The 115,343-nt window shown below is 53.2% G+C and carries 84 protein-coding genes, 2 tRNA genes and 15 pseudogenes (2 of these 101 only partly in view); 68 read left to right on the plus strand and 33 right to left on the minus strand.

What is annotated here, in order from left to right; translation table 11 throughout:
* The 3 genes from FO014_RS13910 to FO014_RS13920 form a co-directional block, all read right to left on the minus strand.
* A protein-coding gene (locus tag FO014_RS13910; RefSeq protein WP_160029960.1) for a helix-turn-helix domain-containing protein crosses the window boundary here: on the minus strand, positions 1-123 show its start. Its footprint begins 519 nt before the window's first position; the window shows 123 of its 642 coding nt (coding positions 1-123); it begins with the start codon at positions 121-123; its stop codon lies off the left edge, out of view.
* Between the two features lie 104 nt (positions 124-227).
* On the minus strand, positions 228-809 hold the full coding sequence (locus tag FO014_RS13915) for a response regulator transcription factor (protein ID WP_160029961.1): 582 nt from the start codon (positions 807-809) through the stop codon (positions 228-230).
* A gap of 423 nt (positions 810-1,232) precedes the next feature.
* Positions 1,233-1,448 (minus strand): hypothetical protein, encoded by a 216-nt coding sequence (locus FO014_RS13920; protein ID WP_160029962.1) that lies wholly within the window; start codon positions 1,446-1,448, stop codon positions 1,233-1,235.
* Between the two features lie 259 nt (positions 1,449-1,707).
* On the opposite strand from FO014_RS13920, the gene FO014_RS23860 reads away from it, so the two are divergent.
* Complete coding sequence (locus FO014_RS23860; protein ID WP_212603821.1) at positions 1,708-2,481, plus strand: hypothetical protein; 774 nt, start codon at positions 1,708-1,710, stop codon at positions 2,479-2,481.
* 1,114 nt (positions 2,482-3,595) lie between these two features.
* The gene (locus tag FO014_RS13935) at positions 3,596-16,144 is read left to right on the plus strand and encodes an Ig-like domain-containing protein (protein ID WP_160029965.1); all 12,549 of its coding nucleotides are present in this window, start codon (positions 3,596-3,598) and stop codon (positions 16,142-16,144) included.
* Between the two features lie 836 nt (positions 16,145-16,980).
* Here the strand turns inward: FO014_RS13935 and FO014_RS13940 are convergent.
* Positions 16,981-17,262, minus strand: a complete 282-nt coding sequence (locus FO014_RS13940) for a hypothetical protein (RefSeq protein WP_160029966.1) — start codon at positions 17,260-17,262, stop codon at positions 16,981-16,983.
* A 109-nt stretch (positions 17,263-17,371) separates the two neighbouring features.
* Here FO014_RS13940 and FO014_RS13945 point away from each other — a divergent pair, with 109 nt between their 5' ends.
* The 8 genes and pseudogenes from FO014_RS13945 (at position 17,372) to FO014_RS13980 (ending at position 25,216) form a co-directional block, all read left to right on the plus strand.
* Positions 17,372-20,992: an Ig-like domain-containing protein gene (locus FO014_RS13945; protein WP_160029967.1), complete on the plus strand. Its 3,621-nt coding sequence runs from the start codon at positions 17,372-17,374 to the stop codon at positions 20,990-20,992.
* Positions 20,993-21,361: 369 nt separating this feature from the next.
* On the plus strand, positions 21,362-21,670 hold the full coding sequence (locus FO014_RS13950; RefSeq protein WP_160029968.1) for an Ig-like domain-containing protein: 309 nt from the start codon (positions 21,362-21,364) through the stop codon (positions 21,668-21,670).
* A 95-nt stretch (positions 21,671-21,765) separates the two neighbouring features.
* Positions 21,766-22,340: pseudogene (locus FO014_RS23975) on the plus strand (IS3 family transposase); the annotation flags it as partial.
* Between the two features lie 356 nt (positions 22,341-22,696).
* A complete protein-coding gene (locus FO014_RS13960; RefSeq protein ID WP_160029970.1) occupies positions 22,697-22,876 on the plus strand; it encodes a hypothetical protein in 180 nt (59 codons plus the stop codon).
* A 53-nt stretch (positions 22,877-22,929) separates the two neighbouring features.
* A tRNA-Gly gene (locus FO014_RS13965) sits at positions 22,930-23,004 on the plus strand.
* 323 nt (positions 23,005-23,327) lie between these two features.
* Entirely contained in the window at positions 23,328-23,879 is a 552-nt protein-coding gene (locus tag FO014_RS13970) for a hypothetical protein (protein WP_160029971.1), read from the plus strand.
* 265 nt (positions 23,880-24,144) lie between these two features.
* Positions 24,145-24,750 carry a hypothetical protein gene (locus FO014_RS13975; RefSeq protein ID WP_160029972.1) on the plus strand — a complete coding sequence of 202 codons (606 nt, stop codon included), beginning with the start codon at positions 24,145-24,147 and terminating at the stop codon, positions 24,748-24,750.
* A gap of 85 nt (positions 24,751-24,835) precedes the next feature.
* Positions 24,836-25,216, plus strand: coding sequence for a hypothetical protein (locus FO014_RS13980; RefSeq protein ID WP_160029973.1), 381 nt, complete (start codon positions 24,836-24,838; stop codon positions 25,214-25,216).
* Here FO014_RS13980 and FO014_RS13985 read toward each other — a convergent pair.
* Positions 25,196-26,307 (minus strand): IS3 family transposase gene (locus FO014_RS13985; protein WP_160029974.1). Its coding sequence is split into 2 segments (ribosomal slippage): positions 25,196-26,046 and positions 26,046-26,307, totalling 1,113 coding nucleotides; the frame shifts between segments, so codons are not numbered across the junction. The two genes, FO014_RS13980 and FO014_RS13985, sit on opposite strands and share 21 nt — an antisense overlap.
* 70 nt (positions 26,308-26,377) lie before the next feature.
* Between FO014_RS13985 and FO014_RS13990 the strand changes: the two genes are divergently transcribed.
* From FO014_RS13990 to FO014_RS24280, 14 genes and pseudogenes are all read left to right on the plus strand, one after another.
* Positions 26,378-26,548, plus strand: coding sequence for a peptidoglycan-binding domain-containing protein (locus FO014_RS13990; protein WP_201282866.1), 171 nt, complete (start codon positions 26,378-26,380; stop codon positions 26,546-26,548).
* The gene (locus tag FO014_RS13995; RefSeq protein WP_160029976.1) at positions 26,545-26,718 is read left to right on the plus strand and encodes a hypothetical protein; all 174 of its coding nucleotides are present in this window, start codon (positions 26,545-26,547) and stop codon (positions 26,716-26,718) included. Before FO014_RS13990 ends, FO014_RS13995 begins: the two co-directional genes overlap by 4 nt.
* A complete protein-coding gene (locus FO014_RS14000; RefSeq protein ID WP_160029977.1) occupies positions 26,715-26,879 on the plus strand; it encodes a hypothetical protein in 165 nt (54 codons plus the stop codon). Before FO014_RS13995 ends, FO014_RS14000 begins: the two co-directional genes overlap by 4 nt.
* 341 nt (positions 26,880-27,220) lie before the next feature.
* A complete protein-coding gene (locus FO014_RS14005) occupies positions 27,221-31,006 on the plus strand; it encodes an Ig-like domain-containing protein (RefSeq protein ID WP_160029978.1) in 3,786 nt (1,261 codons plus the stop codon).
* A gap of 238 nt (positions 31,007-31,244) precedes the next feature.
* Positions 31,245-32,583: pseudogene (locus FO014_RS14010) on the plus strand (glycosyltransferase family 2 protein).
* Positions 32,583-32,771, plus strand: coding sequence for a hypothetical protein (locus FO014_RS24205; RefSeq protein WP_343039556.1), 189 nt, complete (start codon positions 32,583-32,585; stop codon positions 32,769-32,771). Before FO014_RS14010 ends, FO014_RS24205 begins: the two are co-directional and overlap by 1 nt.
* The gene (locus FO014_RS24210; protein ID WP_343039557.1) at positions 32,755-33,105 is read left to right on the plus strand and encodes a hypothetical protein; all 351 of its coding nucleotides are present in this window, start codon (positions 32,755-32,757) and stop codon (positions 33,103-33,105) included. The genes FO014_RS24205 and FO014_RS24210 overlap by 17 nt, the downstream gene beginning before the upstream one ends.
* A gap of 305 nt (positions 33,106-33,410) precedes the next feature.
* A pseudogene (locus FO014_RS14020) lies at positions 33,411-33,794 on the plus strand (phage portal protein); the annotation flags it as partial.
* Positions 33,781-35,085 carry a S49 family peptidase gene (locus FO014_RS14025; RefSeq protein ID WP_160029979.1) on the plus strand — a complete coding sequence of 435 codons (1,305 nt, stop codon included), beginning with the start codon at positions 33,781-33,783 and terminating at the stop codon, positions 35,083-35,085. The pseudogene FO014_RS14020 and the gene FO014_RS14025, both read left to right, overlap by 14 nt.
* A 2-nt stretch (positions 35,086-35,087) precedes the next feature.
* On the plus strand, positions 35,088-35,429 hold the full coding sequence (locus FO014_RS14030; protein WP_160029980.1) for a head decoration protein: 342 nt from the start codon (positions 35,088-35,090) through the stop codon (positions 35,427-35,429).
* Between the two features lie 80 nt (positions 35,430-35,509).
* A pseudogene (locus tag FO014_RS14035) lies at positions 35,510-36,398 on the plus strand (major capsid protein).
* A 394-nt stretch (positions 36,399-36,792) separates the two neighbouring features.
* Positions 36,793-37,566 carry a baseplate assembly protein gene (locus tag FO014_RS14040; protein ID WP_160029981.1) on the plus strand — a complete coding sequence of 258 codons (774 nt, stop codon included), beginning with the start codon at positions 36,793-36,795 and terminating at the stop codon, positions 37,564-37,566.
* Positions 37,567-37,833: 267 nt separating this feature from the next.
* A complete protein-coding gene (locus FO014_RS14045; protein ID WP_160029982.1) occupies positions 37,834-38,190 on the plus strand; it encodes a hypothetical protein in 357 nt (118 codons plus the stop codon).
* A 291-nt stretch (positions 38,191-38,481) separates the two neighbouring features.
* A complete protein-coding gene (locus tag FO014_RS24280) occupies positions 38,482-38,559 on the plus strand; it encodes a hypothetical protein (RefSeq protein WP_425500816.1) in 78 nt (25 codons plus the stop codon).
* A gap of 232 nt (positions 38,560-38,791) precedes the next feature.
* On the opposite strand, the gene FO014_RS14055 is transcribed toward FO014_RS24280, so the two are convergent.
* Entirely contained in the window at positions 38,792-39,118 is a 327-nt protein-coding gene (locus tag FO014_RS14055) for an Ig-like domain-containing protein (RefSeq protein ID WP_160029983.1), read from the minus strand.
* A 507-nt stretch (positions 39,119-39,625) separates the two neighbouring features.
* On the opposite strand from FO014_RS14055, the gene FO014_RS14060 reads away from it, so the two are divergent.
* The 5 genes and pseudogenes from FO014_RS14060 to FO014_RS14080 all read left to right on the plus strand — a co-directional run.
* Positions 39,626-40,411, plus strand: coding sequence for a peptidoglycan-binding protein (locus FO014_RS14060; RefSeq protein WP_160029984.1), 786 nt, complete (start codon positions 39,626-39,628; stop codon positions 40,409-40,411).
* Between the two features lie 111 nt (positions 40,412-40,522).
* Positions 40,523-40,792 (plus strand): hypothetical protein, encoded by a 270-nt coding sequence (locus FO014_RS24215; protein ID WP_201282960.1) that lies wholly within the window; start codon positions 40,523-40,525, stop codon positions 40,790-40,792.
* The gene (locus FO014_RS14070) at positions 40,789-40,953 is read left to right on the plus strand and encodes a hypothetical protein (RefSeq protein WP_160029986.1); all 165 of its coding nucleotides are present in this window, start codon (positions 40,789-40,791) and stop codon (positions 40,951-40,953) included. The genes FO014_RS24215 and FO014_RS14070 overlap by 4 nt, the downstream gene beginning before the upstream one ends.
* A gap of 1,281 nt (positions 40,954-42,234) precedes the next feature.
* Positions 42,235-44,130, plus strand: a complete 1,896-nt coding sequence (locus tag FO014_RS14075) for a phage head-binding domain-containing protein (RefSeq protein ID WP_425500817.1) — start codon at positions 42,235-42,237, stop codon at positions 44,128-44,130.
* 596 nt (positions 44,131-44,726) lie between these two features.
* Positions 44,727-44,945: pseudogene (locus tag FO014_RS14080) on the plus strand (IS3 family transposase); the annotation flags it as partial.
* A gap of 190 nt (positions 44,946-45,135) precedes the next feature.
* Here the strand turns inward: FO014_RS14080 and FO014_RS14085 are convergent.
* The gene (locus FO014_RS14085) at positions 45,136-45,993 is read right to left on the minus strand and encodes a GntR family transcriptional regulator (protein WP_246167962.1); all 858 of its coding nucleotides are present in this window, start codon (positions 45,991-45,993) and stop codon (positions 45,136-45,138) included.
* Between the two features lie 622 nt (positions 45,994-46,615).
* On the opposite strand from FO014_RS14085, the gene FO014_RS14090 reads away from it, so the two are divergent.
* Together FO014_RS14090 and FO014_RS14095 are read left to right on the plus strand one after the other, a co-directional pair.
* Positions 46,616-47,656 (plus strand): hypothetical protein, encoded by a 1,041-nt coding sequence (locus tag FO014_RS14090; RefSeq protein ID WP_160029989.1) that lies wholly within the window; start codon positions 46,616-46,618, stop codon positions 47,654-47,656.
* An 11-nt stretch (positions 47,657-47,667) separates the two neighbouring features.
* The gene (locus tag FO014_RS14095; protein ID WP_160029990.1) at positions 47,668-48,222 is read left to right on the plus strand and encodes a hypothetical protein; all 555 of its coding nucleotides are present in this window, start codon (positions 47,668-47,670) and stop codon (positions 48,220-48,222) included.
* 74 nt (positions 48,223-48,296) lie between these two features.
* Here FO014_RS14095 and FO014_RS14100 read toward each other — a convergent pair.
* Positions 48,297-48,500 (minus strand): annotated as a pseudogene (locus FO014_RS14100) (IS3 family transposase); the annotation flags it as partial.
* 77 nt (positions 48,501-48,577) lie between these two features.
* Here FO014_RS14100 and FO014_RS14105 point away from each other — a divergent pair.
* A pseudogene (locus tag FO014_RS14105) lies at positions 48,578-49,689 on the plus strand (IS3 family transposase).
* Between the two features lie 142 nt (positions 49,690-49,831).
* Here the strand turns inward: FO014_RS14105 and FO014_RS14110 are convergent.
* The 4 genes and pseudogenes from FO014_RS14110 to FO014_RS14125 form a co-directional block, all read right to left on the minus strand.
* Positions 49,832-50,251: pseudogene (locus FO014_RS14110) on the minus strand (transposase); the annotation flags it as partial.
* A gap of 32 nt (positions 50,252-50,283) precedes the next feature.
* Positions 50,284-51,429: pseudogene (locus FO014_RS14115) on the minus strand (IS3 family transposase).
* Between the two features lie 94 nt (positions 51,430-51,523).
* Positions 51,524-51,928, minus strand: a pseudogene (locus tag FO014_RS23985) (integrase core domain-containing protein); the annotation flags it as partial.
* A 63-nt stretch (positions 51,929-51,991) separates the two neighbouring features.
* Complete coding sequence (locus tag FO014_RS14125; protein ID WP_160029992.1) at positions 51,992-54,589, minus strand: Ig-like domain-containing protein; 2,598 nt, start codon at positions 54,587-54,589, stop codon at positions 51,992-51,994.
* A 1,061-nt stretch (positions 54,590-55,650) separates the two neighbouring features.
* On the opposite strand from FO014_RS14125, the pseudogene FO014_RS24285 reads away from it, so the two are divergent.
* Positions 55,651-57,003 (plus strand): annotated as a pseudogene (locus FO014_RS24285) (inverse autotransporter beta domain-containing protein); the annotation flags it as partial.
* A gap of 15 nt (positions 57,004-57,018) precedes the next feature.
* Entirely contained in the window at positions 57,019-60,681 is a 3,663-nt protein-coding gene (locus FO014_RS14130; protein WP_246167964.1) for a beta strand repeat-containing protein, read from the plus strand.
* Between the two features lie 314 nt (positions 60,682-60,995).
* Here FO014_RS14130 and FO014_RS14135 read toward each other — a convergent pair.
* From FO014_RS14135 to FO014_RS14155, 5 genes and pseudogenes are all read right to left on the minus strand, one after another.
* A pseudogene (locus tag FO014_RS14135) lies at positions 60,996-61,684 on the minus strand (IS3 family transposase); the annotation flags it as partial.
* Positions 61,678-62,316 (minus strand): annotated as a pseudogene (locus FO014_RS14140) (transposase); the annotation flags it as partial. The pseudogenes FO014_RS14140 and FO014_RS14135, both read right to left, overlap by 7 nt.
* A 153-nt stretch (positions 62,317-62,469) precedes the next feature.
* Positions 62,470-63,111 carry an IbrB-like domain-containing protein gene (locus FO014_RS14145; RefSeq protein WP_201282867.1) on the minus strand — a complete coding sequence of 214 codons (642 nt, stop codon included), beginning with the start codon at positions 63,109-63,111 and terminating at the stop codon, positions 62,470-62,472.
* Entirely contained in the window at positions 63,096-64,316 is a 1,221-nt protein-coding gene (locus tag FO014_RS14150) for a phosphoadenosine phosphosulfate reductase (RefSeq protein WP_160029994.1), read from the minus strand. The genes FO014_RS14145 and FO014_RS14150 overlap by 16 nt, the downstream gene beginning before the upstream one ends.
* Positions 64,317-64,953: 637 nt before the next feature.
* Positions 64,954-65,151 (minus strand): annotated as a pseudogene (locus FO014_RS14155) (integrase core domain-containing protein); the annotation flags it as partial.
* Positions 65,152-66,084: 933 nt separating this feature from the next.
* Between FO014_RS14155 and FO014_RS14160 the strand changes: the two are divergent.
* From FO014_RS14160 to FO014_RS14210, 11 genes and pseudogenes are all read left to right on the plus strand, one after another.
* Positions 66,085-66,972 (plus strand): integrase domain-containing protein, encoded by an 888-nt coding sequence (locus tag FO014_RS14160; protein ID WP_160029996.1) that lies wholly within the window; start codon positions 66,085-66,087, stop codon positions 66,970-66,972.
* 813 nt (positions 66,973-67,785) lie between these two features.
* Positions 67,786-68,124, plus strand: coding sequence for a hypothetical protein (locus FO014_RS14165; RefSeq protein ID WP_160029997.1), 339 nt, complete (start codon positions 67,786-67,788; stop codon positions 68,122-68,124).
* Positions 68,125-68,205: 81 nt separating this feature from the next.
* Positions 68,206-68,586, plus strand: coding sequence for a hypothetical protein (locus FO014_RS14170; RefSeq protein WP_160029998.1), 381 nt, complete (start codon positions 68,206-68,208; stop codon positions 68,584-68,586).
* Entirely contained in the window at positions 68,558-69,022 is a 465-nt protein-coding gene (locus FO014_RS14175; RefSeq protein WP_160029999.1) for a hypothetical protein, read from the plus strand. Before FO014_RS14170 ends, FO014_RS14175 begins: the two co-directional genes overlap by 29 nt.
* A 121-nt stretch (positions 69,023-69,143) precedes the next feature.
* Entirely contained in the window at positions 69,144-69,692 is a 549-nt protein-coding gene (locus tag FO014_RS14180; protein WP_160030000.1) for a hypothetical protein, read from the plus strand.
* 72 nt (positions 69,693-69,764) lie between these two features.
* Positions 69,765-70,250, plus strand: coding sequence for a hypothetical protein (locus tag FO014_RS14185; protein ID WP_160030001.1), 486 nt, complete (start codon positions 69,765-69,767; stop codon positions 70,248-70,250).
* A gap of 87 nt (positions 70,251-70,337) precedes the next feature.
* Entirely contained in the window at positions 70,338-70,940 is a 603-nt protein-coding gene (locus FO014_RS14190) for a DUF3085 domain-containing protein (protein WP_160030002.1), read from the plus strand.
* An 80-nt stretch (positions 70,941-71,020) separates the two neighbouring features.
* On the plus strand, positions 71,021-72,034 hold the full coding sequence (locus tag FO014_RS14195) for an ArdC family protein (protein ID WP_160030003.1): 1,014 nt from the start codon (positions 71,021-71,023) through the stop codon (positions 72,032-72,034).
* Positions 72,035-72,046: 12 nt separating this feature from the next.
* Positions 72,047-72,313: a TA system toxin CbtA family protein gene (locus FO014_RS14200; protein WP_160030004.1), complete on the plus strand. Its 267-nt coding sequence runs from the start codon at positions 72,047-72,049 to the stop codon at positions 72,311-72,313.
* A gap of 114 nt (positions 72,314-72,427) precedes the next feature.
* A complete protein-coding gene (locus FO014_RS14205; RefSeq protein ID WP_160030005.1) occupies positions 72,428-73,354 on the plus strand; it encodes a DUF1281 domain-containing protein in 927 nt (308 codons plus the stop codon).
* A 122-nt stretch (positions 73,355-73,476) separates the two neighbouring features.
* Positions 73,477-74,143: pseudogene (locus FO014_RS14210) on the plus strand (N-6 DNA methylase).
* A 55-nt stretch (positions 74,144-74,198) separates the two neighbouring features.
* On the opposite strand, the gene FO014_RS14215 reads toward FO014_RS14210, so the two are convergent.
* Both FO014_RS14215 and FO014_RS14220 read right to left on the minus strand, forming a co-directional pair.
* Positions 74,199-74,474: a hypothetical protein gene (locus tag FO014_RS14215; protein ID WP_160030006.1), complete on the minus strand. Its 276-nt coding sequence runs from the start codon at positions 74,472-74,474 to the stop codon at positions 74,199-74,201.
* Between the two features lie 109 nt (positions 74,475-74,583).
* Entirely contained in the window at positions 74,584-75,216 is a 633-nt protein-coding gene (locus FO014_RS14220; RefSeq protein ID WP_160030007.1) for a TetR/AcrR family transcriptional regulator, read from the minus strand.
* A 132-nt stretch (positions 75,217-75,348) separates the two neighbouring features.
* On the opposite strand from FO014_RS14220, the gene FO014_RS14225 reads away from it, so the two are divergent.
* The 5 genes from FO014_RS14225 (at position 75,349) to FO014_RS14245 (ending at position 82,003) form a co-directional block, all read left to right on the plus strand.
* The gene (locus FO014_RS14225; protein ID WP_160030008.1) at positions 75,349-76,602 is read left to right on the plus strand and encodes a Tm-1-like ATP-binding domain-containing protein; all 1,254 of its coding nucleotides are present in this window, start codon (positions 75,349-75,351) and stop codon (positions 76,600-76,602) included.
* Positions 76,602-77,429 carry a phosphoenolpyruvate hydrolase family protein gene (locus tag FO014_RS14230; RefSeq protein ID WP_160030009.1) on the plus strand — a complete coding sequence of 276 codons (828 nt, stop codon included), beginning with the start codon at positions 76,602-76,604 and terminating at the stop codon, positions 77,427-77,429. The genes FO014_RS14225 and FO014_RS14230 overlap by 1 nt, the downstream gene beginning before the upstream one ends.
* A gap of 294 nt (positions 77,430-77,723) precedes the next feature.
* Positions 77,724-79,178 (plus strand): UvrD-helicase domain-containing protein, encoded by a 1,455-nt coding sequence (locus FO014_RS14235; protein WP_160030010.1) that lies wholly within the window; start codon positions 77,724-77,726, stop codon positions 79,176-79,178.
* Positions 79,172-80,935 carry a TraI domain-containing protein gene (locus FO014_RS14240; RefSeq protein ID WP_160030011.1) on the plus strand — a complete coding sequence of 588 codons (1,764 nt, stop codon included), beginning with the start codon at positions 79,172-79,174 and terminating at the stop codon, positions 80,933-80,935. Before FO014_RS14235 ends, FO014_RS14240 begins: the two co-directional genes overlap by 7 nt.
* A 54-nt stretch (positions 80,936-80,989) precedes the next feature.
* Positions 80,990-82,003: a tyrosine-type recombinase/integrase gene (locus FO014_RS14245; RefSeq protein WP_160030012.1), complete on the plus strand. Its 1,014-nt coding sequence runs from the start codon at positions 80,990-80,992 to the stop codon at positions 82,001-82,003.
* 199 nt (positions 82,004-82,202) lie between these two features.
* Here FO014_RS14245 and FO014_RS14250 read toward each other — a convergent pair.
* Positions 82,203-82,278: transfer RNA gene (locus FO014_RS14250), tRNA-Phe, on the minus strand.
* A gap of 360 nt (positions 82,279-82,638) precedes the next feature.
* Here FO014_RS14250 and FO014_RS14255 point away from each other — a divergent pair.
* The 4 genes from FO014_RS14255 (at position 82,639) to speF (ending at position 89,819) form a co-directional block, all read left to right on the plus strand.
* On the plus strand, positions 82,639-83,820 hold the full coding sequence (locus FO014_RS14255) for a NupC/NupG family nucleoside CNT transporter (RefSeq protein WP_160030013.1): 1,182 nt from the start codon (positions 82,639-82,641) through the stop codon (positions 83,818-83,820).
* Positions 83,821-83,883: 63 nt separating this feature from the next.
* Positions 83,884-85,854 carry a bifunctional 2',3'-cyclic-nucleotide 2'-phosphodiesterase/3'-nucleotidase gene (locus tag FO014_RS14260; RefSeq protein WP_160030014.1) on the plus strand — a complete coding sequence of 657 codons (1,971 nt, stop codon included), beginning with the start codon at positions 83,884-83,886 and terminating at the stop codon, positions 85,852-85,854.
* A gap of 183 nt (positions 85,855-86,037) precedes the next feature.
* Entirely contained in the window at positions 86,038-87,339 is a 1,302-nt protein-coding gene (locus tag FO014_RS14265) for an OprD family outer membrane porin (RefSeq protein WP_246167966.1), read from the plus strand.
* A 317-nt stretch (positions 87,340-87,656) separates the two neighbouring features.
* Entirely contained in the window at positions 87,657-89,819 is a 2,163-nt protein-coding gene (gene speF, locus FO014_RS14270; RefSeq protein WP_160030016.1) for an ornithine decarboxylase SpeF, read from the plus strand.
* Between the two features lie 56 nt (positions 89,820-89,875).
* Here speF and mltC read toward each other — a convergent pair whose 3' ends face one another.
* From mltC to mutY, 3 genes are all read right to left on the minus strand, one after another.
* Positions 89,876-90,952 (minus strand): membrane-bound lytic murein transglycosylase MltC, encoded by a 1,077-nt coding sequence (mltC, locus tag FO014_RS14275; protein WP_105232516.1) that lies wholly within the window; start codon positions 90,950-90,952, stop codon positions 89,876-89,878.
* A 64-nt stretch (positions 90,953-91,016) separates the two neighbouring features.
* Positions 91,017-91,289 (minus strand): oxidative damage protection protein, encoded by a 273-nt coding sequence (locus FO014_RS14280; protein WP_160030017.1) that lies wholly within the window; start codon positions 91,287-91,289, stop codon positions 91,017-91,019.
* On the minus strand, positions 91,286-92,431 hold the full coding sequence (gene mutY / locus FO014_RS14285; protein ID WP_160030018.1) for an A/G-specific adenine glycosylase: 1,146 nt from the start codon (positions 92,429-92,431) through the stop codon (positions 91,286-91,288). The genes FO014_RS14280 and mutY overlap by 4 nt, the downstream gene beginning before the upstream one ends.
* 161 nt (positions 92,432-92,592) lie before the next feature.
* Here mutY and trmB point away from each other — a divergent pair, with 161 nt between their 5' ends.
* The 4 genes from trmB (at position 92,593) to FO014_RS14305 (ending at position 95,439) form a co-directional block, all read left to right on the plus strand.
* Positions 92,593-93,312, plus strand: a complete 720-nt coding sequence (trmB, locus tag FO014_RS14290; RefSeq protein WP_160030019.1) for a tRNA (guanosine(46)-N7)-methyltransferase TrmB — start codon at positions 92,593-92,595, stop codon at positions 93,310-93,312.
* On the plus strand, positions 93,312-93,638 hold the full coding sequence (locus FO014_RS14295) for a YggL family protein (protein ID WP_105232514.1): 327 nt from the start codon (positions 93,312-93,314) through the stop codon (positions 93,636-93,638). The genes trmB and FO014_RS14295 overlap by 1 nt, the downstream gene beginning before the upstream one ends.
* Positions 93,639-93,739: 101 nt before the next feature.
* Positions 93,740-94,663: a glutaminase B gene (gene glsB / locus FO014_RS14300; RefSeq protein ID WP_160030020.1), complete on the plus strand. Its 924-nt coding sequence runs from the start codon at positions 93,740-93,742 to the stop codon at positions 94,661-94,663.
* Positions 94,664-94,722: 59 nt separating this feature from the next.
* Entirely contained in the window at positions 94,723-95,439 is a 717-nt protein-coding gene (locus FO014_RS14305) for a YggN family protein (protein WP_160030021.1), read from the plus strand.
* Between the two features lie 389 nt (positions 95,440-95,828).
* On the opposite strand, the gene FO014_RS14310 is transcribed toward FO014_RS14305, so the two are convergent.
* Complete coding sequence (locus tag FO014_RS14310; protein ID WP_160030022.1) at positions 95,829-96,611, minus strand: GntR family transcriptional regulator; 783 nt, start codon at positions 96,609-96,611, stop codon at positions 95,829-95,831.
* A 246-nt stretch (positions 96,612-96,857) separates the two neighbouring features.
* Between FO014_RS14310 and FO014_RS14315 the strand changes: the two genes are divergently transcribed.
* From FO014_RS14315 to FO014_RS14335, 5 genes are all read left to right on the plus strand, one after another.
* Positions 96,858-97,619 carry an SDR family NAD(P)-dependent oxidoreductase gene (locus FO014_RS14315; protein WP_160030023.1) on the plus strand — a complete coding sequence of 254 codons (762 nt, stop codon included), beginning with the start codon at positions 96,858-96,860 and terminating at the stop codon, positions 97,617-97,619.
* Between the two features lie 14 nt (positions 97,620-97,633).
* Entirely contained in the window at positions 97,634-98,395 is a 762-nt protein-coding gene (locus tag FO014_RS14320; RefSeq protein WP_160030024.1) for an SDR family NAD(P)-dependent oxidoreductase, read from the plus strand.
* 10 nt (positions 98,396-98,405) lie between these two features.
* Positions 98,406-99,065, plus strand: a complete 660-nt coding sequence (locus FO014_RS14325) for an L-fuculose-phosphate aldolase (RefSeq protein WP_160030025.1) — start codon at positions 98,406-98,408, stop codon at positions 99,063-99,065.
* Positions 99,065-100,036: a carbohydrate kinase family protein gene (locus tag FO014_RS14330; RefSeq protein ID WP_160030026.1), complete on the plus strand. Its 972-nt coding sequence runs from the start codon at positions 99,065-99,067 to the stop codon at positions 100,034-100,036. Before FO014_RS14325 ends, FO014_RS14330 begins: the two co-directional genes overlap by 1 nt.
* A 94-nt stretch (positions 100,037-100,130) precedes the next feature.
* A complete protein-coding gene (locus FO014_RS14335) occupies positions 100,131-101,438 on the plus strand; it encodes an MFS transporter (protein WP_160030027.1) in 1,308 nt (435 codons plus the stop codon).
* Between the two features lie 250 nt (positions 101,439-101,688).
* Here FO014_RS14335 and hemW read toward each other — a convergent pair whose 3' ends face one another.
* From hemW to FO014_RS14365, 6 genes are read right to left on the minus strand one after another with little or no spacing between them, the layout of a single operon-like run.
* The gene (gene hemW / locus FO014_RS14340) at positions 101,689-102,840 is read right to left on the minus strand and encodes a radical SAM family heme chaperone HemW (RefSeq protein ID WP_160030028.1); all 1,152 of its coding nucleotides are present in this window, start codon (positions 102,838-102,840) and stop codon (positions 101,689-101,691) included.
* Entirely contained in the window at positions 102,830-103,426 is a 597-nt protein-coding gene (locus FO014_RS14345; RefSeq protein ID WP_160030029.1) for an XTP/dITP diphosphatase, read from the minus strand. Before FO014_RS14345 ends, hemW begins: the two co-directional genes overlap by 11 nt.
* A 17-nt stretch (positions 103,427-103,443) precedes the next feature.
* A complete protein-coding gene (gene yggU, locus FO014_RS14350; protein WP_105232509.1) occupies positions 103,444-103,734 on the minus strand; it encodes a DUF167 family protein YggU in 291 nt (96 codons plus the stop codon).
* On the minus strand, positions 103,731-104,285 hold the full coding sequence (locus FO014_RS14355) for a YggT family protein (protein WP_015673797.1): 555 nt from the start codon (positions 104,283-104,285) through the stop codon (positions 103,731-103,733). Before FO014_RS14355 ends, yggU begins: the two co-directional genes overlap by 4 nt.
* A 19-nt stretch (positions 104,286-104,304) precedes the next feature.
* Entirely contained in the window at positions 104,305-105,126 is an 822-nt protein-coding gene (gene proC / locus FO014_RS14360) for a pyrroline-5-carboxylate reductase (RefSeq protein WP_160030030.1), read from the minus strand.
* Positions 105,127-105,146: 20 nt separating this feature from the next.
* Positions 105,147-105,854, minus strand: coding sequence for a YggS family pyridoxal phosphate-dependent enzyme (locus tag FO014_RS14365; protein WP_160030031.1), 708 nt, complete (start codon positions 105,852-105,854; stop codon positions 105,147-105,149).
* A 20-nt stretch (positions 105,855-105,874) separates the two neighbouring features.
* Here FO014_RS14365 and FO014_RS14370 point away from each other — a divergent pair, with 20 nt between their 5' ends.
* The 5 genes from FO014_RS14370 (at position 105,875) to FO014_RS14390 (ending at position 114,024) form a co-directional block, all read left to right on the plus strand.
* A complete protein-coding gene (locus tag FO014_RS14370; protein WP_160030032.1) occupies positions 105,875-106,867 on the plus strand; it encodes a type IV pilus twitching motility protein PilT in 993 nt (330 codons plus the stop codon).
* A gap of 144 nt (positions 106,868-107,011) precedes the next feature.
* The gene (locus tag FO014_RS24170) at positions 107,012-107,644 is read left to right on the plus strand and encodes a response regulator (protein WP_160030033.1); all 633 of its coding nucleotides are present in this window, start codon (positions 107,012-107,014) and stop codon (positions 107,642-107,644) included.
* A complete protein-coding gene (locus FO014_RS14380; RefSeq protein WP_160030034.1) occupies positions 107,637-111,179 on the plus strand; it encodes an ATP-binding protein in 3,543 nt (1,180 codons plus the stop codon). The genes FO014_RS24170 and FO014_RS14380 overlap by 8 nt, the downstream gene beginning before the upstream one ends.
* Before the next feature lie 107 nt (positions 111,180-111,286).
* On the plus strand, positions 111,287-111,730 hold the full coding sequence (locus tag FO014_RS14385) for a DUF1090 domain-containing protein (RefSeq protein WP_160030035.1): 444 nt from the start codon (positions 111,287-111,289) through the stop codon (positions 111,728-111,730).
* Positions 111,731-111,852: 122 nt separating this feature from the next.
* Positions 111,853-114,024: a fimbria/pilus outer membrane usher protein gene (locus tag FO014_RS14390; protein WP_160030036.1), complete on the plus strand. Its 2,172-nt coding sequence runs from the start codon at positions 111,853-111,855 to the stop codon at positions 114,022-114,024.
* Here FO014_RS14390 and ruvX read toward each other — a convergent pair.
* The 3 genes from ruvX to gshB form a co-directional block, all read right to left on the minus strand.
* Positions 113,984-114,409, minus strand: a complete 426-nt coding sequence (ruvX, locus tag FO014_RS14395; RefSeq protein WP_160030037.1) for a Holliday junction resolvase RuvX — start codon at positions 114,407-114,409, stop codon at positions 113,984-113,986. The genes FO014_RS14390 and ruvX overlap by 41 nt on opposite strands.
* Positions 114,409-114,972 carry a YqgE/AlgH family protein gene (locus tag FO014_RS14400; RefSeq protein WP_160030038.1) on the minus strand — a complete coding sequence of 188 codons (564 nt, stop codon included), beginning with the start codon at positions 114,970-114,972 and terminating at the stop codon, positions 114,409-114,411. Before FO014_RS14400 ends, ruvX begins: the two co-directional genes overlap by 1 nt.
* A 110-nt stretch (positions 114,973-115,082) precedes the next feature.
* On the minus strand, positions 115,083-115,343 hold the final stretch of the coding sequence (gene gshB / locus FO014_RS14405; RefSeq protein ID WP_160030039.1) for a glutathione synthase. It continues 690 nt past the right edge of the window; only the last 261 of its 951 coding nucleotides appear in the window; its start codon lies beyond the right edge, outside the window; it ends in the stop codon at positions 115,083-115,085.

Genomic DNA, 115,343 nt, shown 5'->3' on the forward strand with positions numbered 1-115,343 from the left:
GTCTTTATGCTTCCATTCTATGATTTTTCTAGGGGGGTAGTTACATGCCACTGCGTGTGGTGTAAGCTCGTTAATTAATAAAGAAATAGCACTCTCAGGTCTTTGTGGTGTGAGGTTTTTCATATTAATACCCAGTTTTTAAGCCGATAGTAATTTTAATATTATAACCTATTATGGTTTTTTTTGCTTGATTGAGTTATTTGTGATTAATGTAAATGATAAAGCGTTCAAATTACACTCATTATCCATCTATATAGCTCGGCGTTGTTTTTAAATCCCATCTTGTGCATGATTGCGATTTTATATCCGCTAACAGTCTTTGGACTGACCCCCAGTTTTCTGGCTATTTCTGGTATGCTCAAACTTTTCTTGAAACCTCTGATGATATCTATTTCTCTTTTGCTAAAGTATATTTTACTGCAGTTTGACTTATCAGTTGTTTTTTTATTGTTTAGACAATTAATGATCATATCTATAGCTGATGAGATGCTTATATCTTGATGTATTACTTCCCGCTCTAGGATGCATTGATTAAATCTAATCTTGTTAGATGGGTTTCCTTGTGTTTTGATTGAAAAAAACAATGGCGGCTTTCTTTTGTGCGTAAGGAAGTAATTGCAAAAACAAATTCCCTCTCCTTGGGGTGAATGTTGAAAAATAATGTCTGCATACACTCCATTCTTCGATTCTATAATATCTGTGGCTGTGTTTTTTTTGTTAAATTCATCCTTGAGTATGTTTGTTAATCCAAGAGAAAAGTATGAGTTACTCCCGTATATTGATATTTTTATTGGTTTTTCTGATTTCATTTTTATCTCTCAATGATCTATAAATAAATTATTTTATTATAAGTGGTGTAATCTTTGTTGTTTTTTTTATTTAAAATTAAATGCTGTGATTTGGTTAGTATGTGTAGTTGCAGCACATCGAAAAAAAATGAAATATAAAAGCCACCGCACTCTTGATGTTGGACTCCCTGAACAGTTCGCGATAATCGGGATGCTCTGGGCGTATTATCCTGTGGCCACATTCTGCCACGTTCTGGAGAAAGGGGCATTCTGATAGTGAAGGATGATCCCTTCCCTTTTTTCAGTACCGGCGTAAAAAAAATCGATAAACCCTTCCAGTTCTATATATCTTCGCCGCGCAAGTAGGATGTGGTTTACAATTGAATTTTCTGGTGATCGTAAAAGAAAAGCCCGGCGAACCGGGCTTGGTGAAGGGTGTTTTAGTTACTGCATGCCACTTTCTTTCTCTGATGTTGGTTCTACTTCCGGTACATCTAAATAGCCGTTGAAAATTTCGTCTTCGATTTCCCTGACTTTCCAAGTGATGAGTTTAATTACCTCGCTAATGATTTCACTGACTGCATAGGAGAGTGTAAAGAAAAGCAAAAATAACATTATCACCAGCCACACTATCCATAATACGATTACGCCTGCATTCATTTTTGACGCCCTCGGTTAAGCACAATTCTGGGTTGCTGATTGTCACTTCCAGGCGTTCCTGGTAGATGCCTGAGCCTAGTACCAACTGGCCGTCGCCCCATTGTTTGACCACTTAATCAGGGTTTTCAGTACATCTTTACGTTTATTGGGGCTTCTCAGCTCGCTGTAACTGAACGCCTCTTCCACGAATGTATCGGCATCCTGAAGGGTAAAGACCAGCATATCTTTCCCCCGCAGCTTGATGAGATACCCCATATCCATGGCAGTAATAATCAGCCTGGCTAACGTTAAACGCTTACTCCAAAAGCAGGTCTTCATAGGCTTAATTCTCTTGATTTGCATCAATGCAAACCTTAATAGATTGTTGCTTGCTTTCCGTGTAGGCCACACGTTATTCAGAATTAACCAGCAGGCGAAAAGATACCGGCGTTACGGCATTAACGTCAGTGTCCCTGCCGTTGATATAAGCCTCAGTCACCATACAACGGTCACCAGTGCCGAAATGCAGGCTACGGCGTTCGACGTAGCGGTTGATAGGCGTATTCTGCATGCTCCACTCGCCATTTACGTAATCGTGCTGCCACTTCGTGTAGTCCTTGTCCAGATAGTAGATATTAATGTTCTTAATCCTTTTGATTTACACCAATGCAAACTTTATAGCGCGGTGATTATTTATTGTGCAAGCTGCACGTTGTTCAGAATTAAATTATCGGGAGGCGAAAAAGAAAAAGTTCGGCAAACCGGGTTGGGTGGGCTAGTTTTCCTGCTGCTCCTGCGTTTTCTTCCACAGGGTCAGCAGGTAGGACTGAGCCATCTCTATTTTTATCAGTTCCTGCTGCAGCAACTTGGTTGGCTCTATGAGGCTTGCCGGCGGGTTTATCTTTGGTGCCTGGTAGAGGTTCGGTGGCCGTTCCGTCACCTCGCTCTATTCTGCTGTTGTCGTGGTGGCCATCATGGACTTGCCATGCAGTTGTTGTCTGGCGCGGCGCGTCCTGTTTCTGCTTTGCGGCGGCAACCAGCTCTTTTGCTGTGATCATCGTCCCGTGCTCCTTACCTTGAATGAGATGGCTGACGGCAGATTGCCCTTGCCGGTGATGGCCATGCATGCCGCCTTCGGCGGCGCTAGGTCAAGGTGCTGCGCCGCCAGTACGTCAGGTTGATGTTTTGTTCTAACCAGGTGCAGTCGCTGCCCGGGGGGATTGGCGCTCACGGCGGTTAAAGTTTAGGCGTCCGTACCTTGGGAACCCCGCCCAGCCGTAATACAAAAAAAAGCCCTCTTGGCGAGGGCTAAGGAATACAAGAAAGTGTGACTCTAATGCGCAACAAACCGCTGTACGGGTTTGTATGGCCGTTAAGATAGTCTTTGAGAATGTATATTTCAGTTGTTTTTATGTTTAATTTTGGATTTTTAGGGCATGAAAAGTGCCGGCTAATGGAAAAGGCTCAAGGGAAGTCGAGTTGGTGCAGATTGCTGCCCAGAAAATAAATAAAAATAACGTCCCAAAAAGCATGTGTGCAGAGCCCTAAGATGTAAAAGATAAGGTACCATTCTTTTATGTTCACTGTGGCGTAAGTGTTAATTTATATATTTTATTTCATACTCTCCTTTTTGTCGTCTCTCAATGATTTCTTTGTTTTTGGTAAATCTGGTATTTATTTTATTTATCAGTTGCTTATGGTGTGGCTTGTTGTGTTTGTTTATAAATAAACAACATTCCGGGCGCGTTTGCTTTGGTTTTATTTAGAATGCGAACCTCATAAATTAAACAAAATAGTGATGATAAATTCGCATGAATAAAAAGCTGCTGAAAATGACAGCTCGGGCATGCCTGTGCCTTCAGCTGTTCGGAATATCTACAGGTACTTTGGCGCCTGCTCTGGCTTTGGCAAAAACGGAGGCGTCGGCACCGAGACAATTATTTGCATCCCAGACTGCGCTCTACGTTCTCCAGAATGGCGAAACTGTGACCTCTGTTGCCAAAAAGTTTAATTTGAGTGTTGCTGAACTGAAAAAAATTAATGAATTCCGCACATTCAGTAAACCCTTTGAACAGTTGGGCGCTGGCGATGAACTGGATGTTCCCACACCACAGAGTGCCTTGTCACCGATATCGAGCGGGACGGCGCTTTCCTCAAACGTGGGTGATATGGATGCAAAGTTTCTGGCCAACACGGCATCAACGTTTGGTACCGCACTTAGCAGTGATGACCCGAAGCAAAGCGCGGCAAACGTTGCCGGCAGTATGGTGGCTGGAGCGGCATCATCAGCCGTCGAGGACTGGTTGTCGCAGTTTGGTACTGCGCAGGTGGATTTAAACGTAGATGACAAGTTTCATCTTGATGACTCTTCCGTTGATTTTCTTATTCCGATTTATGATGCGTCTGCCAATTTGTTGTTTACCCAACTTGGATACCGCCATAAAGACGACCGTAATACGGTAAACCTGGGCATCGGGTATCGCCGTTTTCAGGGGAGCTGGATGTACGGCGTCAACTCTTTTTACGATGATGACGTGACGGGGGGAAACCGTCGTGTTGGTGTGGGTGTGGAGGCGTGGACTGATTATCTGAAACTGTCTGCTAACGGTTACCGTGGGCTTACCGATTGGCACCAGTCTCGTGACTTTGCTGATTATGACGAACGGCCTGCCGATGGTTTTGACCTTCGCGCTGAGGGCTGGTTACCTGTTTATCCACAACTGGGCGGTAAGCTTATTTATGAAAAATATTATGGCAACAATGTTGCCCTGATTGACAAGAATACGCTGAAGCACAATCCCGTGGCGGTGACTGTCGGGGTTAACTACACCCCGATACCGTTGGTCACCCTGGGGGTTGAGCATCAACAGGGGGAAGGCGGCGATGACGAAACCACATTTAACTTTGAGTTGAATTACCGTCTGGGCGTGCCGTGGGAAAAACAGGTCGATCCGGCTATGGTTGACTTCAGCCGCACGTTGGCAGGTAACCGGTATGATCTGGTCGAACGTAACAACGATATTGTTCTTGATTATAAAAAACAGGACCTTATACAGCTTGGTGTGCCTGATTCGATGTCTGGTAAAGCGGGTAACACGGATGTGCTGAGAGCTACAGTGAGTGCCAAGTATGGCACTGACCATGTTGAATGGAATACTCAGGAATTCGTTGCTGCGGGGGGCAAGGCGGAAGCGGCAGGTGTTAACGGAGAATCATTAAATATCACGTACCCTTCATTCCACTATACCGATACTGCGGACGCGAATATTTATCATATCAGTGCAGTTGCCTACGATAAGCATGGCAATAAATCCAATAATGGTACGACCGAAGTCAAGGTATCGGAAGCTGATGGCGATACGATCGAAATCACGGCCGCTAACCTGGATGTGGGGACGGGAGCGGTAGCGAACGGCAGTGACACCAATGCGGTGACGGCCATCGTAACGGACGCGAACGGTAACCCGGTTGCGAACCAGGAAGTGACGTTCAGCGTGTCGGAAGGTGCCGATATCACGACCGTGCAGGGCACAACCGATGAGGGAGGCAAGGCAACGGCGACGGTGACGAGCCTGAAGGCGGGCACCTATACGGTGACGGCGGAAGTGAATGGCAAGGGCACGAGCAAAAACACGACGTTCGTGGCAGACGACAGCACCGCTGAAATCACGGAAGGCAACCTGACGGTGGTGGATAACAATGCTGTAGCGGATGGTTCGCACACAGACAGCGTGCAGGCGAAGGTGACGGATGCGAGCGGCAACCCGGTCGCAGGCGTTGAGGTGAGCTTCTCGGCAGGCAATGGCGCCAAGGTGGTGACAGAGAAAGTCCCTACCGATGCGGATGGTGTGGCGAAGACGACGCTGACCAGCACGAAGGCGGGCGTCTCGACGGTGACGGCAAAGGCGGGCGACAGCGAGCGGACGGTTGATGTGAGCTTCGTGGCCGATGACGGTACGGCTGAAATCACGGAAGGCAACCTGATAGTGGTGGATAACAATGCTGTAGCGGATGGTTCGCACACAGACAGCGTGCAGGCGAAGGTGACGGATGCGAGCGGCAACCCGGTCGCAGGCGTTGAGGTGAGCTTCTCGGCAAGCAACGACGCCAAGGTGGTGACAGAGAAGGTCCCTACCGATGCGAATGGTGTAGCGAAGACGACGCTGACCAGCACGAAGGCGGGCGTCTCGACGGTGACGGCGAAGGCCGGTGACAGCGAGCCGAAGGTTGACGTGAGCTTCGTGGCGGACGAGAGCTCGGCGGAAATCACGGATGAGAACTTGGTTGTATTCAGAGACAACGCTGTAGCAAATGGCACGGCCAAAAACGGCATTATGGCAACAGTCACGGATGCCTATGGCAATCTGGTTGCTGGCCAAGTAGTGACGTTTCACGTGGCCGAAGGCGCCATTATTACCCTCACGCAGGGCACGACTGGCGACAACGGCAAGGCGATGGCTGCAGTCAGCAGCACGACGGCAGGCACGTATGCGGTGACGGCGGAAGTGAATGGCAAGGGCGCGAGCAAGGACACGACATTTGTGGCGGATGACAGCACGGCGACCATTACTGATGAGAACCTGATAATCGGTCATGACAACACGGTTGCGAGCGGCAAGGTAACTGATGGTGTGACCGCCACGGCAACGGTGACTGATAAAAATGGTAATCCGGTTGCCGATCAGGAGGTTATCTTTACTGTGACTGAGGGGGCGAACATCACTACGGTGAAAGGAACCACCGGGGCTAAAGGTAAGGCGGCGGCAGTGGTGACCAGTGCCAAGGCAGGGGCTTATACAGTAACCGCGAAGGTTAATGATAGTGCAGCCGAGAAGGCTGCCCACTTCGTGGCGGACGAGAGTACGGCTGAAATCACGGAAGGTAACCTGACGGTGGTGGATAACGGTGCTGTGGCCAACGGCACGGCCACGGACAGCGTGCAGGCGAAAGTCACCGACAGGAACAACAACCCGGTTGCGGGTGTTGAGGTGAGCTTCTCGGCAAGCAACGGTGCGACGGTGGTGACGGAGAAGGTCTCTACCGAGGCGGATGGTGTAGCGAAGACCACCCTGACCAGCACGAAGGCGGGCACGTCCAGCGTGACGGCAAGTGTGGGTGACAGCGAGCAGAAGGTTGACGTGAACTTCGTGGCGGATGACGGCACGGCTGAAATCACAGACACGAACCTGAGTGTGGGGACGGGAGCGGTTGCGAACGGCAGTGACACCAATGCGGTGACGGCCATCGTAACGGACGCGAACAGCAACCCGGTCAGTGGCCAGGAAGTGAAGTTCAGTGTGGCGGAAGGTGCCGATATCACGACGGTGCAGGGCACGACGGGCGCTGACGGTAAAGCGACGGCGACGGTGACGAGTCTGAAGGCGGGCACTTACTCGGTGACGGCGGAAGTGAACGGCAAGGGCACGAGCAAAAACACGACGTTCGTGGCGGACGAGAGTACGGCTGAAATCACGGAAGGTAACCTGACGGTGGTGGATAACGGTGCTGTGGCCAACGGCACGGCCACGGACAGCGTGCAGGCGAAAGTCACCGACAGGAACAACAACCCGGTTGCGGGTGTTGAGGTGAGCTTCTCGGCAAGCAACGGTGCGACGGTGGTGACGGAGAAGGTCTCTACCGAGGCGGATGGTGTAGCGAAGACCACCCTGACCAGCACGAAGGCGGGCACGTCCAGCGTGACGGCAAGTGTGGGTGACAGCGAGCAGAAGGTTGACGTGAACTTCGTGGCGGATGACGGCACGGCTGAAATCACAGACACGAACCTGAGTGTGGGGACGGGAGCGGTTGCGAACGGCAGTGACACCAATGCGGTGACGGCCATCGTAACGGACGCGAACAGCAACCCGGTCAGTGGCCAGGAAGTGAAGTTCAGCGTGGCGGAAGGTGCCGATATCACGACGGTGCAGGGCACGACGGGCGCTGACGGTAAAGCGACGGCGACGGTGACGAGTCTGAAGGCGGGCACTTACTCGGTGACGGCGGAAGTGAACGGCAAGGGCACGAGCAAAAACACGACGTTCGTGGCGGACGAGAGTACGGCTGAAATCACGGAAGGTAACCTGACGGTGGTGGATAACGGTGCTGTGGCCAACGGCACGGCCACGGACAGCGTGCAGGCGAAAGTCACCGACAGGAACAACAACCCGGTTGCGGGTGTTGAGGTGAGCTTCTCGGCAAGCAACGGTGCGACGGTGGTGACGGAGAAGGTCTCTACCGAGGCGGATGGTGTAGCGAAGACCACCCTGACCAGCACGAAGGCGGGCACGTCCAGCGTGACGGCAAGTGTGGGTGACAGCGAGCAGAAGGTTGACGTGAACTTCGTGGCGGATGACGGCACGGCTGAAATCACAGACACGAACCTGAGTGTGGGGACGGGAGCGGTTGCGAACGGCAGTGACACCAATGCGGTGACGGCCATCGTAACGGACGCGAACAGCAACCCGGTCAGTGGCCAGGAAGTGAAGTTCAGCGTGGCGGAAGGTGCCGATATCACGACGGTGCAGGGCACGACGGGCGCTGACGGTAAAGCGACGGCGACGGTGACGAGTCTGAAGGCGGGCACTTACTCGGTGACGGCGGAAGTGAACGGCAAGGGCACGAGCAAAAACACGACGTTCGTGGCGGACGAGAGTACGGCTGAAATCACGGAAGGTAACCTGACGGTGGTGGATAACGGTGCTGTGGCCAACGGCACGGCCACGGACAGCGTGCAGGCGAAAGTCACCGACAGGAACAACAACCCGGTTGCGGGTGTTGAGGTGAGCTTCTCGGCAAGCAACGGTGCGACGGTGGTGACGGAGAAGGTCTCTACCGAGGCGGATGGTGTAGCGAAGACCACCCTGACCAGCACGAAGGCGGGCACGTCCAGCGTGACGGCAAGTGTGGGTGACAGCGAGCAGAAGGTTGACGTGAACTTCGTGGCGGATGACGGCACGGCTGAAATCACAGACACGAACCTGAGTGTGGGGACGGGAGCGGTTGCGAACGGCAGTGACACCAATGCGGTGACGGCCATCGTAACGGACGCGAACAGCAACCCGGTCAGTGGCCAGGAAGTGAAGTTCAGTGTGGCGGAAGGTGCCGATATCACGACGGTGCAGGGCACGACGGGCGCTGACGGTAAAGCGACGGCGACGGTGACGAGTCTGAAGGCGGGCACTTACTCGGTGACGGCGGAAGTGAACGGCAAGGGCACGAGCAAAAACACGACGTTCGTGGCGGACGAGAGTACGGCTGAAATCACGGAAGGTAACCTGACGGTGGTGGATAACGGTGCTGTGGCCAACGGCACGGCCACGGACAGCGTGCAGGCGAAAGTCACCGACAGGAACAACAACCCGGTTGCGGGTGTTGAGGTGAGCTTCTCGGCAAGCAACGGTGCGACGGTGGTGACGGAGAAGGTCTCTACCGAGGCGGATGGTGTAGCGAAGACCACCCTGACCAGCACGAAGGCGGGCACGTCCAGCGTGACGGCAAGTGTGGGTGACAGCGAGCAGAAGGTTGACGTGAACTTCGTGGCGGATGACGGCACGGCTGAAATCACAGACACGAACCTGAGTGTGGGGACGGGAGCGGTTGCGAACGGCAGTGACACCAATGCGGTGACGGCCATCGTAACGGACGCGAACAGCAACCCGGTCAGTGGCCAGGAAGTGAAGTTCAGTGTGGCGGAAGGTGCCGATATCACGACGGTGCAGGGCACGACGGGCGCTGACGGTAAAGCGACGGCGACGGTGACGAGTCTGAAGGCGGGCACTTACTCGGTGACGGCGGAAGTGAACGGCAAGGGCACGAGCAAAAACACGACGTTCGTGGCGGACGAGAGTACGGCTGAAATCACGGAAGGTAACCTGACGGTGGTGGATAACGGTGCTGTGGCCAACGGCACGGCCACGGACAGCGTGCAGGCGAAAGTCACCGACAGGAACAACAACCCGGTTGCGGGTGTTGAGGTGAGCTTCTCGGCAAGCAACGGTGCGACGGTGGTGACGGAGAAGGTCTCTACCGAGGCGGATGGTGTAGCGAAGACCACCCTGACCAGCACGAAGGCGGGCACGTCCAGCGTGACGGCAAGTGTGGGTGACAGCGAGCAGAAGGTTGACGTGAACTTCGTGGCGGATGACGGCACGGCTGAAATCACAGACACGAACCTGAGTGTGGGGACGGGAGCGGTTGCGAACGGCAGTGACACCAATGCGGTGACGGCCATCGTAACGGACGCGAACAGCAACCCGGTCAGTGGCCAGGAAGTGAAGTTCAGTGTGGCGGAAGGTGCCGATATCACGACGGTGCAGGGCACGACGGGCGCTGACGGTAAAGCGACGGCGACGGTGACGAGTCTGAAGGCGGGCACTTACTCGGTGACGGCGGAAGTGAACGGCAAGGGCACGAGCAAAAACACGACGTTCGTGGCGGACGAGAGTACGGCTGAAATCACGGAAGGTAACCTGACGGTGGTGGATAACGGTGCTGTGGCCAACGGCACGGCCACGGACAGCGTGCAGGCGAAAGTCACCGACAGGAACAACAACCCGGTTGCGGGTGTTGAGGTGAGCTTCTCGGCAAGCAACGGTGCGACGGTGGTGACGGAGAAGGTCTCTACCGAGGCGGATGGTGTAGCGAAGACCACCCTGACCAGCACGAAGGCGGGCACGTCCAGCGTGACGGCAAGTGTGGGTGACAGCGAGCAGAAGGTTGACGTGAACTTCGTGGCGGATGACGGCACGGCTGAAATCACAGACACGAACCTGAGTGTGGGGACGGGAGCGGTTGCGAACGGCAGTGACACCAATGCGGTGACGGCCATCGTAACGGACGCGAACAGCAACCCGGTCAGTGGCCAGGAAGTGAAGTTCAGCGTGGCGGAAGGTGCCGATATCACGACGGTGCAGGGCACGACGGGCGCTGACGGTAAAGCGACGGCGACGGTGACGAGTCTGAAGGCGGGCACTTACTCGGTGACGGCGGAAGTGAACGGCAAGGGCACGAGCAAAAACACGACGTTCGTGGCGGACGAGAGTACGGCTGAAATCACGGAAGGTAACCTGACGGTGGTGGATAACGGTGCTGTGGCCAACGGCACGGCCACGGACAGCGTGCAGGCGAAAGTCACCGACAGGAACAACAACCCGGTTGCGGGTGTTGAGGTGAGCTTCTCGGCAAGCAACGGTGCGACGGTGGTGACGGAGAAGGTCTCTACCGAGGCGGATGGTGTAGCGAAGACCACCCTGACCAGCACGAAGGCGGGCACGTCCAGCGTGACGGCAAGTGTGGGTGACAGCGAGCAGAAGGTTGACGTGAACTTCGTGGCGGATGACGGCACGGCTGAAATCACAGACACGAACCTGAGTGTGGGGACGGGAGCGGTTGCGAACGGCAGTGACACCAATGCGGTGACGGCCATCGTAACGGACGCGAACAGCAACCCGGTCAGTGGCCAGGAAGTGAAGTTCAGTGTGGCGGAAGGTGCCGATATCACGACGGTGCAGGGCACGACGGGCGCTGACGGTAAAGCGACGGCGACGGTGACGAGTCTGAAGGCGGGCACTTACTCGGTGACGGCGGAAGTGAACGGCAAGGGCACGAGCAAAAACACGACGTTCGTGGCGGACGAGAGTACGGCTGAAATCACGGAAGGTAACCTGACGGTGGTGGATAACGGTGCTGTGGCCAACGGCACGGCCACGGACAGCGTGCAGGCGAAAGTCACCGACAGGAACAACAACCCGGTTGCGGGTGTTGAGGTGAGCTTCTCGGCAAGCAACGGTGCGACGGTGGTGACGGAGAAGGTCTCTACCGAGGCGGATGGTGTAGCGAAGACCACCCTGACCAGCACGAAGGCGGGCACGTCCAGCGTGACGGCAAGTGTGGGTGACAGCGAGCAGAAGGTTGACGTGAACTTCGTGGCGGATGACGGCACGGCTGAAATCACAGACACGAACCTGAGTGTGGGGACGGGAGCGGTTGCGAACGGCAGTGACACCAATGCGGTGACGGCCATCGTAACGGACGCGAACAGCAACCCGGTCAGTGGCCAGGAAGTGAAGTTCAGCGTGGCGGAAGGTGCCGATATCACGACGGTGCAGGGCACGACGGGCGCTGACGGTAAAGCGACGGCGACGGTGACGAGTCTGAAGGCGGGCACTTACTCGGTGACGGCGGAAGTGAACGGCAAGGGCACGAGCAAAAACACGACGTTCGTGGCGGACGAGAGTACGGCTGAAATCACGGAAGGTAACCTGACGGTGGTGGATAACGGTGCTGTGGCCAACGGCACGGCCACGGACAGCGTGCAGGCGAAAGTCACCGACAGGAACAACAACCCGGTTGCGGGTGTTGAGGTGAGCTTCTCGGCAAGCAACGGTGCGACGGTGGTGACGGAGAAGGTCTCTACCGAGGCGGATGGTGTAGCGAAGACCACCCTGACCAGCACGAAGGCGGGCACGTCCAGCGTGACGGCAAGTGTGGGTGACAGCGAGCAGAAGGTTGACGTGAACTTCGTGGCGGATGACGGCACGGCTGAAATCACAGACACGAACCTGAGTGTGGGGACGGGAGCGGTTGCGAACGGCAGTGACACCAATGCGGTGACGGCCATCGTAACGGACGCGAACAGCAACCCGGTCAGTGGCCAGGAAGTGAAGTTCAGCGTGGCGGAAGGTGCCGATATCACGACGGTGCAGGGCACGACGGGCGCTGACGGTAAAGCGACGGCGACGGTGACGAGTCTGAAGGCGGGCACTTACTCGGTGACGGCGGAAGTGAACGGCAAGGGCACGAGCAAAAACACGACGTTCGTGGCGGACGAGAGTACGGCTGAAATCACGGAAGGTAACCTGACGGTGGTGGATAACGGTGCTGTGGCCAACGGCACGGCCACGGACAGCGTGCAGGCGAAAGTCACCGACAGGAACAACAACCCGGTTGCGGGTGTTGAGGTGAGCTTCTCGGCAAGCAACGGTGCGACGGTGGTGACGGAGAAGGTCTCTACCGAGGCGGATGGTGTAGCGAAGACCACCCTGACCAGCACGAAGGCGGGCACGTCCAGCGTGACGGCAAGTGTGGGTGACAGCGAGCAGAAGGTTGACGTGAACTTCGTGGCGGATGACGGCACGGCTGAAATCACAGACACGAACCTGAGTGTGGGGACGGGAGCGGTTGCGAACGGCAGTGACACCAATGCGGTGACGGCCATCGTAACGGACGCGAACAGCAACCCGGTCAGTGGCCAGGAAGTGAAGTTCAGCGTGGCGGAAGGTGCCGATATCACGACGGTGCAGGGCACGACGGGCGCTGACGGTAAAGCGACGGCGACGGTGACGAGTCTGAAGGCGGGCACTTACTCGGTGACGGCGGAAGTGAACGGCAAGGGCACGAGCAAAAACACGACGTTCGTGGCGGACGAGAGTACGGCTGAAATCACGGAAGGTAACCTGACGGTGGTGGATAACGGTGCTGTGGCCAACGGCACGGCCACGGACAGCGTGCAGGCGAAAGTCACCGACAGGAACAACAACCCGGTTGCGGGTGTTGAGGTGAGCTTCTCGGCAAGCAACGGTGCGACGGTGGTGACGGAGAAGGTCTCTACCGAGGCGGATGGTGTAGCGAAGACCACCCTGACCAGCACGAAGGCGGGCACGTCCAGCGTGACGGCAAGTGTGGGTGACAGCGAGCAGAAGGTTGACGTGAACTTCGTGGCGGATGACGGCACGGCTGAAATCACAGACACGAACCTGAGTGTGGGGACGGGAGCGGTTGCGAACGGCAGTGACACCAATGCGGTGACGGCCATCGTAACGGACGCGAACAGCAACCCGGTCAGTGGCCAGGAAGTGAAGTTCAGTGTGGCGGAAGGTGCCGATATCACGACGGTGCAGGGCACGACGGGCGCTGACGGTAAAGCGACGGCGACGGTGACGAGTCTGAAGGCGGGCACTTACTCGGTGACGGCGGAAGTGAACGGCAAGGGCACGAGCAAAAACACGACGTTCGTGGCGGACGAGAGTACGGCTGAAATCACGGAAGGTAACCTGACGGTGGTGGATAACGGTGCTGTGGCCAACGGCACGGCCACGGACAGCGTGCAGGCGAAAGTCACCGACAGGAACAACAACCCGGTTGCGGGTGTTGAGGTGAGCTTCTCGGCAAGCAACGGTGCGACGGTGGTGACGGAGAAGGTCTCTACCGAGGCGGATGGTGTAGCGAAGACCACCCTGACCAGCACGAAGGCGGGCACGTCCAGCGTGACGGCAAGTGTGGGTGACAGCGAGCAGAAGGTTGACGTGAACTTCGTGGCGGATGACGGCACGGCTGAAATCACAGACACGAACCTGAGTGTGGGGACGGGAGCGGTTGCGAACGGCAGTGACACCAATGCGGTGACGGCCATCGTAACGGACGCGAACAGCAACCCGGTCAGTGGCCAGGAAGTGAAGTTCAGTGTGGCGGAAGGTGCCGATATCACGACGGTGCAGGGCACGACGGGCGCTGACGGTAAAGCGACGGCGACGGTGACGAGTCTGAAGGCGGGCACTTACTCGGTGACGGCGGAAGTGAACGGCAAGGGCACGAGCAAAAACACGACGTTCGTGGCGGACGAGAGTACGGCTGAAATCACGGAAGGTAACCTGACGGTGGTGGATAACGGTGCTGTGGCCAACGGCACGGCCACGGACAGCGTGCAGGCGAAAGTCACCGACAGGAACAACAACCCGGTTGCGGGTGTTGAGGTGAGCTTCTCGGCAAGCAACGGTGCGACGGTGGTGACGGAGAAGGTCTCTACCGAGGCGGATGGTGTAGCGAAGACCACCCTGACCAGCACGAAGGCGGGCACGTCCAGCGTGACGGCAAGTGTGGGTGACAGCGAGCAGAAGGTTGACGTGAACTTCGTGGCGGATGACGGCACGGCTGAAATCACAGACACGAACCTGAGTGTGGGGACGGGAGCGGTTGCGAACGGCAGTGACACCAATGCGGTGACGGCCATCGTAACGGACGCGAACAGCAACCCGGTCAGTGGCCAGGAAGTGAAGTTCAGTGTGGCGGAAGGTGCCGATATCACGACGGTGCAGGGCACGACGGGCGCTGACGGTAAAGCGACGGCGACGGTGACGAGTCTGAAGGCGGGCACTTACTCGGTGACGGCGGAAGTGAACGGCAAGGGCACGAGCAAAAACACGACGTTCGTGGCGGACGAGAGTACGGCTGAAATCACGGAAGGTAACCTGACGGTGGTGGATAACGGTGCTGTGGCCAACGGCACGGCCACGGACAGCGTGCAGGCGAAAGTCACCGACAGGAACAACAACCCGGTTGCGGGTGTTGAGGTGAGCTTCTCGGCAAGCAACGGTGCGACGGTGGTGACGGAGAAGGTCTCTACCGAGGCGGATGGTGTAGCGAAGACCACCCTGACCAGCACGAAGGCGGGCACGTCCAGCGTGACGGCAAGTGTGGGTGACAGCGAGCAGAAGGTTGACGTGAACTTCGTGGCGGATGACGGCACGGCTGAAATCACAGACACGAACCTGAGTGTGGGGACGGGAGCGGTTGCGAACGGCAGTGACACCAATGCGGTGACGGCCATCGTAACGGACGCGAACAGCAACCCGGTCAGTGGCCAGGAAGTGAAGTTCAGCGTGGCGGAAGGTGCCGATATCACGACGGTGCAGGGCACGACGGGCGCTGACGGTAAAGCGACGGCGACGGTGACGAGTCTGAAGGCGGGCACTTACTCGGTGACGGCGGAAGTGAACGGCAAGGGCACGAGCAAAAACACGACGTTCGTGGCGGAGAAGTCTTATACAGTGACGGCGTCAATAAGTGAAGATTATGCACCAGTAATTGATGATTATGGCATTGGAGTTACCTTTGATGTAACGGACGAAGAGGGAAATCCAGCCGAGGGCGTTGGCATTCAAGTAGCAGCGACTAATGGTGCGAAAGCATCTCCTGATAGAGGTTTTCTTAGCAATGGTCGGTATGCCACAAAAATTTATAGTAGTGTAGGGGGGGAATCAATTGTCACGGCAACCCTGGATACCACTCGCAAAGAAAGTGCTCAGGTGAAAATACATTTTGTTGGTAATTTATCGGTTGATTTAGTGGTAGATCAAGATAATGCTATGCCAGACGGTAAGCAGTTCAACAAAGTAACTGCTGTATTGCCCGGCGACCAGGGCCATCCGCTTGTCGGTCAATATATATATTTTTCAGCAACTAATGGCGCGAAAGTTACCTCCGAAAGGGTGGCGACAGACTCGAATGGTAGAGCCAGTACGACGCTGACAAGCTTCACGTCGGGAGTGTCGACAGTGACGGCGGAATTTGGCATTGCTGATAGCGTCGATACTGTAGATGTTCATTTCGGCGATTCGGCGAGAATCGTCGAATACTGGGATGGTACTCATTCATCCGCGTGTGTTGCGCCGGGTGTCTATGGAATGCCATGGGTTATTGTAAAAGATGCACAAGGCAATCCTGTGGAAGGGCGGCTGGTTACATTTAAAGGGGGATATATTGGTAGTAATGGGGTGAGTTCGGTCTACACCGACTCTGACGGGAAGGCGAGTATTGCCAATACAGCCGATTGGTATTGGGACAGTGCCGGCGGCTCGCGTCATGATGTGACTGCCCCGTATCAGGCATCTTTGCAGAATGGTTCCACGGTTTCTGAGGTTTATGATATATGTCATAATTAATTGTTTTAAACTGCGAAGTGACATGACAGGGATGTTGTGTATGTTTTTTGTAACATCAATTTCGCTGTAGCTCCCCCCCCCAGGCCTTATGGCCTTGGGGGCATAACGAAGGGTGCACTTGGTTTTAGATACGCATTATCAATCCCTTGGTGGGGAGTTGCCAGGTGCGCTCTTCGATATGAAGTGAACTTATAACCTAAAATATTACTCGGCTAGAGTTGATGAACGTTAAAGTATAAAAAATGGATTGATGATGACATCTCTTTTTTTAGTGATTGATTTGCGATGCGGGGTATTTCCACTGTCGGTAATGTTGGTGTTTTTTTTGCTTGCTTTTGTGGGCTTGGTTGTTTTTTTTGTTGTCGTTATTAATTAACCTGTCCATTATCACATTTAATGGCTAATGCCATGCTACAATTTAAATTATCAATGCTCTGTTTTAAGTTGAGGGATGCTATGTTTCTTAGGAAAAATAAATCCGATGACTCATGTGCTTATGATTACCTCTATGAAGATATATCCACCAATTATCGCTTGATGCTGAAAGAGATTGCTGAACTTCGAGATTTGTTGGTCAGGAATGGTATCGATGCTGATGTTGTGCCACGGTGGTACTCAGGCAGTTCCCGTTATGGTGACTCGTCCTTACCCAAGCGTTAAGCATGAAAATTAGTCCGGTGTAGTTCATCAGTATATCTGTCTGGTGAGTGTTTTTTACGATAAAACCTTCTGATTTATCGATGTTTTCTGTCGTTTTGGTTCGCTGTTTTTACAAGTGGCTACTTGGCAGGTAAACATAATGAAATATTGGAGCAGGTGGTTGTGTTGGGGGGTTATCAATATGGAATGGCGTCTGGAGGGTTATGCTTGTTTGGCTCTCGGGGCGATTTCCGACGCTCTCTGTTACTATGATGAGTTTTTACCTCCGCGATACCTGTTGATGTGAAAATAACCCCCCCAATATTGGCGCGTGAGGTTATTATTGGTGCGCGCTTTGGTGTTTTTTTTGTTGTTTTTATAATGCTCTTTAAAGTCTTATTTGTGGTTTTTTTAATTCTTTTTGTATTCATTTTTGTTTCCCTGCCTTCCTTTTTTTGTTTTTTTTGGTGAAATACCATTGCTAAATTTCATTGCTGAGCTAGGTTGTATTTATCGTGTCGGCCGTTATCAGCACTATTGCTGCTTTTTGTTGCGCGCCAAATAAAATAACACATCGGGAGTGGGACTATGCCTACGATTAATAACCCTAATGCCACCATTCACTCGTTACTGATTAAGAATGATAACTCACCTGCTGACGGACAGACGACGAATTCCGTTGTTGCTCAGGTGAATGACGGTGATACGGTTCCTCTGTCCGGCCAGATGGTGACCTTTGTCGTTGAGGAGGGTGCCAGTATTCAAGGCCAGGCAGAAAGCAACGAGCAGGGAATAGCCACGGCGACACTGACCAGCACAACGGCGGGTGTTTACGTGGTCACAGCCAGCATCAATAACAGCCAGAAGACCGTGGAGTCGACCTTTGTCCCCGGTGATGATGGTGATGGCAACAACCCGAATGCGGTAATTGAGTATTTGTATGTCTCTCAGAACAATGCTCAGGCTGATGGCGTGTCAACCAACGAGGTGACGGCTGAGGTCACCGACGGGAGTGGCGGGCTGCTGGCGAACCAAAGCGTGACATTTGAGGCGGATAATGGCGCCCTCATCCAGAGCCCGGTCCTGACCGATGAGCTGGGCAAGGCCAGTGCGACGCTGACCAGCACTGAAGCGGGGGTTGTCACCGTGACGGCCACCATCAACGCCAGCAGCAGCGATGCGGAGGTGGTGTTTGATGAGAGCGACGGCAATGACCCGACGGCCTATCTCGCGTTTTTGCATACCACTGATAATAATGCGGTCGCTGATGGTACGACAACGAACAAGGTCACCGCAGAGGTGGTGGGGGAAGGCGGAAAGCTGCTGGCGGACCAGAGCGTGACCTTCACGGTGGATAATGGCGCCGAGATTATCAGTCCGGGGATTACCGATATGTCGGGGAAAGCCACGACAACCCTGACAAGTCTGACCCCGGGCAAGGCGACCGTCACCGCCCGCATTAACGACTCCAGCCTGGAAACTGAGGTGAATTTTGTTGAAGACGGCGGTAATGACCCGACCGCTTTTATCAGTTTCTTGATGGTTACCGAAGATGATGCTGTAGCGAATGGGGTGGATGCCAATGCAGTGACCGCCGAGATTGTGAGTGGTGATAGTCGTTTATTGGCAGGGCAGAGCGTCGATTTTCAGGCCACGAACGGAGCTGTTGTTGACTCTCCGGTGGTGACAAATACACAGGGCAAGGCGGTGGCGACACTGACCAGCCTGAGGCCGGGCCTCTCCACGGTGACCGCGTTAATAAACAGCAGTAAAGAGTCGTTGAACGTGGTATTTACCGAGCCCGAAGGCAATGACCCGACGGCGGAGATTTCCTCCTTACGCACGCTGGATGACCAGGCCGCCGCTGATGGGCAGGCGACCAACAGCGTGATGGTTGAGGTGGTTGACAGTAATAATGTCCTGCTGGCCAATCAGAGCGTGACGTTCACGGCGACGAACGATGCGGTGATTGTCAGTCCGGTGCTGACGGATGAGCATGGCAAGGCAACGACGACGCTGACCAGCACTGTCGAGGGGGCCGTGACGGTAACCGCAGCCATCAATGCGAGTACCCGAAGTACCGATGTCACCTTTAGCGAAGGGGACATCACCAACCCGGATGCGGTGATTGCCGGGGTTTATATCGGCATCAATAATGCGGTGGCGGACGGTGTGGCCGTCAACACGGTGATGGCCGAGGTGGTGGATGGCGATAACCGGTTGCTGACGAACCAGAGCGTGCGCTTTGAGGCGGACAACGGTGCGGTCATTCAGGTTACCCCGGTAATTACGGATGAACACGGCAAGGCGACAGCCTCGGTGAGCAGCCTGACTGCGGGGGCATGTCAGGTGACGGCGAGCATCAATGACAGTGCCGAGAGCACGACGATTAGCTTTGTCGAGTGGGGCGGTAACGACCCGGAAGCCGTCATCGGCGGATTGCTTGTTGCCAAGGATAATGCCTGGGCGGATGGTATTGAGAGTAATGAGGTCACGGTGACGGTGGTTGACGGAGATAACCTGGCGTTGGCTGCGCAGGAGGTTCGCTTTGAGGCGGATAATGGTGCGGTCATTCAAGCGTCGGCAAGGACAGACACGGTAGGGAAGGCAACGACGACGTTGACGAGCACCACTGCCGGCAACAGTACGGTGACGGCGAGCATTAATGACAGTAGCGACAGTGTGGTAGTCAACTTCACCGATGAGCATTCGACAGATGTCATCGATATCCTCGTCAGTGACAAAGGCATTATTTACAATGACGGCAAGGATACGGCGACCCTGGCAGCCAGTGTTCTTGATGCGAACAATGAGATGGTGGCGGGGGCAACGGTCACCTGGAGCACGACGCTGGGGACCCTGGAGAGCGCCACTTCTGAAACGGACGTGAACGGACAGGCGCAGGTCACGCTGACGGCTGACGGAGATATTGGCAACGCGGTTGTCACTGCGGCACTGGATAACGGAGACAAGGCCACGTCGACGATAAGCGTACAGGATGTTGCTGAGACCTATACGATTGTTAACTTCGCTCAAGATAGTGTTCTGGTGAATGACGGGGTTGATTCTGCCGACCTGAGAGCGCTTGTTCTTGACCGGAATGGCTATCAGTTTTCGGATAAAATCATCCCGGTTTATTGGGAAACCACGCTGGGCACGTTGCGTGCCGCGACGACAGAAACGAATCAAACAGAACTGGCAGAGAACGAGCTTACTGACCTGGGTGATGTTGGAGCCGCGGTTGTTACCGCGCGTTTGGATAACAAGAGTCAGGTAACGTTTGTTGTTGAAATTGTCGATAAGAATGCCACGCTGAGCCTTTCCGCGCTGACGACGGACAAAAACGCCATCATGAACAATGGCGTGGACAGCGCGACGCTGACGGCGACGGTCATGAATCAGGGAGAGCCCGTTGGTGGCGAAACGGTGACCTGGCAATCGTCCTCGGGAGCCTTGAGCGAGGCATCGACAGTGACGGGGGCCGATGGGCAAACCAGTGTGACATTGACGGATGTCGGTGACAGGGGGGACTGTGTTGTTGTGGCCACGCTCGGTAATGATTCTTATAAAGAGCTCAAGATAAGCATTCTGGAAACCCCGCGCATTACCGGTGCTTATGATGATGTGGGCGAAACGCAGCAGGATATCCAGAACTACGGGACCACGGACGATATGGCGCCCACTCTGAGGGGGACTGCGGAGGTGGGCAGTGAGGTCAGGCTTTATCGGGATGGCACGTCCCTCGCGACCATACAGGCAGACGGCACCGGGCAGTGGCGTTACACCGTGCCTATCCGCTATGACGGTGTTTATCATTACACGGTGACGACGGCGGATGATGAAACGCATACAGTCTCGGATGAGTTTGTGTTGACCATTGCCAATCCCCATGCCAATACGCCGATAGTGGGGGCGATGGCGCAAAACGGTGTATTTCTTGATAACGGCGGGAGCAAGGTCTACACCGGAGGGGGGCTTAGATATTATGTCTGGGGCGAACCGGGGAGAAGCGTAACGTTGGGGTTGCGTAATCCTGCGGGGGGGGTGAGTAATGCAGCCTTCGGTAGCCCCACCGTGCCGGACAGCGGCGTCCTGGTGATAACGCGGGCATTTTCTTTTGACGGTTATGGCGAATATACCGCATACGCACATTACTCTGGTGAAAGTGAGTCCGACGCCAACTATAAATTTACCCTGACGGAGTCCTGACGGTAAGTCTCTCTGGTGCGGCCTGCCTGGATGGTAGGCCGCCATGGTAATGCTATCTCTGGGATGCGGCTGTTTTTGATTGTTAATTGTTATATTCAAAGGCCATTTATAATTCATTGGTAATGCTTGTGCGTTTGTTTTATTGCTTTGTTGAAATGTGCTCCACTTGTACTGCATTAAATTGCATGGGTGTTTTATTAATTGATGTTTTCTAATAAGTGCACAGTGGCTAATTGATAGTGTCGGAAGGTAGGGAGGCTTCAAAGATGAGTGGTGTTGAAATATTCTCATGTGGTCATGGGCGTTAATGCTGCTTTTAATAAGGTGTTTTACTAATCTGGTTGTTTGAAAAGCAAAAAGGGGCTTGTTATGTCAAAGAAATTACAAAGTGATCCTAATGCAGTAGTTGTTAGTCTCACATGTATTAAAAATCATGCAAAGGCTGATGGTGTTGCTACTAATAAAGTTGTGGCGTTGGTTGCTCGCCTGACTGATGGCACCCTTGTTTCGGGGCAAAGTGTGAACTTCTCAAGTTCAAATGGTACAATCACTACACCGGTAGTGACTGACGCCAGTGGTACTGCTATCGCCATACTGACCAGCACAACTGCAGGTTCATCAGAAGTTCAGGCGGAACTAAATCGTACCCGAGCGGTGACAACAGTCACGTTTGATTGAAAGTAAATATTGATTGTCGTGGAGAAGCCCAGCGAAGTGGTTTTTTTGCCCCTTCAGGCTGGGCTGTCGCGTTAGTAATGTAGCCATATCTAAATAAGAGGGCGTCTAAGGAACACGTAGAAATCTCCAATTATCTGGAATGCCAGTTTGCAGTAACAGAACCTAATCAGGTCTGGTGCGGTGATGTGAATTATATCTGGGCGAGTAAGGTCTGGGCTTATTTAGCCGTTGTTCTTGAACTGCTTTCTCGTAAACCGGTTGGTTGGGCGATTTCATTTTTCCCGGATTCTGCACGGACAGGTAAAGTGCCGTCCATTACCTGGGGAGCGCGAGGGAAACCGGCTAATTTACTGTATCATTCGGATCAAGGTAGCCACTATGCTAGCAGGAATTTCAGGCAGTTATTATGGAGCTGTCAGATGAAGAAAAGCCTGAGTCGCCGGAGGGATTGCTGGGATAACAGCCCCATGGAACGTTTTTTTAGAAGTCTGACAACGGAGTGAGTGCCGAATAATAGATACGCTAATTCTAGCGAAGCCAGCACAGCGATAACGAATTACATCACAGGACATTACAGCCAACTCAGACTTAATCAATGTAATGGTGGTTTGACGCCAAATGAATCAGAGATTTTTTCTGGGGGAACTCTAAGGTCATGGCCAGTTTTACACCACTACAAACTTTGGTCAGAAATGTTCGGAGTATTAAAGGTTACTATAACGACCCAATTTGCATATCCTTCGCGCTGTGTAAATCCATTTTTAAATAAAATAACTCCCTACTGCCAACTCTAGATATAGTATTTTACTCAGAGTGATAGTTATGTGGGCAGTGATGTATGGTAGTAAATATTTTTGTAGAAAAATATGAGGGGATATTCGCGAGATCGGACGATTTTATAGGTATAGGCTTCGCTGAGAGATGCCTGGTCTAATGGTTATATCAACTTTTACGGTTTGATTTTTACGTTGGGTTATGGTTGTAATTCAATGGGTTGGTAAAATAAATAGAACAAGTAGGGGACATATGAAGTTGGGTTTTTTGGCAGGAGCTTTATTAGCAACTTGGTTGTCCTTAACGTACCCCGCAGAAATGAAAGCGGTATTTGACGAAGTGATAACCTTGGTCCAAAAAGTTGCGCAGCCAGACTCTGTTCATGTGCAGTCAACACCAGTCAATGAAGCCGGTGTAGATAATGCTGAATAGACACATAGGGATTCACTTGATTGCTGGATCAAGTCCAGCAAGGGCCAGACATTGCGGTCATCGTATAATGGCTATTACCTCAGCCTTCCAAGCTGATGATGCGGGTTCGATTCCCGCTGACCGCTCCAAATACAGCAGAAAGGCGCATTTATTTTAGAATGCGCACTATCAATCCCTTGGTGGGGAGCGCACTTAGTGCGCCCCTCGGTGTGAGATGAGGCAGGGAGAAACCGCAATTATTAGAACTCTGATATTTAACTGGGGTGGTTTTTTTAGCGCAGCTACCCTTTCATATAATATCGAGCACCACGGGAATTTGGGGCTATGTTAAATTCAAGGTTGTTTATTCCTTGCTAAGTATCTGTGGGGTATTCTGTTGGTCCTGGCTCTTTATCTCAGTAGGATAAAGCGACGGTCTTTGAAGCAATAGAATGCAGGTGCAAAGTTTGCTATGACTTCTGATAAATTTAACAGGCGGGTGAAGCTGTGTCAGCTGATTATTTCTGTAGCTATGCCATTAGCTATTGGTTTTTCTGGTTATTTCATTCAACTTCGGATCGGTGAGACACAACCCCACCAAACCGTACTGAAAGATGTATCGTCTAAACTGGCAGATAGGCGTTTATTGATTTGTGACCAAATAAAACACCCATTGAATGACATTTATTACTACATCGAAGAGGTTGGTGACTGGGAAGGTCTTTCAGCCCCTAAAATACGTCAAATCAGGAGTAACCTTAATAATATAATGTGCTCAAACAGAGCAATATGGTCACTTGAGGTTTTTTGCCTGTATATCAATTATATGGATGATGTTGCTTTTGAAGTCAATCATGGTAATAATTGTGCGCGCATCGGAGCCGAATTAAATCCTGAAAGACGCATTCACGAAAGTGGTGATGATGTGGATAAACTACTTGCCGGTGAAAAAAACCTCAACACCAGGATGTTTATCGTCGTCTTAATGAGTCACTTGCAAAAGATCTTTCACTCCGGGTTCTAAGTGTATCTTTCGATGTGAAGTGACCGTCGGGAAAGACCAGCACCTATTTCAAGTCCTGGAAAATGTCGGGGATTTCTCATTTCTGAGGCTTGAAATTTGCGCTTCTGATTGTATGTATGAAAAAATAGTGATGGCCGTCACAACTATATTTCTGAAATAGGTCATAACTAGATGCGGATAGTCTGAAATGTAAACAGTAATCTGCGGAGGAGTAATGGCTGAGAAAGTTTTATGAACTGGTAACTCAGATACAGTCCCGGAAAACGTGTTCCATAATATTTCTTCTTATGCTGGGAACTCTGTTTCTGGTGTTATAGACGAGCATCAGATTGTTACGTGGGATTTAAATTTCTTGATGGGCTCAACGAACGGACCATATACTGAGGGGGTTGTAATTGATGGTGAACGGTATTTTTGGCAGGAAGGAAGTACGTATAAGATTGTAACTACACTTACCGATCCTATTGAAGTGATGACTGAGCGATTTACAGTTTTTTCATGGCGAGGTGAATCATTTAATGTCGATATTTTTGAAGAGGGGTTGTTTTATCTTGAACATGAGCATGGATGGACGTCTTATTATGTTCTTTCTCATGTCATGGCCCCCCCCATCCCGGCATTTATCGATATCGAGCCAGGGAGCACTAACGAATTTCAGATGATAGTGCATCTATCTTCGGACAAGACATTAGGATGGCTTGAAATCGTTGTAAACGGAGAACCGGTTATTTTTGGCAATGGGAGTTTAAGGATATACCTGAAAACCTATGATGGGTTAAAAACTAATCCTGTGTGGAGTTGTGGTAAAACTTTCGGCGACAGTGCGAATGTGTATATGAGCAATCTGCAGGTATATCTCGTCACGGAGTGAATCTTCATGATTGTACTTCTATGCAAGCCCTGGCATCCGCCGGGGTTTTTTATGTCCGAGGTATTTACTGCGAGGGCAAATATTCATGTTCAACAACAAACAATGCCGAAAACGCCATTCGGGCTTTTCCGGTGTGGCATTCCTTACCCGCATGACCGCCGTATGGTTCAGTGGCAGAACATCTGATGCACAGGTCGGCTGCCTGGCCGGCTTTACGGCGGCATATGCCGTTTACAATGCGGTTCTCAAGCCTGACCTCCACATCCCGGTGAGCTGGCTGGCGTATGTACTGGCCACCACGTATCACGAGACCGCCTTAACGATGCAGCCCATCGAAGAGTACGGCAAGGGCGCGGGACATCCTTATGGCACTCCGGACCCGGACCCGGAGACGGGGCAGACCTATTACGGGCGGGGCTATGTACAACTTGTAAATAGACCCATTTTAGTTCCATACACTTTTTGAGATCCCGGCCAAATGATGGCGCTGTCGGTATTCCTCCGGTGTCATGTTATTCAGTGATTCATGCGGGCGTTCACAGTTATATTCTGATAACCATTTTTCCGTGATTTCCCGTACTTCATTCAGCGTTCTGAACAGATAAAAATCGAGTATTTCTGTTCGGTATGTCCGGTTAAAGCGCTCAATGAAAGCGTTCTGCGTCGGCTTACCCGGCTGGATAAACTCCAGTTTTATTGCATGTTTCTCTGCCCATTCAGCCAGTGCCAGGGAGATAAATTCCGGGCCGTTATCCAGACGAAGCATGGCCGGATAGCCACGGTTTGCCGCGATCCTGTCGAGTACACGGACCACTCGCTGAGCTGGCAGATTCAGATCGATTTCAATCGACAATGCCTCACGGTTAAAATCATCAACGACATTGAACGTGCGAAAACGACGGCCACAGACCAGGGCATCATGCATAAAATCGACAGACCAGCTCTGGTTCAGCGCTTCCGGCGTGGCCAGTGGCAAGGGATTACGCACCGGCAACCGTTGTTTGCCCTTACGACGAAAATTCAGCTTCAGCAGACAGTAAATGCGATGGATCCTTTTGTGATTCCACAGGTGTCCCTGCCGCCTCAGAACCTGAAAAAGTTTCGGAAAACCATATCGGGGATACCGCTCTGCCACCGCCTGCAACGCAACAATAACGGGTTCGTCACGCCTGGTATCCGGACGATAATGATAAACCGTTCTGCTCAGGTTCAGACTCCGGCAGGCCTGACGGATACTGAGTCCGAACGTCGTTATCAGATGAGTAACCAGCTCACGCTTAAAGGCTGGTTTTAAAGCTTTTTTTCGATAACGTCTTTCAGCGCCCGGTTCTCCAGACTCAGGTCGGCAAACATCTGTTTTAGACGGCGGTTCTCGTCCTCAAGATCCTTGATTTTCTTAATATCAGAAGCCTCCATGCCACCGTATTTGGACTTCCAGTTGTAATAGGTGGCTTCAGAGATTCCGGCCTCGCGACAGACATCTTTAACAGTTCGTCCGGCTTCAACCGACTTAATCACGGCGATGATCTGATGCTCAGTAAAACGGGCTTTACGCATAGCGATCTCCTTCGTTGGCAGATTGATTATGCCGGATGATCTCTAAATGTGAATGGTTCGTTTTGCAGGGATGCTTACACGGGAACTGCAGCTGATGCTGGGCTGCGACGCCGACGGCGTGGCCGGCAATGCGACCATGGGTGCGCTGACCGACTTTCAGCGGCGTCACGGCCTCGATGCTGACGGCATGTGCGGTGCGCAGACGTGGGCAGCTCTGGATACGGAGGTGTACGGCCTATGAAACGTCTTATCATCATCCTGTCCGCGCTGGCGCTCTCTGCCTGCTCGGCAACCCTGGTCAGCTACCGGTCGGACAGCGACAACGCTTGTCCGCCGATGGTCAGCGTGCAGAGTCTCGGCAGCAGCGTAACGGTGACAGACGGCACGATATGCAAGGTGGTCGGTGAATGAAAAAAGCGGCTTTTATTCTGGGGGCACTGGCGCTGAGTGCCGGCATTGCCGCCTGCTCCAACGTCCTGACGTACATCCGGCACGACGAATCTGTCCATTGCAGTAGCGACAAGGCCCTCAAGCGCGACAGTATCTGTAACGTTCAGCACGTCTCGAAATAACGTCTTGGTGGGGCCAGCTAAATATGGCCATCGATGAGAATGGCCAAGTCTCTTATTTAAGTTGTGTGCAGGGCTGTTTAAAGTAGTCAATTGCATTCGTATGTCGATATTGATGTTTTTATTTGTGTGTTTTTGTTGTCCAATAGAATAACTATTATTGATTTTTTTAATTCATTTTCATTTCATTTCTGGGTTCTTTGTTTGTTTTCTTTTTTTTGCGGGTGAATGGCATTGCCAAACTCCACGACTGAACTAAGTTTTATTTACTGCGCCGGCCATCATCAGCATTATTGCTGGTTTTTATCTTGCGTCAAATAAAACAACATATCAGGAGTGCGACTATGCCTACGATTAATAACCCTAACGCCACCATTCACTCGTTACTGATTAAGGATGATAACTCACCTGCTGACGGACAGACGACGAATTCCGTTGTTGCTCAGGTGAATGACGGTGATACGGTTCCTCTGTCCGGCCAGATGGTGACCTTTGACGTTGAGGAGGGCGCCACTATTCAAGGCCAGGCAGAAAGTAACGAGCAGGGAATAGCCACGGCGACACTGACCAGCACAACGGCGGGTGTTTACGTGGTCACAGCCAGCATCAATAACAGCCAGAAGACCGTGGAGTCGACCTTTGTCTCCAATGATGATGGTGATGGCAACAACCCGAATGCGGTGGTTGAGGATTTGTACGTCTCCCAGAACAATGCCCAGGCTGATGGCGCGTCAACCAACGAGGTGACGGCTGAGGTCACCGACGGGGATGGCGGGCTGCTGGCGAACCAAAGCGTGACATTTGAGGCGGATAATGGCGCCCTCATCCAGAGCCCGGTAGTGACTGATGAGCTGGGCAAGGCCAGGGCGACGCTGACCAGCACTGAAGCGGGGGTTGTCACCGTGACGGCCACTATCAACGCCAGCAGCAGCGATGTGGAGGTGGTGTTCGATGAGAGCGACGGCAATGACCCGACGGCGTTTCTCATCCTGCTGCAGACCACCGACAATTTCGCCGTGGCTGACGGTACGGCAACGAACAAGGTCACTGCAGAGGTGGCGGGTGAGAATGGAAAACTTCTGGCGAACCAGAGCGTGACATTCACGGCGGATAATGGCGCCGTGATTGCCAGCCCGGGAATTACCGATACATCGGGGAAGGCCACAGTACCTCTGACCAGCCTGACTCCCGGCAAGGTCACCGTCACCGCCCGCATTAACGACTCCAGCCTGGAGACGGAAGTGCAGTTTGTTGAGAGCGGCTCGAATGACCCGACGGCGTATATCAGTACGCTGGTGGTGTCTAAAAATACCGCCGTGGCGGATGGACGCCACACCGATGAGGTGGTCGCGGAGGTGGTGAGTGGCGATGGCCGGTTGCTGGCCGGCCAGGGGGTTAATTTTACGGCTACTAACGGGGCGGTGGTTGATGAGCTGGTTGTCACGGACGAGTATGGGAAGGCGGTGGCGACGCTGACCAGCCTGACGCCGGGCGTCTCTACGGTGACCGCACTGATAAACAGCAGCAGCGAGGCAGTGAACGTGATATTCACCGAGGCGACGGGTAATGACCCGACCGCCGAGGTTATCGCCTTGCGTACGCTGGATGACCTGGCCGCTGCGGACGGGCAGGCGACCAACAGCGTGATGGCTGAAGTGGCGGACAGCAACCATGTCCTGCTGGCAAACCAGAGTGTGACGTTCCTGGCGACAAACGATGCGGTGATTGTCAGTCCGGTGCTGACGGATGCGAACGGCAAGGCGACGACGACGCTGACTAGCACCACCGAGGGTGTCGTGAAGGTGACGGCGGTCATCAATGCGAGCGCCCGAAGTACCGATGTCACCTTTAGCGAAGGGGACATCACCAACCCGGACGCGGTGATAGCCGGGGTTTATATTGATGTGAACAATGCGGTGGCGGACGGCGTGGCCGTCAACACGGTGGTGGCCGAGGTGGTGGACGGCGATAACCGGTTGCTGGCGAACCAGAGCGTGCGCTTTGAGGCGGATAACGGCGCGGTCATTCAGGTCAACCCGGTGCTGACGGATGAGTATGGCAAGGCCACCGCGTCGCTGAGCAGCCTGACGGCAGGTGCATGTCAGGTGACGGCGAGCATCAATGAGAGCACGGACAGCGTGACGGTCAACTTTACGCAAGGCAGTGGCAATGACCCGTCGGCGGAGATAGAAACGGTGACCGTGTTGAAGGACAATGCCCGTGCGGATGGCGTGGAGAGTAATGAAGTCACGGCGACAGTGACGGACGGAGGGGGCAATCTGCTGGATGGACAAAGCGTGCGTTTTGAGGCGGACAACGGGGCGGTCATCAATAGTCCGGCGGTCACGGACACGACAGGGAAGGCGACGACGACGCTGACGAGTACCACGGCAGGACAGAGCACGGTGACGGCGAGCATTAACGACAGCGCAGAGACAGTGGTGGTCAGCTTTACCGATGAAAGCGCGACGTTTGTGATTGATTCACTGGTCAGTGACAAGGACAGCATCGTCAACGACGGAACGGACATCGCCACACTGACGGCGACGGTCATTGACAGTGACACGGGCACTGTTGTGTCCGGGGCAGCGGTGTCCTGGTCAACCGATATCGGCACGGTGACGCCGGCGGCATCGGTCACCGATGAGCGTGGCGAGGCCATTACACAGCTCAGTGACACCGGTGATACCGGTACGGCGACGGTGACCGCAGCGCTGAACAGCGGTGAAGAAAAAACGTATTCCGTCACGCTCCAGGGACCAGCCACTCTGGCCGTGCGGGGCGGGCGCCGACGCCGTGGGACCGGCCGGAACAGTTTGTCCTGGCTTGTCGCGATAGATGTGCTCACCGGACAGCCGGTCACTGCCCGGTGGCAATATGAGGGTGAAGAGGCTTCTGTGACCGCGATGCGTTTCGCTGATCCCCAACCGGAGAAACCACTCCAGGTCGTCAGTGCTACGGGACAACAACGTATCGTGCTCACCCCCCTGAACGTTGCCGGTTTTCCAATGTCTCCTGCCGGTGATGCGTTCGCTGTCGTGACGGATACGGGGGGAGCCCAGGCATGGGGAAGTGCGGCAAGCGGGGGCGCAGTACCGTCAGAGATTGCGACCCGGACCGACCTGACCGTACCGGAGTGCACCGCTACTGCGTACGCCGTTCTGACCACCGAGGGTGGTGTGGTCACCTGGGGAAACAGTACTAATGGCGGAAATGTTCCGTCCGCGATTGCTACACGTACCGATTTGACCATGCTGGCAAGCACGGATGCCGCTTTTGCCGCACTGACCACCTCCGATGGGGCTGTTGCGTGGGGAAATGGCAGCAATGGTGGTAATGTCCCGACAGCTATTGCGACACGTACCGATCTGGTCGCACTGAGTAGTTCAGGCACTGCATTTGCGGCGCTGACCCGGGCCGGCGGAGTTGTGGCCTGGGGAAACAGCACTAACGGAGGAAGTGTTCCGTCCGCGATTGCAACACGTACCGACCTGATTACGCTGACCGGCACTGATTATGCCTTTGGCGCACTGACCGCGTCCGGCGGCGTGGTGACATGGGGCAACGGGAGTTACGGTGGTAATGTATCTACCGAGGTTGCCACCCGCACCGATCTGGTCGAACTGGGCAGTACTGCCTATGCTTTTGCCGCACTGACGGAAACCGGCGGCGTGGTGACCTGGGGAAACAGTGGAAATGGGGGGAATGTCCCGACGACCATCGCCACCCGTACAGACCTGGTCGCCCTTGCAGGAAACGTTGGCGCTTTTGCTGCACTGACGGCATCTGGCGGTGTTGTTGGCTGGGGGAATGGCAGTTACGGTAGTACCGTGCCGACGGAAATAGCCACCCGTACTGACCTGATTGCGCTGGCCGGTACTGATTATGCCTTTGCCGCACTGACGGCTTCCGGAGGGGTGGTGGCATGGGGAAACCAGTCTTATGGCGGCAGTATTCCTGCAGATATACAACCGCTGTTAACCGATATTGTGGCCGTTTATGGTTGCGACGGGGCTTTTTGTGCTCTCAAATCAGACCACTCCGTGGTCGTTTGGGGAGGTGGCAACGCCGGCAAAATGGCTAATATCCCGGAGGTTTTGCAGGGCAATGTGTCGTATTATCAGGAGTAATTGAATATCGTTATGCCGCATCCTCCGGTCTGGGTGAGGCCGGGGTTCCATTCTCTCAGTTGATGATGCGGGCTCGCTCTCCACGGGCCGTTGAGAAAGGAAGGCACCAATATGAAGCCCTGGCTAACCGCCGGGGCTTTTGTCTTCTGGCGGATAAAATTTCAGTTGCGGGCGGCACGTAACGATATATCGTTTTGCCGGAACGCCATTTTCCAACCCGCACAAGAGGTGTTTGGGTATGCAGGTCACAATCGATGGTGTCCCGTACGCGCCTGCGAGTGGGGCGACAGCCAAAATCGGCATTGCTGTTTCCACCCATAGCCGCGCAAAGGTATTAAAAAACACGCTTGAGCAGCATATTAAGCATTTGCCTGCCGGTGCGCTGCTGGTGGTGGTTGATGACGGTTCGATACCGGCAGCGGTTGTTCCGGCCGGTGTGCAGGTGATTCGTCATGAGCAGTCTTTGGGGATAGTGGCAACGAAAAATGCCAGCCTGCAGGTGCTGATGAACGCCGGCTGCGAACATCTCTTTTTGTGGGACGATGATGCCTGGCCGATTGCCGATGACTGGCACCAGCCTTACATCGACTCACCCGAGCCTCACCTGACGTATCAATTTCTCGATCTGGTCGGCCCGAGAAAACTCAAGGACCTGGCCGTATTGTATCGTGATGAGTGCCATGTGGCGTACACCGGGCAGCGTGGCGTGATGCTCTACTATCACCGCCGAGCCATCGAGACGGTGGGGGGCTTCGATGGACGAGCACGAAGCCGTTGATCGCTCGGTACCGCGTCCGGACCGCGAAAAACTGGTCAGGCGTAACGCCAGCATCTACGGTCAGCGTCGGGACGCCGGGTATACCGCCTATGTGGATTACCGGCCACGCAAACACCTGGTGCTGACCACGTTACTGACCAGCAGGCCCGATCCACAGCGTGGCACCCGAATAAAGGCGGATGCCACTTTGCTGTCGACGTGGGCGGCTTCCATCCGCGGCGCCGAGGCGGTGGTACTGGCCGACGAGTTGAAAACGGCGCCTGCCGGCGCCACGCGGGTGCACGTTCCTGATGTGGCGATGAACGTCTATTTCCGGCGCTGGCTGCATATTTATCACTACCTGCGCGACCACCCGGACTACACCCACGTCTGGTGCACCGATGGCACCGATGTCGAAATGCTGCGGGAGCCGTGGGCGAACATGGAGACCGGCAAGGTTTACGTCGGTTCAGAGCCCACACTGTATGCCGATAACTGGGCCGCCAGAAACCACCCCGAAAAGGTCTACCAGGACTTTATCAGCGCCCACCGTAACGATGTGATGCTCAATGCCGGGCTGCTGGTCGGCAGCCGTGAGGATGTGATGGCCTTTGCTCACGGTATCGTGCGGCTGTATTACCGCATCGAGAGCTATAGATTCTGGAAAATGGAGCAGGCTAACTGCGCCGTCGGGGACATGATCGCCTTTGGTATCGTGGCGAAGTCGTTTGGCGACCGTATCGTGACCGGGCCACAGGTGCATACCGTTTTTAAGTCCAACGGTATCGGTAAAGAACTGGCCTTCTGGAAGCATAAATAATGAAGATTGTGGTGATTGGCCATCATGGCCGACGTGATCAGGCTGAAGTGTTGGCGCGGTTGCTCGATGCACATCTGCTGATGGATGAAGGTAACCATGGCGCCAATGCCGGGCACCGCCGGGCCATCGAATGGGCCGCTGCGCAGTCCGAACGCGTGATTGTGATGGAAGATGATGCGCAGCTTTAGGGGGCTGGCGCAGTCATGGCTTGAGTGTTTTCCCGAACACCTCTGCTCGTTCTACCTGGGCACCGGGCGCCCACCGCAGTATCAGCTGCAGATAGCCCAGAAGCTTATCGATGCTGACAAACATCATGCCGATCACATCCTGCTGCCGCGTCTGCTCCATGGGGTGTGTTACAGCGTGCCGCCTGCCTGTCTGCGGTCGATGCTCGGTCGTTGGGAGAAACACAAGGCTGCTGACTACGCGGTGGGTGATGCGTACGGCGGTATGGTGGTTTATCCCTGCTGGTCTTTGGTGGAGCACCAGGACGGAGTGTCGGGTCGAGCGCCCATGGAATAATGCGCTGGGGCGCGAACGCCGGGTGGCCTGGCGGCTGCATCCTGGGGCACCGGTCAAATGATATCGATGCCCATTTTGATTTCACGGGTCCTTTCCAGCGCTCAAAAGCCTGCCGGGCGGACGACGCGCACATTCTCGCTATTTATGAGATTTTTTCTGAAGTGATGTCCGGTTAGAGTTGGTGTTAACTCATTGATATATATCGATTGCACTTATTAAATAACCGGACATGGTTTTTTTGTTCGTTTTTATCAAGCTCCAGCGCTTTTCATAGCTGCAGGCCGATGGTTTAGCCCTTTCTCCTCATTGCCGGCCGCCAGGCGTCACTGATGTTTGGCTGCTGGTTTGAAGAAGCGGTGGCGCGCGGCGTGATCACGTTGCCGGCCAGGGCCCGGTATGGTTTTTACGAAGCGCGTAATTCCTGGGCCCATGCCCTGTGGATTGGCGCCGGGCGCATGGCCATTGACGGACTGAAGGAGGTGCAGGAGAGCGCGATGCGCATCACCACCGGTCTCAGCACCTACCAGCATGAACTGGCGCTGCAGGGGATGGACTACGAAGACGTATTTGAACAGCAGCAGTTTGAGATTGAGCGTCGGCGCGAATCGGGGCTGGCCGATCCGGACTGGGCTGTCAGGCTGCCGTCACAAACGGATGATGAACCGGGAGAACAACATGCAATGGCCTAGTTACCAACATCTGGCCGCCAGAGTCTTCAATCAGCCGCTGCTACTTGAACCCGCCTATGCGCGGGTTTTCTTTTCTGTGCTCGGCGAGCGTCTTGGCGCCAGCCGGCTGGTGGATGCCGTCACCGGGCAGGCTTATGCCGGCGACGCGCTGAAAAAACTGGCGTTCGGCTGGGATGACGATGAGGGCGGGCGCCGCACCAAATCGTACCGGGTGGAAAACGGTATCGCCGTACTGCCCGTCACGGGAACGCTGGTGCACAAATTTGGGTATGTGCAGCCGTTTTCCGGCATGACGGGGTATGACGGCATCATTACCCGCCTGCAGCTGGCGCTGGATGATCCGGCGGTGAAAGGGATCCTGCTGGACATTGACTCACCGGGCGGTGAGGTGGCGGGGGCGTTTGATACCGCCGACCTGATTGCCCGGGCCCGGGATAAAAAGCCGGTCTGGTCGCTGGCCAATGACATGGCCTGCTCGGCGGGATACCTGCTGGCCTCCGCCTGCAGTCAACGACTGATCACACAGACCGGCGTGGTGGGCTCGATAGGCGTCGTCGTGGCGCACCGCAGTTTGGAAAGGGCGCTGGAGCAGGCTGGCGTGGATATCACGCTGATTTACGCCGGCTCCCACAAGGTCGACGGCAATCCGTATCAGCAGTTACCCGACGACGTGCGGGCGGACATTCAGATGCGGGTGGATGAGAACCGCGAGATGTTTGCCGCGAAAGTGGCGGAGTACACCGGGCTGACGAAAGAGGCGGTGCTGGCCACCGAGGCGGACACCTATGAAGGTGAGGCGGCCATCGAGGCCGGGTTTGCCGGCCGGGTGGTGAATTATGCAGATGCTGTCTCGGTCATGGCGGCATCGATGAAACCGAAAGGAGTGTATATGTCTGAACCAGAAAAGAAAGTACAGCTGCCGGAAGGACTGCAGGCGGAGGCATCGACGCAGGTTGATATCCCCGTGTCCCCGGCCGCGTCGGTCGATGCCGCGGTGGTGGCCAGCGATGAAATGCATCGCATCATGTCCATTCTGGAATGTGATGAGGCGAAGGGGCGGGAGCCGCAGGCTAAAGCGCTGGCAAAAGTACCGGGGATGACGCTGGATGCAGCAAAGGCCGTGCTGTCAGCCTCGCCACTCAGCGCTCAGGCGAAAACTGAAACGGCGCTCGATGCGCTAATGGAAAAAGAGTCCCCCGACGCGGTCAGCGGCGGGGAGCCGAAAAAAACTGACGCCGATACGCGTATGGGCGTGCTCAATGCCGCCGTTGAGCGTTTAACCGGAGAATAAGCATGAGCCAGACAGAAACGTTTGAACAGGATGATTTTATCCTCGGCCCCGACCTGCCCTTGTCGGTGGTGGGTACGCTGGCGCAGGGTGTGGATGTTCCCCGCCTGACGCCGGTGATGGTGGATTCCTCGGGCTCCTCAGGGGACGAGTTCGTGGCGTGGGACGGTACCCCCGGCACTGCCGTGGGGCTGACCTGTTTTGCCGAGAGCAGCACGCTGGGTGTGAAAGGGTTCAGTTACTACAACAAGGGCTCTTTTCGTTCGACGGCCATTAACTGGCCGGAGGATCTGACGGAAGGCCAGAAACAGACCGCGTTTGTCGGTACGGCCATCAGCATTGGCTGAGCAGCAGACGTCACGGCCCCGGCCGGCTCGTGTCAACGACTCCAACCGCCCCTGTGGCGGCTTTTATACAGGAATTTTGTATGTCCGAAAATACAGCAGTAACCTCCTGCTACACCATGCGTGAGTTGCTGGGTGCGGTGACTCAGAAATTCAAATTCAGGCAGCTTTTTCTCGAGCTGTTTTTCCCTGACACCTTTACCTTTCAGACCGAGGTGGTCTACCTGGATAAAATCCCGGGCGAAGTGCCGATGGCGGTGTATTGCGCACCGATGGTGACGGGCAAGGTCGATCACTCCCGGGGGTCGACAACCAGCAGCTTCAAGCCGGGGTATGTCAAATCCAAACATACGGTTAATTCCGGCCAGAGTATCAAGCGGCGCCCGGGCGAAGATCCGTCGCAGCCGCTGTCGCTGACAGAGCGCCGTGCCGCCATCATCGCGCAGAACCTCAGGGATGAAGAGATGTCCATCTTGCAGCTCGAGGAGTACCAGGGGGTGCAGGCGGTGCTGTATGGCAAGTATACGCTGACCAGCGATAGGTTTCCGACGCAGGAAATCGATATGCAACGCAGTCCGGAAAACAACATCATCCAGTCCGGCAGTACCGCGTGGTCCGCACAGGATCCGGACACGTTCGCTCCGACGGACGATACGAGACGGCGCTGAAGAATTTGGGGGATGTGGTCAGCTACAAGGGGTTTTATGGTGACGTGATGATTGTCGTTTACAAGGGACAGTACATCGATCCGGATACCGGCGAGAAAACACCCTGGTGCTGGGCAACAACCTACGTACCTACGGCGCCATCACGGATGAAGACGCTATCCGTGAGGGGCTGGTGGAAGGGACTCGTTTTCCCAAAACCTGGACCATCACTGGCGACCCGGGTGTCACCATGACCATGACGCAATCTGCGCCGGCGATGTTCCTGCCGGATCCGGACGCATTTGTGGTTGTGCAGCTGACGTAGCCTGTTTGGGGCCTAAATAAGCGTTTTGCCCTGTACGCCGGGCTCGCCCCCACGACGTTCGACAGGGCTTTTATTGGGAAACGTTACGGCTATCGCAGCGTCTGGATCCGCGGTGACGACGGACGCATCAGGGAATCCCGCATCCCGGTGGCGGAAGGAATGGAAGATGCCATCGACGACCACATTTTTAACAATATCTGGCCGGTCTTCTGGCGCTATTTCGAACAGGATCTTAATGCGTGCGTGGCGAGCAATGTTCACTTTGATCTGAAAACCGGGAGGCGCAGATGAACGGATTACTGAATTTTGAAGACTACATATCGGCCGTAGAGGCCGCGCTCCGGGGTATGGATATCTTTAAAACGGTCGGGATCTACAGCGAGATGAGACCCCGGTGGACGATACCCCTGCCCCGCCGGCCGATTCAGTGATGGAAGGGGACGACGCGTTTCGCCTGCGTATCCGGCTCAGCTGGTACGCACGCAATACGGCAGGCTCGATACAGGCCTATGAGTATTTTGCGCTGTCTGCCGACGGCGCGGTACGGGATGCCAAAGCCTACGGGCCACAGGAAGATAAGGCGATTTCTCCCGGCCACGTCGAGGTGTATGTGCTGAGTAATGACGGTAGCGGGGTACCCGGCCAGGCGCTGCTTGATACCGTTGATGCCGCGCTCAACGCCGATTTTATCCGTCCGCTGACGGATTATGTCGTGGTGAAGGCGGCCACCCTCATAGAGTATGCCGTGACGGCGACCCTGATAACCGGCAGCGGACCGGATGCACAGGCGGTGATGGCGGCGGCGAAGCAGGCCATGCAGCATTATGCCGACAGCGTTCACCGGATTGGCGTGCCGCTGTCGATTGCCGGGGTCTATAAGGCCCTGAAGCAGCCGGGTGTTGAGGATGTGACGCTGACGGCACCGCTGGAGACCCTCGATGCCGGCACCGGCGAGGCGACGTATTGTACCGCCATTCCCCTGACGACGTCCTCCGCGTCGAGGCTGGGTGCGCCGCGGAGGGATTATTACAGACTGGTCATTGCTGCCGCCGAACGCCTCGTAGCAGGAGCTGGCGCTTTTTGCCACCACGGATGTCACGCTGGAGATGACGGATACGGCCTATCTGAACGAAAAGCAGGCCGGCACGCTCTACCTGCGGCAGGATGAAAATCTAGGTGAAATTGCGAAGACGGGTGATACCGCGTAGCAGGCGACGCGACAGGGAGGTTAACCACCACCGTGCTCGCTGCGCGCAATGCCACGACGGGCAAAAGGATGTCGTGGATGTGCAGGACTCTCTGCCGTTAATGATGTGTTGATGTCCGCGTTTTCAGATGGCACGCATAAAAAACTCGATTATGCTGACACGCAGGGGGGGTATCGCTCTGGCGAAACATTGCCGACGGCAGCGTCTCCCTGCAGGTTAACGGTGCGATGAATGCCGACGTGATCATCAATGAAGCCGGTCAACGGGTGTATAGCTCAAATAATCCCCAGCGCATCGATTTAAGCCCATATCTGCCCATATCAGAACTGACTACCCCTGGCGTTGTGCACAGTGTGATGTACATGGCCAACATCAGTTGGACAGATGATTACGGTGTTGGCACGGACGTTCCTGGTGGGAATTTGCGTCCGACAGGGATTATGGTTCCTGTGTGGCAGGAAATGTCCACTGCGGGGACTTATTACAATGATGGCTGGATACCGTCAGGCACCTGGCTCTGCCTAGGGTGTGCCCGGCATCGTGACGACGTCAACATGTTTTCCTTATATATTCGCATCGCCTAAGGATAATCATGAATAAAATCATTCATGTGTTGTCCCCTGCGTATGCCAATACAGAGGGAACCGTAATCAATTGCATGCTGATTTTGGCGAAATTCCGTTTACCGCATCGCCTGATGACACGTTCACGGATTATGGCCCTGATATTTATAACCGAGCCGTCGCGGGTGAGTTCGGTGATGTTGCTGCTCATGTTCCCCCTCCAGCACCAACACCGGAAAAAACACGCTCGAATACACTCGCCGTCTTCGTATTGCTACCGATGCGGCTTTTCCCCCGCAGTCAGCTGTTGACCTGGGCGCTGCGACCGAAGAGCAAAAGCAAGCCTTGGCAGAATTGCAACAATACGCTGTTGACCTGTTGACCTGTTGACCTGTTGACCTGTTGACCTGTTGATTTAACGTAGTCACCGGTTACCTGGACAACGTCGCCGGCGGCTCTTTCTCTTCAGAAGGACGCATGAATCACTGTTATCAATTCCGAAAATGCCATTCAGGTTTTTCCAGAACAGTATTTTTTCATTATTGTCAGTGACGGTGGCTGTCACAGTGTTACCCAGAACTGCCAGCCACCGGTATCATTTTAAGAAATATTATTGGGACGATTAGATTGTTTCCCTACTGGTCTCAACAAAAAAAACGCCGGTACTCATGCTTTCATAGGGGGTAACGGAAGCGCGGACTGTGCAACCGCCTGATGTAGTACTGGTCAACGCTGCGAGGGCTAGTCCTTGAGCATCGGTTATCACCGGACTTTGAATATTTGCGCCTGTGCTGACCTTGAAAATTACAACCTGGTCGGGTAACGGATCTGCATTGTCATCGCAGATTTGGACAAGCACGGTATTTCGGTCCACACCGTCGGCCAGGGCGCGATTATGAGTGACTTCTAGTGAGTTGATGGTTGCATTGGGGCTATTGCTATTTGACATAAAAGTATTCCTTGATGGTTTTCTATAACATTGACGAGGTGGTTTTGCTGGCAATCGTTGATTTTGATGTTGCGAATTTAATTATAGTGTGGGCTTTTGTTTTTTCATTGGTGTTTTCTTTTTTTTTGCTTTCACTTAGTGTTGGGATATAAAAGTGAGTGAGGTGCGTTTTAAATGTTTTTGTAATGTGTTATTTAAGCATTTAATTGTGTATGGCTGGTGGTTCGCTTGTCATTTCAAGTGATTTTGTCTCATGCGGTTGGTTTGTGGTTTATAATGATATGTGTCAGGTGTGATTTATGTATTTTCATGATTAATTGTTAATGGTCGGGGGCGTTTTGTGTGGTGGGTATAATGCTTTTGTATTTCACTTTGTGTCTGAAAATTATATCTTTAGGGGATTGAGGGTTTTTTTTACAAATAAACCAACTTTGTGAGAACTTGCCAATGTGTAACTGTGATCAATATCAAAGCCGGGAAGGTGTTTTTTCCGGAATAGCGTTCCGTATGCGTATGAGTGCCATGTGGTTCAGTGGCAAAATCAATCATGCACAGACCGACTGTCTGTCCGGATTCACTGCAGCGTACGCGGTTTACAACACGACACTCGGCCGCCACATCCCGGTGAGCTGGCTGGCGTATGTGCTGGCCACCACGTACCACGAGACCGCCTTAACGATGCAGCCCATCGAAGAGTACGGCAAGGGCGCAGGACACGCCTATGGCACTCCGGATCCGGAGACGGGGCAGACCTATTACGGGCGGGGCTATGTACAACTGACCTGGCGGGATAATTACGAAAAGGCCCAGGGCGTGGTGGTCAACCTCAACACGCTGGCATATGACGTTCCGCTGGTGGGGCAGCCTGACCTTGCGCTGACGCCGTGGGTGGCGGCGCAGGTGGCGATTAACGGTATGGCCAACGGCTGGTTTACCGGCAAGAAGCTCGCCGACTATCTGACCGAGACCCAGACCGATTACGTCAACGCCCGGCACATCATCAACGGTACCGACAAGGCACAGACCATCGCGGCGTATGCCGAAGAGGCTGAAGCGGCGCTGCGGCTTGCCCGCGGGGAAGGCATCGCCCGTAGCCTGGTGCAGATGGGCAGCCAGGGAGGCGACGTGCGGGAACTGCAGCTGATGCTGGGCTGCGACGCCGACGGCGTGGCCGGCAATGCGACCCTCGGTGCGCTGACCGACTTTCAGCGGCGTCACGGCCTTGATGCTGACGGCATGTGCGGGGCGCAGACGTGGGCGGTACTCGACCGGGAGATTTACGGTATCAGCTGATAATCCACCAGGGATACAAAAAGACAAAACCCCGACTGTTGACGCAGTGCGGGGTTTTTATTTGGAGCAAAGGAATATTAATTCTGCATGAGAAATTATAAACGAATACTCATGAGGTTGACTATGAAAAATGGCCTGATGTTAGATGCGCCTGTCACAAAAGAGATGTCCAGCGCGATTGGCTGGGTGCTGCGCGCTGTGGCAGTGTGCGTAGTGCTGTACGGTGTCGCACATCTTGCACTGCTCACCGGCTGCAGTGCCACCCTGGTCAGCTACCGGTCGGACAGCGACAACGCTTGTCCACCGATGGTCAGCGTGCAGAGTCTCGGCAGCAGCGTCACGGTGACAGACGGCACGACATGCAAGGTGGTCGGTGAATGAAAAAAGCGGCTTTTATCCTGGGGGCGCTGGCGCTGAGTGCCGGCATTGCCGCCTGCTCCAACGTCCTGACGTACATCCGGCACGATGAATCTGTCCAGTGCAGCAGCGACAAGGCCCTCAAGCGCGACAGTATCTGTAACGTTCAGCCCGTCTCGAAATAACGTTCCCATCTCATTATCCCGCTCCGCAGCCCTCCCTGAAGGATGCGAAGTATGTTGATGGCGGCAGCACCAAACATGTGGAGAAAAAGCTCAGGGGCTAGTCTATACGGGGGATTTTAGCGCCTGCTGAAGTTGCAGCAACAACGGTTACAGTGATGGCCCGTACTGACGGCACCACCTTACTGACACCAACAGCAATGCTTGAGATCACTAGGTTGGCAGCGAATGTGTGACATTGGTGGTATTCCTATCCGGACAAAACCAGTTCTGTGGATTGTGAAATATTGGTCAATGGCCAGTGGCATCCATTTACTGCTATGAAATCAGACCGTACTTCCTACGGGCCGATTATTTATCGGAACGCGAAGGTGGGGAGGTACGGGAGATTAAGTCGTATCAGAAGTCAACCTACTGGGTGCAGGTTGAGCGCGCTTTTATATCATCTTGTTGTCTCCTAGAAGAGTGTACACCTAGACTTCAAATAAGTTGGCGCAGAATGAGGCGGTGAAGTTCGGGTGCTACTGTACGTCCGTGTCACGGAATCCTCACTTAGCCATAATTAGAAAGATGGCCTACTAACGCTGGTAAGGGCAAATGAAAATTAAAAATTTGAAAATGATAATTTTATTTAAATCATCTATTTTTACTATTAACTGGTACATTTCAAGTTCAATAAGTAATCATTTGTGATTCATTATTGAATTTGAGTTATTTAATTGACACGTCATCTCCGTGTACTACATTTAATTTCAATGACCGTCTGCTTTTATCTACTGGATGGTTTTGGTTTTAAATATCGATGTCGGCATGTGATTTTTGATAGGGGGATGGTGTTTGCAAATGTAGGAAACATTGAAATGTTTTGATGTTACCATGTAATAGGGCGCCCCTTCTTTTTGTATGGTTGTTTTCCATGACCTAACCATGTGGAGAAGTGAGGATTTTATTATGTCAAAAGAATCTCAAAATAAACAGAATGAAATGATACTTGAACTCTTAAGAGTGTCATTAAAGAACAATGGAAAGTTATTGTTCTGTAGTATCAGCTGGATGATTTATCGCCGTGGATTTAGTGTTTGAGTCAGCACTGCAAGGTGATGAAAATGGAATCGGTGCAACGCCTTGTTAGCAGTGATTGTTATATTCGCTGTTTTCTGAGCAGCAGTAATAAATTTTTCAATCCACTTCACATGGTGCAAACATCAGGCCTTGGTTATTATTTAGCCGGGGGGATACCAGGAGGAATTTGTGGACAATATTATTCCTAACGTCGTAGTATCGATGCCATCCCAACTTTTCACGCTTGCCTGTGCATTCAAGGCAGCGGCGAACGGCAAAATCTACATCGGCGAAATTGACAAAGACCCGACCATTCCAGAACACCAAATTCAGGTGTACCTCGAAAACGAGGACGGTACGTACGTTCCTGTCGCACAGCCGTTGATGATTAATTCCGGTGGCTATCCGGTATACAACGGACAGATCGCGAAGTTCGTGACCGTACAGGGCCATTCCATGGCTATTTACGACGAGTATAACGCACTGCAGTTCTATTACTCCAACGTGCTGAAATACGACCCGGATCAGCTGCGCCCCATCGTTGAAAAATTCATTGAAGATATTAAAGGGCCTGGCGGAGCGTCGATCGTCGGCAACGAATATGGCGGTAGCGTACAAGATTCTATTAATGCGATCACTCCTGAGATGTTTGGCGCCAAGGGTGACGGTAAGACTGACGATGCAGCAGCCCTGCAGGCAGCCATGGATTACGCGCTGAACAATGATAAACGCCGAGTCGTTGGGATGGGAAACTATACAATTAAAACGCCTTTGCGGATCGGCGGTAGTGCTGGTATTGGCTCCGCTGGAGTTAGCATCAATCTCGCCCGTCTGCGCGCTGACGATACCTGGCCGGCTAATACAGGGCTGTTCGATGCGACCCCGATGATCATTATGGGTAACGCTGCGGGCAACGATACGAATATTGAGCTGTCTATTGGCTATATCGATGGTGCAGGTAAAGCGGATGGCCTGCAACCGACCGGCTTTGGCTTCTCCCTAACTCGCATCCATTTCGGGGTCGCAATTAACTGCATCCGCGTTATCGGCACCGGTAAGCAACAATGGTCTAACGCCTCTGTCTATATCACTGGTAACAGCTGGCGCGTGAACTGGCTTGGCCTGCATCTTGAGCGAGGTACGTCCGGCACATCCCCGATAAACGAGGGGTGGGACATTAACATCGGCTTCACCTGTTCGAACCGTTACGGCGGCTTTCTCCTGCGTGGAGGTAGCCAGTACGCTAAAATCGCTGGTGATTTCGACTTCAATGGCAATTACGTGTCACTGCTTGAAGTTGATAAAATAACCGGAGTGAAGCGCGGCATGAAGCTGACGAACGGAACGACCGAATGCGATGTGCTATCTTTTTACAACTACCGAGGGAAAAACTACATTGCGTTGGCGGAGAATAAGGTGGTCGCTCGCGGGGCCAGTTCGTACAAAGTCGATGATTCGTTGTCTGGTGCACCATCGGTGATAAAAGTTCTCTCTGTGGCCACCACTCAGACTAATGCCACTGGGAACAACTTTTTCGATATCTGGCATGACTTCCAGGGTGAGCCGTTCGCTGCTATCAATATCCGCGCTGGCTATTGCGGTGGGGTTTACGGTGCGTTGCGGCATACGTCTCGAATTTTCTACAACAACAACTTCGACGGCCGACCGGATAACTGGCGTGGGTTCGGTGTCGCTAACTCTGGTAACACGCTGACAATGTACGATAAAGCTCGAAGCGACTCAGCTATCGCCACAATCAGCGCGGATTCCTGGAACATCGATCGCCGGCTTTACCTGAAGTTACGTCTTTACGAGGGCGTTCCTGTTGCGAAGACGCTCCCGCGCTCATCTACTGAGTTTACGCACATCTACACGTTCGGCGATGCAGATTACGATAAATATCTGGATGAGGGGTCTATGTATGAGATCACTCTGAAGGGTAATTTTGGCGGAACATATGGGCGTTGGTTGATTTTTATTAAAGGGACAAACTTGCAGGTTGTCGAAGAGAAGTACAACAACACCGTGTTCCAGTATCAATTTACCGATATGAGGTTCAGTCTGCGGCAATCAGCCCAGCCAAGCATCAATGTAGCGGTTAACATCCGACGGGTGTAGACGCTGAGGCATCCGTAGGGCAAAAATAATCCTAGCGCAGCGCGCGTAGTCAGAAATTTTCTGCACGTTGTCAATTATGCCTGATTTTTTCTGCAATAAACTCACCAAATTTTTTCCGAGTCCCATCAAAAAATCGTATGTGTTTGATTTTCATACCATGCATGTACATGTATTTTTTGATTTAATTTTAATGACTTTTTAACTGCATGTTACATATAGCATTTAATGCATATGCCGGTAGTGGGCCGCATATCTGCGACCTTCCTATCAAATCAACCTCATCTTGGTTTCTACCCAAATGCCTCATGCATGCCACTGCCACTTTGCAGTGATGCCTTCGTCATTGTGTGGGTGACAGTGTGAGGACGACCATAGATCTCATTGCGTCGTATCCATGTTCTCGCGCTGAATCTCATCCCGCCATAATTCAAAAAAGCGCCCTGCGGAAACCGAGGGCGAAAAAAACGGATAGGAAAACCATCATGCACACATCGGGGAATGTGCAGCGATATAATGGTTTTTGTGGGGGCGGATTTCAGCTGTTTCTGTGTTTAATTTTGTATTTTCTTGGGGGGAGGTGCAGCAGGAGGTCATCAAAAAAAGTTCCGAGGCCTGTCCAGAAGAGTGAGGAGGTATCCTGGCTGCTGGAGGCCTACCGCATCGGGCTGCGGCGTGGTTGTCGTCTGATGATGCAGAGCCGCACGCTCTACCACTATCAAGGCAGACGCGACGATCGCGCCATCACGCAGCGCATCCATATCCTGCTGCACCGGGAAGGTTGGCTGATTAACCATAAGAAAACCCACCGTATTCACAGTGCCTGTGGCGGTCTTAGGCCGGAACAGTTTAAAAAACAAAACCTCGCTTAGGGCCGTGTCCACATTACGTGGGTAGGATCACTGTACTGATTATGGGCTAGGGTCAAAAGAGAGATGCCAAAAACTGAATATGAGATTTAAGGGGGTGAGTTGAGTTGTGACCCTATAATAAAGTATATTCCAATAATTATGAGCTTTCGGCTAAAAATTCATATAAATCGCTTCGAAAGTAACTAATGCTGTATTCTAAAGGCTGTTGTTCTCTATCAAGAAGCGTTTGTTTAATAACCAATATTGCTGATTTTTCGGGGATCTTTAGTTTTTCACATAAACCTTGGTCTGCTAATGAAGCACTAATTGTACTACTTAACCTTCCGAAAGGTAGTTTTTGTTTTCTGAGATAATCATATAATGAGGTTTCAATATCATTAATATCAGTAACCACTGAGGGTAGTATGTACGAGGTTGTGTAAGATGCAAGTTGTTCATCAATTGTTCCAATTCTTTCAAGTTTATATATCTCTTCACATTCCCTGATGTTCATTTTTTTTGAAACTAATGGCGTTGGCAATGTTTTCTTTTTCTCTATCCATATAGAACCAGGTACTCTATTTTGATTGTCTATTTCTTCAGCGAATCCATTGATTGTTGACAATGAATGCGATAAAGGGATTTTTACTTGAGTACCAAATCCACGCGCGCGTAAAACTAAATTATCTTGAACAAGACAGAGAAAAGCTTTACGAACCGTAATGCGAGAGACATGTAACTCTTCGGTGACTATCCTCTCTGTAGGAAGAAAGTCCCCGGGTTTAATAATGCACTGTTCAATAGCTTCTCTCAACGACTTATGAAGCTGTAGGTATATTGGCATTGCATTATCTTTAGATATGTCAGATTTTAATTTTTGAAAAAGTAGTTGATACTGTTCATAATAACTCACGTTTAAGCTCCATTGAGTTTGTGCACGGTAGTGCATTTCACCATGAAAAATTACTTGAATTTTTCTTCTTAGCATGCGTGTAAATTTAATAAGAGCAACCACTTACTCTTTGTGTGTGTTTCAGTATGTATAACATAGTACAAAAAAAAATTAGTGTGAGATTTTTATTTAAAATAATCGAGGTTAGTCAAGAAAATGTTTGATAACAAACAAAAAAAACATAATAAATTTTATCTTTAATTAAAGAGCTGATCTTTTATTTCAATTCTAATAATACCGCGCGTGAACTATATCAAGGAGTTTTATGTTATAGGAAGTAATGAGTTTTGTTATATATTATGCATGATGTCTGCGTTTTAATCTGGAGCTGTAGGTGCTTTTTATTTAATAATTGAAAATAGAACTATCATCAGGTGGGGTGTAGGTAAATAAAAAAGATATTCACTTTTCATGTCAAATTTATATCTATTTATATTCTTTTTTATAGTAAAATAATTACTTTTTTGAGAGATTTTTTATTTCAGTTTAATTCGCGCGATTGAAACGCAATTAATTGTTTTTATTGAAAAAAAAAGTGGCGCTGATGTTGACTTAAATTCTTGTTGTTATTTTTTTAAAAAAATAAAAATATATTTTTGACAATACCATTAATCGTAAGCTACAAATTTAAATTGAAAGGTAATTGAGGTTGATATGAAAAACAACACATAGATAGGAGGTTGTTATGAGTGTAACTATCAGTTTAACCGATACAAGTATAATCGTCGGCGGAACCGGTTCTGGTAGCATTACCGATGTAGATATTACTGATGGAACTGTATATACGATTACTAGTAGTGATGATACTGTCGCTACAGTCGATAACGCTTCAGTCACTTTGTCTTCAGGAGGGGCGACATTTGATATAACTGGAGTATCTGAAGGCAGTGGTATCACATTTACAGCTACACAAGATGATGATACAACCAATACCGCAACGACAACGGAGTCTTTGGATGTTACCGTAAACGCAGCAACTTTTACTGTCGAATTAAGTGCTGATAAATTAGCTATCGATGAAGATGTGGTAGGAACAATCACAGACACCATAAACCCAGAAGGCACGCTATTTGATATTACTGCATCTTCTCCTGATATTGTGGACTTACCACAACCGTCCGTAACGCTAGATTATACAGGAAAAGCTGAATTTACCATCACAGGGCTTGCTGAAGGAACAACAACTGTAACCGTTACGCAAAGTGATGATTCTAGCAATACTTATACAACTGAAGCAGTAACTGTAGAGGCTAGCGTTACCAATTATACCGTAAATGTTTTCAACACACCTCAGGATTACTGGACATCTGATTGGGAGTTACTTTCCACACCAATAACGATAGAGGTTATCGATCCCGAAACCGGACTCCCTGCGGGGGGCGTTGATATAGAACTAAGCGATGATTCAAATGCTAATATAATCTGGGGTGGCAATGGTAATATTGGTGTGACATCCTCTACAGGTCAATTTCATACCCTACTCTCTTTAGCTGGTCCTCCGGAAGAAGGTACGAATTCATATACAATTACTGTCAATGTTAATAACTCCCCCAGTGCTGACTTTGTTCTATTATTAGCTAGCCCAACATTAGCTGCACCGACTTTTCCATTGGCTGTCTCTAATTTCCTCAGCCAAGAGGCTGTTGATGCAGGAGTATACACAAGAATATTTTACCCTAATCAACGTGAAGGCGACACAATTAACTTATTCTGGGGGGGAGTATAATTCCTTATAATGTGAGTTCATCAAGTGAATCTATATCCATTCAAATTACAGATGAATATTTAATCCAAGGGTATTATGCAACAGGTTTTTCAGTTACTGACTTAAATAATAACACCTCGTTCTCTGCTGTGTATCAAGTGGTTGTTCAAAACTCTAATAATACGGGGGTGCTGGATCAACCGGCCCCAATTGTACCACTTGCTGGTGATGGTATTATAAATCAATCAGATTTGTATAAGGGGGTTACGGTCGAAGTTATGCCAGATGAATCTTGGCTTTATCTGTCACCAAGAGGAGTCAGTATTTTTTGGGTTGGCTATAATGAAGATGGCCTCACATCCCCCGCAGCTCAACAACACCAAGCATTCTCTGCAGAGGAGGCGATGGCAGCCATGACGAATGGGGCTCCTTTAGTCATGCCCGTAGATGAAGCAACACTGGTAGCTTTAGGGACTGGTACGGCAGATGCGTATTATACTGTTTTGGATAAAACAGCCGTTATACATTCTTCAAAAATGTATAACTCACGCGTTGACGTTGAGCCACCTGGGAAGAAAAAAAAATAAAACCGCATTATTATATCCATCATGGCGCATAAGTTTATGCGCCATTTATCCCTAAATAAACATCACTGTAGTGGTCAACAAAAACTGGCCACGGCTTTTGATTTTTTCCAGTATCGTTTTTCCGATTCGTTTGGTGGTAACCCATCGTTATATTCGTGTGGCCTGAGCGCGCTGTAATACCCAGCGATATAGTCCGTTATTGCGTGGACTGCATCGCTGAAGCTTATGTAACCCGTCACCGGTACCTACTCATTCTTCAGGCTCCGGAAGAAGCGTTTGTAAGCATCCCTGCAAAACGAACCATTCACTTTTAGAGATCTTCCGACATACTGATTATGTCCCTGAGGAGATCACCATGCGTAAAGCCCGATTTACCGAGCACCAGATCATCACTGTTCTGAAGTCTGTTGAAGCCGGACGTACCGTCAAAGATGTCTGCCGCGAAGCGGGAATATCTGAGGCTTCGTACTATAACTGGAAAGCGAAGTATGGCGGCATGGAAGCCTCTGATATCAAAAAGATGAAGGATCTTGAGGACGAAAACCGCCGTCTCAAACAGATGTTTGCCGACCTGAGTCTGGAAAATCGCGCGTTAAAAGACGTCATTGAAAAAAAGCTTTAAAACCAGCGATAAAGCGTGAGCTCGTCAGCTATGTGAAAGAGATGTTTTCGATGAGCGTACGCCAGGCATGCAGGACGTTATCGCTGAGCAGGACGGTGTATTTTTACCAGCCCGATACCCGGCGCGATGAGCCGGTGATCCAGGCGCTGACTGAACTGGCGGAGCGCTATCCGCGATACGGCTTTAAGAAGCTGTTCCAGTTGCTGCGCAGGCAGGGCAACAGGTGGAACCATAAACGCGTTCACCGGATTTACTGCCTGCTGAAACTGAATTTTCGCCGTAAGGGAAAGCAACGTCTGCCGGTGCGCAATCCGGCTCCGCTGGCGACGCCGGAAGCACTTAACCAGAGCTGGTCGATAGATTTTATGCATGATGCGTTGGTGTGTGGCAGACGCTTCCGGACCTTCAATGTGGTGGATGATTTTAACCGTGAAGCGCTGGCGATAGAAATTGACCTGAATATCCCGGCGCAACGCGTCGTGAGAGTGCTGGACAGGATAGTGGCAAACCGCGGCTATCCGCGGAAGATGCGTATGGATAACGGGCCAGAACTGGTCTCACTGGCACTGGCGTAATGGGCCGAAGAACATGGTGTGTTGCTGGAATTCATCAAGCCGGGAAAGCCGACGCAGAATGCGTTTATCGAGCGTTTTAACCGGACATACCGGACAGAGATACTGGATTTTTATCTGTTCAGAACCCTGAATGAAGCGCGGGAAATTACGGAGTGCTGGCTGGCTGAATATAACAGCGAGCGGCCTCATGAATCCCTGAACAACCTGACGCCAGAAGAGTACCGGTTGATGGCTGAAAAACCAGAAATCTCAAAAAGTGCCTGGAACTAAAACCGGTGTGCTTACACGTTCCATTGGGCTATTATCCCAGCAGTTTCTACGCCGAATCATATTCTGCCTGATCCGGTATCGCCACAATAACTGCCGGAACTGACTGCTTGTATAATGACTGCCCTAGACGCCCTTCTAAGAGTCAATACGTTATCTGAATGCTGTTGACCTGCCTGCTTTGACTACGCAGTAATGTATAAACTTCGCGTGAGATATAACGCTTCAGACAGCATATTGCTTCCATTTTTGTATGCCCTTCGGCTACTCGCCTGGCTACATATTCCTTTGTTTTTGCGTCAGTTCGTAATCGTCCGATGGCGATGATGTGAAGTGCGCTATTCGCTGCACGATCTCCGCCCCGGTTAAACCGATAACGGTTCGTTTTTCCAGAAGAGATAGGAACAGGGCTAACACCACACAGTGCTGCAAAGCCTGATTCTGATCTTAATCGTTGGGGATTGTCTCCGGCAGTGATCAGCAGCTGCGAAGAGCTTTCGTATCCAATAGCATTACGTTTAATCAGTTCAGGTGCCAGCTCATCGACAATTGCCGCAATCAGTACAGTGATCCTACCCACGTAATGTGGACACGGCCCTAAGCGAGATTCTGGTTTTCAAACTGTTCCGGGCTAAGACCGCCACAGGCACTGTGACGACGCCAGCGATTGTAATCGCACTCGATATAATTAAACACTGCCGTTCGCATTATTTCCCGGCTGGCAAAGTCCTCCCCGTGGATACATTCCACCTTCAGTGAGTGAAAGAAGCTTTCCGCACAGGCATTGTCGTAACAACAGCCTTTAGCGCTCATACTGCCCTGCAGATTATGCCGTTTCAGTAAGCTCTGGTAATCCGTTGAACAGTACTGACCACCTCGGTCTGTGTGCATGATGACATTTTCCGGGCGTTTACGCCGCCATAACGCCATCTGCAGTGCAGGCAAGCTGTGCCGTCATCCGTGAGGACATCGACCAGCCAATGACTGACCGCGACCACAGGTCAATCACCACCGCCAGATACAGCCAGCCTTTACCGGTGCGCAGATACGTGATGTCACCCACCCACTTTTGATTCGGGCCGCTGGCGTAAAAGTCCTGCTTCAACAGATTCTCGGATAGTGGCAGACCAGGCTCACGGTAACTGACCGGGCTGAACCGGCGCGAGGCTTTCGCCCGCAGCCCCTGACGACGCAGACTGGCGGCGATAGTCTTGATGTTGTACTCCGGCAGTTCATCAGCAAGACGAGGCGCTCCATAACGCTGTTTTGCCTTGGCAAAGGTCTGTCGAACCGCAGCATCGCAGACAAGTCGGAACTGTTGACGCCGGTTTATCTGGTGACGACGCTGACGCCAGGCATACCAGCCACTGCGGGCGACGTGCAGTACCCGGCACATGGCTTTGATATTGAACTCAGCCTGATGCTTTTCGATAAAGACATACTTCATTTCAGGCGCCTGGCGAAGTATGTCGCGGCCTTTTGGAGAATGGCCAGCTCCTCGTCCCGTTCAGCCAGTTGGCGTTTGAGGCGGGCATTCTCAGCGGCGAGTTCGCTCTCACGTTCAGAAGACGTTGCCTGTTGCTGCCGCTTGCTACGCCAGGTGTAAATTTGCGACTCATAAAGGCTGAGTTCGCGGGCGGCTGCGGCCACACCAATGCGTTCAGCCAGTTTCAGGGCTTCGTCGCGGAATTCAGGTGTATGTTGCTTGCGTGGCTTTTTGGTGGTTGATGCTGGTTTTGTCATGTGAGTCACCTCTTGCTTGAGAGTTTACTCACTTAGTCGCGTGTCCACTATTGCTGGGTAAGATCACTTTTCCACAAATCAGCGCCAGACTAAATCAGAAATCTGGGCTTTTTTGCAGACTTCGGAAAAACTTCTCCGAAGTCTGGTTATTTAACGAAAAATGGGATCTTTGCCGGTTATATTCCTGTTGCCAGCACTCGGATTTATCCTGCGCATCTTTCCAGTGACAGTAACCTGTGAACATTCAGACACTCGTCACGAAAGCTTCCGTTAAATGATTCGATTAACGCATTGTTCGCCGGCTTTCCCTGCCGGGAGAAGTCCATCGTGACGCCATTTTCATACGCCATTTATCCAATGCCTTTGAGATAAATTCGCTGCCATTGTCAGTCTGAAGCCGTTCGGGGACGTGCTGTTGTAACTGCTTCAACTGAGTTATTACCACACCGACATCGTTACCCCGCAGGTCCAGTTCCATTTCTATCGCCAGGCATTCTTTACGCCGGTACTGAACAAAGGGAAAAGGTCATCACCAGATAGCGAATAATACATAAACCATAACTTAAATGAAGTTGATGTCTATGGTTTTATGGCTATCATTTATAGTTGCTATAACAGTGAATTTTCCGGGCGTATTACTGGTTATGCTACTGGATGCATAACCAGCCTCATCGGTCATAACTGGACTATCGATAACAAGTTCGTTATCGGTCTGAAAAACAACACTTTGGCCTGAAAGTAGACCATCATTACCTACTATTACAACTCCGACAATGTTTTTATCAATACCATCTGCTTTAGCATTGTTATTATTTATACCTAAAACACCAATTTCAGCATTAATTATATTTTTGAAGTCAACATAGATGCTTTTACCGATTCCATTAACAGATGCAATGACCTTAACATTTCCTGTGTAAGGACTGGTAATCGTAGTGATGGCTTCCCCATCACTATCCGTTATTTTTGGGCTTTGAACGGTGGCTTCGTTGTCAGTGCTAAATATAACACTTTGCCCATAAAGTGGCTTTTCATTGGTTCCTATAACACGAACAATGATCTCATCAACAGAAATGTTGTCAGACTCGGCATAATTTGTCTTTATATCTATGTCAGTAATTATTGCATCATCACTATTGGTAAACATGACATCTATTGTTTGAGTGCTGTTGTTAACTGAAGCTGTGATTGATGAAACTCCTGCAACAATATTAGTTAAAGTTGTTGTGGCAAAACCATAGACATCACTAATTATCGGGCTGTTAATGATTGCTCCGTTATCGCTTTCAAACATTACGCTCTGATTTGATAGTTGTTTACCATCCTTGCCAATAACAAGAGCGGATACAGAGTTCTCTTCAATTCCATTTCCCTCAGCATTATTTTTTAAAATCCCTAAGAAGTTCACTTGAGATTCGGGGTCATTCATATCACTTTCTGAAAAATTAACATCTGTGCTCAAGTAACTATTGTTTATTATTGCTGTAGTTTTTGCAGTACCCTCTACCGTGTTCGTGAGTGTGGTTTCAGCCACACCATTTTCGTCAGTCATTACTGGACTGGTGATAGTAGCTCCATTACTTGTACTGAAAATCACATACTGCCCAGGAAGGAGTATATTATCACTTTTTACGGTCGCGAATACTGTATTAACATCTATACCATTGGCTTTGGCATTATCCTTTCTTATACCGATGACTCCTATTGTAGCATTGTCACCATTCGCTTGCATTACGTAAACTTCGGTATTGCTCGATACTGCTATTCCCCCACTGGCTAACAGTACCTTATAATAACCTAGAGCTTTCCCGTTACCAATAATTCTAATATTATCGGCAGGTACATGAAACTCTGCGAAGCCTTGAGCAATATCTTCTGCAGTTACGTCCCGGCTAGTGTTCCACGGGGAACCGGGGACTGGTGAGTCGGGGGTTGTAGTATAACCAACCCAATAGGTCGTTATATTATCTCCTTCTTGCATATTATCCCAAAAAATAGTCATTATAGTTCCATCACTGTTATTCACTTCTTCTCTATCAATGGTGTTGTCCTCTTCAGCAGAGTTAAAAACTGGCGGAGGTAGAGGGGCGCAATGAACATTATCTATATTGATATATGTATAGTCTGATATACCTATTGCTGATGGTTCAGTAACTTGGTACCAGAGTTGGGCATAACCGAGCTGGATTGGTGTCATCGCCGTTACTGGGATTTGCACATCAAAACCAGCTTTTGCTTCTTCTTCAGTTAAAGTGTGGGTTTCTTCATATACAGCATTGGATATTATATCACCATTTAAAGTATAACCTTGCCAATATACTGTTATTTGGCTGCCAGTTAAGAAAAGTGGATTGCCAAGGACGGTCACTATAACACCATCACTAACATTTTCACATCCTATCCATCCTTCATTATTTTCCGGGATTAGTAATGCTGGATACTGAACCATTGTATCCATATCTATTTTAACGCTAGCGGATTCTGATATTGTTTGGGTGAGTGATAGAGGAGGGGAAATAGCGTATGAAGCCCATGCGGAGCCTTGGTCAATTGCTGTAATAAATGGAGGTTCAACAAGAACATTCGCACCGCTTTCGATGTCAGAATCAGTGATGATGTGGGATATTATTGTAACGCTTTCTGATACAAATCCATTTTTTTCGTTAAAGCCTGCCCAGTAAACTTCAATATTAGCACCTTTAACAAATTCATCAGATGTATTAGGTATATGAATGTGTGACCCTAAATTAAGAATAACACTGGCATTATCTATTACATTTTCTACAGCATCAGGGAAAGATGGAGGAGGGAGCACGCCAGCATGTTTACGTTTAACTATTGCGGTTGATATTCCTGATTTTGACGAGTTTTGATATGAGTCTATAGCTGTAAACCAAGCATGATGTTTACCATTTGTAACTAAAGGCTCAGGCACGATTGAGGCCCAAGGAAAAGCACTGTCTATGTTTTTTGATGTCAAAAAAAGGTCGCTGACGAAATGGCCATCCCAGTATAATGCTAAGTAATCACCTTGTTTAGGGTTGCCGTAGACATTAACTACAATACTGACCCCGCCCGCAGTGACAAGCTCAACTTCACTAATGAAACCGTCATCTAGCATTTGAGGTAACAAAGGAGATGCCAAGGTTGAATATCCCATGAGTTTTCCTTTTTTATCTGGTTAGAGTCTGGCAAGCTAACGATAGCTAGTCGGTAATGACATTTTCATATGATATTTCAATTAAGTATTTGAATCTTTTTATATCCTTCATGGCTAGTTCACTGTAATCGATCGTTATCTCCCGGCATAGTTCGAAATTATCCATTACTGAAAATATAAACATTGGTTTTTTGGGGCATTTTCCTCCTAGTGAAACTTAATTAAGTTATTGTTTTCTATAGGTAATGATTCTTGCTTCGCGATGTGAATTCTGAACTTTATTTTTCATCTACCTCCGACATGAATCTAGTATCATTTGGAAATGAATAAGTTATCTATTTTACATGTTGGCAAGCTTAACATATATGCTATAAATCCACATTTGTCTATGTTGTGTGGTTTTTTTTATTCTCATTTAAAAATGTTCGAGCATTGTTTGAGATAAGATATTTATTTGTTTGTGATAGGTTTGTTTATTGTTGTGTTAATGGTTTGTCATTGTTTTTTTTGTTTTTTATTAAATTGTTTTATCTTGTGCCTGCGAATTGGTTTGGCTATTTTTTAAAACAAATTTGCGTTTTTTAATATTTTATCTAAGTTAACTGCTGTGGGTAGGTTAAATAAAATTGAAGAGGCTACAAATGCATACCATTAATAACACAAAAGCAAGATCAAGTAGGTGCATTGCTTTCTTTTGCTTGGTTTTTCAATTCTTATGGGTGTTTTCTAGTGCATACTTACCCTATTCGCTGGCATATGCAGGTGAAGGTGATAATGTAGCATTATCTAGCCATAGCTTATTTTCTTCAAGCACCGCTTTATACACACTCGGGGAAGGCGAGTCTGTTGCATCGGTGGCAAAAAAATTCGATTTGACAATTGATGAATTAAGAAAGGTCAATCAATTCAGAACATACTCTAAACCATTCGATAATCTTTCTCGTGGTGATGTTGTAGATATTCCTTCTGAAAAATTAGTCGCTAAAGGTTATCTATATGAAAGTAATGATCGAGATAAAGATGCAGATTATATACTCAACTCTATGTCAACTGTTGAGGGGATGTTGTCCTCTGGTGATATTGGCAGTCAGTCTAAATCCTTGGCGAAAGGGTTTGTTATCGGGGAGGCCAATCATCAATTAAGTGATTTTCTTGGCCGATTTGGTACGGCTAAAGTGCAATTAAACATGAATGACAAATTCAATTTTGATGGGAGCTCTGCAGATGTGCTCGTACCTATCTGGGATAAAGATAAGTATTTGGCTTTCAGTCAGTGGGGCATTAGATATAAAGACGAAAGGACAACCTGGAATATCGGTATTGGATTCCGATATTTTGAAAGCTCTTGGATGTTTGGCATTAATAGTTTTTATGATTATGATCTTACAGGGGATAATCGTCGTTGGGGGATCGGTGCTGAAGCGTGGACTGATTACTTAAAACTGTCCACCAATGGATATTTTAGGATAAGTGACTGGCATCAATCAAGAGACCAGGAAGACTATGATGAGCGACCTGCGGATGGATTTGATATTCAAGCAGAGGCATATATACCCAGCTATTCACAATTAGGTGGGAAATTAGCATTTGAGCATTATAAGGGGGAGAATGTGGCTTTGTTTGGCTCTGGCCATTTACAAAAAAACCCATCAGCTGTAACGATTGGTGTAAATTACACACCAATTCCATTGGTTACTATCGCTGTTGAAAATAAAAATGGTCAAGATGGCGAACACGACACGCAATTAAAACTAGATGCAACACTGCAGCTAGGTGTTCCTCTTAATCAACAGTTGGACCCCTCTAATGTTTCTAACTTGCGAACATTAGAAGGGAGCCGCTATGATCTTGTTGATCGTAATAACAACATAATTCTTGACTATAGAAAACAAGATTTAATATCACTTGAGTTAACACCTAAAACTCTAAGTGGAGAAGAGAGTGAAACAGGCACTATTGTTGCGAATGTAAGGGCAAAATATGGTGTTGAACGTATTGATTGGAATGCTGCTGATTTAATCGCGGCCGGTGGGAGTATACAAGAGACATCAAAGCAAACCTTAAGGGTTGTTTATCCAAAATACTATGTAAACTCTAAAAATAGCTATGATGTCAATGCAGTTGCATATGATTCTCAGGGTAATAGTTCTAATGCTGACGTATCTCATATATCAGTAGCCGAGCCATCAATAATCGAATCTACTATGTCTGTTGTTAAAGATAACGCTATCGCTAATGGAATAGACAATAATATTGTTCAGATTAAAGTTACAGATGGTAATGGTAATGCTTTATCGGATAAACAAGTTGTATTTAAGTCTGATCCCGGTGTTGAAATTGAATCGTCAACAGTAATCACTGATGCTCAAGGGTTAGGGCAAATCTCTTTGAGGAGCACTAATGCTGGGGCCTTTAAGGTTTCAGCCTCAGTGGACGGTATTAACACAGAGACTACAGTGACCTTCACCGCCAATGCCAGTGCGGCGACAGTCAGCAGCCTGAGCAGTGACGTGCCGACACAGGTGGCGGACGGCAGCAGCGCAATCACCTTTACGGCGGTGCTGAAGGACGGCAGCGGCAACCTGGTGGCGGAGGCGCCGGTGGCCTTCAGCACCACCGGCGGGACGCTGGCGCAGCCGAGCGTGACCACGAACGCTCAGGGCGAAGCCCGGGTGACGCTGACCAGCACCCAGGCCGGGGAGGTCACGGTAAGTGCGAAGGCCCAGGACAATGCGGCGGACAGAGGCCAGAGCCAGGCGGTGACCTTCACCGCCAATGCCAGTGCGGCGGCGGTCAGCAGCCTGAGCAGTGACGTGCCGACACAGGTGGCGGACGGCAGCAGCGCGATCACCTTTACGGCGGTGCTGAAGGACGGCAGCGGCAACCTGGTGGCGGAGGCGCCGGTGGCCTTCAGCACCACCGGCGGGACGCTGGCGCAGACGAGCGTGACCACGAACGCTCAGGGCGAAGCCCGGGTGACGCTGACCAGCACCCAGGCCGGGGAGGTCACGGTGAGTGCGAAGGCCCAGGACAATGCGGCGGACGGAGGCCAGAGCCAGGCGGTGACCTTCACCGCCAATGCCAGTGCGGCGGCGGTCAGCAGCCTGAGCAGTGACGTGCCGACACAGGTGGCGGACGGCAGCAGCGCAATCACCTTTACGGCGGTGCTGAAGGACGGCAGCGGCAACCTGGTGGCGGAGGCGCCGGTGGCCTTCAGCACCACCGGCGGGACGCTGGCGCAGCCGAGCGTGACCACGAACGCTCAGGGCGAAGCCCGGGTGACGCTGACCAGCACCCAGGCCGGGGAGGTCACGGTGAGTGCGAAGGCCCAGGACAATGCGGCGGACGGAGGCCAGAGCCAGGCGGTGACCTTCACCGCCAATGCCAGTGCGGCGGCGGTCAGCAGCCTGAGCAGTGACGTGCCGACACAGGTGGCGGACGGCAGCAGCGCGATCACCTTTACGGCGGTGCTGAAGGACGGCAGCGGCAACCTGGTGGCGGAGGCGCCGGTGGCCTTCAGCACCACCGGCGGGACGCTGGCGCAGACGAGCGTGACCACGAACGCCCAGGGCGAAGCCCGGGTGACGCTGACCAGCACCCAGGTCGGGGAGGTCACGGTGAGTGCGAAGGCCCAGGACAATGCGGCGGACGGAGGCCAGAGCCAGGCGGTGACCTTCATCGCCAATGCCAGTGCGGCGGCGGTCAGCAGCCTGAGCAGTGACGTGCCGACACAGGTGGCGGACGGCAGCAGCGCGATCACCTTTACGGCGGTGCTGAAGGACGGCAGCGGCAACCTGGTGGCGGAGGCGCCGGTGGCCTTCAGCACCACCGGCGGGACGCTGGCGCAGACGAGCGTGACCACGAACGCCCAGGGCGAAGCCCGGGTGACGCTGACCAGCACCCAGGCCGGGGAGGTCACGGTGAGTGCGAAGGCCCAGAATAACCCGGCGGACGGAGGCCAGAGCCAGGCGGTGACCTTCACCGCCAATGCCAGTGCGGCGACAGTCAGCAGCCTGAGCAGTGACGTGCCGACACAGGTGGCGGACGGCAGCAGCGCGATCACCTTTACGGCGGTGCTGAAGGACGGCAGCGGCAACCTGGTGGCGGAGGCGCCGGTGGCCTTCAGCACCACCGGCGGGACGCTGGCGCAGCCGAGCGTGACCACGAACGCTCAGGGCGAAGCCCGGGTGACGCTGACCAGCACCCAGGCCGGGGAGGTCACGGTAAGTGCGAAGGCCCAGGACAATGCGGCGGACGGAGGCCAGAGCCAGGCGGTGACCTTCACCGCCAATGCCAGTGCGGCGGCGGTCAGCAGCCTGAGCAGTGACGTGCCGACACAGGTGGCGGACGGCAGCAGCGCAATCACCTTTACGGCGGTGCTGAAGGACGGCAGCGGCAACCTGGTGGCGGAGGCGCCGGTGGCCTTCAGCACCACCGGCGGGACGCTGGCGCAGCCGAGCGTGACCACGAACGCTCAGGGCGAAGCCCGGGTGACGCTGACCAGCACCCAGGCCGGGGAGGTCACGGTGAGTGCGAAGGCCCAGGACAATGCGGCGGACGGAGGCCAGAGCCAGGCGGTGACCTTCACCGCCAATGCCAGTGCGGCGGCGGTCAGCAGCCTGAGCAGTGACGTGCCGACACAGGTGGCGGACGGCAGCAGCGCGATCACCTTTACGGCGGTGCTGAAGGACGGCAGCGGCAACCTGGTGGCGGAGGCGCCGGTGGCCTTCAGCACCACCGGCGGGACGCTGGCGCAGACGAGCGTGACCACGAACGCCCAGGGCGAAGCCCGGGTGACGCTGACCAGCACCCAGGCCGGGGAGGTCACGGTGAGTGCGAAGGCCCAGGACAATGCGGCGGACGGAGGCCAGAGCCAGGCGGTGACCTTCACCGCCAATGCCAGTGCGGCGACGGTCAGCAGCCTGAGCAGTGACGTGCCGACACAGGTGGCGGACGGCAGCAGCGCGATCACCTTTACGGCGGTGCTGAAGGACGGCAGCGGCAACCTGGTGGCGGAGGCGCCGGTGGCCTTCAGCACCACCGGCGGGACGCTGGCGCAGACGAGCGTGACCACGAACGCTCAGGGCGAAGCCCGGGTGACGCTGACCAGCACCCAGGTCGGGGAGGTCACGGTGAGTGCGAAGGCCCAGGACAATGCGGCGGACGGAGGCCAGAGCCAGGCGGTGACCTTCATCGCCAATGCCAGTGCGGCGGCGGTCAGCAGCCTGAGCAGTGACGTGCCGACACAGGTGGCGGACGGCAGCAGCGCGATCACCTTTACGGCGGTGCTGAAGGACGGCAGCGGCAACCTGGTGGCGGAGGCGCCGGTGGCCTTCAGCACCACCGGCGGGACGCTGGCGCAGCCGAGCGTGACCACGAACGCTCAGGGCGAAGCCCGGGTGACGCTGACCAGCACCCAGGTCGGGGAGGTCACGGTGAGTGCGAAGGCCCAGGACAATGCGGCGGACGGAGGCCAGAGCCAGGCGGTGACCTTTATAGCTGTTCTTAAGATCAGATCCTTACAAAGACTAAATAAAGAGCCGCAAAGCGAAGGTTTTTCGCCAAATGAAGGCTTCCCTACAACTGCAGTGAAAGATGGTAAAACATATTTCTCAATAAAATTAGAAGGAGGGCAAGAGCAAAGTAAAAAATGGTCAAGTTCAGACTCAAGCGTTGCAACCGTAGACAGTTCTGGGCATGTAATGTTGGCTGGTAATAAGGGAAATGTAACGATAACCATTTCTGACGATATCAGCAAAACTAATTACAGCTTTACAATTAAAAAAGTATTTACTTTATTAACAGGGCCTGCAGTGTCCCAAGTGGATGCTCAAATTCAGTGCTCAAAAGTTGGGCTGAGTCTTCCATTAGTCGAGGATATAACAAATGGCGGAACAACAAATCCTTATAAAGCAGTAGGGAATCTTTGGGGGGAGTGGGGTGATTTCCCAGCACTGTGGGGCCTGAGTCAAAGTCAATACATATATACGGGAACAGCAGACTCTAATAAATACACAATGGTTAATGGAATGGGGATACAAACATCATATTCTTATTCAGTATCTCATACATCTCAATTCTCTTGTATTTGAAATCATTTAGTGGTGTCTCACCGTTCGTTCTGGTAGACATTTAAAGTAAAAAGCCACCTCCTCAGGAGGTGGCTTAAGGTTGGCAACGAAAAGGCCTTTTCGAAGGCCCCAGGGCTCGGTTGTAGAAGACGTCAATGTAATCGAAGATATCGGCCCGGGTCAGTCCGATCCGGTATTCAGGATTATAGTAGACTGAGTATCCCAGTAACTACCACGCCAGCTCATATTCGGTGTCAGATTGTTGGCCCGGCAGAAGCGCTACAAGTCATCACTGCCATACTGACTGATCCTACTCACGTAATGTGGACACAGCCCTAAGCGAGGTTCTGGTTTTCAAATTGTTCTGGGTTGAGAGCACCACAGGCACTGTGGCTAGTCCAGTAATTGCACAACACTGCCGTTCGCATTATTTCCCGGCTGATAAAGTGTTCGCCGTGGATGCATTCCACCTTCAGCGAGTGGAAGAAGCTTTCCGCAAAGGCATTATCATAACAGTTACCTCTGACGCTCGTGCTGCCATATAGATTATATCATTTCAGCAAGGCTTGGTAATCCGATGAACAGTACTGGCCTCCAGGCTCGGTGTGAACGATAGCGTTTCTCGATTGCTTACGTCTCCACTGCACCATTTGCAGCGCATCGCAGGTAAGCTGTGCTGTCATACGTAGCCAATGACGATCCGAGACCACAAGTCGATGACCATGGCAAGATTATAGCCACCTTCATCTGTGCGAAGGTGCATGATGTCACCTACCCATTTCTGGTTCGGGCCACTGGCGCTGAAGTTCTGCTTCAACAGATTACTCTGCGACCGGCAGGCCATGCTCATGGTAACTGACCGGAGTGAACCGGCGCGAGGCATACCAGCTACTGCGGGCTGGTACATAGCTTTGATGCTGAAGTCAGCCTGATGCTTTCCGATAAAGACATACTTCATTTCAGGCGTTTGGTGAAGTATTTCGCGGCCTTTTGGATAAATAGCCAGCTCCTCGCCTCGTTCAGCAGGCAGGTATGTTCCAGGCGGGCATTTTGTACTGATGTTCCCTGTCGGACAACTGCTCCGATTCAGGTTTTCCATAAGACTCCCTGCACGGTAACGGCTCATCGGGACGCCGTTTTGAGTCAGCATGTTAGCCAGAGTGCGCGAGCCTGCTGGTTCCATACCCAGCGTATTTCGCTACACAGCCTGACTTACGCGGGGTTAACAGTGTCATGTCGTTTTTGCCAGTACCGGTAGCTGCTGCGGTGTATTGCCGAAGCGGAACAGAGGCTGACAACCGTGTGGCTCTCAATCAGTCTGGCGGTTATCGTGAACCGTTCAATTGAGTCGGACATCAAGAGTGCGGTAGCCTTTATTAATATCGAATTTTGTTCTTCCAGGCGGCGAAGCTGCTTTTCCTGCCCGCGAATATGTGCATAGGGCGTAACACCCTGACGCTCTCTCCTGAGCTGGCGTACCCAACTCTCAAACGTGGTAGAACCCACATCCATCGCTTCACTGGTTGGTCGGATATGATATGAGTAGCCCTTATTAACAATCAGCAGTGCACATCCCAGTCTGAATTCTGGGGTGAACGTACGTTTGGTTTTCTTGTTCATTAAGTCACCTGTTTTGTGTTGAGGTGAGAATATCACCTCAACACAAAACAGGTGGACGAATTTACTGTGCCACTATACCTCGTGTTTTGTATAAGGATTCGACACTCATATCAAAACCGGTAACTTTCAATCTTTCAAGGCTATGTGTCAGATAATGTCGCGATTAATATATTTAACTAATCGAAAAATTTAAAGGACCGTCCAAGCAGAACTAAACTCTTCATCCTGAAAAAGGTCTGCAAGGCCACTTATCTGTTTCAGGCGTAACACTTCATCTCTATCCATTCCCAGCTCCTGACCAATACGTTCATCCGTCCATCCGAGCCGAGTAAGGTCTCTAACAATATCCGACATCGACGTTATCTTATGTTTACCTCTTGCTCGATTATGCCTGATGGTGGAAGCTATCCGCTCAGGCTGTCCTTTCCGATTCGGATTGATACAACTGACAGGCAGCCAGCCTTTAAGACGTTTTCCTGCCTCAGACTCCCGTCTGGCCAGTAATTGCCGGTGAAAACCATCTACGACCAAATACTGCCCTTTGCCTTCAGATACCACTATGGGTTGAGTAAAGCCATCTTCCTGTAACGAATGTTGAAGCAGCTTTTTCTCTCCTGCCGCCATGACGTTGGGATTGTAATCATTGGCGACCACCTCTTCCGCTTTCACCCACAGTACGAGGTCCACTGGCTCATGGGCAAAAGGGCTAAGTTCATGGAATATCTTACGAAGATAATTGAGGGCTGCGATCTTTTCATCATCAGAGTCAAGCTGGCTGAAATACCGAGTAATGAATTTGGCGATTTGTTCCTTAGTTATAATATCCCCCATTCTTTCCTCCTTTGTTTAATGCGTTCCTGATAACGTTCGTAGTACCGGGGTTTATTAGGACTGAAAGACAATGTTCGACACCAATAGTCATTTTTGATCAAAGTCTTACATATCCTTCTCCAAGAGGGTATATCCCTGCTTCCCAAGTCATTATCCTGTTCATCCGGGATATCGTCCGGACAGCCGTGCGTCTGATACCAGCGCAGATATACGGCTATCTTATTCCGGTAATGCTCAGCCGTTTTTTGCGGCATGACATCCAGCAGAAACATGGCATAACTGCGCCATGAATGATGTGCAGGTTTGGAAATACGTTTACGCAGGGCAAAATAAGCGCCACTTTCATTGGCATAAATGGCCCCACTGGCCGCTCCGGATACACGGGTACACATTCGGGCCCAAGTCTCAGGCTCCAGAACATGGTATAGCCATAGTCCTCGGCGCTGTTCGGGGCCAAACGGCTCACAGACACGCATATTGTACAGAGGAACACCAGCCCTATACATCAGGTCATATAGCGGATTGTAAATTGCCCCCGTTCGGGCGTGGTAAATCCAGATATCCCGAGCTTTCCAGTCATACAAAGGATTCATCGTGTAATAAAACCCCTCCGGAGAAGCCGTTGTCCAAGGCTTGTCATCCGCATAGCGAAGTTTGCGCTGGTTGGTCAGGCTAATGAATCTATTCAGGGATTCATCTGCACGGACGCCGGTCAGTATGGCCACACCACATTGATTCCGTGTGAACCATGCCGAAAATGCCGGAACAAACTCTTCAAACGTCATGGCATACCTGTAAAAAGGGAAATACGCCATGTCGGTAATGGCATCTTCCGGAGGCTGACGGACCCATTCCAATCCTGGTTCCCAGCATACCCATTCCGGTTGAAACACAGATACGCCATTTACTGTGGTCAATGGGAGGGACACCCAGAAAAATGTCTCGCTCACATCACAGTATAGTTCCCGCATTTTCCGCACATGCTCAATCGTGCTCTGATACTGAGCTTCCCAGTCAATAAACAGAACGGAAAATCTCCGACGTTTCCTGCGAGCAACTGTGGCGACAATATGAAATAGGACTGTCGAATCCTTGCCCCCAGAGAAAGATAGGCAAACCTGAGTAAAGGTATCGAATATCCATTCGACACGGCGAGTTGCTGCTAACATTACGCTTTCATTAATTCTTATTTTTTTATGTCCCATAAAAATCCACCTAATTTAACCACAAGTAAACCAAGTTTGTGTTGATGCTACTCATCCACCTAACAGACCACCGACCAATATATATTAAATATATTTGAGGGTTGTTTCATCTATTTGTTGGTTTAATTTTGTATTTTGGTCGGACTGCTGGAGTCATGGTTAGCGACACAGTGAAAAAACACGCTTCTCAACAAAGAGGCGGAAAAGCTTGGTGTCATTTATGAATATTCTTAATTAACTCGTATTTTTAATGAAAGGTTGGGATTGATGGATGCACTTATATTTATTAAGGGGGTAATAAATATCCTGATTATTTTTATCTTATTTTTTTGTTAATGGATATGTGTTGGGGTTATAATCTATGCGAATCGTTATCTGTGGCAGATATGGACAGCCCTTTTAAACTGATTACCGTCAAAGCTTTATCATAGTCACTCATGAAAAATTAAATCTTACAGAAAGTATGGGTTTACCAAATAATTGATACGCCAAAAAGCGTTACGCCAGCTGTAACGGCATTCCTCTCTCTTTACAAAACTTCACCCAGTTTTCCTTATATCTGATAGGCGGCCACTTAACATAAAAGTGCTTATGCATCCCGTAACAGGTGACTAATCCTGACATAGGTTGACACTTTTCAACCTGAAAACGCCCTATGAACTTCATAAGGCATTTTGTATTTCAGCGACAGATGTGGTCGTCGAGTGTTGTAGATTTCCACTGACTCCCTGGCCATTTTTTTGTCTGCACGATGTCTTCCAGTTTGCCGAGCAGGTATTCCGTTTATCTTCTCTACCAACGCATTCTGATAGCAGTCATATCCGTCCGTCAAATTGACAGCTTTCTGTAGGATCGCTTACCCTAGCCGTGTTGTATCGTCGTCCTCGGACGACCATCCAATGTCTCAGCACTCTGTGAGAGACGCCTTCGGGTGAGTGCCATCCAATGTTTCATGTGATCTGTGAGAAACGCCTTCGGGTGGTCACAATATCCTCGTAGCCTGGAAGAGGATGCCCATGTGGCGGTACCTCCGTTTACCCTTTGAGAACGGAGATCACGACTGTGATGAAGGTTCATTAACGACTCAACCGCGCCAGTCCTGGTACGGTTCCTTTCACCAATGACGTATGTATTACGTCTTTCAGCGATAAAGCTCGCCATGGCGAGGTTTTATGCTTCAACGTTTTGATTCTTTTATCTTTTACGACGTGTTGCTGACGATGCGACTTTTGAACGCACGTATAAGGCTATTTGGTACATTTGGCCGCTTACGTGAGTCTCATTAGGAGCAGAGGAGCGCGCGTCACTTGTGAAGTGGCGAAGACACTACCAAGTGACGCGCGTAGCGCATAACGTCTCAACCCACGCACGACGTGGCTTTCAACGTTTTACTACCATCTGACCAACACGTACTCCGTGCCAGTACGGTTTTAAACATCCATTAACTTCAACGTAATTACGACGGAAAACACCGTTTTGAACGTTTCACTATCTAAAAGGAGGAAATCGACTCGGTATCGATGGCGACACTACGAACAGTAGTGTGTGGAAGCAGTCTGACGAACGTCAGCCCGGCGTAAGCCGCGAACAGGTCAGAGACCTGGGGAGCTTCGAAATAACTCAACATTTCGCCGCCCCGATGCACAGATACCAGTCGAGACGCAGGAAGCGCAAAAGTAACCGTGTCGTCGGGGTTGAAATTATCGGGATACAGATCCGTCTGCTTTGTGGAAAGCAGAGGGGTGTGTATCCCGTGGGAGGAGAAGTTATGTCAAAGCTCAGCAAGCAGTTGGTTACGCTCGCCCGCCAGGGACGAGGGAGTTTTAAAACCGTCGCAGACCGTTCGAGAATAGCAGAGCGTTTTGCTGAACGCCTTGCGAAATTAAATATCCAAATCCGTGATGTAAAACACGTCAAGACGTCTCATATCGAAAAATATATTAGTAGCCGTATGGCTGAGGATATATCAAAACGTACACTCCAAAATGAAATGGCAGCGGTCCGTTCGATCATGTCAGTCGCCGGACGGAATAAACTCGCTGACCCTTCGCATGATAAGTTGAGTAACCAGGCATTAGGCATCTCAGGGGCAAGTCGCGACGGAACTAAAACGCCACTTCCGGATGATAAGTTGGCTGCAATTGTTAACTATGCTTTTAAAAAAGACGAGGGCGTGGCAATTGGTGTGCAATTGTCTCGTTACCTGGGTTTGAGAACAGAAGAAACAGTTCAGTCGGCAAAATCTCTAAAAACCTGGACGCAAGCCATCTTGAATGGTAACGATAGGGTTAAGGTGATTTTTGGGACTAAAGGGGGGCGGGCCCGGGAAACAACAGTATTGAATCGCGAGAAGGTCTTGTCCATTTTGGATAAGGCGATAAAGCATTGTGGTGAGAATAGAGGGAAGCTGATTGATAAGCCGTCTCTGCATACCGCGATAGAACGATACAGAAATATCGTACGTGACGCAGGGATGATTGGAAAGGATGCACCCCATAGTTTGCGATATGCCTATGCCAGGGATGCTGTAACACATCATGTCAAAAATGGCATGAGCAGAGATGAAGCAAATGCATTGGTCTCGATGGATTTAGGTCATGGGGATGGTCGGGGACGTTATATTCGACAAGTCTATTTTAAAAATGATATTGAGTAAGTAGTGTTAAGCGGTCGCAGCTCACACAGGGCTGCGACCTCCAAAAAATTATTTAAAACCTACGTTTTATATTGGTCAAGATGTGATTTTGGATTATAATTTTATTTGTTTGTGATTGTTTTGGGGGGGGCGTATGCTCATTTTCATATCGTACATTTTATTCTTGGTAGGTTCGGTTGTCTTACCATACAAAAAACTATTCTCATATGTAAGTGGGTTTCCCAATGTTAGGATCATTGCCACTGGTTTGATTCTAATATTCCTGCCTTTCCAGAAGATAAATAGACAATGATGCTTTATTCCTTGCGATACGGAAACTAATTGATAATGAGCTTGTATCCGGTTTTCTGCTGCAGTATATGAAGGTGTCCATCATAGATATTGCACCTGCGCATTTTTGCAATATCACCACGACTATACATAGCCAAAGTATGCCGATGCTGTAAGAGTGTCAATATATCGTTTCTCTGGGGTTGACACATCTAAGGTTTGCTCTGAAAATGAACAGGCTTACTTGTTGTCTTCGGACAACCAGCCAATGCTTCAGCACTCTGTGAGAAGCGCCTTCGGGTGAGTGCCAACCAAAGTTTCAGCGGTCTGTGAGAAACGCCTTCGGGTGACTGCAAATAGCCTCGTAGCCTGAAAGAGGAAGCCCCCAGTGGCGGTAACCCTGTTTAACCTTTGAGAACAGGGATCACTTAACGGTGATGAAGGTCATGACTGATGTACTGACGATTGCGATTACCGCAGTCCAATCCCCCGGGGAGATACCTTCCCCTCGGGCTGGTGTTTCCCCATTACAGGAGATACACCATGTCTGTTTTTACTTCTTCAGTTGTTCCTGATTTCTTCTCAACCCTGCACCGTGTCAAATCGGCTGTACAGCGAATACCTTTTCGCATGACGCCGCCGCGTTTTACTGACTGGTACGTCAATGCAGCAGGTAATTTTGCCGTTCGCGCGCATGTTATCTGCAGTGATGATGGTTCGGTCAGCGCGTTACTGACGCTGCGCAAAGGTTGGTACAAAGGAGAATATACCTACGCAAGCACCCATGTTGTGCTGCCTTGCAAACATACCGAGCGCAGAAAAGCCTACCGACTCGCCTGTCAGCAGGCCGAGCATTTGGCCAGACTGCGTTACCGTTTTTAAAGCGGTCGCTTTAACACCCTACACCCTGACGGGATTTACTCCCGTTCAGGGGGTAAGTCCATATTATAAGAGGATTTACCGATGAATACGCAAATTAACTTCCGCACGAATGTTTTCGACCTCAAGACGTCACAGGACGTGCTTTTCTACCTTTGCGCGATTGAAAGCGAGCTCTATACCGCAAGAGCCTATCAACGACTCGGACTCTGCCAGCAGCGGGAAGCGCCTTGTGAGCTGACCGACTTGGAAAACATCGTTGTCAGTGTCGGTGAGGCTTTTGGTTTTTTCCTCTACTTTCTGCAGAGGGATGTTTTGCCGACGTTGTCTGAAGCTGGCCGGGAAGTATTGAGCAACCTGGACCGTCTTGGCAACGACGCCGGCAAAGACGCGTGGGCGTGGAGCATGTCCAACGGCAAGGTTAACGGTGAAGCCGATGAAGCCATTGCGGCGCTCGGCTTCTGAGTTTGAAAACAATGACATTGCGACGACGATACAGTTGTCGGCGCTCAACCCTGTCGGGGATTTATCCATGAATACCACTATCGATTATCTGAAAACCCCTCTCGATATGCTGCGCTATCTGTGCATGCTCGAAAGCGAGCTGATGAGCGCGCGAGCGTTCCATCGGCTTGGTTTTGACGTGGAGCGCGATTCGGCAAGCGGTATGACGCTCGTCGAGGTTGCGGTTCATAGTGCCGGCTTTGCGTTTGGGTATTTCCTGTTTGCTCTGCAGAGGAACGGCTTACCCTCACTTTCCGAAACCGGAAAGGGTGTGATGAATGCCCTGGACAAAATAGGGAAGGAAGTTAACGCATCTGTCTGGGAACGCGCCGTCAATGAGGGAAAACGTGACAGAGAATCTGACGAAGTGATTGCTGCTTTCAATACAGAGTATTGAAGCGCAGTGGTTCAATCGAATAACCAACACGGCTCCTGAGGGAGTCAGCAGTACACCCTGACGGGATTTATTCCCGTCCGGGGGATAAATCCCCCCATTTTTTGTATCTGGAGGATTTATCGTGAGTACTACCGTGTATTTTGACGCACCACCGTCCCAGGACGCGTGGATTGATTTTACCCTGGCGGTGACCGAGATGTTTTGGTTGTTGCCGGCATCCGCCAGACCTGCAGGTATTGATGCGGCGGGGCAGCTGTTTGCCGGCTGCGCATTTGCAGGTGCTGGTATCCGTCTGTCGTCATGGCCGGCCGATAACCTGCCCGTGCAGGAGATTGTCCCGGGGAACGAGGCGTCGGATTTCTTTAACCGCCTGGTACTCATCCTGATACACAATCTGTGTCCTGGATGCGTGCGCATTGAGCGGGAGCTGTCCAGCCAATCAGGCTGGGAGCAACCGCTGCTATGGCTGCGTCATCATCTGCAGCGTCCGGCGCTTTCTGCACCGGGAGATGTTGACGCCGCAGCGATGGGGGATAGCTCGATCCGTTTGCACCTTGAACGGTATCGAGACAGTTTGTGCAATGCCGAGATCCCGTACCACTGGCGCGTTATTACGTGGATGGATGAGGTGTTGTCCCAACGCAGAAAGTTGACTCAACGCGTCGCCTGATTGAGGCGCGCACTTACCCGGCAGGGCCTCCCTGCAGGGGAGCTCCTGTCTGTTTATCGAGAGGAGTGACCCATGGGGCTTGATATTAACTTTTTCCATCAGCGTAAAGCTGACTATCCGATGTTGCCGGTAAACGGCGACTGGACACCCGTTGGTGACTGGGTGCCGTGTTCACCAGCGTGGCTGGAGGACGGCGGTGATTGCGCGCAGGCGCCACGAATATACAACCATAAAACATGTAACCACTACCATCCGCCGCTGCTGGTTAACACCTGTCATTTTCGTGGGTTTACTGCGTTGATGCACTGGGTGGCCAACAGTGTCGGGGACGTCAAAAGCGGTGAGCTGATGGCGTTCGACCGCAACGACGTCCAGATGCTGCAGATGCTGTTGTCACGATTGAATGAAGCGAACTGCCATGAGGAGCTCCCTTCAGAATGCCGCGACTACGGCGATGTCTACTGGATGCTGGTCGACTCACTGAAAACGTACGTTAACAGCGTACTGACCGGCTTCGATTTTAGCCGGCATCACCTTTACTTCCGGGCATCGTGGTAACACCACCGCGCTGGCCATAACGTTTTATTTCCCTGGAGGGGCTTTCCCTCCGGGGGAAGTCGTCTCCGCTTTTTAAGGAGACTTAGCATGTTGCACTTTGACCCTGAGGCATTGCGCCTGGTCGTTGCCGAAGTTAAGGCCAATCAGTGCGAACTGGTGCTGGCCAAAGACGACGGCGTTTACCTGATATCAGCAGTGGCCGAACGTGGCGATACGGGCCGCGTGAAGCACATAGCGTATGCCGATGGCTGTCATCCGGAAAAGGATGACGCCTGGTACGAAACCTCCCGCGTGTTGGTGGGAGGCGACGACTTTTGTGAGCATCTGCAGCTGACCGACGAAAGCATAGAACGAATACTTTCAGACGGCTTTGAGCTCTGGATACACGTGCTGCACGACCAGATCCATGTGCATGAGTCACTCATCACCTGGGTGCCGGTGGCCGAGTACCGTCATATCATTAACCGCATGCAGCGCCTGGCTCATGTCCATTACCGGGCATGCGTGGGCAACGCGGAGTACAAACGATGGCGCGTCAGCGCCATCGACCTGCTGGCGATCGCCAGTCATACCGACGCTAAACGGGCGAAACCGGACGACAGGGAGGAATTTCTCTCTATGTTCGAACGTCTGTATCACCTGGCCGACACGGTTAATGCGGAAGGGGCGATCCGTTTCCCTGCACGTTAATCGTTAACCCATTCTTTGTCCCCTGGGGCGTATTCTTCGCCGCCAGGGGAGGAGTGTGCCTTATTACTGAGGAGCCTCCCATGAGAAAGAAATCATCATCACGACCAGCGAAAAAACAGCCTGAACGTCCCGACCTGTATCAACAGGTGACGGACAAAATCATCGCCGCCATCGAGCGCGGTACGCTGCCGTGGCGCAAGCCCTGGCAGACGGACCGCTCCCGGAGCGCACAGGGGGCGGTGATGCCGCTCAACGGCACCACCGGTAACTTTTACAGCGGCGTCAATGTGCTGCTGCTGTGGTTGTCTGCCTGTGACCAGGGTTTCAACTCTAACCGTTGGCTGACCTATCTGCAGGCGGAAGCCGCCGGTGGCCATGTGCGTGCCGGCGAGAAGGCGACGCTTGCCGTGGTCTTCAAGCCCTGGGAAAAGGATGCGAAGGATGCCGACGGCCGGCAGTTGTTTGACGACGAAGGGAACGCCCTGAAAGAGCGTATCCCGATGCTGAAGTCGCTGTACCTGTTCAATGTCTGCCAGTGTGACGGACTCCTGGATGACGTGGTTGGCGCACTGCCGGCAGACGCTCCGGAAGAGGAGTCCCGACAGGTTGATGAGCGAATACAGGCGCAGGTCAGCACAATGGTGGAGGACTGCGGTGTTCACCTTGAGCATGTTTACCAGAACAGGGCGTTTTACACCCCGAGCCGGGACCTGATTGTGCTGCCGGAAGTCCGGCAGTTTAAGACGGAATCGGACTACTGGTCGACGTTGTTGCATGAGCTGGTGCACAGCACCGGCCATGCAACACGTCTTAACCGGGAGGGGATAACCTCTTCTTCACGTAAGCGGGGTGACCCGGTCTATGCGTTTGAGGAGCTGGTTGCCGAGCTGGGCAGTGCATTTCTCTGTGCCCGTGTCGGCGTTGCCGGCGACGTCCAGCATGAGAACTACCTGGAAGGGTGGCTGAAAATCATGAAGGAAGACAAACGTGCGCTGTTCCGCGCGAGCAGCCTGGCGCGTCAGGCGACCGAATTTTTGTTAATGCCGGCGGCAGAGACAGAAGCGGTAAAGATTGACACCGCCCAGGCGGCCTGACGGGGAGGCACTATGACCGAGGAACAACACCACTGGCAGACCGTTGCCGGCGCGCTTTTGAGCCGGCATTACGGACTGGCACTGAACGACACGGACCTTTGCGAAGAGGTCTGCGTCATTGCCTTGCAGGAGGCCGGTCTTCGGCCGTATGAGGCGATTAACGACCTGGCTGAGAAATTCGACCTCGAACGTATCGATGTCAGTGACTATCAGCAGCTGTCGCCGGCGATCCGCCTGGCCCATGAGTTACGGGTTGTACGCGAACTGTCCGGCCACTGACGGCGGTTGAGCCAACAGGCTGACCGCCACTGTTTTACACCTTAACCCAACGGGGGAGATGCTCCCCCGATGGGGGACGTCTCTCTTTTTTCTTGAATGAAGAGGAGAACTACCATGTCTAACTGGTGCAAAAACCGTTTAGTTGTTACCGGCCAATCCGTGTTTGTCGACGAGCTGCAGCAGTGGGTGAATGGCCATGTCGTTCCTGACTACCGCCATGCCATCCAGCAAAGCTGCAGGATGTTCCTGGCAGGCTGTGCCGGCATCTTGAAGCCGGCCACGGTAAAACCGGGGGTTTATGTCCCTTATCCCGGTTTACTGGCACATCCTGGTGTGTCGTCGGCACAGAACCTGGCTTTTGAGCAGTGGTTCTGGTTGCTGAAAGCCGATGCGCCGTTAACGGCTGAAAACATCCGTCAGATTGAGCGGCTCTACAGCCAGTCCGGGATAGCGTCAGTCAAGTGGGAGAACATCCCGCCACTTGCCCAGGCGCGAATAGCGGACGTCATCGAGCGCCAGTTTGCCGACTGGTTCGGCATGGTGGGGCTTGACGGCCAGGTGGATGCCGGCAGCTGCTGGGAGCGGCTCGGGAATATGCCCGAGTATACCGTGCCCTGCGACATGCTGATGTTAATCCCCACGCGTCTGGCGACAGAGCTGAACGGCGCCGGCGGCGCGCTGCTGCGTGATGTGCCGGCAACGGTTGACCTGTACGGTCGTCAGTACGGCATTGAATGGCCCTGTGGCCACAACGTCGGTTGTGTGCGTGACAGCATCAATGTCCTGACGGTGCACTTTGATTCTCCGTGGTACGCGCCGGCAGGCGAAGTGATCGGGGAGCTGTCAAAGCAGTTCAGCTGCCAGGTTGAGCACAGCTGGCACATGTCCGACGCCGGTCGTAGCGGTTACGACCGTTACGACCATGGCGAACATGTCGATGGCGGCCGAATAGAGCCGGAAGTCCTGGGCGGTGAGGTGATCCAGTTTACCTATGCCGACAAGGACTCCTTGCCGTTACCACCCAACGCCGTAGCGAGTTAAGCGCCCGCTGCAGCACTGACGTTAAACGATGGCCACCGGATTTTTCCGGTGGTCTTTTTTCATCCCTCGGGGAACATTGTTTCCCGCCCGGGATACGTGTTCCCTTTTTTCGGAGAACACGTATGTCCGGACTTATTAACCATGAAAAAGCGTTCATCTCACTCTTCAATGAGACGGCGCGCTATCACCGGCGCGCGAAGGTGTTTGAGGACTTCGTCAGCTGCAGCGTCATCGCGCTGGAGAACCGTCTTTGCTTCAACCAAAAGCGGGAAGACAAGTACCTGCAGATCGTCAACGGCTATGAGAAAACGGACGTCAGTCGCATGGCGCAGCTGCTTGCCCTGGTGTCGACGAGCATGATGGATCAATTCAATGATTTCCTGGGAAAGGTCTTCATGCAGCTGGATCTGGGGGACAAATACCGCGGCCAGTTTTTCACACCCTGGGACGTCAGCAGGATGATGGCGCAGATATCCCTGGGCGATGTTGACACCATTTTCCGGGATAAACCGTTCATTACCCTTGCCGAACCGGCGTGCGGTGCCGGCTGTATGGTGCTGGCCTATGCCGATGTACTTAATCAGGCGGGCTATCTGTCACACCGCCATATGTGGGTGTCAGCGACGGATATTGACCCGCAGGCGGTATATCCAGCTGTCGCTCTGTGGTGTCGCGGGGGAAGTGGTGATCGGCAACTCACTGCATAACGAGCGTCGCCGAATACTTTATACACCTGGTCACTATTTGGGGAACTGGCCAGCGCGTTTGAAATCGAAACGGGTTGCCTGATGAAGGGGCGACTTAATTAACCAATTGCCGGCATATTGCCGGCTTTTTATGGTGTTCAGTCTTTCTGGATAATCAGTTGCGCATAAGTTTTGGTAGGATCAGGAGAATCAGCCTGATCAGTTTGCTGAACAATTTTCCAGCCCTCTTTTGCCAGTTGTGGAATAGTGCCGGAAACCCCGCCTCCGCAAGTAAATACGGTGCTATCATTCAGCGCGGGATTCGCCGCAGTTCCCGACACTGCTGGAGATTTACAAACGTGAGCTTCGCCAGCGCTGGCAACACCGACGAAAGACAGTGAAATCAGCGCGGCCAGATAAGTAAAGTATTTCATAAGCATCTCTCTTGTTTGGGTGAAGAACGAGTAGTTTCATTGTATCAAAAATGAACCAACCAGCTGTAACTTACTGGGATCTTATCAAATATCTATTATGTAATCCTTTTTAGTCGCCAACCGTTTTATTAATTTCCTGTGTTGCTTGCTGCAACATCAGTCTGGCGCCCCAGGTCGTCAGATCAGAAATTTCATTCTGATCCAGTCCGAAGGTGTCTTTGAGTATGGTCATGGCTTCCGTTCCGTACAGAACGGACATCAGCATGACCAGCTTTTCCACTTTTTCCGGTGGGAGTTGTGACTCTAGCGGTGCTAATGCCTCAGTGAGCGCTTCACGGCGGTTACTCTTTTTCAGCAGTCTGCTTTCTTCAGCAGACTCCTCATCTTGATGCCGGCTCTGCCAGCGCTGTTGCGCAATACGCATGGCATCGCGCATCAGGGCCTCATGGGAATTCAGCTCGCCATATCCCCAGCTCATCAGCCTGGCAATATTCTCTTCGGGATCGTCTCCCATTTTGGGTTTTTCAAAAGCGCCAATCACTTTATGCACGACATACTCCACGAATTCGCTGTGCGTGCTGAAATAGGTTTTGAGGGTGACTTTGGCGTACTCCGCTTCACGCGTGATTTCTTCAGCGGTTGGGAATTTGTTCTCCTTGTACAGCTTGAGTGCTGCGTTTGTTAACCGCTCTAAGGTTCTCCGACGGACCGGCGACAGGTTGTTTTCATCAAAGAGAATCATGGTCTTGGTGTAGCCCTCGATATAAAATTTATCTCACGATATAAAAATATCTTGTGAGATATAAAATATTAGCCTAGCTTTATATTGCACGATATCAATCAATCTTTCACCCCTTATCACGGAGTGAGTTGTATGGCCAAGTTTGTGTATGTCATAGGGACTGCAGACACCAAGCTGGATGAACTGGTCTGGCTGAAGTCCTGTTTACATGCCGCCGGCGTGGATTCTCACATCATTGATGTGTCCACTGGGAGTCCGGAGGCGTTAAGTGAAAACAGCAAGATAGATATCCCGTCGTCTCAGATCGCTGAATATCATCCTGAAGGCAGCAAAGCTGTCTTCTGTAATGAACGCGGGCGGGCGGTTACGGCGATGTCTGTAGCGCTGACGCGCTTTCTTCGCAGCACTTCGGAGGATATCTCGGGCTTGATTGGCATAGGCGGTTCGGGAGGCACAGCCCTGATAACGTCAGCTATGAAGTCGATGCCGATAGGCATACCCAAGCTGATGGTATCCACCATGGCGTCCGGTAACGTTGGCGGCTATGTCGGTGGTGTGGATATCGCCATGCTGTATACCGTCACTGATCTCAGCGGACTCAATTACCTGTCTCGCACCATTTTGACCAATGCAGCCAACATGATAGCCGGCGCGGTCAACCATGTTGTTGCGCCTGACCGGGCACAAAAACCGGTACTTGGATTGACCATGTTTGGCGTGACCACACCATGTATCAACCAGCTGATAACTGTTCTGAATGAACAGTATGACCCGTTGGTGTTCCATGCCACGGGTAACGGTGGTACGTCCATGGAAGGCCTCGTTGAGCATGGTGAGGTAGTGGGGGTTATTGATATCACGTTGACCGAAGTGGCTGACCTGCTGTTTGGTGGCGTCCTGGCATGCCCGGAGACGCGGCTCGATAGTATCGCCCAGACTGAAGTGCTCTGGGTGGGCAGTGCCGGCGCCCTGGACATGGTCAATTTTGGGGAGCCTGACAGCATACCTGAGCGTTATGCTCAGCGGCAGTTTGTCGAGCATAACGCTCAGGTGACGCTAATGCGCACAACACCAGAGGAAAACTACCAGCTCGGCGTGTGGATTGGGGAAAAGCTCAATCAATGCAATGGGCCTGTTAGTTTCTTACTACCAGAAGGCGGATTCTCCGCGCTTGATGCTCCTGGCCAGCCGTTTTATGACCCTGACGCACGACGGGCGTTTGCTGACGGGTTGGAGAAGACTGTGCTACAGACGAGCCGGCGACGGATTATCAAAACGCCTCACCATATTAACGCACCTGAATTTGCAGCACTTGTGATTGAGGAGTTCAACGCAGTCATGCAACACCAGGGAACCCCTCATCACTCAACACCAGGGAAACTTTAATGAATAACTACAAAGTACTTGTTGAAAGTCTGAAACAGAAAGTCGTCCGTGATGAACCTATTATTGGTGCCGGTGCCGGCACCGGTCTTTCCGCGCGTAGCGAAGAGGCCGGCGGTGTTGACCTGATAGTTATCTACAACTCGGGGCGTTTCAGGATGGCCGGCCGCGGTTCTCTGTCCGGCTTGATGCCGTATGGCAACGCCAACCAGATAGTGCGTGAGATGGGCGATGAAGTGTTGCCCGTTGTCAAAAAGACGCCGGTACTTGCCGGTGTCTGCGGTACGGATCCGTTCTGCAACCTCTCGCCGTTCCTGGACGAACTGCAGACCCAGGGCTTTGCAGGGGTGCAGAACTTCCCGACCGTGGGCCTCATCGACGGTAACTTCCGCAAGAACCTGGAAGAGACCGGCATGGGCTATCAGTTGGAAGTCGATATGATACGTCTGGCGCATGAGAAGGGGATGCTGACAACACCGTATGTCTTCAATCCGGATGATGCGGTAGCGATGACCCAGGCTGGCGCGGACATTATTGTCGTGCACATGGGGCTGACTACTGGCGGAGATATTGGCGCCGAAACTGCCCATGACCTTGAGGCCTGTATACCGATTATCAACGCCTGTGCCTGGGCGGCGAAAGCGGTGCGGGATGACGTGATTGTGCTGTGCCACGGCGGCCCTATCGCGGAGCCGGAAGATGCGGCGTATATCTTGGCGCATTGCCCGGATTGTCATGGCTTCTATGGCGCCAGCTCCATGGAGCGACTGCCGACTGAGAAAGCAATTAAAAATACCGTCGAAGTATTTAAAAAAATAAAACGGAATTAATTATTCATTTAATTCCCGAATAATAAACAGGGCTTAAATAATGATGGTAGCGCCCTGAGTATAATAAAAATATTTAATTTCGCCTCAAACGCCCACGTGGATGATTTATCCACGTGGTCTTTTTGCGGCCTTTTGCCTCACCAGACTGAAGCAGCATGAGAGTGATAACGGTATATCACCCTGAATACGCCTGAACAGGATAAATCTTTTCTTCCGGGAAAAGAGTTTCCTGTGGTGCGTATCGTGCCGACCTGCGCAGCATAGCGCCGGTCCCGTTTTAATGGAGTGCTGCTGATGTCTTATTCTGATACACCTGAACAGGCCGCTATTATCGGCTGGTCTGGTCATCGCCTGGTCGTCAGAGCGTTTGCCGGCACGGGCAAAACGTCCACCCTGGTGCGCTATGCCCTGGCGAACCCGAACAGCAGGATGCTCTACCTTGCGTATAACCGCGCGGTCAGGGATGAAGCCGAACAGAAATTCCCGTTCAACGTTGAGTGCAAAACGTCGCATCAGCTGGCCTGGCCAAACTTCGGCCGTCATTACCAGAAGCGGTTAGCAGGGAATCTGCGGATCACTGACGTTGCCCGCTTGCTCAATACCCGTCACTGGCCGTTGGCCAGAACGGCCATCATGACCTTCAATGCCTTTCTGTGCAGTGGTGACCACGAATTTGGGCCGCAACACCTGCCGGATGAGGATGACCGCAGCGGGGTGTCCGCTGAAAGGATCCTGGCGGCCGCACAATTGTTATGGCGCGAATCCGCGCGCCAGGACGGCACTTTCCCGGTTACGCACGATGTCTATCTCAAGCTGTATCAGCTTTCTCAGCCAGATCTCTCAAAACGCTGGCAAACGTTGCTGTTCGACGAGGCGCAGGATGCCAATCCGGTGACACAGAGCCTGGTGCTGGCGCAGAACTGTAATGTAGTGCTGGTCGGCGATCGTCATCAGCAGATTTACCGCTTCCGAGGTGCCGAGAATGCCCACGATGCGCCGGCATTGGTTGACGCTGAACGGTTGAATCTGACCCACAGCTTCCGGTTTGGACCTGCGGTAGCCAGCGTGGCCAACATGCTGCTGGCCCGCCAGGGAGAAACGCTGCCCGTTGTGGGTGATGGCGGTGAAGACGCAGTGGTCACACGTTTGCCAGAAGAAAACCGGGGAGAGCACGTCACGATATTAAGCCGAACCGTTGCCGGCGTGATTGGCGCAGCGCTTGATGCCAGTCTCGCCGGCCAGAAGGTGTTCTGGGTCGGCGGTATCGCCGGCTACAAGACTGAGGAGCTCGAGGACCTTTATTGGTTTTCGGCAGACATGCCGGAGCGTATGCGCTCGCCGGTGTTGACGCGGGAATATCGTGATTTTGATGAATTTGAATCGGCGGCCAAGGCCACGAAAGATCCGGAAATGAACCAGGGTCTGCGCCTGCTTGAACAATATTTCCCGTTACCGCAGAAACTGCAGGTGATGCGTGAGCATGCCGTCACGGACGAAACTCAGGCTCAGGTCACGGTTTCGACGGCGCACCGCAGCAAGGGATTGGAATGGCCGGTGGTCGCCCTGAACGAGGACTTTGCCGATATCACTGACCCGCTGTTACCAGAGGATGAGCGCACGGACGAAACCAATCTGCTCTATGTGGCCGTTACTCGCGCGCGGAATACCCTGGTCATCAATGCCTTGCTTCAGACGCTTCTCGATGAAGACGCCGGCGATGATATGGAAGGGGACATGGCGGAATGCTGAAGGCGATAAAGGAGCTGCTGATCGGCACGGCGCCGACCAGGGCTAAATCATCCTCAGTGGCTTCATCGCCAGCTGGGCCGGCGGGGTATTTTATGCCGCAGTCCGCCACGCAGCTGCTGGACATGCCTGCTCGTAAACAGTGCCTGCAGCAGCTGTGGGAAAACAGTGCGCTGCCAAAGGATTTGTACGAAAAGTTTTATCTGCAGCCGCTCCATCACCTGGTGACGTTGATGCAAGTGCTGCCGGCAACCCGGAAGGGTGAGTATGCCAGCGAAGGGGGCCTGGTTGACATCACGCTGCAGACGACGACCTATGCCGTTCGCCTGGCCAAAGGGCATATGTTACCCCCGGGCGCGGCGCCTGAAGATCAGTCGGCACAAAATATTCTGTGGAACGCGGTGGTGTTTTACGCGGCGCTCTGGCGTTACCTGCCGCAATTAGACCTGGTAGAAGGCGAGCTGCAAAGCGGCCGAGCGTGGTTACCTGGTGTTACGGTTCCCGCCGAACCTTACCGTTTTCGATTCAAGCCGGTGGTGCCAGAACCAGATATCACGATGAGCCAAAGCGCGTTAATAGCGTGCCGTCTGCTGCCGGCGGAAGCGCTCAACTGGCTGTCTACCCTGCCGGCTGCAGCGCAGGCAGTGATGCTGATAGCGTCACGTCAGCCGAGCTCCCTGCCGGTGATCGATGAAATTATCGGGGAGGCCGTCACGCTGGCACGCGGTGATGCCATTGCCAACCCAGTGGCCGTTGCCATTCCTTCCTCTCCAATGCCAGTGCCGTCAGAGACATCGCCAGTGCCTGTTAGCGCTCCTGCTGCGCAGGTTGTGCTGGAGAGCAGTGTACCTGGTGTCGATGTGCAAAGTGCTGTGTCGGGAGAGCCGGTTCCCGCTGAGGGCCAGGGCAATAGTGCTGACACTGCCGCTGCAGTCAGCTCGGAAGAAGCCATGCCTGCTCCATCCGGTGATGTACTGCTGAGCTCAGCGCTAGATACACCCGTTAATGATTTACCGCTGGCCGAGATGGTTGTTGCACCAGAGCCTGCTGTTGAGGTTGAGGAGGATATGCAGGCGCTGCTTTCGCTGCTGAATGTCAGTGTATCTGCGCCGGAAGCCCCCGAAATGTTGGCTCAGGAGGACGCGCCCCAGAAGGAGGCTCCGGAGCCTACAGAAAGTGAGCGACCGGCAGCAGATTTACTCAATGTAGTGGATACGGTGACGACGTTACCAGAGAAAACTCCGCCCCTTATACCTGAAGCAACTACTTCTGATGACGTTCCAGCTGTTGCCGAAGCAGTCATACCTCAAGACGAACCTGAAAATTCTGAACCGGTGATGGGGCAAGGAGCCTCTGAGGTTGGTAAAGGGGAAGTGCCGATCTCTGATGAGCATTCAGGGGAGCAGTTCCTGCAGTGGCTGAGTACAGGTCTGACTTCAGGGGAAATTCCTATCAATACGGCAGGCGCCAGGGTTCATCTTGTTGCCGGATTTGTCTTCTTAACTGTTCCAGGGATCTTCTACCTCTACCTTAAGCAATCGGGACTGGAAGGAAATCAACGCGAGGCATTACAGGAGAGCTTTGAGCGATTGGATAAGCACCGGCGTGTAAAGGGTAAGCGGTTTTATTTTGCTGAGTTGTACGGAAATCCTGAGCGTACAGGTCCTTTTAAACGTACCAAGGGGTATCTCATTAAAGCGAGTTTCCTCTATCGAGGGGCACCGGTGCCAGCCGACAGTCCGGTGCTGGTCATCCCTTGATAGGGATTGTCCGTGTCTTTATATGGCACTTAATTTCAACTGGGGGGATATATAATGAACAAACGAGGAATGATGGACTGGGAAACATTGCTTGAGGAATATTGCTTCTCAAAACCACTCCGACCAGAAACTGAAAGCAGCTACCGAAAAGTGGTCGCAGTTTTCCAAAAATTTATTGGTGAAGATAAGTTGCCGGACGAGGTGACGCATCGCGATTTGATTCTCTGGAGAAGGGATATGCTTGGACGAGGTCTGACTACAAGTACCTGGAATAATAAGGTTCGTCATTTACGGGCGCTTTATAACCAGGGGATCAAGAAAAATTGGCTCACGATTACAGCTAATCCGCTTGATGAAACGCAGGTTCCTCCGGGGAGTAAGCGGAAGAAGATACTAAATCGCAATCAGATCGTTAGGCTCAATTTAGTATTGGCGCAGTTTGAGGAGCGTGAAAAGTTACGAATAGGAAAGCCTCGTCCGTGTGCGCTGTATCCTGTCTGGTATTGGCGTACGGTCATTGATGTGTTGCGTTCTACTGGCATGAGACAAAATCAACTGTTGCATATCCGTCTGATGGATGTCGATTTGGAAGCAAACTCGATGCTTCTCTGTAAAGAAGGCAGCAAGACACATCGTGAGTGGCTAGTACCCATAGTTAGCTTTGTTCGCGAACGAATGCGAATACTCGTCGAAAGAGCTAAAAACCAAGGTGCTGAGCCAGAAGACTATCTGTTCGATGTGGACCGATTTAAAAATCCTCTGGGGGAAGTAGGGCTGGAGCCTGAAATACAGCCTGTACGATCTTTCTTTACCCGGCTGAGCAAGGAATGCGGTTTCAAGGTAAGCCCGCATAGGTTTAGACATACTCTGGCAACAGAGATGATGAAGTCGCCAGATCGCAACTTGGCCATGGTGAAAGGTCTGCTGGGGCACCGCAGCGTGAGTACAACCATGGAATATGTAGAGTTGGATTTGAAGATAACCGGGCAGGCATTAGAAGACGAGTTGTCTCTCTATATGGACGTGATTCCTGTCCGGGAAGAAGAAGTTAGGCTTGCCTTGACATAACTTTAACAAGCTGTAAAAATCAACAGTGATCGAGAAAAGGACGCCTGTGGGCCAACACAGGCATCCTTTTTAAGAGGAACCTAGTTATCAATATCGAGTGTGTGGATGTCTCATAAACACTGCGATGCTGAGTTTAAGTTCCTTTGTTCCGCCCGTTAAAGGGTATGCCTCTAACCAGCGTGCTTTCATGCAGAATTAGTGGTGCCCGGACTCGGAATCGAACCAAGGACACGGGGATTTTCAATCCCCTGCTCTACCGACTGAGCTATCCGGGCAACGGGGCGCATTAAACCGTAAAGGCCGGGAGTCGTCAACGGCTTTCTGCCGCAAAGCGTTTGGTTGCTCCATTTTTAGTCAATTCGTTGCACTGCGGCAGGGCGTTCGCAGGCTCTGCCGCAGTTGCCGTTCACGCACTCTTTCCCCGTCTGCCGCCAGGTTTTTCTCCCTTTTGCCGCCGCCTGCCCGTTTTAACGAAAATTTAACCATTAATCATGCGCTTCCCGTTGACCCATGGTTTTTTTGTGCTCAATGTCACTTTAATAACATTTATCCTCTGATATGTTCTCCTAATAACATTTTTATATGTGTGACTATGCCTCCTGACAGGGTGGTATACAATTTCCCGGGGAAGAAATATGAAGTATCTCATTGGTATATTAAGCATTTTTGTTATTTATGCTTTGGCGGTGTTGGTGAGTAATAACCGTAAAAATATTCGCTATCGGCCGCTGGGTGTGATGTTACTGTGTCAGTTTGTTATGGCATTGTTGCTATTGAAAACGGACGCCGGCAATACCGGCATCGCCGCCGTGGCCGGAGTATTTGGCCATCTGTTGGCCTACGCCAATGAGGGCGTCAACTTTGTGTTCGGCGGCCTGCTGAATAAAGGAGAGATCTCGTTCTTCCTGTCGGTATTGCTGCCTATCGTGTTTATTTCCGCACTGATCGGCATTTTGCAGCACTGGCGTATTCTGGGCTTCATCATCAAGTACATCGGTCTCGGGCTCAGCAAAATCAACGGTATGGGGCGTCTGGAGTCCTATAACGCGGTGGCCTCGGCGATCCTCGGCCAGTCCGAAGTATTTATCTCGGTAAAAAAACAGCTCGGCCTGCTGCCGGAGCATCGCCTGTATACGCTGTGCACCTCGGCGATGTCGACGGTCTCGATGTCGATTATCGGCGCCTACATGGTGATGCTGGAGCCGCGCTACGTGGTGACGGCGTTAGTTCTGAACCTGTTCGGCGGTTTTATCATGGCGTCGCTGATCAACCCTTATCAGGTGAACCCGCAGGAAGATCTGCTGGACGTCAGCGAAGGGGAGAAACAGAGCTTTTTTGAAGTGCTGAGCGAGTACATCCTCGACGGTTTTAAAGTGGCGGTGATCGTCGGCGCGATGCTGATCGGCTTTATCGCGTTAATCGCCATGGCCAACGCCATCTTCACCGCGCTGTTCGGCATCTCTTTCCAGGATATTCTCGGCTACCTGTTCTCGCCGCTGGCGTTCCTGATCGGCGTACCGTGGCATGAAGCCGTGCAGGCCGGCAGCCTGATGGCGACCAAAATCGTCAGTAACGAATTTGTCGCGATGCTGAACTTCTCACAGGGCGACTTTAATTTCTCCGAGCGTACCGTGGCGATCATCTCCGTCTTTATGGTGTCGTTCGCCAACTTCTCCTCCATCGGCATTATCGTCGGCGCGATCAAGGCGCTGGACAGCAAGCAGGGGAACAGCGCGGCGCGCTTTGGTCTGAAATTGCTGTACGGCTCAACGCTGGTCAGCTTCTTGAATGCGACGGTGGTAGGGCTGCTGTTTTAACCCGGTCACATCGGGGCAGTTTGGCCGCCGGGCGGCCAATTTTCAACACACAGGGAAAGTAGCATGAAACTATTAAAATCAGTCAGTAAAGTGACGTTATTAGCAGTGATGATATCCGGTGTCTGCCACGCCGCCACGGTGAATCTGCGGGTGATGGAAACCACCGATATGCACGGCAATATGATGGATTACGACTACTACAAGGATCGCGCAACGGCTCAGCATGGCCTGGTGCGCGCCGCCACGCTGATCGATGCAGCGCGGACGGAAGTAGACAACAGCGTGCTGGTGGATAACGGCGACGTGATTCAGGGCAGTCCGATGGCCGACTATGCCGCGGCGCATCTGAAAAAAGGCGACGTGCACCCGGTTTATCAGGCGATGAACCGTCTGGACTACGCGGTAGGCAGCGTCGGCAACCACGAGTTCAATTACGGGCTGGACTACCTGCAGCTGGCGCTGAGCGGCGCCAAATTCCCTTACATCAACGCCAACGTCTACCATGCCGACGGTGAGAAGCCTTACTTCAAACAGTATCTGATCGTCGATACGCCGGTGAAGGACAGCGAAGGCAAAATGCATAACCTGCGCATCGGTTATATCGGCTTTGTGCCGCCGCAAATCGCCCTGTGGGACCGCGCCCACCTGGAAGGTAAAGTGGTGGTGAAAGACATCACCGAAACGGCGAAGAAACTGGTGCCGCAGATGCGTAAAGAGGGTGCCGACGTGGTGATCGCCATTGCCCACTCCGGCATCTCCGCCGATCCGTACAAAGCGCTGGCGGAAAACTCGAGCTACTACCTGTCTCAGGTGCCGGGCATTAACGCTATCGCCTTCGGCCATTCCCACGGGGTCTTCCCGAGCGCCAGTTTCGCTTCACTGCCGGGCGTGGATATCGCCAAGGGCACGGTGAATGGCGTGCCGGCCGTGATGCCGGGGCGTTGGGCCGATCACCTGGGGGTGATCGATCTGGTCATTGAGGGTGAAGAGGGCAAATGGCAGGTGACGTCCGGCAAGGCCGAGGCGCGCCCTATCTATGACAGCAAGGCGGGCAAGTCGCTGGTGGATGCGAAGCCGGAACTGGTCGAGGCGCTGAAAAACGCCCATGACAGCACGCGTGAATACGTTAACAAGCCGATCGGCAAGCTGGCTGCCGGCATCGACTCCTATCTGGCCCTGGTGCAGGATACGGCGGCGATGCAGGTGATCCGCGATGCGCAGCGAGCCTATGTGGAACGTATGATCCAGGGCGATCCGGATCTGGCTGACCTGCCGGTGCTGACCGCCGCCGCGCCGTTTAAAGTCGGCGGCCGCAAAAACGCGCCGGATGACTTCGTCGATATCGCGCAGGGCGATCTGAGCTTCCGCAACGCGGCGCAGCTGTATCAATACGCCAACACCCTCGCCGCCGTGCGCGTGAAGGGCAAGGATGTGAAACAGTGGCTGGAATGTTCGGCGGGGATGTACAACCAGATCGACCCGAACAGCGAAGCGCCGCAGTCGCTGCTGAACTGGGACGGTTTCCGCGCCTACAACTTCGATATGTTCGACGCGCTCACCTATCAGATCGATGTGACCCAGCCGGCGCGTTATGACGTCGACTGCAACCTGATCAACCCGCAGGCGCAGCGTATTGCCTCGGTGACCTATCAGGGCAAACCGCTGGATGACAACGCCGAATTCCTGGTGGCGGTGAACAACTATCGTGCCTTTACCGGTAAATTCCCCGGCACCGGGGACAAGAACGTGGTGATCAATGCGCCGGATGAAGTGCGTTCGATCATCGCCGACTATATCAATACGCAAACCCAGCAGCACGGCCAGTACGCGCCGGCGGCGAAGAACGGCTGGAGCATTGCACCGATCAAATCGGACAAAAAGCTGGATATCCGCATGGAAACCTCGCCTGATGAGCATGCCGCACAGCTTATCAGGCAGTCAGCGCAGCATCCGATGACTTACATCGGCAAAGACGACATCGGCTTTGCGGTTTATAGGATCGATCTGCAACGTCCTTCTGCGAATAAAAAATAACGCCGTACCAACGGAATAAATAACATGCAGGCTTTACCGGAAAAGGTAAAGCCCGCAAACGCGCACCATCAACCGAGGGCGCGAGCCCTCTTTATAACGTTAATTTCAATACCTGGGCGAAATAGAAAACGGAGCTTTTCTATGAAAAATAAAAAAATGGGATTTAAAAAAAGTAATTTGTTAATGATGTTACCTCTGGCGGCACTGGCGGCGTTTAATGCCGATGCGGCAGAAAATAAAAAATTCGGCGGTGTTTTTGCCGGGTTTGTTGATGATAGCCATGCCGATCTTTCCTTCCGCAATGTATTTAAAAACCTGAGTACGGAAGATTACGGCTCGCGCTCTAACCAGACCGCGTGGGGGCAGGGAATTACGCTGGATTACCAGTCGGGCTATATCAACGATATGCTCGGGGTGGACGCGTCCTATTATGGCGTGGTCAAACTGGCCGCCAGCGATGATTTCTGGGGGCGCAGCGTGCTGTATAACGACGACGGCCAGGCGAAAGGTTTTAACAAGCTGGGGCAGCTGTATATGAAGGCGCGCCTGGGGGATGAGGATACCTATCTGCGTCTCTATGGCGGCTGGCAGCAAATTAAAAAGTGGGGCGCGCTGAATAACTCGACCCGCGCCATCCCGAGCACCTATCTGGGCTGGCGCGGCGAAACCGGCAGCGGGCCGCTGCGCCTGCGCGGCGCCTATGTCACGCGCTACAGCGACAGGGATTCCCCGGAGAAAGTGCATTTCCGCACCGCCGACAAGAAACAGATTAGCCAGATCGCCACCGGCGAGCTGAGCTACGCGCAGCGTGACTACGGCGCCCGCTATTTCTTTGGCGAAAGTCATAACTATCTTCAGCGTCACGGTCTGGAGTTTGACTGGCGGCCGGCGATGCTGGCGGACTATCGCGCCGCGCTCGGCACTCAGCTTTACATGAACCATGGCCTGCAGGACTGGACCAGCATGTCGCCGAGCAAGAAAACCTTTGATCGCGATGCCTACCACGCCGCGCTGTCGCTGAACTGGCAGGCCGGACGCTGGAAGAACAAGGCCGGTCTCTCCTATACGCGCGCGCATCTGTCGCAGGGGTTGGGGCGTTTTGAATGGCACCTGGCGAAGCTCAGCCGCGGCACCTTTAATTCGATGGCCGACAGCTGGGGCAACGACTATGTCGGCCATAACGAAAAAATGGTGGCCTGGACGTTTGGCTATGCCGTGACGCCGGACGTTGAAATGGGGATGGTGACCAACTACGGCTGGGGTATGAAGTATCAGGGACGCGGCATCCAGCGCGGCGAAACCCTGATGTATTCGCGCTGGACGCCGTCTGCGGTGAAGGATCTGAGTCTGCAGCTGTCCGGCGGGCCATCCTGGAACTATCAAAGCCAGAACAACCGGCCGAAGCTGACCGCCGACGGCAAACCAATGCGGGCGCAAAATCACTCGGTCGAACTGCAGGTCGATTACAAATTTAATCTGTTCTAACGCCGCTTGATTCAGCGCAGCGTGGCAAACTGCGCTGAATTATTAGCCTGTCAATATAGTTTCCTTTGTTACAAATCACTCTCGGCTCGAGCGTTGATTTTAACTGTCTGTATTTTATCTACTTATATTATTTTTTTGTTTTTACAGCAAAGGGTAACATAATTTAATCTAAAGTATTTATCGGCGGTGCTTCACTTTTCCATTTGCGCCCTTGCCGGGTGGCCGCAGGTTAAGCGTTTGGCTGTGCAGGATAATCGTCATTATTTTATGCAGGCTGATGGCGTCACTTCATTCCCCATTGTTTGAGAGTTGGCACAATGAAAGACTTGAAGATAGCAATCAGCACCGGTTTGTCCGCCAGTATTGAAACCCTGCGGCAAGTCGTGCGTGTCGCACACACCGATTACACCGACGTGGCGGCGGTGGTAGTCTCCGTCGATGATGTGAACGCCGGCATGCTGGCGCGTTTGCAGGCGACCGGATTTAATATCCCGGCCTTTGTTGCCGTTGAAGAGGAAGAACCGCTGTCGCCGGATTATCTGCCGCTGGTGACCGGCGTTTTCACCCTAAGCGGCACCAGCAAGGCGTTTTATATGGCGCAGCTGGAAGCCGCGGCAGACGCCTATGAGCAGGCGCTGCTGCCGCCGTTTTTCAAGACGCTGAAAACCTATGTAGAGATGGAAAATTCTACCTTTGCCTGCCCGGGGCATCAGGGAGGGGAATTCTTTCGTAAGCATCCGGCGGGGCGGCAGTTTTTCGATTTTTATGGCGAAACCCTGTTCCGTTCCGATATGTGCAACGCCGATGTGAAACTGGGCGATTTGCTGATCCATGAAGGGGCGGCGAAGGATGCGCAAAAACATGCCGCGCGGGTATTTAACGCTGACAAAACCTACTTTGTGCTCAACGGTACCTCCGCGGCGAACAAGGTGGTGACCAACGCGCTGCTGACGCGCGGCGATCTGGTGCTGTTCGATCGCAATAACCACAAGTCCAACTATCACGGTGCCCTGATTCAGGCAGGCGCCACGCCGGTCTATCTGGAAACCGCGCGCAACCCGTTCGGATTTATCGGCGGTATCGATGCCGGCTGTTTTGACGAAGCGTACCTGCGCCAGCAAATCTGCGAGGTGGCGCCGGACAAGGCCGAGGCGGCACGGCCGTTCCGGCTGGCGATTATTCAGCTCGGCACCTACGACGGCACCCTCTACAACGCCCGGCAGGTGCTCGACACCATCGGCCACCTGTGTGATTACATTCTGTTTGATTCCGCCTGGGTGGGCTATGAAGGCTTTATCCCGATGCTGAAAGAGTGCTCGCCGCTGCTGCTGGAGCTGGACGAGCACGATCCGGGCATCTTCGTCACTCAGTCGGTGCACAAACAGCAGGCGGGCTTTTCGCAGACCTCGCAGATTCACAAGAAAGACGATCATATCAAGGGGCAGAAGCGCCACTGCAACCATAAGCATTTGAATAACGCCTTTATGCTGCACGCATCGACCAGCCCGTTTTATCCGCTGTTCGCCGCGCTGGACGTCAACGCCAAAATGCACGCCGGTGAGGCGGGGCGACGCATGTGGATGGAGTGCGTGCGGCTGGGCATTGAAACGCGTAAACAGCTGCTACAGCGCTGCAGTCAGCTGCGACCGTTTATTCCGCCGCAGGTGGACGGGCAGGCATGGCAGAGCTTTGACAGTGAACACATCGCCGGCGACGCACGTTTCTTCACCTTCGAGCCGGACGCGGCCTGGCACGGCTTTGCCGGCTATGCGCAGGAACAGTATCTGGTCGACCCGTGCAAACTGCTGCTGACTACGCCGGGCATTGATGCCCAGACTGGGCAGTACGGTGAATTCGGCGTGCCGGCGGTGATTCTGGCCAACTTCCTACGGGAAAACGGCATCGTGCCGGAAAAGAGCGATCTCAATTCGCTCCTGTTCCTGCTGACCCCGGCGGAGAAACCGGCCAAAATGGCGCGCCTGGTGGATAAGCTGGTGCAGTTTGAGCGCTATATTGAACAGGATGCGCCGCTCTGTGAGGTGTTGCCGACGGTATACCGCAAACATGAGCGGCGCTACCGCAACTACAGCATTCGTCAGCTGTGCCAGGAGATGCACGACCTGTATGTCAGCCATGACGTGAAACGGCTGCAGCAAGAGATGTTCCGTCAGGCGCACTTCCCGCCGGTGATGATGAACCCGCAGGACGCCAACGTGGCGTTTATCCGCGATAACGTCGAGCTGGTGCCGATATCGCAGGCGGCGGGGCGTATTGCCGCCGAAGGGGCGCTGCCTTTTCCGCCGGGCGTGCTGTGCGTGGTGCCGGGGGAGGCGTGGGGCGGCGCGGCGCAGCGCTATTTCCTGGCGCTGGAGGAGGGAATCAACCGCCTGCCGGGCTTTTCGCCGGAGCTGCAGGGCGTGTATGTCGAGAAAAAGGACCACGGCTGGAAGCGGATTTTCGGCTACGTGGTCAAGCCGTAACCGCCGCGCGGCGTGAGGAAAAAAACAGGGGCGCATTGCGCCCCTGTTTGCATGACTTAACGGCGACGATAGCTCTTCTGCGCGGTGTTCACCTTCACCAGATAGCGCCGCGACTCGCCGGCCGGGTGCTTGGTGGTCAGGGTGGTGTACACATCGCCCGGCTGCATGTCGTTGATGACGTCAAACGCCTTGCTGCGGTTGCTGGAGAACACGCGCAGCACGCTGCCGGCGCCGCCGTTGTAGGCGGTGATCACCGCGTAGCGCCGCGAGGTCGGGTTCTTGATGCCGCCCAGGTAGTTGTTCTGCAGAATCGCCAGATAGGCGGTGCCGGTATCGATATTGTTCGCCGGATCGAACAGGTAGCTGCGGCTTGGTTTGCCCCATTTGCCGTGCATCTGGAACACATCCTTACCGGCGGTGTGCTGCACCACCTGCATCAGGCCGAGCGCGTCGGAACCGCTGACCGCATACGGGTTAAAGCTGGATTCGGTCTGCATAATCGCCAGAATCAGCGACGCTTCCACGCCGTATTTCTCCGAGGCTTTACGCACCATCGGCAGGTACTTATGCGCACGTTTATCCAGGTGGTTCGGCACCAGCTGAATGGTGACCGAGTAGATCACGTGCAGGCCGGAGGTGCGTTTTTGCAGCTTGTTCTGCACCAGATAGTCGGCGAAGTGCGCGGCGCGCCACTCCCAGCGGATCGGCTGGCCTTTGTTATCCACCACCTGGCCGTAAAGGAACGGCTCTTTGCTGATCTGGATATCGTTGGCGTCGGAGTAAAGGTCAACCGAGCTCGGGTCGTCGCCCATCAGCAGGGTGGTGACGATCGCCTTGCGCAGGCTGGCGGCCGGGTCGGTCGGCGAAATGGTTTCAAAGGTGATGGTGCCGGCATCAAAGTTGATGTGGCTGCGCGTCAGATACTGATCGGTATATTTGACGTAATCCTTCGGCCCGGCGATCAGAACTTCGTTCAGACCCCAGATATTTTCGATGTTGTGGGCGAACTGGCCCATCAGAATGTCGAAGCCGTTGGTGTCTTTCACCCAGGCTTCGTTGAACTCATCGCTTTTTTTACCGGAACAGGAAATCAATAAAGGTGCTATCACTAGCAAAGCTAAAATTTTCTTCATCTTAAGCCGTATTTTGATGAATGTAATCGGGCATTGCAGGGGCCAGCGCCGGCCCCGAAACAGGTTATTCGCTCGGCGGCGTGTAGCCTTCGATATGGACGTCGTGGCCTTCAAACAGGAAGCGCACCATCTCCGCTTCCAGCAGCTTGCGGTCGTCCGGGTTCATCATATTGAGCTTTTTCTCGTTGATCAGCATGGTCTGCTTCTTCATCCACTCGCCCCAGGCTTCTTTGGAGATTTCGTTGAAGATGCGTTTACCCAGATCGCCCGGATACAGCTGGAAATCCTGCCCTTCGGCGTCACGCTGCAGGTAGGTACAAAAAATGGTTCTGCTCATGCTAGTTCCTCATCGGTGGCGCTGTTGCCAAATAGATTCGATTGGGTCGGCGGCTGCTTGACCAGCTGTTGCAGCAGTCGCTCAACAGGCGCGGCCAGTCCGACCGACGGCGGCTGCGCCAAGTTATACCAGAGACCGTCGCCTTCATCCATGGCGCCGCCGGCACCGTCGAGCGGTAGCCACATCGGCACGATATCCAGATGAAAATGGCTGAACGTATGGCGAAACGCCGTCAGTTGTTGCGCGTGCTCTGCGTTCAGACCCCGCTGTTGCAGCCAGAGTTCCATTTCCTGACGAACGGCGAACTGCGGGAAACAGAACAGGCCGCCCCACAGGCCGACCGTCGGACGCTGCTGCAGCCAGACGCGCTCGCCCTGTTGCAGCAGCAGGAAATAGGCGGTTTTTTCCGGCAGCGTCTGTTTCGGCTTCTTGCCCGGATAGTTGGCCCAGCTGTGGTTGGCATAGGCGATGCAGCCGTTGCTGAGCGGGCACAGCTCGCATTTCGGTTTCGAGCGGGTGCAGACCAGCGCGCCAAGATCCATCATCGCCTGGTTGAACTGGCCGACGCCTTCCGCCGGGGTGACTTCGTCGCTGATTTGCCACAGACGGTTCTCCACCGGCTTTTTGCCCGGCCAGCCTTCTACCGCATAGCAGCGTGCCAGCACGCGCTTCACGTTGCCGTCGAGGATCGGATAGTGCTGCCCCAGCGACAGCGACAGAATGGCGCCGGCGGTGGAGCGGCCGATGCCGGGCAGCGCGGCAATTTCTTCAAAGCTGGTCGGGAATTCGCCGCCGTGTTGTGCGACAATGGTCTGCGCCGCTTTGTGCAGATTACGCGCACGGGCGTAGTAACCGAGCCCGGTCCACAGATGCAGCACTTCGTCCAGCGGCGCGGCGGCCAGCTGGCTGACGGTGGGAAAGCGCGCCATAAATCGCTGAAAGTATGGAATGACGGTGGCAACCTGAGTCTGTTGCAACATCACCTCGGAGAGCCATACTTGATAGGGCGTTTTATCTAATTGCCACGGCAGCGTTTTGCGCCCGTAGCGTTGGTACCATTCAAGCACCTGGTGCGAGAACTGGCGTGCTTGCATCATAATCGGGTTTCGTATCAGACAGATATTGATGCGCGATTGCAGCATAGTGCGCTGGTGGTGTAAACCGGAACTTTCCGACGGTGGCGATATCGCTGCTCCTCACAACGGGAAAGATGCCGGAGAGAGAAGATGAACACTTGCTAAACCGGGCTATCTTTGCATAATGCGCCTTTCCCTAATTGGCAGCCAAACAGACAGAAAGCACTATGATTAATGACGTCATCTCCCCGGAATTCGATGAAAACGGCCGCGCTATGCGCCGCATCCGCAGTTTTGTGCGCCGCCAGGGGCGGTTGACCAAAGGTCAGCAGCACGCGCTGGACCACTACTGGCCGGTAATGGGCGTGGAATATCAGACGCAGCCTGTCGATCTGAAGGAACTGTTCGGCCGCGATGCGCCGGTGGTGCTGGAAATCGGTTTTGGCATGGGCGCCTCGCTGGTGGCCATGGCGGGCAACAACCCGCAGCAGAACTTTTTAGGGATTGAAGTACACTCGCCGGGCGTCGGCGCCTGCCTGGCCGATGCCCATGAGGCGGAGCTGAGCAACCTGCGCGTGATGTGTCATGACGCGGTTGAGGTGTTGGAGAATATGATTCCGGACGGCTCGCTGGAGATGGTGCAGCTGTTCTTCCCGGATCCGTGGCATAAGGCGCGCCATAATAAACGCCGCATTGTGCAGACGCCGTTTGTCGAACTGGTGCTGCGCAAGCTGAAAGTCGGCGGCGTGTTCCATATGGCCACCGACTGGCAACACTATGCGGAACATATGTTAGAGGTGATGAACGGTGTTGCCGGCTACCGTAATCAGTCGGAAACCGGCGATTACGTCCCGCGTCCGGCATCGCGTCCGTTAACCAAATTTGAATTACGCGGCCAGCGTCTGGGACATGGCGTTTGGGATTTGATGTTTGAGAGGAAAGTATAATGGCTAAGAACCGCAGTCGTCGTTTACGTAAAAAGTTGCATATCGAAGAGTTTCAGGAACTGGGTTTCTCCGTCGCCTGGCGCTTTGCCGAAGGCACCGCGGTTGAGGACATCGACGCGACCCTGGACGCCTTCATTGACGAAGTGATCGAACCTAACGGCCTGGCCTTTGACGGCAGCGGCTATCTGCAGTGGGAAGGCCTGATTTGCCTGCAGAAAATGGGTCACTGCACCGAAGAGCACCGCGAGCTGGTGAAAAACTGGCTGGAAGCGCGCAACATGACTGAAGTGAAAGTCAGCGATCTGTTTGATATCTGGTGGGACTGATCGCCGGCTGTGAATAGCGGGGCCGGATACGTCCGGCCCGTCATACCGCGAAATTGTCAGAAGGTGCCTGAGGGCGCCTTTGTTTTGTCCGGAGAAAAGAGTTGGTAACAGCATTGGATAACGCGCTGCTGGCGGAGGTTCTGCAGCAGGTGCGTCCGTTGATCGGCAGCGGCAAGGTCGCTGACTATATTCCCGCGCTGGCGGAGGTGCCGGCGGATCGTCTGGGGATTGCCGTGTGCACCGTCGATGGCGCGCTGTATCAGGCGGGCGACGCGGCGGAACGCTTCTCCATCCAGTCAATCTCCAAAGTGCTGAGCCTGACGCTGGCGCTGACCCGTTATCAGGAGAGCGAAATCTGGCAGCGGGTGGGGAAAGAGCCTTCCGGCCTGCCGTTCAACTCGCTGCTGCAGCTGGAAATGGAGCAGGGCAAGCCGCGCAATCCGTTTATCAACCCGGGGGCGCTGGTGGTGTGCGACATGCTGCAAACCCGCCTGAGCGCGCCGAAGCAGCGGATGCTGGAAGTGGTGCGTCAGCTGGCCGGCGAAGACGATCTGGCCTACGACGCGCGCGTCGCCCGTTCCGAATTTGAACACTCCGACCGCAACGCGGCGATTGCCTACCTGATGAAGTCGTTCGGCAACTTTGAAAATGACGTGCTGACCGTGCTGCATACCTATTTTCACTACTGCGCGCTGCGGATGAGCAGTATTGAGTTGGCGCGCAGCTTTGTTTATCTGGCTAATAACGGGCGCGATCTGCAGGGCAATGCGGTGATCTCTCCGCTGCAGGCGCGGCAGATCAATGCGCTGATGATGACCAGCGGCATGTACGACGGCGCCGGTGAATTCGCCTACCGGGTCGGCATGCCGGGCAAGTCGGGCGTCGGCGGCGGCATCGTGGCGATCGTGCCCGACGAGATGGCGATTGTCGTCTGGTCGCCGGAGCTGGACGCCTCCGGCAACTCGCTGGCGGGAACTGCGGCGCTGGAACTGTTGTCTCAACGAATTGGTCGTTCGATTTTTTAGATCCCGCTGTGGTTACCCGCGTACGGGTATACGGTTGGAAGGGAATCTCAGGAGAAATTATGTTGAAGAAAACCGGCTTGGCATTATTGCTGTTCACCGCCGCGCAGGCGCATGCCGCCTACCAGTGCAATGTTAAACCTCAGGACGATGTGATTATCAGCCCGCAGAGCGTGCAGGTGGTGGGCGCCAGCGGCAATCTGCAGATCTCGCCGGACGGCGATGTGACCCGCGACGGCCAGGCGCTGACGCTGAGCGACAGCCAGCGCCAGCAGGCCTTCCGCTACCAGACGGCGCTGCGTAAAGAGCTGCCGTGGATCGATGACGGCGCGCAGCAGCACCTGGAAAAGGCGCGCGTGGCGCTGGATAAGGTGATCGTCAAGGAATTGGGCGGAGACAGCAACGTGCGTAACCGTCTGACCACCCTGAACGGCCAGCTGAAGCAGCAGATGAACCGGATTATCGAGCACCGCAGCGACGGCCTGGCGTTCCACCATAAAGCCATCGCGCAGGTGGAGCAGGATGGCCGCAATCTGGTGCAGCAGAGCATGGGCGGCGTCCTGCAGGACAGCCTGAATGAAATGGGCGTCAAGCAGGCGGCCAACAGCGGCGGCAACCCGCTGCAGGCGATTATGGGCAACCTGGGCGGCCTGCAGAAGGCGATCCAGAACGAGTGGAACAACCAGGAGCAGGATTTCAAAAACTTCGGCCACGACGTCTGCAACCGCGTCACCTCGCTGGAAGAACAGCGCAAGGCGCTGCTTGGTGCGTTGAAATAAACATAGTCAGGCCCGGCATCATTCAGCGTCGTTATCCGCATCCTTCATCCCTGTGGGATATCTCTGCGGCGGCGCATGGACATTGATTCAGCCGCGCCGTCTGCGCTATTGCTGCCGGAGAGAGCATGCCGTGCGCTCTGGCAGCCGTTCCAAGATAGCTGCGCAGGCGCGGTCGCTGCAGGGGTATAGGGTGTTTGCTACGCTTAACGTTTCCTGGCTGTTCAATGACGGACCGCCTTGCCGCACCCAGTGGTACCGCTCGCTGTTGCGAGAGAGTCCCTGTTTTTGCTTGATGTTGCGTTGATGATGACTGGCGGTCCCACGTTTCGCGCTGATTAAGCCCTCACACCAATATCTATACCTCAACGATTTTCCAAATCGATATCAGGTTAGGTATTGGCGATAACTTTAATTCTGCTGGTTGCGGTGTTGAATACCGTCTGATAATACTCCAGAGGCGTACCATCCTGAGTGCGTCCCACGGATTCAATCCCAATAAGTGGTTGCAGCAGAGGGATATTTAACAACTCCGCTTCTTCACGCGTTGGCATGGTCGCCTCAAACCAGCGCTCTGAATGTGCGATACGCAGGCCAAAGCGATCCCGCATGGTGCCATAAACAGAAACGTTATCCTGAATCCATTTCTCAATACCAGGAACACGATGCCCGGCTATCCTGAGCATGGACACCGAAGTCGCTTTGCCATCGACAAAGTAGACACGCCTGATCCTGAAAACATCAGCCGGAGGTGGCAACAAAAGCATCTCTTTTTCATGCTTGGTTGGTGTTCCCCTTTCGATGTGCAAAATTCTGGTTGTAACTAAGTGTCCTTTTGAGATCTCACCGAATAACCCGCTGTTTTGGGAGGCGAAATCGACTTCCTGCCGGCTTTTTGAAACAAAGTTTCCCTGACGGGCCACTTTAGTAACCATTCCAGATGCGACTAACCCGTCCAGTGCCATGCGCACAATGGGACGAGATACGCCAAGCTGTTCACAGAGCGACTGTTCAGAGGGAAGCCGCGTATCATGTTCCACAGAAGAGTGAGCGATTGCAGTGAGTAGCAGTTCCTTTACCTGTTGCCACAATGGGGATGCATTATGCCTGTTAAGTGGCAGCTGTTGTTCAATCAGATAGCTAAGCTGATCCACATTCTGTTTTTCCTCAATCATTTATCTGGATCCCACCTCAATTTAACCCAAAACATCACTATAGATGACCGATTGATTACCGTCACCACCCTCCGTCCACATGAAGCCAGGTATTGTGTTGTGCGTTTTTTGATCACACTCGCAAAATTTAACAAGCCCGCTTTCCTCTTGCACATTTACTGGTTATAACCAGAACTGTATTGGTAATAACCAGTGCGGGGTATTGTGCCTTATCCCGTATGTCATGTCACAGACTAATGAGGATTTATGGGTATTAACGCGGATATAAAAACAGTATTGATCACCGGTGCTAGCCGTGGCATCGGCAAAGCGATAGCGCTGGCATTTGCAGAAGCTGGATACAAAGTCATCGCCACGGATATTGAGCGTGAAATCAACGTGCTGGCTTCACTCAAGAATGAGATTGAACATATCGGCAAATCCTGCCTGACCTATTCGCTGGACGTCACCAGTAAAACAGAACTGGATCAATTAGTTGCAAATTTACGTCGTGACCGTCAGGCGGTGGATGTACTGGTGAACAACGCAGGTATTTTGCAAATTTCTACGCTTCAGGATCTGCAGGAAAGTCAGTGGAATGCTCACTTTGATGTCAACGCGAAGGGCGTTTGGCTCACTACCCAAGCGTTTGCTCCTTACATGAAAGAGCAAGGTGACAAACGCATCATTAACACCGCATCACTCGCCGGCCGTTGCGGTGTTCCCGGCCAAGGCCACTATGCCGCAACTAAAGCGGCCGTCATTTCGCTGACACGCGTTGCAGCTCAGGAGCTGGGACCAGACGGATTTACCGTCAACGCGATTTGCCCGGGCATCATTCTCACTGAAATGGGGCGTAACAATCTGGGCAGTGAAGAAATGATTACCTACTGGGAAGGCCGCACCGCATTACGTCGGCTTGGTCAACCTGAAGACGTTGCCGGAGCGGTGCTGTTCTTTGCTTCCCCTATGGCGGATTTTATCACCGGACAATCAATCAACATCGATGGCGGGATTTATTTCCACTAATAACAGGGGATCCTATGCGCAAAGGTTTATTCGAATTCAAAGATAAAGTAGCCGTTGTGACCGGTGGCAGTAAAGGCATTGGGCTTTCAATTGCTAAGGGATTACTTGAGTTTGGTGCGGAGGTCTGGCTACTGGATACCGATGTGGTAGCCGGAGAACAGGCGGTTCACGATTTAGGATCTAAAACGCATTTCTATCAGCTGGACGTGACCGATCCCGCTGCCGTTAAGGTTTGCGCAGAACAGGTAGCCAAAGAGTCAGGTCACATTGACATGCTGGTTAACTGCGCGGGTATTTCGTGCATCACCCCGGCGTTTGAGGCTGAAGATGATGAATGGCGTCTGATTATGGACGTTAATCTCAACGGCACATTCTGGTGCTGCAGAGAGTTCGGTCGCCAGATGGCGAAGCAGCAGAGCGGGAGCATCGTCAATATGGGGTCGATGTCAGGCGATATTGTTAACCGTCCGCAGGCTGCTACGGCATACATTACCAGCAAGGCGGGTGTGCACCTTATGACCAAGTCGCTGGCATGTGAATGGGTTAAAGATGGCATCAGAGTGAATGCTCTGGCGCCAGGCTATATCGCGACAGACATGACTTTGCAGATGCGCTCTCGCCCTGAATTGTTCGATGAATGGATGAATTGCACACCAATGAAGCGCTGTGGTGAACCTGATGAAGTCGCCAACGCCGCGTTGTTCCTGGTTTCAGATGCGGCGAGTTATATCACCGGAACCATTCTGGCTGTCGACGGCGGTTATACCGCCTGGTAATGAGGTAAAGATGAAATATCAAAATATTTATCAGGCCCGCAGTGCCGTTGTGGATGCCTGTAATCAGATGACCAAACTGGGCATCAATCAGGGAACATCAGGCAATATCAGTCTGCGCTATGACAACATCATGCTGATTTCACCTTCAGGTATACCTTATGAAAATATGGAGCCTGGAGATATTGTAGAGATGACGATGGATGGTGAGTGGCATGCCAGCAAGGGTATGGTGCCGTCCAGCGAATGGCGCTTCCATCTCGATATTCTGAAAAACAAACCGGCTGTTAACGCTGTCGTTCATGCGCATCCAACATATTGTACCACGCTTGCTATCCTGAATAAGCCCATTCCTGCGATCCATTACATGATCGCGGTGGGGGGGAAAAATGACATTCCCTGTGCGCCCTACGCGACTTATGGAACGGAAGAGCTGTCGGAGTATGCGCTGGCAGCATTGCGCGATCATCATGCCTGCCTGCTGGCGAACCACGGTATGATTGCCACTGGCAAAAGCCTGGAAAAGGCTATGTGGACGGCGCTGGAAGTAGAAGTCCTGGCGCACCAATATCATGCCTGCCTTCAGGTCGGTGAGCCGGTGTTACTGTCCGATGATGAAATCGATCGCGTCCTGAAGAAATGGGGCGAATATGGCCTGCGGGAGTCAAATTAATGTCGACACAACACACTACAAACCCTGCATATGACGCCAGCTTTGTGGGTTTTTATTGCCTCGATATTCTTGGCGTACCGGTTGAGGTGATCCCGCCAGGTGGCCAGTGCTACTTTATCGACGATATCCGTCTGACGGTTGCAGGCACCGCTGGCGGCAGCGTGGTTGATGCGGCAAAACTGGGCATTAACTGTTTGGCTCTTGGTGCCGTTGGCGATGATGAAAAAGCCGACTTTATGCTAAGCAAGCTTGAAAGCTTCGGCGTGGATACTTCGGTGATGCGTCGCTATCCGGGGGTATCGACTTCCTCTTCAATTTTGACGATTCGCCCGGACGGCTCTCGTCCTGCCCTGCATGTGCGTGGCGTATCAGATCGCTTCGAATTGTCTGAAGCGGCAATGAGCAAGGCGATCGATGCCAAAGTCGTCCATTTTGGTGGAACAGGTTTGCTTGCCAAGCTGGATGGGCAACCCACCGTTGATTTGATGCAAGCGGCGAAAAAGGCAGGAAGAATCACCACCTACGATTTGATAGCTGCCCGAAAAGAGACCGTTGAGTTAGTTCTGCCGGTGCTGCCATTTGTGGACTACTTTATGCCGAGCATTGATGAGGCAGCGGTGATGTGTGGAAACGATAACGTTGACTATTGCGCTGATTATTTCCTTGCAGCCGGTGCCAAGGTGGTGGCTATTTCTCTTGGTGCAGATGGTTCCCTTATTGCCGGTCAAAACGGTGAGCGCTTCCACGTACCAGCACATGATATTCAGGTTCTGGACACCACTGGATGTGGTGATGCCTACAGCGCAGGTTTTGTGGTTGGGTTAGTGAAGGGGATGGATCTTGAGCAGTGCGCGCGCTTTGCAACAGCCTGCGGAGCGTTGGTTGCAACTGGCCTCGGGTCTGATGCCGGGATCCTATCTTTTGATGACACGATGAAGGCAATGAACAACTTACCCAAGCGTGGCCGTTGACCCGTACCACGCACTTAATTAATTAGACCCAAGTACCGGCATCTCACCCTACGGCAGGGCGGGTTCTCGACGCCCTTTTTTCTGGAGCGTTACAATGCAAAACGATACAACACAAGTGCGACCAGGGATAAATCGCTTATTGACGTTAGCTGGCATTCCAAAGCCATTGCTCATAGGTTTTATTGGTTTCACCATCTTTATGATTGGAGATGGAATAGAGCTGGGATTCCTGGCCTCCTATCTGAATGAACAGGGACTTTCCTCAGAAAAGATTGCTCTGTTATTTACGCTATACGGATTAACCGGATCCATTTCTGCTTGGCTGTCAGGGGCATTATCGGATGGATACAGCCCATATCGCGTCATGTGGGTAGGGCTCATCATATGGATCGTGCTGGATATTGCCTTTCTTACCTTTGGCGTCAGCCAGTCAAATTATGAATTAATGCTCCTGTTCTATACGCTCCGAGGCTTTGGATATCCGCTGTTTGCCTATGGGTTCCTCTGCTGGATCGCTGCTGCATCCCCGGCCAAAATGATGGGTTCAGCAATGGGCTGGTTTTGGTTCTTTAGTACATTAGGCTTAATGACTCTCGCACCGTTGGTAGCAAGTGTTTCCATCCCGCGAATCGGTGAGATGAATACATTCTGGCTATCGATCGTAATGGTTATCATCGGCGGGCTGTTGGCATTGCTTGGTTTAAAAGAGCCGACAGGGAAGCATCCGTTATCCAACGATAAAACGGGAACCGCAAAGCTTCTGTTTAAAAGTATCAGCATATTGTGGCGTGAACCCAAAGCAGCAATGGGCGCCGTCACCCGAATGATCAATACCGCTTCGTTTTACGGGTTCATGCCGGTGATGCCTTTCTTCTATACGCATCAGGGGGGATTTACCCTGCCGGAATGGCTACAATTACTAAGCTTGGTTTTCTTTAGTAATATTATTGGCAATCTGGTTGCAGGGATTTTAGGCGATAAAATTGGACACCGAACAACGATTATCGTCATGGGGGGATTATTATGCGCCGTCACGACACCTCTCTTCTATTATCTGCCACTATGGTATCCAGGAAATGGGACACTGGTCAGCATTAACGGTGTTCTGTGGGGCATCGGTCTGGCTGGATTCGTACCTTTATCCGCGCTGATGCCGCTTATCTCGCCGGCGAATAAAGGCGCCATGATCGCTAGCCTGAGCTTGGGTGCCGGAATGAGCATGTGGTTTGGTCCTTTGCTGTTTACGTTATTCCAGAGTCACATTGGGATTGAAGGTGTCTGTCTGGTGTTCACGGGACTCTATATCATCAGCATGGGATTAACCGCGTTGTTAAAACCGAATGTGGGAGAAAGCGTAACAGCGCTGGAAAATAACACTCTTTCGGAACCTGTACGTGAGTAATCACGTAATACCAAGCATGAACGATACATAAGTGTTTTTATTTGACTAGCTTCCCTTAAAAAAGCAGAAAGTCTTTCGACTTGCTGATTTTACGGGTCATCATGGGGAAGGTCTCTGAGCAAAATATGTGCCAGGTCATACATATTCTACTCAGAGTATGGTAACTACAGGGCGGAAGATGGCGGTTTTTTCAATTTGCGGCAGTCAGGCTGCCCTGTTCGCTGAACGTGACGGCCTCCTGGTAGCCCCGTTACTCGTCGGCTAAAAACAGCTCCAGCAGCGAGTTGAGGAACAGTTTGCCATGTTCGGTAATCTGCCAGCGGTCGGCGTTCTCCGTCAGATAGCCTTTCGCCAGCGCCTGATCCAGCTGCGGGCGGATTGCGCTTTCATCCAGCCCGGTGTAAATGCGGAACTCGTCGCGCGGCGCGGCCTCCAGCAGCCGGAAGCGGTTCATAAAGAACTCGAACGGCCGATCCGCCATCGCTACCTCATGCTGCTTCGCCATATAGTTGCCCTGCATAAAACCGCGCGGATGCTTGGTTTTTTCGGTGCGCACAATGCGTCCGTTGCTGAAGGTCAGTTTGCCGTGCGCGCCGCAGCCGATGCCCAGATAATCGCCGAAGCGCCAGTAGTTCAGGTTGTGCCGGCACTGGTAGCCCGGTTTGGCGTAGGCCGAGGTTTCATACTGCTGGTAGCCGGCGGCGGTCAGCAGTTCATGCCCCTGCTGGAAAATATCCCACAGCGCATCGTCGTCCGGCAGCGGCGGCGGGCGTGAGCCGAATAGGGTATTCGGCTCAATGGTCAGCTGATACCACGACAGATGCGGCGGATTCAGGGCGATGGCCTGGCGCAGGTCATCCAGCGCTTCTTCCAGCGACTGGTCCGGCAGCCCGTGCATCAAATCCAGGTTAAAACTGCGCAGGCCGAGGCCGGTGGCCAGCTGCGCCGCACGCTTGGCCTCTTCCGGGCCGTGGATGCGCCCCAGGCGCTCCAGCTTCTGGTGGCTGAAGCTCTGCACGCCAATCGAAATACGGTTAACGCCGGCGCGCTGGTAGCCGCTGAAGCGGTCGGCCTCAACGGTGCCGGGATTAGCCTCCATGGTGATTTCGGCGTCGTCGGCAACGGGAATTCGCGCCCGCACGCCGTCCAGCAGCCTTTGCATCGCCTCCGCGCTCAGCAGGCTGGGGGTGCCGCCGCCGATAAAGATGGTGCTGATGCTGCGACCGCCGGCGAGCGGCAGGTCGGCGTCCAGATCCGCCAGCAGATGGTCGACATATTCCTGATGCGGCACCTCGCCCTTCAGCGCATGCGAGTTGAAATCGCAATAGGGGCACTTCTGCACGCACCACGGAATATGGATGTACAGGCTCAGCGGCGGCAGTTGTACGGCGTTACTGGGCATTGCGCATCGCTTCCAGCAGCAGTTTCAACGCCTGACCGCGGTGCGAGACGGCGATTTTCTCCTCGCGCGTCAGCTCGGCGGCGGTGCGCTGCAGTTCCGGGACGTAGAAGATCGGATCGTAGCCGAAGCCGCCGCGGCCGGCGGAGGTGGTGGTGATTTCCCCGGCCCAGCTGCCGTGGAACACCAGCGGCGTCGGGTCGGCGGCGTGGCGCAGGTACACCAGCACGCAGTGGAAGCGGGCGCCGCGCTGCCCGGCGGGCACCGCCTGCATGGCATCCAGCAGTTTGTCCAGATTCTGTTGGTCGCTGGCGTCTTCGCCGGCGTAGCGGGCGGAATAGATGCCCGGCGCGCCGCCGAGCACATCTACCGCCAGGCCGGAATCATCGGCGATTGCCGGCAGGCCGGTAACCTGTGCCGCGTGGCGCGCCTTCAGGATGGCGTTTTCGATAAACGTCAGGCCGGTCTCTTCGGCGGACTCAACGCCCAGCTCGGTTTGCGCCACGATGTCCAGGCCGAAATCGGCCAGCAGCGCGGCGAGTTCGCGTACTTTACCGGGGTTGCCGGTGGCAAGAACGACTTTTTGCATAGTGATACCTTGAAGCTTTAGTCAATCAGCGCCGCAATAACCGGCGGGCGCTGTTGCGGATGAATAATGCGTAACTGTTTATGCCGGCCCAGTTCGCCTTTTTCGATAGTGATGTTGCTCTTCGCCGCCTTGAACTGCTTGGCGAGAAACTTAATCAGATGGGCGTTAGCCTGGCCGTCCACCGGCGGCGCGGTGATGGCGACTTTTATTTCGTCGCCATGCAGACCGATAATCTGGTCGCGGCTGGCCTTCGGCTGAATATACAGCCTGATGACCAGCCCATCCGGCAGCAGGGTGACGGCGCTCACAGCAGGAACCAGATCTCGCCGAACAGATCCATACCCAGGTAGTTGATGAGATACAGGATCAGAATCACTACCATCGCCGAGAAGTCAATGCCGCCCATCGCCGGGATAATACGGCGGATCGGCGCCATTAGCGGCTCGGTCAACTGATACATCACGTAGTCAATCGGGCTGCGGCCCTGGCTGATCCAGCTCATCAGGGCGCGGATGATCATCACCCAGAAAATCAGATAACCGGCGGACTTCACCAGCGAAATCAGGCCGAACAGCAGGTTATACGGGCTGAGCGCCATGGCGCCGCCCTGAATCAGCAGCAGCAGCGGATATTTGATGGTCATCAGCAGGAACGCCAGCAGCAGCGAGGCGCTGTCGATCGGCCCCAGCGAAGGCAGGACACGACGCAGCGGGCCCACCACCGGCTGAGTGATTTTCACCACGAACTGGGAAAACGGGTTATAAAAATCGGTGCGCGCCCACTGCATCCAAATGCGCAGCAGCAGCACCATAACGTAAATATCAATAACGGTCTTGACCAGGAAAGTCAGCGTTAGCATTGCGTGGTTCGCTCCTTAATTAGAATGATTTTTCCATTTCCTGCGCACGGGAAACGGCCGCCTGCATCGCCTGAGCGACGGTTGCCGGCAGGTGTTGTTCGTTAAACACGCGCAGCGCTTCGGCGGTGGTGCCGCCTTTTGACGTCACCTGTTCGCGCAGGGTCGACAGCGACGTTTCCGGGTTGGCTTCCACCAGCGCCGCCGCGCCGCTGGCCGCCTGCTGCACCAGCTCGCGCGCCTGCTGGCTGCTGAAGCCCATCTGTTCGGCGGCCTGCTGCATGGACTCCATAAACAGGAAGAAATAGGCCGGCGCGCTGCCTGCGGCGGCAATCACGCCGTTAATGCCGTTCTCATCGTCCACCCAGCAGACTTTGCCCACCGAGCCCATCAGCGCGCCGGTGAAGTCGCGATCCTGCTGGCTGACCTGCGGCGGCGCGTACAGCCCGCTCATGCCTTTCCCGACCAGCGACGGGGTGTTCGGCATGATGCGCACGATATTGAGCGACCGGCCGAGCAGTTGATAGAAACGCTCGACCTGAACGCCGGCGGCGATCGACAGCACCAGCTTGCCGTCAAAACTGACCTGGCTCTGCAGCGCCTGGCAGACGTCGGCCATCAGCTGCGGTTTTACCGCCAGCACTACCACATCGGCGCCCTGCGCACAGGCGGCGTTGTCGGCGCTGCTGATAATGCCATAGTCGGCGGCCAATGCATCGCGATTGTTCGGCGACGGAGCGCAGACGCTAATCAGGTTGGCCGGATAACCGCCGCTGACCAGACCGGCGATGATAGCGCGCGCCATATTGCCGGCGCCAATAAAAGTAATCTTGCGGTGTTGCATATCGTTCCTCGTCTGTGCTGTCAGGCCTGCGAATAATCACGGGCGCCAAAAATCGCGGTGCCGATGCGTACCAGGGTACTGCCGGCGCTAATCGCCGCGGACATATCATCGGTCATGCCCATCGACAACGTATCCGCCTGCGGGTGCTGCTGTTGCAACTGCAAAAAGGCCTGCTGCATCCGGCCGAAGACCTCCCGCTGCCGTTGAGGATCTTCCTCCGGCGCCGGGATAGCCATCAGGCCGCGCAGCGTCAGGCGCGGCATGGCGGCGACGGCCTGCGCCAGCTGCGGCAACTCGTCCAGCCCGATGCCGGATTTGCTCTGTTCATCGCTGATGTTGATCTGGATTAACACATTGAGCGGCGGCATCTCGGCCGGACGCTGGTCGTTCAGCCGCTGGGCGATCTTTTGCCGGTCGACGGTGTGGCACCAGGCAAAGTGTTCGGCCACCTGGCGACTTTTATTGGATTGCAGCGGACCGATAAAGTGCCACTCCAGCGCCGCGCCCTGCGGCTGCGCGCTGAAATGCTGAATTTTCTCGACGCCTTCCTGCACGTAGTTTTCGCCAAAGGCCCGCTGCCCGGCATTGATAGCGTCTGCGATCGCCGCTACAGGTTTGGTTTTACTGACGGCAAGCAGCGTCACTTCTTCCGGAGCGCGTGCGCAACTTTCGGCAGCGCGAGCAATACGGCTCCTGACATCCTGCAGATTCTGTTGGATAGTGCTCATTCTTGACCCGGGAGATAGATATGGATATCGATGAATTTGTGGCCCTTAGTGTAAAGCATAATGCTTCCGATCTGCACCTTTGTACCGGCCAACCGTTGATGATGCGCATCGATGGTGAACTTCAGCCGCTGGCGGGCGACGCCGCCCTGTCTGCTGCAGACATGCAACCGCTGTGTACCGCGCTGCTCGACGAGCGCCAGCAGCGGCAGCTGCAGCGGGCCGGCCAGCTGGATTGCGCCTTGACGACCACGAGCGGCACGCGGCTGCGCGCCAACTTTTTTTATCAGCACGCCGGCATATCGCTGGCGCTGCGTCGCATTGCGGAACGTTGCCCGACGTTGGAGCAGCTGCAGGCGCCGGCGATTATACCGACGCTCACCGAGCGGGAAGAGGGGCTGATTCTGGTGACGGGAGCGACCGGCAGCGGCAAGTCCACCACGCTGGCGGCGATGATCGACCATATCAACCGTCACCAGCGGCGGCATATCCTGACGCTGGAAGATCCGATCGAGTTTATCCACCGCAGCGCGCTGTCGCTGATTCAGCAGCGACAGTTGGGCCGCGATACCCGCAGCTTCGATGCGGCGCTGAGCGCCGCGCTGCGTGAAGATCCTGACGTTATTCTGGTGGGTGAGCTGCGCGACGGCGCCAGCATCCGCCTGGCGCTGACCGCGGCGGAAACCGGCCATCTGGTGCTGGCGACGTTGCATACCCGCAACGCCCCTCAGGCGGTTGAGCGGATGATCGACGTCTTTCCGGCGGAAGAGAAAGCCTATGTGCGCGCCCAATTGGCCAGCGGTTTGCAGGCGGTAATCGCGCAGAAATTACTGCGCAGAGCCGACGGCGGCAGAACGGCTGTATTTGAAATCCTGACGGCGACGCCGGCGGTAAGCAGCATGATTCGCGAAGGAAAAACGCATCAGCTGGCCAGCGTGCTGCAAAGCGGGGCGCAGGCGGGTATGCAAACCTTTGCTCAGGGCAAACAGCAGCGTATTGCGCAGGGAATTTTATAATGACACAATCCAGACGCGAGAATGATAATATGGATATTGTGGTTTTTTATTTGTAATTGGCTGTCGCTCTGTCCTGTGATTATTTAATTTCACAGGGTGGGTAGCTATATGCGGATTACCTTGCCCATGAATAAGGATATTCTTATGGATACCTGGCTGGTTGTTGACGATCATCCGGCAATCTGTTTCGCCGTCAAAACAATGCTGGCGCAATTAGGTGATAATGTAATTATAACTGCGGCCAGCGGCACCGAGGCGCTGGCGAAAATAAAAGAGCACCGGCCCGGCATGGTGATTCTGGATATCATGCTGAATAAAATGGACGGCCTGCAGGTGCTTCAGCGCATTCGCCAACTGGATAGCGCCATCAAGGTTATTGTCTATACCGGTCTCCCGGCGGAAAACTACGCGGAGCGGGCCATGCGCGCCGGCGCGCGGGGTTTCTTTCATAAAGATCAGGATATCAGCCAACTGGTGCCGCTGTGCCAGCTGGTGCTGCAGGGCTATGCCTGTTTCCCTCATGATGCGGTAACGCCGCTGCTTAATACGTCGGTGCGGAATAATAATGCGCTGGCGCGCCTTTCCGATCGTGAATTAACGGTGCTGCGTTATTTGTCTGAAGGGCTGAGTAATAAGGAGATTGCCGACAGATTATTGCTGAGCAATAAAACAATTAGCACTTATAAGACTCGTCTTATTGAAAAGTTTAATGGCAAGGCCTTGGGGGAGGTTTATGCATTATTGAATAAGCGGCAAAGCCCGGTAGATAATGATTAAATACATTTTACTGTTCCTGACGCTGTTTTCCAGCGGCGCTTATTGCGCCGCGCTGCTGCCTTATCGTGAAGTCAATCTGGTTAGCCGCGAACAAATACAGCTGGCAGAGCCGGAAATCAGCAGCGACGACTGGCACTGGCTGCGACGTAAGCGCGCGTTGGTTTTTGGACTGGCACCGCCGAACTATCCGCCGTTTGATATTACCAGCGGCGCTAATGACTACGGCGGCATCAACGCCGATTTTCTCGGCATTATCGCCTATAACCTCAATGTGCAGATCAAAGTGCGTTATTACGAGAATGAAGCCGATCTATGGCGGGATTTCGCCAATGGTTCGGTTGATATGATCGGCAACATGGCGGCGATGGGGGAAGACGATCCCGGTCTACTGCTGACTCGTGCCTATGTGCCGGTGGCCCTGGCGCTGGTGGCGCGCACCGATAGCTTGCTGCGTTTCCAACCGTTTAAGGAGATCGCCATTGAGGGGCTGTACCGCAATAACCCGAACATTTTGAAGCGTTTCCCCGTTGCTAACTATCAGAGCCTGGATATTCCGCGCCGCGCGCTGGAAGCGCTGTCGTTCAAGAGTCTTGACGCTTTTATCGGCGATGCGACGGTGGCGCGCTATCTGATTAATCAGGGCAATCTGAACAATTTGCGCGTGCAGTTGCTGCCGCAGCAGGATGTGCGCGGCTTTTCCTTTGGCGTCGCGCCGGAAAACGTACGCCTGCAAAAAATCCTCGACGCGGTGCTGAAGCTGATCCCTGAAAGAGCCAAGGCGGAGATTCTGAGCCGCTGGAACGGCGGTATTCCGATGTCGCAGGGGGGAGAGCATCTGCTGCTCACTTCGCTGGAGCGCAAATGGGTGGAGGAGCACCCTCACGTCCGGCTGGTGGTCAACGGCGACTTTCCGCCGCTGAGTTTTTTCGACGTGCAGGGCGGCTTTCGCGGGCTGAGCGCCGATATTATCGACGCTATTTCCGAGCGTACCGGCCTGAAGTTCGATATTGTCCGCGCCAACTCGCTCAAGGAGTCGCTGAATATGGTAAACGCGGGCCAGGCGGACGTGGTGGAGGGCATAACGCTCGACTCCGTCTGGCCGAACGGCCTGATGACCACCCGATCGTTTCTGGTCAACTCCTGGGTGCTGGTGGGGCTGGCGAGTCAGAAGGTGCATGGCGATCCGCAGGTGATCGCCCTGGTCGACGGCCATCCGCTGCAGGCATTTTTGCAGGAGCGCTATCCGCAGAGCCGCATCGTCAGCGTAGACTCGCCACAGGCCGGGGTTGACGCGGTGAAAAAGCGCCGGGTGGCGGCGCTGGTGCTGCCGATGATTAGCGCGGATTTCTTCCTGGCGCATGAACAACCCGCCGGGCTACATATTCTGGAATCGCTGGATACTGAACCGGCGCACTTTGTGATTGGCGTTGCCGGCACCGAATATCCGCTGGCGACCATTCTGGATAAGGCGCTGCTCAATATACCGCCGGAAGATATCCATGCCATGACCAGCAACTGGTACAACAATACCTACCTGCTTGAGGGGGCGAAAAGCAGCGGCAAACGCTGGTTCCGTTACTATCCTGCGCTACTGATTGGCATGAGTTTATTGTTGGCACTGACGCTCGCGGCCAGCCTGATTGGCAGACTGCGCGGCAAACGGCAGTTGGCCCGGCGTTGCCAGTTAGTGATGGACGCCGTGCCTTTGCCGATCTATATGACCAATCTGCAGGGCCAGATCGTGATGGCGAACGCGTCGTTTTACCGTGCCATTGACGCCACGGCGCAACAGATTATCGGCGCTTCGCTGGACGATATGACGCTGGGGCAGCCCGGCGCGTCGGATATTGCGCTGACCGACGGTGAGAAGGGCAAGGGGATGTTCGTCACCCGCTATTTACAGATAGGCGAGCAGCGGCACACCCTGCAGCAGTGGAATTCGCTGTGGATCACCGAAGGGCGCCGGGCGGAGGGTAAAATCGGCGGCTGGTTTGACGTGACCGAGCGCGATCGTCTGATTGAGCAACTGCGCCAGGCGAAAGAACATGCCGACGATGCCAACCGCGCCAAAACCACGTTCCTGGCGACGATGAGTCATGAGATTCGTACGCCGCTAAACGCCATTATCGGCATGTTGGAGTTGTTGCTTAACCGCCAGCCTGGCGACGTGGTGGCCGACAGAGAGTTGTTGGGCGTGGCGCATGAGTCCGCGCACTCCTTGCTGACGCTGATTGGCGATATTCTGGATATTTCACGCATTGAATCCGATCGCCTGATCCTGCATCCCCAACGCGCCGACATCCGGCGTTTGATCGAGTCAATAGCGATGCTGTTTGACGGCGTGGCGCGCCAGAAAGGCTTGGATTTCCGTCTGGAGATCGACGCTGAGATCACCGGCGATGTGCTGGTCGATCCGGTGCGTTTCAAACAGGTGCTGTCGAATCTGGTGAGCAACGCCATCAAGTTTACCGAGCAGGGACAGGTGACGTTGAGCGCGGCGGTGGAGAAAGCCGCTGAAGAACATTTTAACCTGCGTCTGCAGGTTTCCGACACCGGGCGGGGTATCGACGCCCAGACGTTGGGGCGGCTCTTCCAGCCTTTCACCCAGGGACAGGGCGACGGCGGCGGCGCGGGGTTGGGACTGTATATTAGCCGCAAACTGGTTGCGCTGATGGACGGCTTTATCAGCGTCAACAGCGAAGTCGGTTTAGGCAGTGATTTTACGGTGGTGATCCCCGTCACTCGCTTATTGCATGTTGAAATGCCGCATTTGGAAATACAGTCGTCCGCGCCGCCGGCACAGCGTTTGCGAGTATTGGTGGTAGAGGATCATCATGGGGGGCGTATGCTGCTGGCTCGTCAACTGACGTTTCTCGGTCACCAGCCGACGGCGGTTGAGGACGGCGAACGGGCGCTGGCGCTGCTGGATCAGGCGCATTTCGATCTGATTATCACCGATTGCCATATGCCCAAGCTGGACGGCTACAGCCTGAGCCGTCAGATACGGTTGAATGAACGTGAACGCAATCTGCCGGCTTCCATTGTCTGGGGGTTGACCGCCAATGCGCAGGAAAGCGCGCGCGAAGCCTGCCTGCAGGCCGGTATGAATGACTGCCTGTTCAAACCGGTCAACCTGGTGATGCTGGAAAATAAATTGCTGTCTCTGCCGACGGCGACGGAAGACGAAGGCGGAGAGGATATTCTCGCCAGGCTGCCGCCTGAGCTGAGGCAGCCGGAGGTGCTGCGGGAGTTTATCGACACCATGCTGAGCTGCCTGCAGGAGGACGGAGAGCAGTTGCGCATAGCGCTGCAGCAGCGTCCCGTTTCGCGGGACAATCTGCAGGCGTTGGCGCATAAGCTTGCGGGCGCCGCGCGTCTGCTGTACGCCGAGCCGTTGGATCAGGCCTGTAAGGCGCTGCAGCGTTATCCGGATGCGCTGCATGTTGGGTTGGTGCTCAAGGAAAGCGAGAAGCTGGCGGCGTTGCTGAAACGCAAACAGCGGACTACAGGAGAATCATCCTTTCCTACAGCGTGATTAAGATGCTGTTGGGTTTTCAGGTAAAGGGCAACATTTTAGACTTGTTGCGGACAGGAAGGGGAGTATTGGACTCCCCGCGTCCAATGATTTTTAAGGATAATATCATGAAAAAGATGACTAAAATGGCAATTATGCCTGTAGTTCTGGCCTTAGGCGTAGGCTTCTCTTCAATGGCGTCAGCCGGCGGCTATGACTGCAACGCCAAGCGGGCGGCGATTGAGTATCAAATCCAGCAGGCGGAAAAATACGGCAATTACCACCGCATCGCCGGTTTGAAGCGTGCGCTGAATGAGCTGAACGCACACTGCACCAACGGCAGCCTGATCAAAGACGCTCAGAAGAAAGTGGAAAAATTAGAGCGTAAGCTGGCGGACAAACAGCAGGACGTGCGTGAAATTAAAGGCGATCTGCGCGAAGCCCAGGCTAAAGGCGACGCCAGGAAAGTTGCTAAGTACCAGCGTAAGCTGCAGGAAAAGCAGTCTGATATGAGAGAAGTTGCTGCTGACCTGCGTCAGGCGCAGGCTGAACTGGCCGCGCTGCAAAAATAATCCCTGTGCTGCCCTGCGCTGATGGAAAGCCGCGGGCAACCTAGTTGGGAGCGAGGCGCGCAAGCGCCTCTTTTGCGTTGGTTAAACACGTTGGAATAGTGTGGTTGGTACTCAAGGATCGAATGAAACCCGCCCTGCGCTTTACCCTGTTGCCTTTAACGATGGCCGCCACTTACGCAATGGCGGAAGTGAGTAAGATCTATCTTATTGTTAATGACACCTATAAGGGGCGTGCGGCTATTGCGCCGGATGTGCGCAATAGGCCTTGCGTGACGCCTGCGTTGCTCAGTGCATGGGGCGTGCGGGAGAAGGTCGTCGCGGGCGTGGTGAAAACGCCTGACGGCTGCATCGTGCCCGGCGCGTCCGGCATACAGCTCTTTTATGAGCCGGTGGCGCAGCTGCTGACGGTGGAGGTGCCGCCAAATTTGATCGGCGGCGAGCAGAACGCGCTGAGCCGCCGCTGGGATGACGGCGTCAATGCAGGTTTTCTCGACTATCAGCTGAATTACGGCCATTACTCTGCCGAAAGATATCGCGATGCCGAGCGGCATTACAGCCTGTTTGTCGATACGACCGCCGGGCTAAATCTTGGCGCCTGGCGTTTTCGCTATCGTCCGGTCTACCAGAAAGACGCCTGGGGTAAGCCAAGCTGGCATACGGAAAAGGCGGTGGCTTACCGCGATATCAAGGCTTGGCGCGCGTTGCTGAGCATTGGCGACAACAATACGCCTTCCGCCCTGTTTGACAACGTGAAGTATCGCGGCATCCAGCTGGCGTCGGACGATCGTATGTTGCCGGAGAGCCTGCGGCAGTTTTCGCCGTGGATCCGCGGTATGGCGCGCAGCAACGCGGAAGTTAAGGTGCGTCAAAACGGCGAGGTGATTTATCAGACCTTTGTCTCTTCCGGCGTATTTATTTTGAAGGACGTTTACCCCCCGGATCCCGATGGCGATATTACCGTCACCCTACGTGAAAGCGACGGCACGGAAACCGAACGCAAACTGCCTTACTCGGCGATGCCGAATCTGGTGCACGGCGGCAGGCTCAAGTACGACCTGACGCTGGGTAAATACCGACCCTATTTCGGTGTCGAACAGCAGCAGCCGCAGTTTGGCTTACTGTCTGTCAGCTACGGTTTGCCGGCGAAGGTTACGCTGTACGGCGGCGTGCTGACGTCCGGACTTTACCGCAGCGCCGCGCTGGGGGTAGGTAAAAGCCTCAATCAGTGGGGCGCACTCTCCGTGGATTACAACTATTCGTCGGCGCGGCAGCCTCGTCGCTCAAGGCCCGATCGCGGCGGAATGTGGCGTCTGCGCTACGCCAGAGCCATTCCTGCCTGGGAGTCCTCCGTCAGCCTGCTGGCACAATACTATCCGCGGCAGCGTTACCGCACCTTCGGCGATGCGGTCGAACAGCAGAGTGTTTACTGGTGGGACTGGGAAGACGGCATTTTTGTCGGGGATTTCGACACCGAGAAAAAATACCGGCTGGAGGCGCGCTACAACCAGTACTTCTCCGAGTCGGACAGTCTGTATCTGACGATGGCGCGCGAGGCCAGACGCGGTCAGGACAAGGACGAAACCAGCATAGAGCTGGGCTACAGTGCAACCTGGGGAGAGATTGACGTCAATCTGTACGCCGAATACAGCCGCAGAAATTATGGTAAGGAGCAGGGGCAGGTTGGGCTGTCGTTCTCTGTGCCGCTGGGCACGCTGCTTCTGCCGCGCATGAAGCTGAATTACGATCATCAGTTTGTGAAAAACGGCGCTGACAGCCGGCGTGTCGGCGTCAGCGGCACCATGCTGGCGGACTACAGCCTGAGTTATGACCTCAGCACCAGTCAGAGTCAGAGCTATGGAGCCAGTCAGGATTTCAGCGCCAGCTATCAGTACAATGCCGGCTCTATGCGGTTTGGCTATTCGCGCGGCAAGGATTACCGTCAACAGGAGGTAGAACTGGCCGGCAGCCTGATGGCCCACGCCGACGGTGTGACGCTGGGACAAACGCTGGGGGAAACCATGGCGATCGTACAGGTGCCCGGTTCATCGGGCATCGGCATCGACAACCAGTACGGCGTCACCACCGACTGGCGCGGTTATGCGGTGGTCAGCACGCTGACCCCTTATCGGATTAACCGGCTGTCGCTGGATACCTTTGAGCTGCCTGACGACGAAGAATTGCCGCAGCCGGAAATCGAGGTGGTGCCGACGGCGGGGGCAATCATGTTCAGCCGTTTCGCGCCGGCGCAGAAGCTTACGTCCCCAGATGTTGCTCGAACCAGCTCTCCAGAATAACCACCGCTGAGGCGGAATCCACGCTGCCTTTATCCAGCGCGCGGAAGCCGCCACGGTCAAACAGATGCGAACGCGCTTCCACGGTGCTCAGCCGCTCGTCATGCAGCTCCACCTGAACGCCGAAGCGGCCATGCAGGCGGTTGGCGAACTTGCGCGCCCGGGCGGTCAGCGGCTGTTCCGTGCCGTCCATATTGAGCGGCAGGCCGACGATAACCAGATCCGGCTGCCACTCCTGCAGCATTTTTTCTATTTTCTGCCAGTCCGGCGTGCCGTCCTGCGCTTTAAACGCCGCCAGCGCGCGCGCGGTACCGGTAATTTCCTGACCGATGGCCGCGCCGATGCTTTTGGTGCCGAAGTCAAAGGCGATGAGGGTACGGTTGCTCATCAGGCGTGTCCTGCATGGTTGGCGATGCTGCGGATATCGACGCCGAGACGGTTGGCCGCTTCACGCCAGCGGTTGGCGATCGGCGTGTGGAACAGGATTTCGCTGTCGGCTTCTGCGGTCAGCCAGGCGTTTTCCAACACCTCCTGCTCCAGCTGGCCTTTTTCCCAGCCGGCATAGCCAAGGGCAACCAGCACTTCCTGCGGCTGCTCCGGGGTGCCCAGCGTTTCCAGCACGTCCCGGGAGGTGGTAATCATGGTCTCCGGCGAAATTTGAATGCTGGCGTCAAAACCCGGCTGCGGCGTATGCAGAATAAAGCCGCGGTCGTCCGCCAGCGGGCCGCCGGCATACACCGGTTTATCCAGGCTGATGGCCGGGTCGCGATCGGCCGGCGCAATCTTCAGCTTCTCCAGCACGCTTTCCACCGTAAATTGTTCCACGGGTTTGTTGATCACCAACCCCATGGCGCCGTCTTCGTTATGCTCGCAGATATAAATCACCGAGCGTTTGAAGCGGGGATCCTGCATGGTTGGCATGGCGATAAGAAAGTGGTGCTGTAAATTCATGTCGGTCTGTCGATTAGTGAGTAGGGTGGATAGTGGCGCTGCCGCACCTATGAAGGGCGAAAACGACGTGAAATCGGCAGCGCGGACGATACGCCCGCACTGCCGTCAGCTTAGCGCGTAGCCAGACGTTTTTCGATAGCATCCATCAACATACCGGTGATGGAGATCGGGAAGGCCGCTTCGATTTCACGCACGCAGGTTGGGCTGGTGACGTTGATTTCGGTCAGGCGGTCGCCGATCACGTCCAGGCCGACAAACACCAGGCCTTTTTCTTTCAGCGTCGGCGCGACGGTACGGGCGATCTGCCAGTCGCTTTCGCTCAGCGGGCGCGCTTCGCCGCGGCCGCCGGCGGCCAGGTTGCCGCGGGTTTC

The organism is Serratia rhizosphaerae, assembly GCF_009817885.1.
Classification (GTDB): Bacteria; Pseudomonadota; Gammaproteobacteria; order Enterobacterales; family Enterobacteriaceae; genus Serratia_B; species Serratia_B rhizosphaerae.

Excerpts from the sequence above, each read along its gene's own strand:
- FO014_RS13915 (WP_160029961.1), bottom strand. The coding sequence starts at position 809 with ATGAAATCAGAAAAACCAATAAAAATATCAATATACGGGAGTAACTCA.
- FO014_RS13920 (WP_160029962.1), bottom strand. The coding sequence starts at position 1,448 with ATGAATGCAGGCGTAATCGTATTATGGATAGTGTGGCTGGTGATAATG.
- FO014_RS23860 (WP_212603821.1), top strand. The coding sequence starts at position 1,708 with ATGGCAGTAATAATCAGCCTGGCTAACGTTAAACGCTTACTCCAAAAG.
- FO014_RS13935 (WP_160029965.1), top strand. The coding sequence starts at position 3,596 with ATGGATGCAAAGTTTCTGGCCAACACGGCATCAACGTTTGGTACCGCA.
- FO014_RS13940 (WP_160029966.1), bottom strand. The coding sequence starts at position 17,262 with ATGGTATTTCACCAAAAAAAACAAAAAAAGGAAGGCAGGGAAACAAAA.
- FO014_RS13945 (WP_160029967.1), top strand. The coding sequence starts at position 17,372 with ATGCCTACGATTAATAACCCTAATGCCACCATTCACTCGTTACTGATT.
- FO014_RS13950 (WP_160029968.1), top strand. The coding sequence starts at position 21,362 with ATGTCAAAGAAATTACAAAGTGATCCTAATGCAGTAGTTGTTAGTCTC.
- FO014_RS13960 (WP_160029970.1), top strand. The coding sequence starts at position 22,697 with ATGAAGTTGGGTTTTTTGGCAGGAGCTTTATTAGCAACTTGGTTGTCC.
- FO014_RS13970 (WP_160029971.1), top strand. The coding sequence starts at position 23,328 with ATGACTTCTGATAAATTTAACAGGCGGGTGAAGCTGTGTCAGCTGATT.
- FO014_RS13980 (WP_160029973.1), top strand. The coding sequence starts at position 24,836 with ATGTTCAACAACAAACAATGCCGAAAACGCCATTCGGGCTTTTCCGGT.
- FO014_RS13990 (WP_201282866.1), top strand. The coding sequence starts at position 26,378 with ATGCTTACACGGGAACTGCAGCTGATGCTGGGCTGCGACGCCGACGGC.
- FO014_RS13995 (WP_160029976.1), top strand. The coding sequence starts at position 26,545 with ATGAAACGTCTTATCATCATCCTGTCCGCGCTGGCGCTCTCTGCCTGC.
- FO014_RS14000 (WP_160029977.1), top strand. The coding sequence starts at position 26,715 with ATGAAAAAAGCGGCTTTTATTCTGGGGGCACTGGCGCTGAGTGCCGGC.
- FO014_RS14005 (WP_160029978.1), top strand. The coding sequence starts at position 27,221 with ATGCCTACGATTAATAACCCTAACGCCACCATTCACTCGTTACTGATT.
- FO014_RS24205 (WP_343039556.1), top strand. The coding sequence starts at position 32,583 with ATGAAGATTGTGGTGATTGGCCATCATGGCCGACGTGATCAGGCTGAA.
- FO014_RS24210 (WP_343039557.1), top strand. The coding sequence starts at position 32,755 with ATGATGCGCAGCTTTAGGGGGCTGGCGCAGTCATGGCTTGAGTGTTTT.
- FO014_RS14025 (WP_160029979.1), top strand. The coding sequence starts at position 33,781 with ATGCAATGGCCTAGTTACCAACATCTGGCCGCCAGAGTCTTCAATCAG.
- FO014_RS14030 (WP_160029980.1), top strand. The coding sequence starts at position 35,088 with ATGAGCCAGACAGAAACGTTTGAACAGGATGATTTTATCCTCGGCCCC.
- FO014_RS14045 (WP_160029982.1), top strand. The coding sequence starts at position 37,834 with ATGAATGCCGACGTGATCATCAATGAAGCCGGTCAACGGGTGTATAGC.
- FO014_RS14055 (WP_160029983.1), bottom strand. The coding sequence starts at position 39,118 with ATGTCAAATAGCAATAGCCCCAATGCAACCATCAACTCACTAGAAGTC.
- FO014_RS14060 (WP_160029984.1), top strand. The coding sequence starts at position 39,626 with ATGCGTATGAGTGCCATGTGGTTCAGTGGCAAAATCAATCATGCACAG.
- FO014_RS24215 (WP_201282960.1), top strand. The coding sequence starts at position 40,523 with ATGAGGTTGACTATGAAAAATGGCCTGATGTTAGATGCGCCTGTCACA.
- FO014_RS14070 (WP_160029986.1), top strand. The coding sequence starts at position 40,789 with ATGAAAAAAGCGGCTTTTATCCTGGGGGCGCTGGCGCTGAGTGCCGGC.
- FO014_RS14075 (WP_425500817.1), top strand. The coding sequence starts at position 42,235 with ATGCCATCCCAACTTTTCACGCTTGCCTGTGCATTCAAGGCAGCGGCG.
- FO014_RS14090 (WP_160029989.1), top strand. The coding sequence starts at position 46,616 with ATGAGTGTAACTATCAGTTTAACCGATACAAGTATAATCGTCGGCGGA.
- FO014_RS14125 (WP_160029992.1), bottom strand. The coding sequence starts at position 54,589 with ATGGGATATTCAACCTTGGCATCTCCTTTGTTACCTCAAATGCTAGAT.
- FO014_RS14145 (WP_201282867.1), bottom strand. The coding sequence starts at position 63,111 with ATGGGGGATATTATAACTAAGGAACAAATCGCCAAATTCATTACTCGG.
- FO014_RS14150 (WP_160029994.1), bottom strand. The coding sequence starts at position 64,316 with ATGGGACATAAAAAAATAAGAATTAATGAAAGCGTAATGTTAGCAGCA.
- FO014_RS14160 (WP_160029996.1), top strand. The coding sequence starts at position 66,085 with ATGTCAAAGCTCAGCAAGCAGTTGGTTACGCTCGCCCGCCAGGGACGA.
- FO014_RS14165 (WP_160029997.1), top strand. The coding sequence starts at position 67,786 with ATGTCTGTTTTTACTTCTTCAGTTGTTCCTGATTTCTTCTCAACCCTG.
- FO014_RS14170 (WP_160029998.1), top strand. The coding sequence starts at position 68,206 with ATGAATACGCAAATTAACTTCCGCACGAATGTTTTCGACCTCAAGACG.
- FO014_RS14175 (WP_160029999.1), top strand. The coding sequence starts at position 68,558 with ATGAAGCCATTGCGGCGCTCGGCTTCTGAGTTTGAAAACAATGACATT.
- FO014_RS14185 (WP_160030001.1), top strand. The coding sequence starts at position 69,765 with ATGGGGCTTGATATTAACTTTTTCCATCAGCGTAAAGCTGACTATCCG.
- FO014_RS14190 (WP_160030002.1), top strand. The coding sequence starts at position 70,338 with ATGTTGCACTTTGACCCTGAGGCATTGCGCCTGGTCGTTGCCGAAGTT.
- FO014_RS14195 (WP_160030003.1), top strand. The coding sequence starts at position 71,021 with ATGAGAAAGAAATCATCATCACGACCAGCGAAAAAACAGCCTGAACGT.
- FO014_RS14200 (WP_160030004.1), top strand. The coding sequence starts at position 72,047 with ATGACCGAGGAACAACACCACTGGCAGACCGTTGCCGGCGCGCTTTTG.
- FO014_RS14205 (WP_160030005.1), top strand. The coding sequence starts at position 72,428 with ATGTCTAACTGGTGCAAAAACCGTTTAGTTGTTACCGGCCAATCCGTG.
- FO014_RS14215 (WP_160030006.1), bottom strand. The coding sequence starts at position 74,474 with ATGAAATACTTTACTTATCTGGCCGCGCTGATTTCACTGTCTTTCGTC.
- FO014_RS14220 (WP_160030007.1), bottom strand. The coding sequence starts at position 75,216 with ATGATTCTCTTTGATGAAAACAACCTGTCGCCGGTCCGTCGGAGAACC.
- FO014_RS14225 (WP_160030008.1), top strand. The coding sequence starts at position 75,349 with ATGGCCAAGTTTGTGTATGTCATAGGGACTGCAGACACCAAGCTGGAT.
- FO014_RS14230 (WP_160030009.1), top strand. The coding sequence starts at position 76,602 with ATGAATAACTACAAAGTACTTGTTGAAAGTCTGAAACAGAAAGTCGTC.
- FO014_RS14235 (WP_160030010.1), top strand. The coding sequence starts at position 77,724 with ATGTCTTATTCTGATACACCTGAACAGGCCGCTATTATCGGCTGGTCT.
- FO014_RS14240 (WP_160030011.1), top strand. The coding sequence starts at position 79,172 with ATGCTGAAGGCGATAAAGGAGCTGCTGATCGGCACGGCGCCGACCAGG.
- FO014_RS14245 (WP_160030012.1), top strand. The coding sequence starts at position 80,990 with ATGAACAAACGAGGAATGATGGACTGGGAAACATTGCTTGAGGAATAT.
- FO014_RS14255 (WP_160030013.1), top strand. The coding sequence starts at position 82,639 with ATGAAGTATCTCATTGGTATATTAAGCATTTTTGTTATTTATGCTTTG.
- FO014_RS14260 (WP_160030014.1), top strand. The coding sequence starts at position 83,884 with ATGAAACTATTAAAATCAGTCAGTAAAGTGACGTTATTAGCAGTGATG.
- FO014_RS14265 (WP_246167966.1), top strand. The coding sequence starts at position 86,038 with ATGATGTTACCTCTGGCGGCACTGGCGGCGTTTAATGCCGATGCGGCA.
- speF (WP_160030016.1), top strand. The coding sequence starts at position 87,657 with ATGAAAGACTTGAAGATAGCAATCAGCACCGGTTTGTCCGCCAGTATT.
- mltC (WP_105232516.1), bottom strand. The coding sequence starts at position 90,952 with ATGAAGAAAATTTTAGCTTTGCTAGTGATAGCACCTTTATTGATTTCC.
- FO014_RS14280 (WP_160030017.1), bottom strand. The coding sequence starts at position 91,289 with ATGAGCAGAACCATTTTTTGTACCTACCTGCAGCGTGACGCCGAAGGG.
- mutY (WP_160030018.1), bottom strand. The coding sequence starts at position 92,431 with ATGCTGCAATCGCGCATCAATATCTGTCTGATACGAAACCCGATTATG.
- trmB (WP_160030019.1), top strand. The coding sequence starts at position 92,593 with ATGATTAATGACGTCATCTCCCCGGAATTCGATGAAAACGGCCGCGCT.
- FO014_RS14295 (WP_105232514.1), top strand. The coding sequence starts at position 93,312 with ATGGCTAAGAACCGCAGTCGTCGTTTACGTAAAAAGTTGCATATCGAA.
- FO014_RS14305 (WP_160030021.1), top strand. The coding sequence starts at position 94,723 with ATGTTGAAGAAAACCGGCTTGGCATTATTGCTGTTCACCGCCGCGCAG.
- FO014_RS14310 (WP_160030022.1), bottom strand. The coding sequence starts at position 96,611 with ATGATTGAGGAAAAACAGAATGTGGATCAGCTTAGCTATCTGATTGAA.
- FO014_RS14315 (WP_160030023.1), top strand. The coding sequence starts at position 96,858 with ATGGGTATTAACGCGGATATAAAAACAGTATTGATCACCGGTGCTAGC.
- FO014_RS14320 (WP_160030024.1), top strand. The coding sequence starts at position 97,634 with ATGCGCAAAGGTTTATTCGAATTCAAAGATAAAGTAGCCGTTGTGACC.
- FO014_RS14325 (WP_160030025.1), top strand. The coding sequence starts at position 98,406 with ATGAAATATCAAAATATTTATCAGGCCCGCAGTGCCGTTGTGGATGCC.
- FO014_RS14330 (WP_160030026.1), top strand. The coding sequence starts at position 99,065 with ATGTCGACACAACACACTACAAACCCTGCATATGACGCCAGCTTTGTG.
- FO014_RS14335 (WP_160030027.1), top strand. The coding sequence starts at position 100,131 with ATGCAAAACGATACAACACAAGTGCGACCAGGGATAAATCGCTTATTG.
- hemW (WP_160030028.1), bottom strand. The coding sequence starts at position 102,840 with ATGCCCAGTAACGCCGTACAACTGCCGCCGCTGAGCCTGTACATCCAT.
- FO014_RS14345 (WP_160030029.1), bottom strand. The coding sequence starts at position 103,426 with ATGCAAAAAGTCGTTCTTGCCACCGGCAACCCCGGTAAAGTACGCGAA.
- FO014_RS14355 (WP_015673797.1), bottom strand. The coding sequence starts at position 104,285 with ATGCTAACGCTGACTTTCCTGGTCAAGACCGTTATTGATATTTACGTT.
- proC (WP_160030030.1), bottom strand. The coding sequence starts at position 105,126 with ATGCAACACCGCAAGATTACTTTTATTGGCGCCGGCAATATGGCGCGC.
- FO014_RS14365 (WP_160030031.1), bottom strand. The coding sequence starts at position 105,854 with ATGAGCACTATCCAACAGAATCTGCAGGATGTCAGGAGCCGTATTGCT.
- FO014_RS14370 (WP_160030032.1), top strand. The coding sequence starts at position 105,875 with ATGGATATCGATGAATTTGTGGCCCTTAGTGTAAAGCATAATGCTTCC.
- FO014_RS24170 (WP_160030033.1), top strand. The coding sequence starts at position 107,012 with ATGGATACCTGGCTGGTTGTTGACGATCATCCGGCAATCTGTTTCGCC.
- FO014_RS14380 (WP_160030034.1), top strand. The coding sequence starts at position 107,637 with ATGATTAAATACATTTTACTGTTCCTGACGCTGTTTTCCAGCGGCGCT.
- FO014_RS14385 (WP_160030035.1), top strand. The coding sequence starts at position 111,287 with ATGAAAAAGATGACTAAAATGGCAATTATGCCTGTAGTTCTGGCCTTA.
- FO014_RS14390 (WP_160030036.1), top strand. The coding sequence starts at position 111,853 with ATGAAACCCGCCCTGCGCTTTACCCTGTTGCCTTTAACGATGGCCGCC.
- ruvX (WP_160030037.1), bottom strand. The coding sequence starts at position 114,409 with ATGAGCAACCGTACCCTCATCGCCTTTGACTTCGGCACCAAAAGCATC.
- FO014_RS14400 (WP_160030038.1), bottom strand. The coding sequence starts at position 114,972 with ATGAATTTACAGCACCACTTTCTTATCGCCATGCCAACCATGCAGGAT.